This is a genomic window from Kistimonas ophiarachnellae, from assembly GCF_057552235.1.
Window position 1 is genome coordinate 230,686 of the sequence record NZ_BAAJPA010000004.1, and the last position, 115,343, is coordinate 346,028.

Annotated in this window: 96 protein-coding genes and 3 tRNA genes (2 of these 99 only partly in view); 34 read left to right on the forward strand and 65 right to left on the reverse strand. The window is 52.4% G+C overall.

The genetic code is table 11. The features are described 5' to 3' along the window. The 8 genes from pstA to AC27K1_RS06665 form a co-directional block, all read left to right on the forward strand. Positions 1-606, forward strand: the end of a protein-coding gene (gene pstA, locus AC27K1_RS06630; protein WP_487149251.1) for a phosphate ABC transporter permease PstA. The gene continues 1,059 nt to the left of window position 1, outside the view; the window shows 606 of its 1,665 coding nt (coding positions 1,060-1,665); its start codon lies beyond the left edge, outside the window; the stop codon is at positions 604-606. Positions 607-747: 141 nt separating this feature from the next. Beyond that, entirely contained in the window at positions 748-1,548 is an 801-nt protein-coding gene (gene pstB, locus AC27K1_RS06635; RefSeq protein ID WP_487149422.1) for a phosphate ABC transporter ATP-binding protein PstB, read from the forward strand. A 42-nt stretch (positions 1,549-1,590) separates the two neighbouring features. Further along, positions 1,591-2,319: a phosphate signaling complex protein PhoU gene (phoU, locus tag AC27K1_RS06640; RefSeq protein WP_487149252.1), complete on the forward strand. Its 729-nt coding sequence runs from the start codon at positions 1,591-1,593 to the stop codon at positions 2,317-2,319. Positions 2,320-3,246: 927 nt separating this feature from the next. Continuing rightward, entirely contained in the window at positions 3,247-4,356 is a 1,110-nt protein-coding gene (locus AC27K1_RS06645; protein WP_487149253.1) for a hypothetical protein, read from the forward strand. 232 nt (positions 4,357-4,588) lie between these two features. After that, entirely contained in the window at positions 4,589-6,772 is a 2,184-nt protein-coding gene (locus AC27K1_RS06650) for a type I secretion system permease/ATPase (protein WP_487149254.1), read from the forward strand. Continuing rightward, positions 6,769-8,172, forward strand: coding sequence for an HlyD family type I secretion periplasmic adaptor subunit (locus AC27K1_RS06655; protein WP_487149255.1), 1,404 nt, complete (start codon positions 6,769-6,771; stop codon positions 8,170-8,172). Before AC27K1_RS06650 ends, AC27K1_RS06655 begins: the two co-directional genes overlap by 4 nt. A gap of 124 nt (positions 8,173-8,296) precedes the next feature. Continuing rightward, on the forward strand, positions 8,297-13,618 hold the full coding sequence (locus AC27K1_RS06660; RefSeq protein WP_487149256.1) for a beta strand repeat-containing protein: 5,322 nt from the start codon (positions 8,297-8,299) through the stop codon (positions 13,616-13,618). A gap of 102 nt (positions 13,619-13,720) precedes the next feature. Further along, positions 13,721-15,145, forward strand: coding sequence for a TolC family outer membrane protein (locus AC27K1_RS06665; RefSeq protein ID WP_487149257.1), 1,425 nt, complete (start codon positions 13,721-13,723; stop codon positions 15,143-15,145). Here AC27K1_RS06665 and AC27K1_RS06670 read toward each other — a convergent pair. From AC27K1_RS06670 to trmB, 7 genes are all read right to left on the reverse strand, one after another. Next, complete coding sequence (locus AC27K1_RS06670; RefSeq protein ID WP_487149259.1) at positions 15,117-15,455, reverse strand: tryptophan synthase subunit beta like protein; 339 nt, start codon at positions 15,453-15,455, stop codon at positions 15,117-15,119. The genes AC27K1_RS06665 and AC27K1_RS06670 overlap by 29 nt on opposite strands. A gap of 112 nt (positions 15,456-15,567) precedes the next feature. Then, positions 15,568-16,179, reverse strand: coding sequence for a hypothetical protein (locus AC27K1_RS06675; protein ID WP_487149261.1), 612 nt, complete (start codon positions 16,177-16,179; stop codon positions 15,568-15,570). Beyond that, positions 16,176-16,787 carry an NUDIX domain-containing protein gene (locus tag AC27K1_RS06680; protein ID WP_487149262.1) on the reverse strand — a complete coding sequence of 204 codons (612 nt, stop codon included), beginning with the start codon at positions 16,785-16,787 and terminating at the stop codon, positions 16,176-16,178. The genes AC27K1_RS06675 and AC27K1_RS06680 overlap by 4 nt, the downstream gene beginning before the upstream one ends. Before the next feature lie 21 nt (positions 16,788-16,808). Further along, the gene (locus AC27K1_RS06685; RefSeq protein WP_487149264.1) at positions 16,809-17,477 is read right to left on the reverse strand and encodes an adenylyltransferase/cytidyltransferase family protein; all 669 of its coding nucleotides are present in this window, start codon (positions 17,475-17,477) and stop codon (positions 16,809-16,811) included. A gap of 251 nt (positions 17,478-17,728) precedes the next feature. Then, positions 17,729-19,957: a LemA family protein gene (locus tag AC27K1_RS06690; protein ID WP_487149265.1), complete on the reverse strand. Its 2,229-nt coding sequence runs from the start codon at positions 19,955-19,957 to the stop codon at positions 17,729-17,731. Between the two features lie 124 nt (positions 19,958-20,081). Then, on the reverse strand, positions 20,082-21,428 hold the full coding sequence (locus tag AC27K1_RS06695; protein WP_487149266.1) for a DUF1329 domain-containing protein: 1,347 nt from the start codon (positions 21,426-21,428) through the stop codon (positions 20,082-20,084). A gap of 330 nt (positions 21,429-21,758) precedes the next feature. Then, positions 21,759-22,475, reverse strand: a complete 717-nt coding sequence (gene trmB / locus AC27K1_RS06700) for a tRNA (guanosine(46)-N7)-methyltransferase TrmB (protein WP_487149268.1) — start codon at positions 22,473-22,475, stop codon at positions 21,759-21,761. A gap of 300 nt (positions 22,476-22,775) precedes the next feature. On the opposite strand from trmB, the gene AC27K1_RS06705 reads away from it, so the two are divergent. Then, positions 22,776-24,137: a hypothetical protein gene (locus AC27K1_RS06705; RefSeq protein ID WP_487149269.1), complete on the forward strand. Its 1,362-nt coding sequence runs from the start codon at positions 22,776-22,778 to the stop codon at positions 24,135-24,137. Here the strand turns inward: AC27K1_RS06705 and AC27K1_RS06710 are convergent. The 6 genes from AC27K1_RS06710 to AC27K1_RS06735 form a co-directional block, all read right to left on the reverse strand. Next, entirely contained in the window at positions 24,134-24,520 is a 387-nt protein-coding gene (locus AC27K1_RS06710; protein WP_487149271.1) for a DUF423 domain-containing protein, read from the reverse strand. The two genes, AC27K1_RS06705 and AC27K1_RS06710, sit on opposite strands and share 4 nt — an antisense overlap. 9 nt (positions 24,521-24,529) lie before the next feature. Next, positions 24,530-25,744: a heme biosynthesis HemY N-terminal domain-containing protein gene (locus AC27K1_RS06715; protein WP_487149272.1), complete on the reverse strand. Its 1,215-nt coding sequence runs from the start codon at positions 25,742-25,744 to the stop codon at positions 24,530-24,532. After that, positions 25,741-26,925, reverse strand: a complete 1,185-nt coding sequence (locus tag AC27K1_RS06720) for a uroporphyrinogen-III C-methyltransferase (RefSeq protein ID WP_487149274.1) — start codon at positions 26,923-26,925, stop codon at positions 25,741-25,743. The genes AC27K1_RS06715 and AC27K1_RS06720 overlap by 4 nt, the downstream gene beginning before the upstream one ends. Before the next feature lie 28 nt (positions 26,926-26,953). Next, positions 26,954-27,736: a uroporphyrinogen-III synthase gene (locus tag AC27K1_RS06725; protein WP_487149276.1), complete on the reverse strand. Its 783-nt coding sequence runs from the start codon at positions 27,734-27,736 to the stop codon at positions 26,954-26,956. 1 nt (position 27,737) lies between these two features. Then, positions 27,738-28,670, reverse strand: a complete 933-nt coding sequence (gene hemC, locus AC27K1_RS06730; protein ID WP_487149278.1) for a hydroxymethylbilane synthase — start codon at positions 28,668-28,670, stop codon at positions 27,738-27,740. A gap of 200 nt (positions 28,671-28,870) precedes the next feature. Further along, a complete protein-coding gene (locus AC27K1_RS06735; protein WP_487149280.1) occupies positions 28,871-29,848 on the reverse strand; it encodes a hypothetical protein in 978 nt (325 codons plus the stop codon). Between the two features lie 82 nt (positions 29,849-29,930). Here AC27K1_RS06735 and AC27K1_RS06740 point away from each other — a divergent pair, with 82 nt between their 5' ends. After that, complete coding sequence (locus AC27K1_RS06740; RefSeq protein WP_487149282.1) at positions 29,931-30,071, forward strand: hypothetical protein; 141 nt, start codon at positions 29,931-29,933, stop codon at positions 30,069-30,071. A 20-nt stretch (positions 30,072-30,091) separates the two neighbouring features. On the opposite strand, the gene AC27K1_RS06745 is transcribed toward AC27K1_RS06740, so the two are convergent. Together AC27K1_RS06745 and AC27K1_RS06750 are read right to left on the reverse strand one after the other, a co-directional pair. Continuing rightward, on the reverse strand, positions 30,092-30,832 hold the full coding sequence (locus tag AC27K1_RS06745; protein ID WP_487149284.1) for a LytR/AlgR family response regulator transcription factor: 741 nt from the start codon (positions 30,830-30,832) through the stop codon (positions 30,092-30,094). A gap of 56 nt (positions 30,833-30,888) precedes the next feature. After that, positions 30,889-31,974: a sensor histidine kinase gene (locus AC27K1_RS06750; RefSeq protein WP_487149285.1), complete on the reverse strand. Its 1,086-nt coding sequence runs from the start codon at positions 31,972-31,974 to the stop codon at positions 30,889-30,891. Positions 31,975-32,181: 207 nt separating this feature from the next. Here AC27K1_RS06750 and argH point away from each other — a divergent pair, with 207 nt between their 5' ends. Beyond that, a complete protein-coding gene (gene argH / locus AC27K1_RS06755; RefSeq protein ID WP_487149287.1) occupies positions 32,182-33,537 on the forward strand; it encodes an argininosuccinate lyase in 1,356 nt (451 codons plus the stop codon). A 63-nt stretch (positions 33,538-33,600) separates the two neighbouring features. On the opposite strand, the gene galU is transcribed toward argH, so the two are convergent. From galU to glnE, 10 genes are all read right to left on the reverse strand, one after another. After that, positions 33,601-34,428 (reverse strand): UTP--glucose-1-phosphate uridylyltransferase GalU, encoded by an 828-nt coding sequence (galU, locus tag AC27K1_RS06760; protein ID WP_487149289.1) that lies wholly within the window; start codon positions 34,426-34,428, stop codon positions 33,601-33,603. A 135-nt stretch (positions 34,429-34,563) separates the two neighbouring features. Beyond that, positions 34,564-36,306 carry a carbamoyltransferase family protein gene (locus AC27K1_RS06765; protein WP_487149291.1) on the reverse strand — a complete coding sequence of 581 codons (1,743 nt, stop codon included), beginning with the start codon at positions 36,304-36,306 and terminating at the stop codon, positions 34,564-34,566. 249 nt (positions 36,307-36,555) lie between these two features. Beyond that, positions 36,556-38,019: a lipopolysaccharide kinase InaA family protein gene (locus AC27K1_RS06770; protein ID WP_487149293.1), complete on the reverse strand. Its 1,464-nt coding sequence runs from the start codon at positions 38,017-38,019 to the stop codon at positions 36,556-36,558. Beyond that, positions 38,016-38,804: a lipopolysaccharide kinase InaA family protein gene (locus AC27K1_RS06775; protein ID WP_487149294.1), complete on the reverse strand. Its 789-nt coding sequence runs from the start codon at positions 38,802-38,804 to the stop codon at positions 38,016-38,018. The genes AC27K1_RS06770 and AC27K1_RS06775 overlap by 4 nt, the downstream gene beginning before the upstream one ends. Then, positions 38,801-39,622: a lipopolysaccharide core heptose(I) kinase RfaP gene (rfaP, locus tag AC27K1_RS06780; protein ID WP_487149296.1), complete on the reverse strand. Its 822-nt coding sequence runs from the start codon at positions 39,620-39,622 to the stop codon at positions 38,801-38,803. Before rfaP ends, AC27K1_RS06775 begins: the two co-directional genes overlap by 4 nt. Continuing rightward, positions 39,622-40,764: a glycosyltransferase family 4 protein gene (locus AC27K1_RS06785; RefSeq protein ID WP_487149298.1), complete on the reverse strand. Its 1,143-nt coding sequence runs from the start codon at positions 40,762-40,764 to the stop codon at positions 39,622-39,624. The genes rfaP and AC27K1_RS06785 overlap by 1 nt, the downstream gene beginning before the upstream one ends. Further along, the gene (gene rfaC, locus AC27K1_RS06790; protein ID WP_487149299.1) at positions 40,761-41,828 is read right to left on the reverse strand and encodes a lipopolysaccharide heptosyltransferase RfaC; all 1,068 of its coding nucleotides are present in this window, start codon (positions 41,826-41,828) and stop codon (positions 40,761-40,763) included. Before rfaC ends, AC27K1_RS06785 begins: the two co-directional genes overlap by 4 nt. Next, positions 41,825-42,871: a lipopolysaccharide heptosyltransferase II gene (gene waaF, locus AC27K1_RS06795; RefSeq protein ID WP_487149301.1), complete on the reverse strand. Its 1,047-nt coding sequence runs from the start codon at positions 42,869-42,871 to the stop codon at positions 41,825-41,827. The genes rfaC and waaF overlap by 4 nt, the downstream gene beginning before the upstream one ends. A gap of 266 nt (positions 42,872-43,137) precedes the next feature. Next, positions 43,138-44,064: a branched-chain amino acid transaminase gene (locus tag AC27K1_RS06800; protein WP_487149303.1), complete on the reverse strand. Its 927-nt coding sequence runs from the start codon at positions 44,062-44,064 to the stop codon at positions 43,138-43,140. Positions 44,065-44,286: 222 nt separating this feature from the next. Further along, positions 44,287-47,241 carry a bifunctional [glutamate--ammonia ligase]-adenylyl-L-tyrosine phosphorylase/[glutamate--ammonia-ligase] adenylyltransferase gene (glnE, locus tag AC27K1_RS06805; RefSeq protein ID WP_487149304.1) on the reverse strand — a complete coding sequence of 985 codons (2,955 nt, stop codon included), beginning with the start codon at positions 47,239-47,241 and terminating at the stop codon, positions 44,287-44,289. A gap of 349 nt (positions 47,242-47,590) precedes the next feature. Between glnE and aceE the strand changes: the two genes are divergently transcribed. Both aceE and aceF read left to right on the forward strand, forming a co-directional pair. After that, complete coding sequence (aceE, locus tag AC27K1_RS06810; RefSeq protein WP_487149305.1) at positions 47,591-50,263, forward strand: pyruvate dehydrogenase (acetyl-transferring), homodimeric type; 2,673 nt, start codon at positions 47,591-47,593, stop codon at positions 50,261-50,263. Positions 50,264-50,330: 67 nt separating this feature from the next. Continuing rightward, positions 50,331-51,953, forward strand: a complete 1,623-nt coding sequence (gene aceF, locus AC27K1_RS06815; RefSeq protein ID WP_487149306.1) for a dihydrolipoyllysine-residue acetyltransferase — start codon at positions 50,331-50,333, stop codon at positions 51,951-51,953. A 71-nt stretch (positions 51,954-52,024) separates the two neighbouring features. Here the strand turns inward: aceF and AC27K1_RS06820 are convergent, their stop codons facing one another. Then, positions 52,025-52,156: a hypothetical protein gene (locus AC27K1_RS06820; protein WP_487149308.1), complete on the reverse strand. Its 132-nt coding sequence runs from the start codon at positions 52,154-52,156 to the stop codon at positions 52,025-52,027. Positions 52,157-52,570: 414 nt separating this feature from the next. Between AC27K1_RS06820 and rsd the strand changes: the two genes are divergently transcribed. Then, positions 52,571-53,041, forward strand: a complete 471-nt coding sequence (rsd, locus tag AC27K1_RS06825; protein WP_487149309.1) for a sigma D regulator — start codon at positions 52,571-52,573, stop codon at positions 53,039-53,041. A 73-nt stretch (positions 53,042-53,114) separates the two neighbouring features. Here rsd and AC27K1_RS06830 read toward each other — a convergent pair whose 3' ends face one another. Further along, positions 53,115-53,900, reverse strand: a complete 786-nt coding sequence (locus tag AC27K1_RS06830) for an FKBP-type peptidyl-prolyl cis-trans isomerase N-terminal domain-containing protein (RefSeq protein ID WP_487149311.1) — start codon at positions 53,898-53,900, stop codon at positions 53,115-53,117. Between the two features lie 764 nt (positions 53,901-54,664). Between AC27K1_RS06830 and AC27K1_RS06835 the strand changes: the two genes are divergently transcribed. Next, positions 54,665-55,618, forward strand: coding sequence for a histone H1-like repetitive region-containing protein (locus AC27K1_RS06835; RefSeq protein ID WP_487149313.1), 954 nt, complete (start codon positions 54,665-54,667; stop codon positions 55,616-55,618). Positions 55,619-55,682: 64 nt separating this feature from the next. Here the strand turns inward: AC27K1_RS06835 and AC27K1_RS06840 are convergent, their stop codons facing one another. Next, the gene (locus AC27K1_RS06840; protein WP_487149315.1) at positions 55,683-56,189 is read right to left on the reverse strand and encodes a TIGR02444 family protein; all 507 of its coding nucleotides are present in this window, start codon (positions 56,187-56,189) and stop codon (positions 55,683-55,685) included. A 26-nt stretch (positions 56,190-56,215) separates the two neighbouring features. Between AC27K1_RS06840 and AC27K1_RS06845 the strand changes: the two genes are divergently transcribed. Continuing rightward, positions 56,216-58,138, forward strand: coding sequence for an ATP-binding cassette domain-containing protein (locus AC27K1_RS06845; protein WP_487149317.1), 1,923 nt, complete (start codon positions 56,216-56,218; stop codon positions 58,136-58,138). A gap of 377 nt (positions 58,139-58,515) precedes the next feature. Next, positions 58,516-59,841 (forward strand): branched-chain amino acid transport system II carrier protein, encoded by a 1,326-nt coding sequence (gene brnQ, locus AC27K1_RS06850; RefSeq protein ID WP_487149318.1) that lies wholly within the window; start codon positions 58,516-58,518, stop codon positions 59,839-59,841. A gap of 73 nt (positions 59,842-59,914) precedes the next feature. On the opposite strand, the gene AC27K1_RS06855 is transcribed toward brnQ, so the two are convergent. The 9 genes from AC27K1_RS06855 to hslO all read right to left on the reverse strand — a co-directional run bounded on the left by AC27K1_RS06855 (position 59,915) and on the right by hslO (position 69,164). Continuing rightward, on the reverse strand, positions 59,915-60,127 hold the full coding sequence (locus AC27K1_RS06855; RefSeq protein ID WP_395181463.1) for a cell division protein ZapB: 213 nt from the start codon (positions 60,125-60,127) through the stop codon (positions 59,915-59,917). Between the two features lie 930 nt (positions 60,128-61,057). Continuing rightward, positions 61,058-61,909 (reverse strand): deoxyribonuclease IV, encoded by an 852-nt coding sequence (gene nfo / locus AC27K1_RS06860; RefSeq protein WP_487149320.1) that lies wholly within the window; start codon positions 61,907-61,909, stop codon positions 61,058-61,060. A 65-nt stretch (positions 61,910-61,974) separates the two neighbouring features. Next, the gene (locus AC27K1_RS06865) at positions 61,975-62,691 is read right to left on the reverse strand and encodes an LrgB family protein (RefSeq protein ID WP_487149321.1); all 717 of its coding nucleotides are present in this window, start codon (positions 62,689-62,691) and stop codon (positions 61,975-61,977) included. Then, positions 62,681-63,064, reverse strand: a complete 384-nt coding sequence (locus AC27K1_RS06870; RefSeq protein ID WP_487149323.1) for a CidA/LrgA family protein — start codon at positions 63,062-63,064, stop codon at positions 62,681-62,683. The genes AC27K1_RS06865 and AC27K1_RS06870 overlap by 11 nt, the downstream gene beginning before the upstream one ends. Beyond that, on the reverse strand, positions 63,065-63,568 hold the full coding sequence (locus AC27K1_RS06875; RefSeq protein ID WP_487149325.1) for a disulfide bond formation protein B: 504 nt from the start codon (positions 63,566-63,568) through the stop codon (positions 63,065-63,067). Between the two features lie 70 nt (positions 63,569-63,638). Continuing rightward, positions 63,639-65,216, reverse strand: coding sequence for a glutamate--cysteine ligase (gene gshA / locus AC27K1_RS06880; RefSeq protein ID WP_487149327.1), 1,578 nt, complete (start codon positions 65,214-65,216; stop codon positions 63,639-63,641). 30 nt (positions 65,217-65,246) lie between these two features. Beyond that, complete coding sequence (locus AC27K1_RS06885; RefSeq protein WP_487149329.1) at positions 65,247-65,678, reverse strand: PaaI family thioesterase; 432 nt, start codon at positions 65,676-65,678, stop codon at positions 65,247-65,249. A gap of 162 nt (positions 65,679-65,840) precedes the next feature. Further along, the gene (locus AC27K1_RS06890; RefSeq protein ID WP_487149331.1) at positions 65,841-68,177 is read right to left on the reverse strand and encodes a Tex family protein; all 2,337 of its coding nucleotides are present in this window, start codon (positions 68,175-68,177) and stop codon (positions 65,841-65,843) included. A 105-nt stretch (positions 68,178-68,282) separates the two neighbouring features. After that, positions 68,283-69,164 (reverse strand): Hsp33 family molecular chaperone HslO, encoded by an 882-nt coding sequence (gene hslO, locus AC27K1_RS06895; protein WP_487149332.1) that lies wholly within the window; start codon positions 69,162-69,164, stop codon positions 68,283-68,285. A gap of 246 nt (positions 69,165-69,410) precedes the next feature. Between hslO and AC27K1_RS06900 the strand changes: the two genes are divergently transcribed. From AC27K1_RS06900 to AC27K1_RS06910, 3 genes are all read left to right on the forward strand, one after another. Beyond that, positions 69,411-70,298, forward strand: a complete 888-nt coding sequence (locus AC27K1_RS06900) for a hypothetical protein (protein WP_487149333.1) — start codon at positions 69,411-69,413, stop codon at positions 70,296-70,298. Positions 70,299-70,402: 104 nt separating this feature from the next. Further along, positions 70,403-71,347 (forward strand): alpha/beta fold hydrolase, encoded by a 945-nt coding sequence (locus AC27K1_RS06905; RefSeq protein ID WP_487149334.1) that lies wholly within the window; start codon positions 70,403-70,405, stop codon positions 71,345-71,347. A 92-nt stretch (positions 71,348-71,439) separates the two neighbouring features. Beyond that, positions 71,440-71,721, forward strand: a complete 282-nt coding sequence (locus AC27K1_RS06910; protein ID WP_487149336.1) for a hypothetical protein — start codon at positions 71,440-71,442, stop codon at positions 71,719-71,721. Positions 71,722-71,825: 104 nt separating this feature from the next. Here the strand turns inward: AC27K1_RS06910 and AC27K1_RS06915 are convergent, their stop codons facing one another. The 4 genes from AC27K1_RS06915 to yrfG form a co-directional block, all read right to left on the reverse strand. Next, positions 71,826-73,865 carry an SDR family oxidoreductase gene (locus AC27K1_RS06915; protein ID WP_487149338.1) on the reverse strand — a complete coding sequence of 680 codons (2,040 nt, stop codon included), beginning with the start codon at positions 73,863-73,865 and terminating at the stop codon, positions 71,826-71,828. Between the two features lie 148 nt (positions 73,866-74,013). Beyond that, a complete protein-coding gene (locus AC27K1_RS06920) occupies positions 74,014-75,597 on the reverse strand; it encodes an AbgT family transporter (RefSeq protein ID WP_487149339.1) in 1,584 nt (527 codons plus the stop codon). 209 nt (positions 75,598-75,806) lie between these two features. Next, positions 75,807-76,214 carry an RNA-binding S4 domain-containing protein gene (locus tag AC27K1_RS06925; RefSeq protein WP_487149340.1) on the reverse strand — a complete coding sequence of 136 codons (408 nt, stop codon included), beginning with the start codon at positions 76,212-76,214 and terminating at the stop codon, positions 75,807-75,809. Positions 76,215-76,232: 18 nt separating this feature from the next. Next, positions 76,233-76,889, reverse strand: coding sequence for a GMP/IMP nucleotidase (gene yrfG, locus AC27K1_RS06930; RefSeq protein ID WP_487149341.1), 657 nt, complete (start codon positions 76,887-76,889; stop codon positions 76,233-76,235). Positions 76,890-76,953: 64 nt separating this feature from the next. On the opposite strand from yrfG, the gene nudE reads away from it, so the two are divergent. From nudE to AC27K1_RS06945, 3 genes are all read left to right on the forward strand, one after another. Then, positions 76,954-77,511, forward strand: a complete 558-nt coding sequence (gene nudE / locus AC27K1_RS06935) for an ADP compounds hydrolase NudE (RefSeq protein WP_487149343.1) — start codon at positions 76,954-76,956, stop codon at positions 77,509-77,511. Beyond that, positions 77,508-78,326, forward strand: coding sequence for a 3'(2'),5'-bisphosphate nucleotidase CysQ (gene cysQ / locus AC27K1_RS06940; RefSeq protein WP_487149345.1), 819 nt, complete (start codon positions 77,508-77,510; stop codon positions 78,324-78,326). Before nudE ends, cysQ begins: the two co-directional genes overlap by 4 nt. 72 nt (positions 78,327-78,398) lie before the next feature. After that, a complete protein-coding gene (locus AC27K1_RS06945) occupies positions 78,399-78,737 on the forward strand; it encodes a hypothetical protein (RefSeq protein ID WP_487149346.1) in 339 nt (112 codons plus the stop codon). 347 nt (positions 78,738-79,084) lie between these two features. Here the strand turns inward: AC27K1_RS06945 and AC27K1_RS06950 are convergent, their stop codons facing one another. Then, the gene (locus tag AC27K1_RS06950) at positions 79,085-79,432 is read right to left on the reverse strand and encodes a NirD/YgiW/YdeI family stress tolerance protein (RefSeq protein ID WP_487149348.1); all 348 of its coding nucleotides are present in this window, start codon (positions 79,430-79,432) and stop codon (positions 79,085-79,087) included. A 181-nt stretch (positions 79,433-79,613) separates the two neighbouring features. Here AC27K1_RS06950 and AC27K1_RS06955 point away from each other — a divergent pair, with 181 nt between their 5' ends. The 4 genes from AC27K1_RS06955 (at position 79,614) to AC27K1_RS06970 (ending at position 83,967) form a co-directional block, all read left to right on the forward strand. Further along, positions 79,614-80,315 carry an SET domain-containing protein-lysine N-methyltransferase gene (locus AC27K1_RS06955; RefSeq protein ID WP_487149350.1) on the forward strand — a complete coding sequence of 234 codons (702 nt, stop codon included), beginning with the start codon at positions 79,614-79,616 and terminating at the stop codon, positions 80,313-80,315. Positions 80,316-80,427: 112 nt separating this feature from the next. Continuing rightward, entirely contained in the window at positions 80,428-81,477 is a 1,050-nt protein-coding gene (locus tag AC27K1_RS06960; RefSeq protein ID WP_487149352.1) for a hypothetical protein, read from the forward strand. Next, positions 81,434-82,153: an AAA family ATPase gene (locus AC27K1_RS06965; RefSeq protein ID WP_487149354.1), complete on the forward strand. Its 720-nt coding sequence runs from the start codon at positions 81,434-81,436 to the stop codon at positions 82,151-82,153. Before AC27K1_RS06960 ends, AC27K1_RS06965 begins: the two co-directional genes overlap by 44 nt. Positions 82,154-82,170: 17 nt before the next feature. Beyond that, a complete protein-coding gene (locus AC27K1_RS06970; RefSeq protein WP_487149355.1) occupies positions 82,171-83,967 on the forward strand; it encodes a cobaltochelatase CobT-related protein in 1,797 nt (598 codons plus the stop codon). Between the two features lie 301 nt (positions 83,968-84,268). Here the strand turns inward: AC27K1_RS06970 and AC27K1_RS06975 are convergent, their stop codons facing one another. Further along, positions 84,269-85,513: a hypothetical protein gene (locus AC27K1_RS06975; RefSeq protein ID WP_487149356.1), complete on the reverse strand. Its 1,245-nt coding sequence runs from the start codon at positions 85,511-85,513 to the stop codon at positions 84,269-84,271. A gap of 471 nt (positions 85,514-85,984) precedes the next feature. Continuing rightward, positions 85,985-86,060: transfer RNA gene (locus AC27K1_RS06980), tRNA-Thr, on the reverse strand. A gap of 305 nt (positions 86,061-86,365) precedes the next feature. Here AC27K1_RS06980 and AC27K1_RS06985 point away from each other — a divergent pair. Beyond that, the gene (locus AC27K1_RS06985) at positions 86,366-86,551 is read left to right on the forward strand and encodes a hypothetical protein (protein WP_487149358.1); all 186 of its coding nucleotides are present in this window, start codon (positions 86,366-86,368) and stop codon (positions 86,549-86,551) included. 4 nt (positions 86,552-86,555) lie between these two features. Here AC27K1_RS06985 and rhtB read toward each other — a convergent pair whose 3' ends face one another. From rhtB to AC27K1_RS07015, 6 genes are all read right to left on the reverse strand, one after another. Beyond that, a complete protein-coding gene (gene rhtB / locus AC27K1_RS06990; protein WP_487149360.1) occupies positions 86,556-87,176 on the reverse strand; it encodes a homoserine/homoserine lactone efflux protein in 621 nt (206 codons plus the stop codon). Between the two features lie 134 nt (positions 87,177-87,310). After that, positions 87,311-87,396 (reverse strand) — tRNA-Leu (locus tag AC27K1_RS06995). 45 nt (positions 87,397-87,441) lie between these two features. After that, positions 87,442-87,527, reverse strand: a tRNA-Leu gene (locus tag AC27K1_RS07000). Positions 87,528-87,638: 111 nt separating this feature from the next. Next, positions 87,639-88,982, reverse strand: a complete 1,344-nt coding sequence (locus tag AC27K1_RS07005; RefSeq protein ID WP_487149362.1) for an FAD-dependent oxidoreductase — start codon at positions 88,980-88,982, stop codon at positions 87,639-87,641. A gap of 52 nt (positions 88,983-89,034) precedes the next feature. Beyond that, complete coding sequence (locus tag AC27K1_RS07010) at positions 89,035-89,910, reverse strand: cupin-like domain-containing protein (protein WP_487149364.1); 876 nt, start codon at positions 89,908-89,910, stop codon at positions 89,035-89,037. A 189-nt stretch (positions 89,911-90,099) separates the two neighbouring features. Continuing rightward, a complete protein-coding gene (locus AC27K1_RS07015) occupies positions 90,100-91,347 on the reverse strand; it encodes an MFS transporter (protein ID WP_487149365.1) in 1,248 nt (415 codons plus the stop codon). A 140-nt stretch (positions 91,348-91,487) separates the two neighbouring features. Between AC27K1_RS07015 and AC27K1_RS07020 the strand changes: the two genes are divergently transcribed. Further along, positions 91,488-92,102: a cupin domain-containing protein gene (locus tag AC27K1_RS07020; RefSeq protein WP_487149367.1), complete on the forward strand. Its 615-nt coding sequence runs from the start codon at positions 91,488-91,490 to the stop codon at positions 92,100-92,102. 61 nt (positions 92,103-92,163) lie between these two features. Here the strand turns inward: AC27K1_RS07020 and AC27K1_RS07025 are convergent, their stop codons facing one another. From AC27K1_RS07025 to AC27K1_RS07060, 8 genes are all read right to left on the reverse strand, one after another. Further along, positions 92,164-92,289 (reverse strand): hypothetical protein, encoded by a 126-nt coding sequence (locus tag AC27K1_RS07025; RefSeq protein WP_487149368.1) that lies wholly within the window; start codon positions 92,287-92,289, stop codon positions 92,164-92,166. 22 nt (positions 92,290-92,311) lie between these two features. Next, entirely contained in the window at positions 92,312-93,250 is a 939-nt protein-coding gene (locus AC27K1_RS07030; protein WP_487149369.1) for an ABC transporter permease subunit, read from the reverse strand. After that, on the reverse strand, positions 93,240-94,163 hold the full coding sequence (locus AC27K1_RS07035) for an ABC transporter permease subunit (protein WP_487149371.1): 924 nt from the start codon (positions 94,161-94,163) through the stop codon (positions 93,240-93,242). Before AC27K1_RS07035 ends, AC27K1_RS07030 begins: the two co-directional genes overlap by 11 nt. A gap of 10 nt (positions 94,164-94,173) precedes the next feature. After that, a complete protein-coding gene (potA, locus tag AC27K1_RS07040; RefSeq protein ID WP_487149424.1) occupies positions 94,174-95,298 on the reverse strand; it encodes a polyamine ABC transporter ATP-binding protein in 1,125 nt (374 codons plus the stop codon). 145 nt (positions 95,299-95,443) lie between these two features. Then, positions 95,444-96,547 carry a polyamine ABC transporter substrate-binding protein gene (locus AC27K1_RS07045; RefSeq protein WP_487149373.1) on the reverse strand — a complete coding sequence of 368 codons (1,104 nt, stop codon included), beginning with the start codon at positions 96,545-96,547 and terminating at the stop codon, positions 95,444-95,446. Positions 96,548-96,627: 80 nt separating this feature from the next. Then, a complete protein-coding gene (locus AC27K1_RS07050; protein WP_487149375.1) occupies positions 96,628-98,007 on the reverse strand; it encodes an aspartate aminotransferase family protein in 1,380 nt (459 codons plus the stop codon). 60 nt (positions 98,008-98,067) lie between these two features. Further along, positions 98,068-99,417, reverse strand: a complete 1,350-nt coding sequence (locus AC27K1_RS07055) for a glutamine synthetase family protein (protein WP_395180054.1) — start codon at positions 99,415-99,417, stop codon at positions 98,068-98,070. Between the two features lie 55 nt (positions 99,418-99,472). Further along, positions 99,473-100,255, reverse strand: a complete 783-nt coding sequence (locus AC27K1_RS07060; RefSeq protein ID WP_487149377.1) for a gamma-glutamyl-gamma-aminobutyrate hydrolase family protein — start codon at positions 100,253-100,255, stop codon at positions 99,473-99,475. A gap of 391 nt (positions 100,256-100,646) precedes the next feature. On the opposite strand from AC27K1_RS07060, the gene AC27K1_RS07065 reads away from it, so the two are divergent. From AC27K1_RS07065 to AC27K1_RS07085, 5 genes are all read left to right on the forward strand, one after another. Continuing rightward, positions 100,647-102,014 (forward strand): glutamine synthetase family protein, encoded by a 1,368-nt coding sequence (locus tag AC27K1_RS07065; RefSeq protein WP_487149379.1) that lies wholly within the window; start codon positions 100,647-100,649, stop codon positions 102,012-102,014. A 107-nt stretch (positions 102,015-102,121) separates the two neighbouring features. Continuing rightward, on the forward strand, positions 102,122-105,400 hold the full coding sequence (locus AC27K1_RS07070) for a mechanosensitive ion channel domain-containing protein (protein ID WP_487149381.1): 3,279 nt from the start codon (positions 102,122-102,124) through the stop codon (positions 105,398-105,400). 41 nt (positions 105,401-105,441) lie between these two features. Further along, positions 105,442-105,990 (forward strand): hypothetical protein, encoded by a 549-nt coding sequence (locus AC27K1_RS07075; protein ID WP_487149382.1) that lies wholly within the window; start codon positions 105,442-105,444, stop codon positions 105,988-105,990. Between the two features lie 41 nt (positions 105,991-106,031). After that, positions 106,032-107,492 (forward strand): protein adenylyltransferase SelO, encoded by a 1,461-nt coding sequence (locus tag AC27K1_RS07080; protein ID WP_487149384.1) that lies wholly within the window; start codon positions 106,032-106,034, stop codon positions 107,490-107,492. Positions 107,493-107,582: 90 nt separating this feature from the next. Further along, entirely contained in the window at positions 107,583-108,857 is a 1,275-nt protein-coding gene (locus AC27K1_RS07085) for a bifunctional O-acetylhomoserine aminocarboxypropyltransferase/cysteine synthase (protein WP_487149386.1), read from the forward strand. A 41-nt stretch (positions 108,858-108,898) separates the two neighbouring features. On the opposite strand, the gene dnaB is transcribed toward AC27K1_RS07085, so the two are convergent. From dnaB to AC27K1_RS07120, 7 genes are all read right to left on the reverse strand, one after another. Beyond that, positions 108,899-110,296 carry a replicative DNA helicase gene (dnaB, locus tag AC27K1_RS07090; protein ID WP_487149388.1) on the reverse strand — a complete coding sequence of 466 codons (1,398 nt, stop codon included), beginning with the start codon at positions 110,294-110,296 and terminating at the stop codon, positions 108,899-108,901. A 123-nt stretch (positions 110,297-110,419) separates the two neighbouring features. Then, positions 110,420-112,156, reverse strand: a complete 1,737-nt coding sequence (locus tag AC27K1_RS07095) for a hypothetical protein (RefSeq protein ID WP_487149390.1) — start codon at positions 112,154-112,156, stop codon at positions 110,420-110,422. 175 nt (positions 112,157-112,331) lie between these two features. After that, complete coding sequence (rplI, locus tag AC27K1_RS07100) at positions 112,332-112,778, reverse strand: 50S ribosomal protein L9 (RefSeq protein ID WP_487149392.1); 447 nt, start codon at positions 112,776-112,778, stop codon at positions 112,332-112,334. A 48-nt stretch (positions 112,779-112,826) separates the two neighbouring features. After that, the gene (locus AC27K1_RS07105) at positions 112,827-113,690 is read right to left on the reverse strand and encodes a hypothetical protein (RefSeq protein WP_487149393.1); all 864 of its coding nucleotides are present in this window, start codon (positions 113,688-113,690) and stop codon (positions 112,827-112,829) included. A gap of 50 nt (positions 113,691-113,740) precedes the next feature. Beyond that, positions 113,741-113,965: a 30S ribosomal protein S18 gene (gene rpsR, locus AC27K1_RS07110; protein WP_487149394.1), complete on the reverse strand. Its 225-nt coding sequence runs from the start codon at positions 113,963-113,965 to the stop codon at positions 113,741-113,743. Positions 113,966-114,031: 66 nt separating this feature from the next. After that, positions 114,032-114,466: a 30S ribosomal protein S6 gene (gene rpsF, locus AC27K1_RS07115; protein WP_395180041.1), complete on the reverse strand. Its 435-nt coding sequence runs from the start codon at positions 114,464-114,466 to the stop codon at positions 114,032-114,034. Positions 114,467-114,710: 244 nt separating this feature from the next. Beyond that, positions 114,711-115,343 carry the 3' portion of an EAL domain-containing response regulator gene (locus tag AC27K1_RS07120; RefSeq protein ID WP_487149396.1) on the reverse strand. 594 nt of this gene lie beyond the right edge of the window, so the window shows 633 of its 1,227 coding nt (coding positions 595-1,227); the start codon falls outside the window, past its right edge; the stop codon is at positions 114,711-114,713.

A 115,343-nucleotide genomic window follows, 5' to 3' on the forward strand; every position in this document is an offset into this window, starting at 1 on the left:
GTGCCTTCCATTGTGTATGGCGTGTTTGGCTTGGGTTTCTTCGTCTATTTCCTGGGTGGACAGATGGATCAGCTGTTTTTCCCGGAGGCGCTGCCGGCGCCAACCTTTGGTACGCCAGGTCTGATGTGGGCGGCAATCACCCTGGCGCTGCTGACCTTGCCGGTGGTGATCGTCGCGACAGAAGAAGGTTTGGCACGCATTCCCCGTTCTGTGCGTGAGGGTAGCCTGGCCTTGGGGGCGACCAAGGCGGAAACACTCTGGCGGGTCGTTCTGCCCATGGCCAGCCCGGCAATGATGACAGGATTGATTCTGGCGGTTGCCCGTGCTGCTGGTGAAGTAGCGCCACTGATGCTGGTGGGTGTGGTCAAGCTGGCGCCGAGTCTGCCACTGGATGGCAACTATCCGTTCCTGCACCTTGACCAGAAGTTTATGCACCTGGGCTTCCACATCTATGATGTCGGATTCCAGAGCCCGAACGTTGAAGCGGCCCGTCCGCTGGTGTACGCCACGGCGCTGTTGCTGGTGATCGTGATTGCGGTACTGAATCTGTCGGCTGTGGCCATCCGCAACAGCCTGCGTGAAAAATATAAAACGCTGGAAGTGTAACCGGCGATAACCTGTTTCGAATGGAATGGTGACAAGATGAGCGAGACACTGGCAGTAGCCCCTGAAACGCGCACAGCCCCTGAAGCGAAGCCGGTGACGCCGGGTGTTGAAGAATCACAGGCGCGTACCCACAGTATTGATATGGACAGCCTGGGGCGTGGAATTCGCAAGTTAAGACTTGAAGATGAAGAGACCTGCCTCGATATCCGGAACCTGAATCTGTTTTACGGCGACAAGCAGGCGCTTCACGACATCAGCCTGACGATCCCGAAAAAGCGGGTGACGGCGTTTATCGGACCGTCCGGCTGCGGCAAGTCAACGTTGCTGCGCAGCCTGAACCGGATGAATGACCTGGTAGATGGTTGTCGTGTAGACGGCAAGATCATGCTGGAAGGTCAGGATATCTATGACAAGCGGGTTGAAGTGTCTGACCTGCGTCGCCGGGTTGGCATGGTGTTCCAGAAACCCAATCCGTTTCCCAAGAGTATTTATGAAAATGTCGCTTACGGGCTCCGTATCCAGGGGATCAACAAGAAGCGGACACTGGATGAAGTTGTGGAGTGGTCCCTGAAAGGGGCGGCCCTCTGGGATGAAGTGAAAGACCGGCTGCATGAAAGCGCCCTCGGGATGTCCGGCGGTCAGCAGCAGCGACTGGTCATTGCCCGAACCATTGCCGTGGAACCGGAAGTGCTGTTGCTGGATGAACCGGCGTCGGCGCTGGACCCGATCTCCACACTGAAGATTGAAGAACTGATTAACGAGCTCAAGAGCCGCTACACCATCGTCATCGTGACCCATAATATGCAACAGGCCGCGCGGGTATCCGACTATACCTCGTTCCTTTACATGGGGCAGCAGATCGAGTTTGGCGACACGGATACCGTATTCACCAATCCGACGCAGAAAAAGACCGAAGATTACATCACGGGTCGTTATGGTTGATGTGTGTCGTGTATGAATTGGGCAGGCTGAGGAAAACAGGAAATGCCGATTGAAACCAAGTCCGATGAGATTACTCATCACATCTCCCAGCAGTTCAATAATGACCTGGATGAACTGCGTAACCAGTTGCTGGCCATGGGTGGCGCGGTGGAGAAACAGGTATCCGACGCGATCCGCGCGCTGATTGATGCTGACAGTGAGCTGGGCTTATCCGTCCGTGAAAAGGACACCGACATCAATTACATGGAAGTGTCCATTGACGAGAATGTCTCTCGGGTACTGGCCCGTCGACAGCCGGCAGCCAGTGACCTGCGTCTGGTGATCGCCTGTACCAAGGCGGCTACCGACCTGGAGCGTATCGGCGATGAAGCCTCCAAGATTGCCCGCTTTGGCATCAGCCTGAGCGAGCAGGGCGAAGCACCGCGCGGCTATGTGGAAGCACGGCATATCGGCTCCCATGTCCGCAAGATGGTACAGGACGCCCTGAACGCGTTTGCCCGTTTCGATGCCGACATGGCGCTGGCGGTAGTGCAGGAAGACAAGTCCGTGGACCGGGAATACAAGTCCGCCATGCGTGAGCTGGTGACGTATATGATGGAAGATCCCCGCTCCATTACCCGGGTGCTCAACATCATGTGGGTGCTGCGTTCACTGGAGCGCATAGGCGACCATGCCCGTAATATCGCGGAATACGTGATCTACCTGGTGAAAGGCACCGATGTACGACACATTGGCATCAAGCGGATGAAAGCGGAAGTGTTTGAGGATTAAGCATTATTGTGCTGGCAACGATTCGCCTCATACGCTTGTGAGGCGGATGTTGCGGTTTTTCCACTGAGAAGATGCATCTGTCCAGGTCAGTAGCCTGACAGGCAAGCTGAAAATGTAACGCCGTTGCGCGTCATATACAGAATCTGCTATTGCGGCTTTACGTCCGGTTGATTCCCTCTTTTCTGCTCAATGATATTGATTCCAATACATAACGCATTGTCCATTTCTACCTTGATGAAATTATCTGAACGGGTTGGAAATAGTTAGTTGAGTTAACACTTGATCACAGGTCAATGGCAGTGTGACTGACTTTCCTGCGGGAAAAACAGGACACTCATATAAAACCTGTTAAGTATTTGAATATTGCCATGGCTGTGCCTTTTTATGAAAACAGCTGTGATCCATTGAACTAATTCTGACGAACCCTGTCTATGAAGGCTCGAGATTTCAAACCTTTGAGCATGTGACGATGTAAATTGTGGGAGACTCATGCACTTCAATGTAGCCTTGGGACAATGCGATTTTATATCAGCACGCCATCAGGCGATGTCGCGCTCTTCACAGACACCCGATAAATATACCCGCAAACGAACAAACGTTGTGTCCGTGCTCGACTATTTACGGTTGCGAAGTCGGCAGGAACCCTGTCATTGGGACAAACGGTCCCTGATCAGCGAAAGGCTGATAACAGCGGTTTTAAAACAGGGTGGCGTTGAACCCGGTTACGAACTTGAACTTGAGCTTGGGGTTTCGCTGTCCAGTGACGTCTGTGACATCAAAACACTGGTTCCCCTGGGCAAATCTCGCCTGTTATCTCAGTCCAGCGATAACACCTGGCAGGTCTGGTCAAGAAAAGGCCCGAAGTGGTCCGCGGTTAAGCTTCCTGCGGATAGTCACCCTGGTGACGCCATCAGCACGATCAAGGCATTGGATCACCGAAGCCTTCTGAAACTGACAACATCAGGCAACCTGTTTCTATTGCCGGAAACACCGGCAGGCGAATGGTTGGAGCGTGAGCTCGCTCTACCCGGTGTCCGGCCGGAAAACGTCTTCATGGTATGCGACGGATTCCTGGTAGCCGGGTTCACGAACACAAATCCGGTCGCCCTGGTCAGGCTGGATGACGGCAGCTGGACATCCGGAGAGATACAATCGCAAGAGGAAATTTACCTGGGCAATTACGGTGGCGGCACGTTTATTTCGGATAACCATCTGCTGCTATGGTCGCGGCAAAAATCGTCTGCGTGGCTCCTGACGTATGATCCGGTAACGAAAACGCCCTCACTAGATCATGGTGAACTGGTTACAAGCCAAGCGCACGAGCCATTTAACGTCCTGCACGTGGGCCAGAGAGAGGTAGTGGTCTGGGAAAAATACGGTAATACGTTGAATTTCTACAAAGTAACAACCGATGGGGAATTGTCCTGGCATTACCACTGCCTGGGCAACTTCGCTATTGAAAATGTTTTGCAACTGGAAAACACACGTTTACTGGTGTGGGCTAATGATCGCCCATTACGATTTTTTTACAGAGGTTACAAGGAAGGCGAGGTTGAGTGGCTTAGATTGGATGACAGGATTCCTCAATACTCGCCACCATCGATGCACTGGTTCAAGGAAATGGCAAGCGGGTATCTTTTGGCAGGTTCACGTTCCGCACTGACGCTTTTTAAAGAGCACTCTGCGAACGTATGGAGTTGTAAACACCATTTTCTCCCGATAAACCAAAGCATAGGCATCGTATGGAAACATCCATTCATACTGTCATCTTTAAGAGGCGATACAGGAAAACTCATCATAAGCTTCTTCAAAAACAAGACGTTGTTTAAAGTCAGCCTCCTCCTTAAAAATATCACGGAGGCCACTGGCGACATGGATATTTTCATGCTGGATAATGAACGTCTGGTCTGCCGAATTCCCCATAAAGTGAGTGGACAAAATCAGGAGGCCCCCGCTCATTCTGCGAACCGCTGTCGTCTGTATGAAGGGGATTTATGGCGCTGTATCAGCGAGAGCCTGTCCAAAGGTTGTCCGTAATGCTTAAGTTTTCCCGTACGCGACACTGGAAACGACTGAGATCGTGAACCACAAAACGTTCAAGGCTGCTCAGAAAGCATGGTTCCTTCTTTCATCGCAGGTAGTCCGGATTCCGGGAGGCGACTGATTTCTCGAACAGATGGGGACTGAGAGTCTAATCTTTTCTGTTAATAGCCATTAATTATACCGGTGTGACAATACCTGTTACCCGGAGAGGACAGGATGTCTCCCCATGGCCCGTGTGACAGAACAGCGCGCTTTCCTTAACCGGCCCGGCGAGGGATCAACACAGCTTGATCCCCTGCTGGATTGCCTGGTCATTATTACCCGGTTATTGGGCCAGCCCCGGAGTGCTGAAGTGCTTCGCCAGGGCTTGCCTGTACAACAGCATCGGCTGGATTGTCCGCTGTTTATTCGTGCCGCCGAACGGGCGGGGTTTTCCGCACGGCTGCTCAACACCCGTCTCCATGACATCTCTCCCCTGGTCACACCGGTTGTCCTGTTGCTCAGGGACGGTCGCGCCTGCGTGATGACGGCGATTGACCGTGGTCGTAAAAAAGCGCGGATTATCCAGCCGGAATCGGGCGAGGGAAGTCGGGACGTCACCTTCGCGCAGCTTGAGCAGGAATACACCGGGCACGCGTTCTTCATCCGTGAACAATACCGTTATGACGAGCGGGCGGAGGCGAATCTGCACGTGCGTTCACGCCACTGGTTCTGGGGCACCTTGTCCCGTTCCTGGCGAATTTACCGGGATGTGTTGCTGGCGTCCGCGCTGATTAACCTGTTTGCTGTCGTCAGTCCCCTGTTCGTGATGAACGTCTATGACCGGGTAGTGCCGAATAATGCCATTGAAACGCTCTGGGTGCTCGCCATTGGCGCACTGGTCGTGTTCAGTTTCGATACCGTGCTCAAGTTAATGCGGAGCCACTTCATTGACCTGGCCGGGAAGAAATCAGACATCTTACTTTCGTCGCGTATCTTTGCCCGGGTCATGGGGATGACAATGGCCAACCGTCCCCGGTCGGTGGGCGCCTTTGCCCGTAAATTGCAGGATTTTGAAAGTATCCGTGAATTTATTACGTCCTCGACGGTGACTGCCCTGGTGGATCTTCCCTTTGCCCTGCTGTTGCTGACCGTCTTGGGCTTTATCGGCGGACCGCTGGTGATGATCCCGCTGACCGGCATGGCGCTGATCGCCCTGTATGGCGTGATTATCCAGCGTCCCCTGGCGAAGACGATTGATAACACCGTTCGGGCATCGGGTCAGAAGAACGCGATGTTGATTGAGAGTCTTTCGGGGCTTGAGTCCATCCGGGCGGCCAGGGCGGAAGGGGAGCTGCAGGGTCGCTGGGAAAAAAGCGTGGGACATATTGCCCGCTGGAGTGCCCGCAGCAAGTTGCTGACGGCGTCATCCGGTGTCGTGGTGGGCTTTGTGCAGCAGCTGGTGACCGTGGCGCTGATTGTGGCCGGGGTTTACCTGATTATGTCGGGAGAGCTGAGCATGGGTGGCCTGATTGCCTCGGTGATGCTCGCGGGCCGCTGTCTGGCGCCCATGGCGCAAATTGCGTCACTGTCCACCCGCTACAACCAGGCCCGCGCTGCGCTGACGGAGCTCAATAATGTCATGCAGCAGCCGCTTGAAAAGCCTGAGGAAAAGCAGTTTGTTCACAGGTCGCGCCTGCAGGGGCATATTGAATTTACCCATGTCTCTTTTCAGTACCCGAAACAGCAGGGAAAAGCGCTGGATGATGTCAGCTTCGCCATCAAACCGGGGGAAAAGGTGGGCATTATCGGTCGCAGCGGTTCCGGCAAGACGACGCTGAACCGCCTGTTGCTGGGGTTATATCCGGCGGCATCCGGCGCCGTGCGGTTTGATGGGCTGGACAGCCGGCAGATTGATCCGTCCGATCTTCGCCGTAACATCGGAACGCTTTTGCAGGACAGCAGTCTTTTTTATGGCAGCGTTCGGGACAACATCACCCTGGGCGCGGGATTCGTCGAAGATGCCGCACTGCTGGGAGCGGCTGAAATTGCCGGGGTGATGGATTTCGTCCGGCATCACCCGGAAGGGCTGGAGATGCCGGTCGGGGAGCGGGGCGCGAACCTGTCCGGCGGGCAGCGTCAGTGCGTGGCGCTGGCGCGGGCGTTGATCACCGATCCACCGGTCCTGCTGCTGGATGAACCCTGCACCACCCTCGACAACACCAGTGAATACCTGGTCAGGCAGCGGTTAAAACACTATCTCCGGAGTAAGACGCTCATCATGGTCACCCACAAAGGGACGATGCTGGAACTCGTCGACCGGCTGATCGTGCTGGATCATGGCCAGGTGATCGCCGATGGGCCTAAGCAGCAGGTGTTGCAGTCTTTGGCGGCCTCTGTGCCACCGGCGGCGCAGGAGGCCCGGTCATGATCAAAACGCCTGCGCGACCCCCTGCAGCCAAGCCTCGCCCCTCTACAGCCAGGCGCAACAGGAAACAACCCCGAAGTCCTGACAGGCGTCGGGATGCTGCTGATATCAATTTTATGGCAGATATCCATGCGGCCCAGCTGCAGGATGCTCCTGCCGGAGCACGCTCGTTGCTGTGGATGGGGTTGGTGGCCGTGCTCGCCGTACTCTTCTGGATGGCCTGGGCTGAAGTGGATGAAATTACGCGGGGCAGTGGCAAGGTGGTTCCCTCCTCGCGACTGCAGGTCGTGCAAAACCTTGAAGGGGGCATATTGGATGCTATTTATGTGTCGGAAGGCGATCAGGTTGAGGTAGGCCAGACACTGATGCACCTCGATGAAATCCGCTTTTCATCCTCCCTGCAGGAAGCGGAGGTTGAGTATTACAGTATCCTGGCGACCATCGCGAGATTGCGGGCGGAAGCTGAACAACGGCCGTTAACCTTTCCCCGTGCACTGGACCGGTTTCCTGCTTATCGGGACCGGGAGCAGGCGCTGTACCGCAGCCGACGCCAGAGCCTGGAAACCAACCTGACCATTGTCCGGGAACAGACCGCACAACAGGAACAGGCATTACGTGCCCTGAGAAGCCGTCGTGCGCATCTGCAGAAAAGTTACGATCTCAGTCGCAAAGAACTGGAGCTGACCCGGCCAATGGCTGAGAAGGGCGTGATCTCTGAAGTTGAATTGATCCAGCTTGAACAGAAGGTCAATGATCTGCTGGCTGAACTGCGCAATGCTGAGCTGGATATGCCCCGGCTGACGTCAACGCTGGAAGAAAACCGGGCACGTGAGCGGGATGTGCTGCTGGATTTTCAGGAGCAGGCTCGGGAAACCCTGCGGGAAAATGACATTCGGTTAGCGCGGATGACGGAATCCAGAAAATCCCTGCGTGACCAGGTGACCCGTCGGCAGGTGAAATCGCCAGTCAAAGGGATAATCAAAAAAGTGCATGTGAATACGATCGGTGGTGTTGTACAACCGGGCATGGACCTGGTGGAGATCGTTCCACTGCAGGATCATCTGCTGGTGGAGGCCATGATTGCGCCGAAGGATATCGCCTTTTTGCGGATTGGTCTGGAGGCTGTGGTCAAGCTGACTGCGTATGACTTTGCCATATACGGCGGGCTTAAGGGTAAGGTCGACCATATCAGCGCAGATACGATAACCAATGAGCAGGGGGAGAGTTTTTACCTGGCCCGGATTCGCACTGACCGGAACTGGCTGGGAACCGGGGAAAAACCCTTGCACATTATTCCCGGCATGGTGGCTGGTGTGGATATTATCACTGGCAAGAAAACCGTTCTCGATTACCTCCTCAAGCCTGTGCTCAGGGCCAAAGCCAACGCACTGACCGAGCGCTGAACCGGCAACGGTTCAGCTTTTATCCCCCCCGTCGATTTCTATTTCAATACGCATCAGTGGATCCAAAGCCTTCAATACCCGTTGGAGGTCCAGGTTAATCCATGCTTCTGGGAGCGAGGGAACGATGGCCAGAGATATTGAGAACAAGCCCGGTTTTTCCGGGATTGTCATGACGGTGGTCGGTGAGCTGGAGGTGCTGGGCAATCAAGGGGCGATCACACCGCTGACGCCCGGTGACCGCATATACCCCGGCGACATGGTCAGGACCGGCCCGGAGAGCCTGGCCAGGATCAAGCTGATGGACGGCGAAATCGTTGAACTCCAGAGCCACAGTTTTTTCGACGCCGCCCTGCCTGAAGCCGATGAAGAGATGCCGGTGCCGGAAGCGTCCATGGAGGATGCCGCGTCGGCGTTGATCCCGCCGGTTGATCCTGTCCCAGTCGCCGAGCCCGTAGCCGAAGAACCGGTCGGGCAGGATGTGGCGGAGTACCCGGACAGCGAAGAGGGTGCATACGAGGACAGCCTGGTGCTGGAGACTGTGCGGTTGGGGATGGACCCGTCCGGCATGGCGGCTGTTCCCGGTGTGTCCAATGTGCCCGAGCCGCGGCTGGCAGATTACAGCGGCCTCACCGGCATCAGCGCCGGAGACGACGAGGAAGAGGGGAGTTTGCTGACCCGTCCGCTTTACTTTGATCTTTACAAGGATGAGCCAGCGCCGCCGGTCGTTGTTCCGCCACCCCCACCGCCGCCACCACCGCCACCCGTGGATTTTGGCGTGTCTCCCCTGGTCTACCTGGATGTTACCAATGGCCTGAACCGTGATTACACGGCAACCTTCAGCGAGGGGGATGCGGATGAAAGCGTCAGTGCGGTCAGTAACCTGATCCTTGAGGTGGATGATTACCCGGATGACGGCGTGGATGAACGGATGTCCGGCGCGACCGTGACGATCAAAACACCGATGACCGGTGATCAGCTGACCGTCAATACCGGCGGCTTGCCGACGGGGATTACCGCGGTAGTGGGCAGTGATGGCGCCAGTGTCACCCTGGGCGGCAGTGCGACAGCCTCGGATTATGAAGAAGCGCTGAAACAGATCAGCTTCAGCAATACCAGTGAGAATCCGGTACCCGGCGCGGATACCAGCCGGGATATCGAGATCGCGGTGGTGGTGTCTGACTCACGCAGCCAGGCCAGTGACGAGGCGGTGACCACCATCACGCTGACGGAAGAGAACGATTTTTCCGTGGTGGATCTGTCCCTGGTGTTACCCGGCGATTTTACGGTCAATTTCATTGAGGCGGATGACGCGACCGATAACACGAATGTGAACAATGCCGCTGTCGCCCTGGTTGGCAATGATATTGAGATCACCGATGTTGATGACACCTTGCTGACCGTCGCTGTCCTGGAAATCACCAATGCCCTGCCTGAGGACAGGCTGCAAAGTATCGGGACGCTTCCTGACGGTATTGCCGTGGGGACCTATACCTATGACGGGATTACCGGCACGGGAGTGATTGCACTGTCGGCTCCTGACGGGGCAACGCTGGATGACTTCGAGACGGCGCTCCGGACGATGCACTACACCAATACCAGTGATGCGCCGGATACCACGGCAAGGGTGATCTCTATCATTGTGACGGATGAAACGGCGACCGCCGCTACCTTCGCGCCATTTTCACCGCCGGACCTGACGCTGACGCCCGTTGCCAACCAGTCAGTGGTGGTTGTGCCGAACGGCACCCCTGTGACAGACCTGACGGATAACCTGCAGTTCACCGCCACCATCGAGATTCTCAACGGCATGACGGATGATGTGCTGGAGATTCCCGGCGGCGCCACCCTGCCGAATGACATCACGGCGGTCTATGATCCGGCAACTTACGTGATGACACTGACCTCCCTGACCGGTTCGAGCCCCGAACAGTTCCAGGCAGCGCTGGAATCGGTGCTGTACGCCAGCAATGCCGACAGCCTGGATAACACTCCCCGTAATATCCGGATCGAGCTGATCGATAAAGCCTTCAGTACGCCGGTGACCACGACAGTCACGGTCATCCCGGTCAATGACCTGCCGGAATCGGCGGACAAGACCCAGGCGATGTTTGAGGACCAGGCGCTGATATTTACGCCGTCCGATACCGTCATACTCAATGATTTTACCTTCGGTGCAGGGCAGGACGCCTTGCTGGTGACTGACCTGGCGAGGGACGGGGGAACGTTAAGCGGGCGGCTTTATATCGAGTACGGGACGCATCAGGAAGATATTGTTGCGGGACAGGTGGTCAGCAAGACGTTGATTGATAACAACCAGTTCCGCTACGAGCCGGCAGGGCATTCGGCCTACAATGCCGATTTCAAATTCAGGCTGCTCGATGACCAGCTCTATCTGCCAGATATCACCACGCTGCCATCCAACGCGCAAACCATTACCTACACCAGTACCGAGCTGGATTTCATCGATATCAACGGCGTCACACAGTCGTTCATGCGCATAACCTCGCTGCCCGCCAACGGCCGCCTCTACCTGGATGACGGCGGTACGGAAACGGATGTGACGCTGGGCATGCTGATCGAAAAGGCCGAGGTGGACGGCGGCCAGCTGCGTTATGCCGCCGATGACAGCGGCACGGTATACCCCGGTTTTACCTACCAGTTGCTGGATGCGAGCGAAAGTATCAACAGCATCAGCGTCAGTGAGCCGGACTTCCTGTTTGCCGATGTGGATGGTGACCGGATTGACCATATTTTGATCGAATCCCTGCCGGATGACGGGCTGCTGTACATGGATTACGGGACATCACAGGTATCAGTGATTCCCGGACAGCAGATCAGCCGTACGGAAATTGAGCAGGGATTGTTGCGTTTCGCACCGGATGCACATGAAGCCAATGTGGCCGGTAATCCGTATACCAGTTTTACCTTCAGGGTGCATGACGGCAGCGGCTACTCAGAACAGACACACACTTATACGATTAATGTCACTGCCCTGGTTGATGACCCGGAGAATAACGCGGTTTCTCTGACCGCCATTGTTGAGAACAGTGACTTCATCGATGATACGGGCGCAGATTCGCTCGATAACTGGACGGGCAACAATGCGTCGGTCGCGTCGGGTGTGGTTACGATCAATCCTGACGGGTTTATTGCCAAGAATGTGCCGGTTGCTCTGGCAGCACAGAAATATGTCCTGAACTTTGATTACACCCCCCATGCGACCGGTGAAACACTGACCATTGGCTGGTTCGGTGATCCCAATCTCAGTATCACACTGGGAGTGGGCGATCCTGATGGTAATGGTGGAACCATTACTGCGGGTGTCAGCAATGCCATTCGGGTCGTGATGCCCTATGTGGAAGGGAGTTTTGGCGTATCCCAGTTACTGTTTACGGTGAGCAATATCATCGTTGCCAGCACGTCTGCGGATGCGTATCAGCTGGATAACGTCCGGATGGTGGCCACCGCGAATGATATCTATACCGGGGCAGATATTCCGGTTGTCATTCCCAGTTTGTTGACCACGGGAAGAACCAGTTTCTTTGATGATCTGGATGGTTCAGAAGAGCAGGCGGTGATTATCTATGGCCTGACGACTAACGCAACGGTCTGGGATGGCAATGGGAATTCAGCCACGTTTACCGGCTCAGACGCCTATCCAGACTCAGACGACTACCTGGAGATGGCCAATGGCACTGGACCTGATGATCAGCCGTGGGACCTTTCTACCCTGCGAGTGACGCCTCCCGCGGGAAGTACCGACAACATGGTGTTGACCATCGTTGCCGGCGCCAACGAAGGGGCAACGAACCGGGCGACGGATCTGCTGACCCCTTTGCTGGGCATTGCCCGGGACAGTAACGCCGAAGGACAGGTGGGTGAATATACCGTCACACCAGCCCCCAACGGGCAGCTGGCAGCCTATGCAGAGAATATCCTGATAACGGTTTCTCCGGTGAATACGGTTACCGGTACCAACGGTGATGAGATCATTGATGATGACACTACCAATGATGGCGCCAACCCCAACCCTGTGAACACCACGTCTGGCGATGATTTGATTAATGCCGGTGGAGGGCTGGACCAGGTGACCGGTGGTGGTGGCAGTGACACGTATATTTTTAATTCAGGCAATCTATCCCGTACTACCATCACGGATTTTGTCATGGGTGGAAACCGGCTGGCGACTCCCGGCGCAGCCACGCAATCCGCGTCACAGGCCTTTGGCTGGACGTTTGACGGAACTACAGACCTGGATGCCAGTGAGGGTTTTGTCATCAATATCGATGGCGCCGACCATACGATTACCCAGGCGGATATGGGAGGAGCCGCCAGCTATAACGATGCGGCAGTATTTGCTGCAGCTGTGAATAACGCGTTAGGTAATGCAGGTCTTGGCGCTACGGCTCTTGTTTCTGCGGACTCGTCAACGGTAACCCTTATCAGTAACAGCACAACGGCATCGGCTAAAATTACGATTTCGCCTGTGCAGGCACTGCAAACAGCTTCCCAGGATTTCAACTTCCACTTTGATGGTGTCAATGTCCTCGATACGAGCGGTAATACAGACTTTGTCATTACCATTGACAACACTGACTATAACATTGTTCTGGCTGAGGACAGTTACACTAATGCCCTTGATTTTGCGGATGATGTTGTGGATGCGTTGGAAAACCTGGGGAAGACTTCAGGGTTTGCAATGATAGTGAGCGGCCAAACCGTCAGTATTGAGAGTACTAACACGGGGCCTGATGGCGGTATTAACATAGCTACCAGCAACTCACCGGCGACTGCCCTGGCCTCAGTTGAGCATGTTGGCAATAACGCTGTTATCAAGGATGTGACAGAGTATATCGGTGATAAATTCCTGGATGGTTTTTCCGATACCATTGCGATCACAGTGGGCGCCACAACGACCCAGCTGGATCTGGGCAATACTGCTCCAACCGATGCTGCTGGGCTGAAAACGGCCATTGAGACTGCGGCTACAGGGCTTGGACTCACTGTTAACGAAAACAATGGTGAAATCACCATTAGCCATGGTTCAGATACAGTCGAACTGTCCGTTGCTGATTCACAGGCACTCGGCGTGATTGATGTAGCCGGTGTGAATAATGTGGATCTCCCTTCAAATCTGGTTGCTAACCCGGCATCAACCAGCCCCGGCGGCGCGTCCGAAACCCTCTGGTTCCAGGCCATGGACGCTGACGCGGTGAACAACCTGACCGAGTATTTCGATATCGAGATTATCGATACCAACAATAATGGTGCGATTGATGGCGGTGATAATCAGTCCGTCATTAAATTCAATAACAACGGCGGCGATGATTTTGGTCACGAGGTTGTGCTCGAAAACATCAACCTGCTGAACTTTGGTTCCACTAACGTGGAAATCCTCAATAACCTGATCGCCAACGGCAACATTGTGATTGGTGATACGCCCTGATACGTCGGCAGGTCGGCGGTGAAATTTCACCGCTCGACTAAACTTATTGTGATAGCTAACCGATAGCTTATTACTAAGTGTTTCACGATGGTCAGGGACGACATGAACAGAATCACTGCAAACCGGGGAAGGGGATTATTGTCAGGCGTTATCGCCGGTCTGCTTCTGGGTGCCGGTTCTGTACAGGCGGTGACGCTGCAGGAGGCGATCGCCCACACCATTGAAACCAATCCGGAAGTGCTGATCGGCCTTAACCGTTTCCGTGCGGGTAAAGAGCAGATTGCGGTAGAGCGTGCCGGCTTTTTACCCAAGATTGATCTTGATGCGTCCTATGGTCTGAAAAAGCGGACATATGACCTGGGTTCCACGGATGAGGATAGTGACGACAAGATCTTTGAAACCGGTTTTTCACTGCAACAAAAACTGTTTGACGGGCATAAAACCCGGTACCGGGTGCAAAGCGCCCGGCATATGAACGATTACCGTTCCATCCTGCTGCGTGAAACTGCCCAGAGTGTGGCATTGCGCGTCGCGGAAGTTTACCTCAAGGTCCTCCGGGCGCAGCAGCTGGTGGAGCTGGCCCGGGAAAACCTGGCGGTTCACGATGAAATTTATGATCAGACCTTCCAGAAAGCGGGCAGTGGTCTGGCCCGTAACTCCGACCTGGAACAGATTCGCAGCCGTCGAGCGCGTGCCAGTGCCAACCTGGTGAATGCCATCAATGGTATTTCCAACGCTCGGAGTGAATTCTTCAGTATTGCGAATATCAAGCCTAAAAGTCTGGTGATGCCTCAGTTGGATACCTCCCTGTTACCAATGACGCTGGAAGATGCGATGTCCGTAGCCGGTCAGCACAATCCGGCTATACGGGCTTCGGGTGCTGAGGTACTGGCGATGGAGGCGCGTGCCAAATCCAGTGAGAGTTATCGCTGGCCAACCGTAGACCTGGCGCTCGATAAAACCTGGAATGACACCAACTCTGATATTGATGCAACGGATGGCAAGACGGATGATCTTGGCGTCATGGTAAACCTTTCTTACAGCCTCTACAGTGGCGGTGCCAACAGTGCCCTGAAGCGTGAAGCGTTTTACCAGGTAGAAGAAGCCCGTGCCGTGCGGGACCTGCAGTTCCGGGAAGTGATGAAGGACGTTCGCCTCGCCTGGGATGGCTATGTCTATATGGCTGGCCGCATGAATTATTTGAAAGAACATGTGGAAGCCAGTCGTGAAGTCGCCAGGGAATATCAACAGCAATTCAGACTGGGCAAGCGGTCACTGCTGGATCTGCTGGATACGGAGAACGAGCTGTTCCAGGCTCAGCAGGATTTTATTTCAGTGGTTCATGATGAGTTGTATTCACGGTATCGTATTCTGAAGAATACGGGCAAGCTGTTGGAAACTTTAAATATCAGCCTGCCCCATACCATGCGTGAACGCCTTGATTATGTGGCAGGCCGGGATCGATCCAGTGAGGATGAACTCAAGGACTGGATCGACTTTACAGCAGATCTTCTTCCTGACCTATAAGACTGACGGTGTCCGTGGTGCGCATTTGTGCCCGATAGCCTCGACGGCTCAGGAGTTTCTCCTGGGCGGCGGGCGGGAAGTCCGTAAAACTGATCATGTTTTTCTCGATCATCAACTCAACCAGATCTTCCAGTACCCGGATGAAGTCGAGATCGGATGACTGCATGACCAGCTTGCCGAACTCCATTTTTTTCTCAAGAAATGCTTTCAGTTCGGGATCCTTTGGATTCACCTGTTGCCACTGGTCATTGAGCTGCTTTTCTGATAGCGCCACGATAGCGCCGGAATCGTCCCTGAGAGCGTAAAGCATGGCATCCCTCCTCCATGTAACAGTAAGAACAATCTGCGATTAAAAAAGCGTTTCACAGAGACCCTTACGCCAAGAATCCATTCTTAAAGCTTAGATCAAGAATGCCCCCTGATCATTGAAAGGAAGAGCGTTCCTTACCCAGGGTTGCCCATGAGGGAAGCTTGAACCAGCCGCTGTTTGCCCGGGATGCCTGCGTCATGGGGAGAGAATCGAGCAAGGTATTTATCAGCGTCTGCGCAACATCGCTGATTGGGACGCCGGGTTGTCCTTCACTGCTGCCTGTTGTTGTCCACAGCGTATTGCCTGATGAAATATCCATTAATTTCAATGTGATAGTAACTTGTGGACGGTTTTCAGCATCCTGTAACCAGTTATCGACAATGCCGGTCAATCCCAGCTGAATGCCGTGTTGCCGGGCCCATTGAGAAGCGTTTTTCAGCTTGTGGGCATCCCGGAGCACTTTGGTCTGGTCATCAATCCAGCTCTGTGGAGGATGTTGGGGATGGGTAACGCCATGTTCAGTCAGTGCACGGGTGAGCAGCAACTCAACCTGGATACTGGCATCTTCACTGGGCGCTGCAACCGGCAGAACGGCCCATTGACTATCCACAGGGTAGCCTGACCGATAGGGATGGCCGCTGCAGGCTGTCAGGAATACCGTGACAAGTACAGCCAGCAGCATCCGGATTCTGGCTGGTAACAATGAGCGCATCAGACCGTTCATGCGTACGTGTCCCTGATCGATTGGCGGTTCAGTTGCAGCCATTGCAGTGCAATGAGTGTGGCCGCATTGTTGGTTTCACCGTTTGCCATTTTGGCGAAGGCTTCGGTTGCCGAAAGCACATGGACGCGGATATCTTCACCTTCTGTGTCCAATCCGTGAATGCCGCCGGCATGGCTGCTGTCTGTCAGGCCGCAGAATAACCAGATACGTTCACTGCAGGCGCCAGGCGTGGAGAAGTAGTCAGTGATGGGGAGCAGGGTGCTGATTTCGCTACCGGCTTCTTCCATGGCTTCGCGGCGGGCGACGTCCTCGGGGGCTTCGCCAGTATCTAGAATGCCTGCCACCACTTCCAGCATCCACGCGGGTTCGCCTGCGGCAAACGCGCCAACCCGGAACTGTTCAACCAGTACGACTTCATCCCGGGCCGGATCGTAAAGCAGAACACCAGCGGCAGGTGTCCGGATGAACACTTCCCGTGCCAAAGGCTTACTCCAGCCACCCTGAAACAGGGTATGTTTCAGGTGATAGCGTATGGCGCTGAAAAAGCCCTGAAAAAGCGTTTCCTGCTTGCTGACAATGACATCATGCTGTTGATGTGTATCCGTCATGACATTATTTAAACCCGTCGATCATAAGGGTTGAGCGGTACGATAAAGCCCTTGAGCCAGAATCATCTCACGCACTTCCGGTGTTACCAGTTTTTCGAGTGCGCGGCGGCAATCTGCGTCATTGCATGTTGTCTCCAGCAGCAGTTGTCGCACCTGGGAACTTCGGGCGGCAACCCGCTCTACCGCGGTGAATAAAGACCAGCGTGACGCAATGTCCTCATGTCGGTAGAAGCGTCGCCAGGTTCCGGGATCTGCATTATCCGGTCCGCGGATGAAGGCAATGCCGGCGTCAGGATAAGCGGCTTCGAGTGCAACCAGCACATCAAAGGTGTACACCGGTTGATCGGGGTGCTCATCCAATAACTGGCGCTCTATCGCGCTGACAGCCAGGGTACAACCCGGTAGTTGAATGTTATCCACAAAACACTGAAGCATTGCCATGCGCTGGTCGTAAGGCAGTGGCTGCTTGCTGAAGGCATGGGCGGCGCTGGGCACCAGAATGATATGGTCGAAGTGTTCGGCTGCCTGCTCAAGGAGATCCAGGTGCCCGAGTGTGGGTGGATCAAACACAGAACCGAATACGCCAATGTCAGCCATGCGAACAAATATCTTCTTGTTAAGGGAAAGGTGCAGAAAGTGTAACTGAAAAAGGGTTCCGGAAGCACGGTTAGCGGTTTGTAACGCTGACATATTCGTCAGCTGGATGGCTGGCGCGGGTTTATCGCATGGTTGGCTAGGTAATCATTGTTAGCGTGAGGGGTATATCTACTGATTTAGTCGCTCAAAAGAAAGCGTATTATTGGCCCCACTTTTTCATTACTTCCTGACTTTTGGTTGGAATACTGTCCTGGCGTCTTCTCCCTCCTCCCCCCTCTTTATTGGGCGCCAGGCTTTTTTTTCTTCTCTCTTCTTTTCCCTGAACATTAACCTCATCTGAGTACTCAGAAAATTTTCTGTTTTTTATCAAAACCGGCGGCTCTGGCCAGAAACATATCCGGGAAACTGTCCACGCGGGTGTTGTAGAGATTGATGGCGTTCAGGTAGCCCGAACGAAGTAGTTCTATCTCATCTTCCAGGTTCCGGATGATGGTCATCAGCTGTTTGATGGATTGGTTGCTTTTCAGTTGGGGATACTTTTCACAGACCACTTTTACCTGCCCAAACAGGTGGTGTTCCTGTCCGAGGAATCCCGCAATCGCCTGGCTGTCTTTCATGGCATTCATATGCTGCGTGCGCAGGGCTGTGACTTTTTCCATTAGATCGGCTTCATGCTTCATCAGGGCCTTGGCCAGTTTCTCAAGGTTGGGCATCAGGTCCTTGCGCTTTTTCAATGCGGTCTGGATGTTGGCGTAGTTACGATCAACACGCTGCTGGAGGAAGACCAGGTCGTTGTAGTGCAGCGCAATCATGAAAAGAAACATGTACAGCGGGGCTACCAGTGCGGACATCAGGATATCCAGTGGAGAAAAACTGCCCGCCTGGGCAAACATCAGCAGGGTGCTGTACATCAGCCCTGAAAAACCGAAGTTCATCCAGAACAGTCCCCACCGGCCATGGTTCATCATGACTTCTTCTTCGCTGCGGTTGGAGATAATGAAAGGCCATTGTTTGTCTTGTTTCTGCATGCGGACGTGGTCACAGCGTTCCCGGTCGACAACGGCCTCACCAATGGCAAACAGCGGATCACCCACGCGCAGGCTGAGTTCTGTATAGCGCAGGTCGTTGGCGACCATGCGGCGAGTGCGTCGGACATGGCGATGATCGGTCAGCACTTCTGCTGATTTTGGATTGATGCGTAGTTCGCCGGTTTCATCTTTACAGGCAAAGAGGATTTCATCGGTATCATGCTCTATCGTGACCCAGCTTTTGTCTTTGCCTGAACCGGTTAATTCTTCAACCCGGTAGTCATACCAGACACAGTCACAGCTTGTCAGAGGTCCTTGCAGCGCTTCGTCTTTTTCATCATCCAGCACAACGGTTCCTTTGACTTCCGCAATCCCCGGGACAACGCCAGCAGTTTTCTGTGTGGCAATATTCTCAATGATGCGTTTGTGCTTGATGAAACGAATCCCTCCCCAGGCAAACAGCGATCCCAGTATGAACGCAAGGATAGCGGCCACGGCCAGCAGGCCGCTGCGTAATTTGGTGCTGGGTAACTCGGCAACCCGTTTCTCGGCTTCTGCCTGTTCATCGGCTGAAACGTTAATGTCCGGTGCATTAACCTTGATACCCCAGAGCGGCGCCAGAAGTTTTTCGGGAATGCGCTGGGATTGTTCCTCAACCTGCAGCCAGGTGGCCGTCAGGTTGATTCGTATTGAGCGTGCGGCAGCCGGGTTTGCCTGGGCGAGATACTGTGCTGCATAGGTTTCCTGCTCTTGCAGGCGCTGGCTGGCATCGACCATGTCCTGCTTGAGCATGCTCAGGCTGATCTGGGCGAGATAGGTGGACAACGTCAGCATGACAATCAGCAGATATATCCACACTCTGTGCAGATTGATTAGAAATGCTATGCAGAAGATTCCGAAGCCAAGCAGGGCTATCCCGCCCCAGAGATAGAGAATGCCGTAGGTACCCAGCTCCTGCTGTTCATAATCCTGATTGTAGGTAGAAATAATGGGGCGGAAATTCTTGTCGTCAGGGAAGGTGAGTGAATGTTTTTGTTGATCCGCCTTGATATAACCGAGAACAAACAGGTATTTGCCGGGATCAATCCGCCACTCGGTATGGCGGTGATCACCTTTCACTGTCTGAAAGCTCTCTTCGACAGACCAGTGGATCAGACTTTTATAACTTTCGGTATTGGCAGTGATGGACCCCGTCGAATCAGTGATCTCAAAATTGACAGTATCACTGTCTTCTTCGACGGTATCCCAGTAAGTATCGCCATCACTATCCCTCTTTTCGATTTCATGCAGGTAGCGATAATAAAGCGTCGGTGTCTTGGTATAGGGGCTATTTATGGTTTGGCCAAGGGATTCTGCCGGACCGTAGAGATTAACAGCGCCGGGCATTACTGCGCCAATATCGGCGGGTGGAATACGTTCCAGCTGACGCAGGGCCTGCAGTTCATCAAGCCCCTTGCTGTTAAGGAAATGACCTGTGAAAAGGAGAATGGGAGCCAGCAGCAATGCGGCTAATTTATTCAGGATATAGCGATATTTGTGCAGCACTGACAGACTCTCCTTGTCATTCTTATAATCAGTGATGATGGAGTGAAGCCTTTTACTAATGATAGAAAAGACTACAAGAGCCATAGCCGGAATGGCAATGGCTCTAGGTAATCTTCAAGACAGCCTACTTTCTATTTTCCCGACGCAATGCGCTGGCAGTAAAGTTTCGAGGGCTGGCTGTGGCTGAAAAGTTATATTCCGATTCCTGGTTGTTCAGTCCGTCGACGAAATAGCGCTGACCTTCAAGGTCATAGATCATCTCAAGCGTGCTCAGCATCAACGGTACTTCGTAATAATTGACAGGGTGGGCTTCCTGGAAACGAATCAGTTTGTCATTCGCATCGTACAGGTCGACCATCAGGATCTGCCAGCTATCTTCATCAATGTAAAAACGGCGCTTGGCATAGGGATGCTTATAACCTGTGCGCAGTTTGGCATCGACGATCCAGACCCGGTGGCGCTCATAGCGCAGCAGTTCTGGATTGAGGGTATACGGTGTGAGGATGTCGCTGTACTTAACGTCATTGCCGTGCACTTTGTAACTGTTGTAAGGCACCAGCATTTCGCGCTTACCCGTCAGTGTCCATTCGTAACGATCAGGAGCACCGTTGAACATATCTGCCGTGTCAGCAGTCAGCATACCACTGGTGTCCGGCATCAGGTCGTTGTAGGCCAGCTTAGGCAGGCGTCGAACACGACGTTGGCCTGGTATGTACTGCCATGCCTTACGGACGGAGGCAATCTGATCCAGGGGCTCATTCACTAATAACGCGGTGCCCGCAAGGCTGGCAGGTGCCGTTACCTTGTGTTTGTAATAGAAGAGCTTGTTATCAATGTCGTCTGTTGTGTTCCCTTTCCGGCCGTAAACGAAATACACCTGCTTGTAGATTTTCACAAGGCTGTAACTGCCGTTGGGATTCACGACAGTGCGGTTAGTGGTGGCATCCAGCGTTTCCCCCCGGTAGCGGAGAATATGATTCCAGATGGCTTCAAGGCCATCCTTCGGAACAGGGAAGGGAATACCACTGGCCGCGCCTTGAACACCATTACCCCGATAGGTTAATTCTGCGCTGGTGGCGTTGGCACGTGTATCCTGGTAAATGCGATAAGGTAATGCCGCAGAACGCCGGGTTGGGTAAACCTGTATGCGGTAATCCGGGTGCTGGTTTAACAGGGCGATGCTACCGGCACTGAGAATAGTCTTGTAGGTGGCGAGGTTGTTTCGGGTAATTTCATAGAGAGGCTGGTCATCCGGGTAAGGGTTCGGATGATGTTCCCCGGCTCTATAACCGGGTGGTGGTGCGGTAATACCGCCAGTCCATTCCGGAATGGTGCCTGACGCATTGCCTGCTCGTTCTGCCCCGACAGGCGTAAGGTTCTGATCCAGTTGTTGCGCAGTCTTGTTGTCAACAGCAGCGTTTGCTCCCCCCATGATGAGCAATCCACACAGCATCAGCGGCAGTGTTTTCATTATTGGTTATCCTCCAGGTACAACTCTTTTGTACTGCTTTTCCTGTAAGAAACTTTTTATTGTATTGGGCTCTGAAAAACGGCGTTAATGTACCGTGCCAGGGCAGAAAATGCCCGTTTTATTTTGTTGCCTGGGAGCGTTGATAGCCTGTGGGTAGGGCGCTTTTTTTGGGGGGAAGGTCGTCGTGTGTATCCGTTTTACGCCCGCTCAGGCAGGACATCCCTGTCCTGCTTCGCTAACGCGGCTTCCTGCCGCTGCTGCAAACGGATACACACGACGACCGGTCAGGCAACGATGTCGCTGCCAGTCGTGTTTTTTGGGGAATAAAGGTTATGCCGTACGTTTAAACAGCAAATCCCAGACACCATGGCCGAGTTTCTGGCCGCGTTTCTCAAACTTGGTCAATGGACGGTAGTCTGGGCGTGGGGAATATTGGTTATCACCGGCGAGGTTGCTCCAGTCTTCCGCAGCGCTCATCACTTCCATCATCTGTTCGGCATAGTTTTCCCAGTCTGTTGCAAGATGCAGGATGCCTCCCAGCTTGAGCTTGGGACGCAGTGCCTCAACAAACGCAGGTTGAACCAGGCGACGCTTGTTATGACGCTTTTTGTGCCAGGGATCAGGGAAATAGATCTGTACCCGGTCAAGGCTTTCATCAGCGATGCATTCCCGCAGAATTTCCACCGCATCGTGGCAGTAAACACGGATGTTATTAACGCCCGCTTTGCCCGCTTCATTCAGCAGGCTGCCGACACCGGGGCGATGAACTTCAATGCCAATAAAATTATTTTGCGGTGCCGCTTCCGCCATGCTGAGCAGGGAAAGGCCCATCCCGAAACCGATTTCGAGAACGGTTTCAGACTGACGGCCAAAGGCTTTTTCGATCTCCAGCTTGCCTTGTTCCAGCGTTAGTCCCCATGTTGGCCAGTACTCATCCAGCCCTTTTTGCTGGCCAGCTGTCATCCGACCGGCGCGGATTACAAAGCTTTTCACCGTACGACGATGAGGGGATTGTTCGGTATTTTGTGCAATATCAGTGTCTGTCATTGGTGTTTCATTGAGTGGCGGTGCATTGATCAGGTCAGCTTACCGATTATGTCAGCAACTGGGCATGTGTAAGTGAAGCTAACCTGAGAGACCTGCTAAAAAAGCGTAACCTTAGCTGAGTTTTTCACGAAACGGCAAGACTGTATAAGGCGAAGATCATCTCTAACAACTGTCTGGACAGAGATTTCATTTGTAAATGTGTAATTCATTTCGTTAGTGGTTTTATTCATGATAATGAAACTAAACAAGGCTGATTGGACACTAAGTACTATTGATTCCTTAGACTAGAGAGTATTGATAGTGAATGTTGAAAGTATAGAGTCTCAACCATCTACATCAGCCGGTGTTGAAAGTCAGAAGAGAGTTGGCGATACAGGAAAGCGCAAAGTAAGAGAAATCAGTGTGTTAGATAAGATAATGCGTGGGGATGGTCTTACGTCAGATGAGCTGTTAGAGGTGCAGGAAGCAATGGCCACCTTAAATAAAAGAAAGGTTGAGGATGAGCAAGAAGAGAGGGACGGAATACATAAACTAAAAACAAAAGTTAAAGTTGTAGAAATCAATGGTTTTCCATACGCGGCTAAAAAAATGGAGGAAGGTGAGTTGGTTGCCGTGTACTCCGCATCAGGGGAACCTGTTTTTAGATTAATTGATGATCAAGGGAAATCTATTGTGTTTAAGAAATCACCATCTCGTCCATTTTTCGAGCAGTTAGAAACTGATGCTACAGTGGCGTGGTCTGAAATTAGTTATATAGATGTTAATTATGGTGTTCAAAGTAACAGTTGCTTGGGAAGAATTAGGCATGCAAGTCAGCGTGAGTGTAATGTCCAAATAATGCTTGGATGTAAACCTGATGATCATAAGAGGCTGAGAGACATCATTGGGACGACAAATCAAATAACCAGCATGAGGCTTTTTTCTGAATTTATGAAAAAAGTGGAAATGCATGTTATAGCGTTATGTGAGATTGAGTCTGGAACTCCATTAAGTATGGACTATGGCTATAATCCCAAGCGTGGAAAACCTGATAATGTTGTCGCACTTAGCGAAAGTGCCAGAACACTCATTGAACAAAAATTGGCTGATCATTTGAAAGACGCTGTAGAGGCTGGTGTTTCATCCTACTGGGAGAGTCTTGAATCAGAGAAGGCAGAAGAAAGTGATAAAAGCAGTTCTGGCTCGGAAACAATAATTGAATGCAGTGAATCATCTGGAAGTGAAGGATTACAGCCTTCAGGAAAAAGTCAATTAGAGCATTTTACGGAAGAATGGAAAGGTTTTCTATCTGGGCAAGATGAGGTTGATCTATACCCCTTACATTATTTTTATGAATCTCTTGCGCCATTAAATAAAAGGTTACTTGTGGAATTGGCTATATATGTTGCTTTAGCTGGTACTGTAACAGAAAGTGTTCGTATGGAGAGTGCAATTAAGTCATTTTCTGATCTTGTGAACGTTGACCTTGATACTGTAAAACAATCCTTGGATGAAATGCACGCAATGTTGATGGAAAAATGCCTACGTATTACTGATATCGAGTGGTTGGGGTTTGCAGAAGCAAAAAGCAAAGATGATCCTTCAAAAAAACGGTCAGCTCCTGATAGAGAACCAGAAGAACCATCTACTTCCAAGAAGGCTAGAACAAAGTCCCAAACTTAGTTGTGATTCTTGTAGTTGTATACAGCAAAAAAAGACAGGGATAGCCAGCCAAGCATAAAAGCGACTCCACCAAACGGTGTGATCATTCCCAGGCTACGGGTACCTGTCAGTACCAGAAGATAAAGACTACCGCTGAAGAGAATAATACCGCCAATAAATAATCTGGCAGACAACTTCAGCCAGCGATCGGCGGGATAGTGGATGCCCAGTAACGCGGTGAATGCCAGGGCGAGCGTGTGAAACATCTGGTAATCAACCGCTTTACCCCAGGTCACGAGCAGTGAGGCTGGAAACCTGGCTTCCAGTGCATGGGCGCCAAAGGCGCCCAGTGCAACAACCAGACATCCGGATAATGCGGCAATAAACAGGTAGAAACGGCTCATGGGGATACATCACTCCTGAAGGGCTACCGTCATGCTCAGACCTTGCCGGAAAAACTCTGTACTTTTTTCATGTTCACCCAGTTGCGCCAGCAGTTGGCCGAGTTCGTTATAGGTATCGGCCTGTTTGCGTAACCGGAGGCTGGCTTCCAGGTATTCCCGGGCTTTGCCCCAGAGTTTATTGTGAATACACAGGCGACCCAGTGTCAGGAACAACTCGGCATCATTGGGGCGTTCATCCAGCAGCTTCTCTGCACCCAGTAACTGGCGCTCCTTGTCTTCGCCTTCGATCTGGCCGTAGAGCCGGATGATACGTTCACTGTACAGATCAGACAGGTGGCGACGCATGACCGCCTCTGCACGTTTCTCGGCACCGAGGCGGGTCAGGCAGCTGACAAAATCGTAAAACAGGTAATCCTCTTTCTTCTGGGCTTTGCTGAGTTTTTGCCAAATGGCCTCTGCGGGGCGAATACGTTCTTCTATATCCGTATGACCTTTGCCCTGCTGGTAGGCTTGCTCAAAGAGAGCTTTATAAGCCTGCTGATTCAGATCATCAAACTCATCACTGCTGATAACCTTGAGTTTACGCAGTGTGGGTAGCAGTTCTGCCAGTGCCTGCCAGTCGTGCAGGCGCAGGTAGACCTGCTTCAGCAGTTTGTTGACATAGGTGTGCTTTGGGGAACGCTTGCGCAGTCGCTTCAGTGTGGCCAGTGCCTGTTCCAGTCTGCCGCGTGCAAGCAGGAGTTCTGCCTGGGTGATGCCAATGGCGATGTCAGCCCCCGGAGCGGAGGCATCGGCCTTGCGCAGGTAGTCGGAGCAGGCGTCATAATCGCCATTCTCATGGGCTGCACGCGCGGCAGCGAGGTAATTGAGCAAAGGAGCCTGACCAGACTCGGCGGCGTGCGCCAACAGTTTCTGTGCGGACTTCCAGTGACCGTTGGCAAACTGGATCAAGCCTTTGGCGGATTGGCGTTGGGCGCGGCGGCGCTTGCTCTTCTGGGTCATCGGATAGGCCAGGCTGATACTGCCTGCCAGCAGATGGAAACCCCAGGTCAGGAGTTTATACCCCGTAATCAGCAACACGCCTGCCAGAAGGAATGACCAGACACTCCCTTCCAGGGAAAACCGGTCGTAGGCAATCAGGACATAGCCGCTGTCATGCACCATCATCTGCGCGATGGCGAAGCAGGCAGCAATCAGGAGCAGCAGGAGTAGTGTTTTTTTCATTGGCTGGCCTCACTGCTGTTGGCAGTAGCCGGCTTGTTGCTATCGGATTGTGTCTTGCTGGGCACTGGCGTAACGGGCAGGCGTTGTTCAGCCAGATCATCAACATAGCCTTTCAGCGCCACTACAGAGCGACTGATATCAGGCAATTTCTGCAAGACCTGGACTTGTTGAAGGGCGCTTAACTGGCTGTGAACGGCTGCGATTTCCGAGCCGCCATTCAGGAACCAGGTCTGCAACCAGGATTGGGCATTCGCCAGACTGGTCTGGTACAGCTTTTCCTGTCCCTGCAGCAACGCGAGCTGGGCCTGTTCCAGCATCAGGCGGAGATTCTGGCGAAGATACAGCTCTTCCGAGGGCGGCAGTAATGCAGTCACTGCTTCATGGTTATCCGTACGGATACGGAACTGGCCGGTGAATGCGTGCCAGGTTTCCAGCGCCGTTGTTTCCAGGCGCTGTTGCCAGGTGTCATCGTTGGCAAGAGCTTCTTCAGTTGGGGGCTCTGGCTGAGCCGGTTTGAAACCACTGGGAGGCAGGAGGGGTAATTTGTCGATTCTGCCGATCAGGGCGTTGATCTTGAGCCAGGTGCCTTCAAGGTCAAATCGCTCGACGGCTTTCAATGCGGCGATATCCTCAGCCAGCGCCTGACGGACAGGAAAAAGTCCGTATTCATCAACAGAAATCAGCAGCTGATCAGCCTGTGACAGTAGTGTCATGGCGCTTTTGACATCACGCATGGTGAGCAGGCGTTGATTGGCCAGGCGTAACAAATACTCGGCTTCCGCCAGCAACCAATCACTGCGGTCGCTCCCTTGGAGCCTTACCAGTTTACGGTTCAGGTTGTCCATCCGTGTGACCAGACGGTTGTATTGCTCCCGGGTATCGTTGAGCTCAGCTTTCAGCACCAGGATGGTTTCATGCGTTTCCCGGGAAGGCGCCAGGGCATCATTGACCCCTGTCATGAGCTGGGCTTCTGTCGGAAGCTGCTGCCAGATCTGATAACCCTTCCAGCCCAGAGCGCCGACACCTGCAATCGCAGTCAGGCCAAGCAAGCAGCCCAGTACACCCACTTTGCTGATCCGGTTTCCGCTGCGCGGTTTACTGGACTTCTCTTTCCTGGCATTGGTATCGGGAAGGGACTTTTGTCCCTGTTCGCCTGTCTTGTTCTGTTCCTGTTCGCTCACGTGCGTCGTCCGGTTGCAATTAAACGCATCAACTCACTGTATCACTCAATCGGGCCAGTGTATCCAGAACTGCGGGGGTACCGGCGCCTTCACTGATGGCAATGTGGTTGAAACCACGGGCGCGTGCATCCTCTGCCACACGCTGACTCGGTACGATCAGTGTCAGTTGTTTCAGGTTATCGGCATCCGGGTGATGATTCAGCAGTGATTGCAGGTTGATCACGATCTGGCTACTGGTAGCCACAATAACATGGATTCGGTGGGCTGACAGTTGCTGTGGCAGGTATCCTGCCGGGTAGTCGGGGCAAACCCGTTCGTAGACAACCAGGTTATCGACGGTCGCGCCACGTTCTGCCAGGGTTGTCTCGAGCTTGTCGCGGCCATTTTTACCCTTGATGATCAGAATGCGCTGGCCATCGACCTGCTGGAAATCAGCCAGGTCCAGCAGGGCTTCGCTGTCAAAGCCGCCGGACAGGTAGTTTGCAGTGATGCCATGTTGCTGCAGCGCGTTGGCCGTTGCTTCTCCAATGGCATACCAGTCGATACCCACAGGGCGTTGCGGCCACCAGTTTTCAATACAATGCAGTCCATGTTCGACGGCAGGCATGCTGATGGCAATAATCTTGTGGTACTGATCCAACACCTGCAGGCAGTCGCGAAGGCGTTGTGATTCTGGTGTGGGGCGTATATCCAGCAGTGGCACGGCCAGGGCGAAGCCGCCTTGTGCCCTGATGGCATTGGCCAGGTTATCCGCCTGTGGTTGCGGCCGAGTCACAAGGACCCGCAGGGATTGCAGTGACAGCCCTGTCATGTCAATGACCATTGTCCTGGTAGACAGCCTTGAGAATTTCACCCGCGCCTTGTGCCAGAAGTGCTTCCGCGGCCTCAATGCCGGCCTGTTCGCATTCCTGTCGGGGGCGTGTGACCGCTGCTCTCAGGATTTCACTGGCGTCCGGCTTGCCGACCAGCCCTTCCAGCGAGACCTGGTCGTTTTCCAGCACGGCATAACAGGCGATGGGCACCTGGCAGCCGCCTTCCAGGCGACGGTTCATGGCACGCTCCGCCAGTACACAGGTCGCAGTATCCTCATGGTGAAGCGACTGGATCAGCGCCAGGGTGTCTTTGTCGTCTGTTCGGCACTCAATGCCCACCGCGCCTTGTCCGCCGGCGGGCAAGCTGAAGGTCACGGGCAGGTATTGCTGAATACGATCCTGCATCTCCAGCCGGATCAGGCCGGCAGCCGCCAGGATGATGGCATCGTATTCACCATCATCCAGTTTCTGCAGGCGGGTATTGACGTTGCCGCGCAGGAACCGGATGGTCAGGTCAGGCCGCTTTTCCAGCAGCTGGCACTGGCGGCGAAGGCTGGATGTGCCAACAATGGCGCCTTCCGGTAACTGTTCAATATTCTGGTAATGATTGGACACAAAGGCGTCACGGGGGTCTTCGCGCTCGCAGATGACGGCCAGCCCGAGTCCCTCTGGAAATGCCATGGGAACATCTTTCATGGAGTGAACAGCAATATCCGCACGACCTTCCAGCAGTGCGTTTTCCAGCTCCTTGACGAACAGCCCCTTGCCGCCAATCTTGGCCAGGGGGGCATCAAGGATACGGTCGCCCTTGCTGGTCATGGTGACGAGTTCAATAGTCAGGTGAGGGTGCAGGGCTTCCAGGCGAGCCTTGACATAGTTGGCCTGCCAAAGGGCGAGGGCGCTTTTGCGGGTCGCTATACGAAGTCTGTTCACGACAAACTGCCTTGTCCATGATGTTACCGGGCAGCAATGATATGCCAGTTTCGTGGTTACCTGAACCTTTACTGCTGAACGCTTCGTTAATAACGGGCGGTGACGGGGTAAACCAATGAATAGACAGCGGCCTGTCCGGTCAACGTTTTTCCATCTTCGATCTTCTCCGACATTGTCAGTTGTCAGTGCCGGAAACCTTTTTATGGGAAGACGCTGCTAATAGTTTCGCCTAAACCCTGTGCGTACGCCGACGCTAGCCGATCTCGCTCACATTGTTCTCTCTTTTCAGGAGGCAGTTTGTCGATCTCGTATCGAATGCCATTTTCGTAGAGGTAGTTCCCTATTATGGTTCTTCTATCTGGGGACGCTCCGCCCGCAGCACGATCACGATCACGAGCGCGAGCACGACGGGGCCTCTCGGTTTGTGTCGCGGTATTTTCGTTTCCTGGCAGCGTTGAGAGAAATCTCTGCAGTCCCCCCCCGGCCACAGAACCACTACCTTGATCATATGTTTTCGCAGGGGGCATAGGGGAAAAGCAGGCGTGTTCGCCTGGGGCCTGAAGTGTATGCGCTGCTTCTGGTGGCAGCTTGACAATTGATCCATCAGGATTAACCGCTTTGTATTCTAACCCATGCCATACCTTGTCAGAGAATGTGTTGTAACAGTAAGTGTTCATTGACTCAGAATGAAAAATTTCTCTAATCACAGGGCATGTACGGCAGAATAGAATCCATTTGTGTTGGTTCACAAATTCTGGGTTTAATGATTCGTCCCCTGAAAATGAACAGGCGGTTTCCTGAATCAGGATTTCCTCGTGCTTGCTGGAAGTTGGAGACGTTTGAATGATCTTGCCACGATAGGCATTTTCTCCCAGTGTAACGGTGGCTTTATGCTCATTCCCTGGTAGCTTTGGCGCTGAACCACCAAAAGGGTTAATTAATCTGTATTTTAAGCCCTGCCATTGCTGTTTAATGTATCGTTGATAACAGTATGTGCTCGTTTTCGTAGAATAAAAAACGTCTAATGTCTGTGGGCAAGTATCGCAGTGTATAGTCCATTTTCTCTGGCCCACAAATTCTTGTCTTAATGGTCGTCCCCCTGAATCCGTACCGGCCGTTTCCGGTTTCAGGGTCTCGTGGTGTATGGCAGTTGACTGTGCTCCGGGCATTTTCTCCATTGAATGAATCTCCTTGTAAACAGCCTGAACAGGCTAAATAAAGCTATTTAATTTCATCCTCTGGTAAGTAAGGACAGACAGAATGAAAAGAAGTTCCCGGTGTCAGAGCATTTCCATGGTGAGTCGCCTTGCATTGGCGGCTGAAGAGCAGGTCATAAGGTCGGATGTTTATCTGCGCCCGACTGGCGCGAACAGTTTTCCCCGCGCAACGAGTATCCGCTGACCCGTGTGGGTGATGGACACCTAGGGGTTTTTCATGAGTTTTCGCAGTAATGCCACATGGCGACGGCTGACAATTAATGGTTTGTCCACACCACGCAGGCAAATTTCGTGAATACCTTCATTGGTGCGGGTAAGGCACTCTATGGCATGTCGGGCAACCAGGGCATTCCTGTGAATACGCACAAACTGATCCCCCAGCTGTTTCTGAAGGCTTTTTAGGGCTTCATCAATCAGGACTTCACCGCCCTGGTGGCAGACTGTGGTGTATTTGTTATCTGCCAGAAAGTAGAGAATTTCTCCCACCGGAATCAGTTCAAGCCCTTTGTGGGTTCGGGCGGAAATATGGGTTCGCAGTACGCTGTCATCGTCCCCCTGCTGTTGGAGGGCGCTTAATTGAGACCGGTTAACCCGGGATGCCTGCTGTAACGCTGATTCGAGCCGACTCTGTTTAACGGGTTTCAACAGGTAACCAACGGCCTGAACCTGAAAGGCCTCAACGGCATGTTGCTCGTAGGCGGTACAGAAAATGATGGCGGGCGGATACTCCAGCTGAGTGATATGGGCAGCGGCTTCCAGCCCGGTCATGCCGGGCATATGGATATCCATGAGAATAATGTCAGGCCCCAACTGTTCTGACAGCTTGACCGCTTCTGCGCCATTGGCGGCTTCCTCGGCCAGGGGCGTGACATCCGGAATGCGATCCAGCATGTAACGCAGGCGTTCCCTGGCGAGGGGCTCGTCATCGACGATCAGTACTTTCATGGTTTTTATTGGACCTTGCATGGTGCCTAATCAGTGAATTCACATGCCGTCTTGGCTTATACCGGCCATGGATAGGTGATCTGCGCCTTGAACCAGCGCCGGCCACCCCGGGTTTCTGTGCCTGTCCTTAAACGGGCTTTGTCCCCATACAGCGCTTCGAGCCTTGCGGCAATGTTACCCAGCGCGACACTGTTGCCAGTATGCGGGTTGGCGCCACCATGCTCAGTATCCTGAGCCATGGTATTGCTGATCTCAAGCGCAAAGGTGTTATCGCGGTAGTCAATCGCCACCATGATCGTGCCCGGAGCCGGGTCAGGTTGTATACCATGAAATATGGCATTTTCCAGTAAAGGCTGCAGTGTCAGCTGGGGAATCATCAAATCTTCGGGTAAATCGGCAATATCCCATTGAATGGTCAGGCGATCGCCGAAGCGGTATTTCTCAATATTGACGTAGCGCCGGGAGAGCTCGATTTCCTGTTCCAGGGGAATTTCAACACAGGTTTCCGCCAGGCTGGCGCGAAACAGGTCTGACAGGTCTTCAACCGCCTGTTCGGCTTTGTCTGGATCAATATGAATCAGGCTGGCGATGCTGTTCATGCTGTTGAACAGAAAATGGGGATGGATGCGCGACTGAAGTGACTGAATACGTGCCTGAAGCTCTGCCTGCTGCTGGCGGCTCAGCTCCTTCTGGAGATAGAAATAGCGCAGAAGAATACCGGTGATAATGGCGGCAATCAGGCCATTTCGGAGTAACAGCCAGTCATTGATGGCGGCGGACTCCAGGCCCGCTTCAAGCTGGTAGAAGAAATATTCAGCACCCAGGGTAAAGACCAGGGTAATCGTGACACAAAGTGCCAGGCTGGCGATCGTGATGGTGGGAATGGAGCAGCGGGCCAAAAGCCGGCGTAATCGGCAGAGTAATGCGGCACAGACCAGCACAATCCACTGAACAAAGAGTGAGGTCAGGGCCAGGTAATTCCAGTCAAACCCAGGCGTCGGCATGGCCAGCACCAGGACCAGTACAAACAGCTCGGCAACCAGGACAAGAAGCAGCACGGCTTTAGGGGTGCAGAGATCAGGCAGGAAAAAATCCGGGTAATCCGTGGGGGGCGATGTTGATGCTGACCTCAAGTGCTTCATAAAAGGTTGTGATTCCTTTGGCCTGCCAGGCAGACAATATTGTGTTTGTTCTTTGGATCACCGGTTTTACCGGCAACACGGAACCGGGACAATCCCGCAGGCTTTTATATTATTCGGCGGGGCAGTGGTTATAATGATGCCCGGCATCAGTGTGTCTGGTGTTCTATTCTCCCTGTGTTGGCAGTAACCGGCAAACGAGTGGCAGTGATGAGTGACAACAACAATACCAATCAGCAATGGGGCGGACGTTTCAGTGAACCGGTCGACGCCTTTGTTGCCCGCTTTACCGCATCAATCCAGTTTGACCAGCGACTCTACCGGCATGATATCGCCGGTTCCATCGCCCACGCGAAGATGCTGAACAAGTGTGACCTGCTGACGGACAAAGAGCTGGCGGACATCATAGCCGGTCTTGAGGCCATTCGTCAGGAGATTGAGGAAGGACGGTTTGCGTGGTCCATTGAGCTCGAGGATATTCATATGAATATCGAGGCGAGATTGACCGAGAAGATTGGCATTGCGGGCAAGAAACTGCATACAGGGCGTTCACGGAATGATCAGGTCGCGACTGATATCAGGCTCTGGCTCCGTGATGAAATTGATACCATTAATGAAGAGCTTACACGCCTGGAACAAGGCTTGAGTACGCTGGCTGAGCAGGAAAGTCAGACTATCATGCCGGGCTTTACCCATTTGCAGACGGCGCAGCCGGTCACCTTTGGTCATCACTTGCGGGCTTGGCGTGAAATGCTGTTGCGTGATAGTGAGCGACTTCAGGATTGTCGCAAGCGGGTCAATATCTGCCCATTAGGCGCCGCAGCGCTGGCGGGAACCACCTATCCGATAGATCGAGTATATACGGCTGAATTACTGGGTTTTGATCGTCCGGCAGCGAACTCTCTGGATGCGGTCAGTGACCGGGACTTTGCCATTGAGTTCTGCAGCGTTGCCGCACTGATCATGACTCACCTGTCGCGAATGTCGGAAGAACTTGTGCTGTGGACCTCAGCCCAGTTTGATTTTATCGAACTGCCCGATCGCTTCTGTACCGGTTCGTCAATCATGCCGCAGAAGAAAAATCCGGATGTACCCGAACTGGTTCGGGGCAAGACGGGGCGGGTTAATGGCCATCTGATGGCATTACTCACGCTGATGAAAGGCCAGCCGCTGGCGTATAACAAGGACAATCAGGAAGACAAGGAGCCGCTGTTCGATGCGGTGGATACCGTACGGGACAGCCTGCGGGCGTTTGCCGATATGGTGCCCCATATCCGCTCACGCAAGGAAAATATGCGGTCTGCGGCAATGAAAGGCTTTGCGACGGCAACGGATCTGGCGGATTACCTGGTGAAGAAAGGCATGCCCTTCCGTGATGCCCACGAAGTGGTGGGTAAAGCGGTGGCTTATGGTGTGAATTCAGGGCAGGATCTTTCTCAGATGACGCTGGAAGAATTGCAGAAATTCTCAGCGACTATCACTGACGACGTGTTTGATGTATTGACTCTGGAAGGTTCTGTTGGAGCTCGTCAGCACGTCGGTGGTGCGGGGGAATATCTTAAGTAAGGCGGGTACAGGCGATAGTGTCAGGGCTCCAAACACAATGAGAGCCCTGATGTGCAAAGCTCGTTATTGTGCGTAGATAGTGTTGTAGCAGTAGTTTGTTGCTTCAATGAATCCTTCCACACTGCCGCAATCGAAACGCTGTCCCTTGAATCGATAAGCCATGACACAGCCATTCTGGGCCTGCTTCATCAAGGCATCCGTGATTTGAAGCTCACCGTTTTTGCCGGGTTCGGTGTCTTCCAGAATATCGAAAATATCCGGCGTCAGAATGTAGCGGCCAATAATGGCAAGATTGCTGGGCGCTTCATCGGGGGATGGTTTTTCTACCATCGTATTCACCCGGTAGATATCATCGCGGATCATTTCACCTGCAATCACACCGTATTTGTGAACCTGATCCTGTGGCACTTCCTCAACGGCCACAATGGAACAGCGGAATTGCTTATACAAAGCAACCATTTGCGCCAGAACACCATCACCTTCCGGATTCAGGCACAGGTCGTCGGCCAGCACTACGGCAAACGGTTGTTCACCAACCAGTGTCCGCCCGGTCAGGATGGCATGACCCAGTCCTTTCATTTCCGTTTGTCGGGTATACGAAAAGCTACATGCATTCATGATGTCACGAATGCCGTTGAGGTAGGCCTCTTTACCCGTACCTGCGATCTGGTGTTCCAGTTCGTAATTGATATCGAAATGATCTTCCAGTGCGCGTTTTCCTCGTCCTGTCACGATACAGATCTCGTTCAAACCGGCCTGCATGGCTTCGTCAACGCCATATTCAATCAGCGGTTTGCTAACAACTGGCATCATCTCCTTGGGCATGGATTTGGTCGCCGGGAGGAAACGAGTGCCATAACCAGCGGCTGGGAACAGGCATTTATGGATCATGTATCTGTCTACTCCATAAGATGATACGTAGGACGAGTCTTCAACAGTGACACAAATACAGTCAAGCTGTGACTTTCATTGAGGAAACAGTAATGGAAAGTGTGTGCCAGCTGGCTGACACACACTTATGGCCATTCAGGCAAGCTCAGGGAAGTCGCCTTTGACGACCAGAATATCCTCCATGATCAGGTATTGCAGGTCTGATCCAAAGAACATATTCAGCGCGTCGGTCGGTGTACAGACAATGGGTTCACCACGACGGTTCAGGGAGGTGTTCAGCACCACGCCATTACCTGTCAGCTTTTCCATTTCTTCCAGCAGCTCGTAATAACGCGGGTTGGTCTCCTTGCTGACCGCCTGTCCACGGGACGTGCCGTCTTCGTGCACGACTTCCGGTACGCGCTCTTTCCACTCTTCGTTCACTTCAAAGGTGAATGTCATATACGGCGCCGGATGGTCAACCTTGAACATTTCCCTGGATACCCGGTCCAGCATACTGGGGCAGAAGGGACGCCAGCGCTCACGGAACTTGATCTGTTCGTTGATACGGTCTGCGATACCTTTGAAGCTCGGGCAACCGATAATGCTTCGACGTCCCAGGGCTCTCGGTCCAAATTCCATGCGACCCTGGAACCAGGCTACAGGGTTGCCATCGGCCAGTACCTTGGCAATGTTCTGGGGCACATTCTCAATCTTGCGGAACTTGGGTTTGTCCGGGTGTTCCTCACAGGCTTCGATAACCTGCTCGTTAGTGAAAGAGGGGCCAAGATAAACGTGCGTCATCTTCTCCACTTCCACACCACGCTTGACGGAGGCAAACGACGCTGCACCAATAGCAGTACCCGCATCACCGGAAGCCGGCTGAACGAACAGCTCCTTAACTTCAGGACGCGCGATAATCTTCTGGTTCAGCTTAACATTCAGAGCGCCACCACCGGAGAACGCAATCTTGCCGGTTTCCTTGATGATATCGCCCAGGTAGTAGTCCATCAGTTTCAATACGACGGTTTCATACAGTTCCTGCATGGCAGCGGCGTAGTGGATGTAAGGATCGTCTGCAACATCACCTTTACGACGTGGGCCCAGCCACTTGATCAGTTCTGGTGTGAAGTAAAAGCCCTTGCCGTTTTCCTTGTAACGACGCATACCAACGACGTTAGCCAGGTGAGTGTTAACCTGGAAGTCCTTGCCATCAAAATCAATCAGACGAGAAAGGTCGTATTTCTTGGGATCACCATAGGGTGCCATACCCATAACCTTGTACTCGCCATCAAGCATGTCGAAGCCGAGGTACTCGGTAATCGCCCCATAGAGTCCACCCAGTGAATCTGGATCGTAGAACTCCTTGATCTTGTGGATAACGCCATTCTCACCATAACCGAAGAAGGTGGTGGCATATTCACCTTTACCGTCCACACCCATGATCGCGGTCTTTTCCTTGAATCCGCTCAGGTGGTAACAGCTGGAGGCGTGGGCCAGGTGATGTTCTACCGGCTCAAACTCAAACTTGCCCCATTCAAACCCGAGGGACTCCAGCATCTTGCGGATATTGGAGACGTAGCGACGATAGCGACGGTTGCCGTTAAAAATGGCATCCAGTGCGCGGTCAGGGGCATACCAGTAACGCTTGGCGTAGTGCCAGCGGGCAGGGCTCAGAATGCTGATGGGGGCCAGCGGTACCGCCACGACATCAACATCTTCCGGCTTCAGGCCAGCCTGTTCCAGTACGAACTTGGTAGATTCCAGCGGCATTTTGCCTTTGGCGTGTTTGTCCCGGATCAAACGTTCTTCTTCAACGGCGGCGACCAGCTTACCGTCGATATAGACGGCAGCGGATGGATCGTGGCTGATTGCACCGGATAAACCGAGAATTACCATAGCCTGTTCCTGAATCCTTTAATCACGATATTGAGTTAAAAAGTACGATGGCAGATCGTTTGCCAGACCTGTGTCCATGTTTCGTTTCATTGACCCTCGCCTGAGGCCTCGTCGGGCAAAGGCGGACAGAGTAGGCGACGATGTGTCACAGAAGTGTGATCTCGGCATCAATATTTCTGTCCACTGCCGTTAAAGGCCTGAGGAGAGGGAACACGGCTTGTTCAGGGCCTGACGATGCAGACCCGGTCATCAAGCTTGTTCCCATGCCTCAATGACTGGCCGGAACAGCGCTTCCGCACGTGGATTGTCTTTCCAGTTACGGCTGAATCGCTCCAGGTCCTTGCGAAAGAGGCGCTGAAAACAAAACCGCCATTTATACGATGTCATGGCGTCAAGGTCTATAAGCAGAGGCTTATTATTTCTGATCAGGAAATTGTTGCCTTTAAGGTCACCATGATAGACGCGGCTGCGTTTCAGGGTGATCAGAATATCGCCAATGTCGGTGGCCACCTGCTGCCATTGTGGTAAAGCGTCCTGCGAGCTATCGAAATACGCCATGGCATGGGTGCTGGGAACAAACGCTGTGATGATATAGCTACAGGTGATGGCCGGTCCCGTCCGGTGTTCCAGCATGGCCATGGGGGCGGGGGTGTCGATACCCAGGAACTGTAACAGGTGACCATTCAGCCAGGCTTTGCGAGCTCTCGAAGAGCGCAATGTGCGCAGGTATTTGTGTAAAAAGCCTTTTGTGCTCTGGTATTTCTTGATCAGAACCTTGCGTTCATTATCGAGAGTAACGATGGCAACGGTATTGGTTCTGCCCAGTTTCAGAATCTTCCCGCCGGCAATGAACGCTTCCGGGTTTTCGATCAGGGCTTGCAGTGCTGCATCGTCGTATTGGCGACTAAAAGCGGCAAAATGACGTTTACTGCTTTCTACCCTGAAGTGAGTACAGTTGCGCAGGGATTTCTGGATAAAACGTTCGCGCCATTTACGCAGTTGCAGCACGGTTTCCAGAAAGTCTGTTTTTGCCCACTGGTTCGCTGCCTTGTTATCGATGGCATAGGCGGACAAAACGTCGTCGACAAAACGGTCGTAACGGGGAAAAAGTACCGCCATGAACAGGGCCAGGTTGTGGCGAGCCTGTTTGTCGGAAAGTGGTGTGGTGCTGACTGTCGCGCCACCGCCATCAATCATGTACAGACGCTCATTGCTGGCCAGCAGGTTATCGAGATGGATATCTTCCTGACAAACACCGGCGCGGTGCAGTTGTGCAAGTAATCTTGCTGTTTTTTGCAGCCAGTATTTACGCTGTTTTTCGTCAAGCGTCGTCTGTTGCCAAACCTGTTCCAGTGACTCAACCTTGCCAAGGTCTTCCGTCACGATGGTTTGCAGCGTCTGTTGTTCGCTGCTGCTGTCCAGTAGTGTCGGCGTATCTATTCCTGCACGAATGAAGCCGTTGATGCCTGTTAATTCACGCTGATAATAACGATTAGCGCCGTTGCCATAGAAACATTTAACGATAACCGGTTGGCCTTCCTGCTCTGCACGTACAACCAGCCGTTTGCCGGGCAGAAAACGCAGTACCTCATGGCAGGCAATCACGCCGTTGCCCGTTTTGAGAGCGAATGGCGTTTCGGGTTGCCGGGTTAGCGTAACAAGCTGTTCTGCTGTCAGGTTGGGCATTGTCGCCAGGGACCCTACGTCAGTCATTCACGTCCCTCGAAAAATGACAGTATTTTACGGATGTCTTTTTTGTCCCTGCTGCGCAGTGTCGACTGGCCGCGGTAATCAAGGAAGAAACGCAGGCGTTGGGTGCGGCTTAACTGCTGCTTTGCCACTTTGTCCAGGCAGGCAATATCTTTCAATATCCGGTATTTGAGCGAATAGCCAAACCAGCGCTGTCCGGTCGGGCAGTCAATCAGATAAATCCTGGGGTTGTCCCTGTCCTGGGTGACGAGGATATTGCGCCATTTGAAATCGTTATGAGCAAAACTGTAGTCGTGTAATTTGCGTGCCGCCCCTGCTACCTGACGACTGACGTTTTGTACCCAGGTTCGGTCACGTAGTAGCGGTGAGTTCTCCTGAACCATCGTCGCCAGATCCCGGGTATTTTCCAGGCCAACCGTGATCAGCGCACCACGGGTGGTTTTAGTGAGGCAACGTTCCTGGCCGTAGGCAACCACCGGTGCTGCCGGTATCCCGAGGCGTCGGAACAGCAAGAGGTTTTTCCATTCAATGCGTATGCGGCTCCAGCCCAGCCAGCTGCGCAGGCCTTTTGTGGAGTGATAGCGTTTGACGTAGAACGGTTTGCCATCGATTTCGTGACGAAACACCATGCTCTCGGAATCGGCGGCGGCCAGTGAGCCTGTTGGTTCAATAGCGAAAACGGTTTCCAGTGAACAGAAAGCTTTCGCAATGTTGGTGTCACGGAAATCCGGCTCAATATTCCATCGAGTGGTGGTTAGCATACGACGTTGTTTTTGTGTTTCTGTCACAGCTGATCACCATTATTCAGCTTCCGATGATAACGGCGATACAGTTTTTGTGCTTTACGTTCCAGGGGACGCCAGAGCCACTGATACTGTGCAAATGCTTCGCGTAGTGGCAGACCGGTATAGATTCGGATAAACCGATAAATATCACGCTGGGTCAAACCAATATCGAACGCTGAGAACCAGAGGCCGGCGATATCTTTGATAATCCAACGTTTCGGTGTTTTTTCCCGGATCTGGCTGCGGTGCAGATCAATCAGTGAAAGGGTCAGGTTATCAGGATCAATGCCGGTAATACCGTCAGGAATATGAAGCAGAAAATGACAGATATAGTAATCCCTGTGATTGACCCCGTTGCTGTGTAGAAGTCGACTGACGTTTGCCACTTTTTCAATCAAGGCTTTTTTTAGCCGAAATGATGGAGGGTGTGCAGACCATTGTGCACAGAGATCCTCAAGGCTGATGGTATCAGTCAGATCTTCTGTCACGATGAACGACTTTTGACGTGCAGGGTTATTGCCCTTTTCGCCAAAAGCGACGGCGGTCATGGTTTTTACACCGAGCGATCCCAGTTTTTGGATGGCTCGCCACTCATTGCCTGCGCCCAGCACGGGCGCGCGTAAGCGAATCAGGTTGTCGAGAATTTCTTTCCAGCCAACGCCCCGGTGAATCTTGACGAAGAAACTGTTGCCATTCTGCTCAAATTGCAGGGTTTTGCGGGCTTCCAGTTGCCGGTAAACCTTACCCTGCAGTGTTTCCACTTTCTCGAAGGGATCACAACCTTGCCAGGCCTGTTTGAAGTCGTCACGTAACCAGAGCATCAGGCAGCGGCTCCCGTCAGGCGGACGCCAATCGTTTCAATCAGGTCAGCGGCATGTTCCGGCATGCTGTAAATATCGGCGGTATCTGCAAACGTCAGGGCATTTGCCTGCCATTCTTTATGCTGTTCTGTCGATTCAAGAATCTTGATTAATTGTTTGTTCATTGCCTGCTGGTTAAACGGTGACTGAATCAGCTCACCTGCCTTGGCATCGGTGATGTAATGGGCGTAGCCGCAGACATCGGTACAGAAAACGGGTAGGCCGGCGACTAACGCTTCCAGCAGTACCGTACCGGTATTTTCGTTGTATGCCGGATGAATCAGCAGGTCGGCACCGAGCAGAAAACGGGGGACATCATCTCGTCCGGAAAAAAACGTAATATGTCGTGCAATTCCTAGTTTGTGGGCCTGTAGCTGGAACTGTTTGGGATTGTCTTGTCCGATCACAAACAAGCGGGTTTTTCGCCGTAGTGCATCAGGCAGTGCCTTGATGGATAACAGGGCGCGATCCACCCCCTTGGTTTTAAAACCTGAACCAATCATCAAAAGCAAAAGTTCATCGTCGTTTATATCGAATGCCTGACGGAACTCTGCTCGAATAGCGTGTCCATTTTCAGGACGCCGACGATCGCGTGATATTCCTGGTGGTAACAGATGGAGTCGTTCCGGTGTGGTACCATAGTATTTTTCAAACAAAGGCTTTTGAGCCCCTGAAATCAGCAGCGATTCGGTATGACTGTCGCGATCAAAGACTGATCGTTCATACGACGAAAAGTGTCTGTAACGCGCACCGTATCGATACCAGCGGCTGCGCAGGTGCCTGGCCTTGTCTTCGTAGCAGGTGTCGGCAGCGTAATAGACATCCAGCCCCGGCATCTTGTTAAAACCAATCACGACATCGGCCGGCTTCTGGCTCAGGCATGAGACGACATGATCGTGAAACTTTTCGTTTCTGGCATGGGCGCTGAGCGTGCGGGGTTTCCAGGTGTGGATCTCAAAACCGTCCGGACGGTCACCGTCCCACTGCATGGTATAGACAACAATGTCATGCCCCCGTGCCTGGCAGGTCAGTGCAATGCGGAGGAAATCCCGTTGCAGGCCGCCGAACGGGAAAAACTTGTAAAGAATAAAAGCCAGTCTCATCGGGTTCCTGTGGACTCGTAGGTTTTCGCCTTGAGTCGTTTGCCAGTGGCTGATTTGCCTGGTGTTCTGATAATGGGTTTGAGTTGCTGCCAGACGATATCCGCCGTCATGGGGGCGAATATGGGCGGCTCGACGTTTTGCACCTGGCTGGGAGGGCATTGGTCCAGTGTCAGGTGTACCTGGTTCTCACCGTAGGCGCCCACCAGATCCGGGCGGGTTGGGCCATAAAGGGAAACCGCCGGCACTTCCAGGGCTGCTGTCAGATGCCCCAAACCTGTATCGACAGCAACAACAGCGCTGGCGCCGGCGATGACGCTGGCGATATCGCGGAGGTTGAGCTGCGGCAGTACACGAACACCGTCCACTGCCGTTGCAATCCGTTCCGCCCGCCGTCGTTCATTTTCATTGCCCCATGGAAGACAGACAGCGTACCCGCTCTGGGTCACCCGACGGGCCAGGTCGCACCAGTATGCTTCTGGCCAGTGTTTGGTTTCCCAGGTCGTGCCGTGCAGGAAAACCATATATTGCTGGATCGGGCGAATCCCCTGGATATCAATAAAGTAATCAGAATCCAGGTGGAAGTGCCCTTTTTGTCGCGGCATTTCATAGCCCAGGGACTGGGCGAATAATTGCCTTACTCGCTCAACCGCATGCTGGTTTTTGGCGACAGCATGGGGCGTGTCGTAAAAACGGGCGGCGACGGGTTCACGCGCTGAGCTTTTATCCAGACCATGCACAGGGCCGTGCGTGTAGCGGGTGAGCCAGGCACTTTTCAGCAACCCTTGTGCATCAATGACGATGTCGTAGTTTGTTTGGTCGACAGTTTCCCGGAATTTCCGCCATTCGCCATTGCGCCAGGTGCTGAGCGGATGTTTTCGCCAGCGTCGAATGGCGACCGGAATGACGCGGTCAACGGCAGGGTGCCAGGCCGGAATCTCGGAAAAGCCTTCTTCTACCACCCAATCGAAACGGATACCTTCAATGGCTTCCGAGGCATCCGTCAACGCTGGCAGGGTGTGGATAACGTCGCCCATCGAGGAGGTTTTGATGACCAGTGCTTTCATGCTGTCATCTCCCTCACGGTAGAACGGTCTGCCAGTTGCTCAAGCGCTGTAAGTACCTGTGCAGGTGGCAGCTGTTTCAGGCAATCCGTGTGTTGCTGTGGGCAGGTTCTCTGAAAGCAGGGGCTGCATGACAGCGTTGACTGGACAATCACGCTGTTCGGATTCAGTGGAGGCGTAAACCCTGGAGATGTTGAGCCATAGACGACCACGAGATTCCGGTTCAATGCTGCAGCAATATGCATGAGACCGGAATCATTGCTGACAACTTCATCAGTCAGTGATAGCAGGTCGATGGCATCAGCCAGCCGGGTTTTTCCGGCCAGGTTGTGGATGTTCGCCTGTCGTTCCCTGGATACCTGTTGAACAATGTTGTCGCAAACGGCTTCGTCTTTTTGGGAACCAAATAACCAGACCTGCCAGCCTTGCCCCAATCTTTCATTGGCGATGGTTGCAAAGTGCTGTTCCGGCCAGCGTTTGGCCGGGCCAAATTCGGCGCCCGGGCACAATGCCAGAACCGGTCGATCCATGGACAGGTTAAAGGTCTTCAGTGCTTGCTTTGCGTTATCGCTGTCGGCGACGAGTGCAGGCGCGGGATAGGATTCCGGCAGCACACTGCCTTTGGGATAACCCAATGCGATGAAACGCTGGATCATCAGCGGTAACGCGGTTTTGTCGAGAATCCGAAGATCATTGAGCAGGCCATAGCGCATTTCGCCTCGCCAGCCCGTACGTTTGGGAATACCTGCCCAAAAGGGAATCAACGCCGACTTGAAGGAGTTGGGCAAGATGATGGCCTGGTCATAGCCTTCGGCTGCCAGTTGTTTGCCAAGGCGACGCCTTACCGACAGGTTCAGCGCACCATGCCCCAGCGGCATATCCAGCCCCTGGCGAACCTCCGGCATACGCGCCAGCAGTGGCCGACTCCAGGCAGGTGCCAGGACATCAATGACGGCAGACGGGCATTGTTGTTTCAGGGTGATGAACAGGGTCTGTGCCATCACCATATCGCCTACCCATGATGGGCCAACTATCAGGTACTTCACGGGGCTCCGCTATGTTTCCAGGATATCGGTTGCCGGTGTGTCAGTGCGGTGACTCTGTCATCCCGCGCAGGACATCAGACGAAAAAATCGCCGGTACGCTACCGCCCGTCAGGATCGGGCAGGTGTCTGCACCCCGACTCAAGTCTGCCATTGATCATCGTCGGACGTGTGTACAGCCGTGATATTTTGGGCAGAAAAAAAAAGTGGCGCAATTATACGCCACTTTTTCAGGGTTTATAGTCGGAATTGCCCGGAAGGCAGGCGTATCAGCGAACGGGGGTCAACCACTCTGCGTTTTCTTCCCGTTGGCCGGTGACCTGATCAAAATACATTTTCTGCAGTTTTTCAGTGATCGGGCCGCGGCTGCCGGTACCAATCATTCGTCCATCATGTTCACGGATGGGCAGGACTTCCGCCGCAGTACCGGTGAAGAAGGCTTCCTGGGCGACATAGACTTCATCCCGGGTGATGCGCTTTTCACGAACTTCCAGGCCCAGTTCCCGGGCGAACTGGATGATAGTGTCACGGGTAATGCCTTCGAGGCAGGACGTCAGCTCCGGCGTGTAGAGAATGCCATCGTCTTTAACGATGAAGATATTTTCACCGCTGCCTTCAGCCACGTAACCTTCGTTATCCAGCAGCAGCGCTTCTTCGCAGCCACAGTCCAGCGCTTCCTTGAGCGCCAGCATGGAATTGATGTAATTGCCGTTCGCCTTGGCCTTGCACATGGTGATATTCACGTGGTGGCGCGTGTAGGACGAGGTGCGGATCTTGATGCCTTTTTCTTTGGCTTCGGGATCCATATAAGATGGCCATTCCCACGCGGCGACAATGCAGTGGGTTTTCAGGTTGTCAGCACGCAGTCCCATGCCTTCCGAACCATAAAAACACATGGGGCGCAGGTAGGCGGAATCAAGACCGTTTTCCCGCACCACGGTTCTCTGGGCTTCCAGCAGTTCTTCATAGCCGTAGGGAATGTGCATTTTCAGAATATGCGCGCTGCGAAACAGACGCCGGGTGTGTTCCTGCAGTCGGAAAATACAGGGACCATTGTCTGTGGCGTAGGCGCGGACCCCTTCAAAGACACCCAGACCATAATGCAGGGTATGGGTCAGGACGTGGGTTTTGGCTTCACGCCAGGGAACCAGTTCGCCGTCGTACCAGATAACTCCATTGCGGTCGGCAAAAGACATCAGTGCTGCTCCTATCGAAGTATTCTTTATTGTGATCGAGTCGGGTTCGTTATTACCGCAGCGGTTGCCGCTGTCGAGGTTCCGGTCAGGAACGTACGTGTTCGGCAGCCAGGTCTGATGATAGTTTACTCAGCAAAAACCGCCCGGATCGTGTCCGGGCGGTGCCTTGCGGTTTTCCGTATTCCACCATATTCCTTGGCGTAACGACAGTGGTTTTATCGTTTAGCCTGCGGTTGGTTTAGCGAGGGTTTCGGTTTGCAGGAGTTGATCCCAGATGGCGATGACAATCCGGCGCTCCTGTTGGAACTGATCCGCTGAAATACTGCTGCGCAGGTTTTGCAGGGCGCGCAGGTGAAGGGTTTTGCGATAGCGCTGGTAGATGTCCCGAAGTTGCTGACATTCCTCTGCCGGAAGCAGGGCAGCCTGCTCAAGTTCTTCCAGAATACGGATGTTGTCACTCCATTTCATCAGGGCCGGATGATCGTGAGACCAGGCAAGCACCGCGTATTGGGTGATGAACTCAATATCGACGATGCCACCGACATCCTGTTTCAGGTGAAACAGGTGATTTCCATTCCATGTGTCAGGCTTGGTGCCTGCTCCGGTTTCCCTGGTACCCAGGTTGTCCCGCATTTTTTTGCGCATATCGAGAACGTCTTTGCGTAATTCTTCCGGGTCGCGACGTTCGCCGAGGGTGATTGCGCGAATCTGTTCAAAGCGTGAAGCCATTTCGGGACAGCCGGCAATGACTCGGGCTCTGACCAGCGCCTGATGCTCCCAGGTCCAGGCTTCATTTTCCTGGTATTTCTCAAACGCGGGTAATGACGAAACGAGCAGGCCTGAGTTGCCTGAGGGGCGCAAGCGCATATCAACGTCATACAGCTGGCCGGATGCCGTGGCTGTGGATAATATGTGGACAATTCGCTGTCCGAGGCGGGTGAAGAACAGGTTGTTGTCGATTTCCCGTTCACCGTTGGTGCTCAGGTTGATGCCACCGTTATGGATGAAAACAAGGTCGAGGTCAGATCCCGGCCCCAGCTCAATGCCGCCCAGTTTGCCATAACCCAGGATGATGAAGCCCGGGTTGCAGGGTTTGTCGGGTGTTTCCATGGGGTGGCCGTAGCGAACCGTCAACTGGTTCCAGGCGATACCCAGAACTTCCTTCAGAATGGCTTCAGCAATCCATGTCAGGTAATCACTTTCTTTCATCAACGGCATGGTGCCAGCGACCTGGGCTGCCGCCAGGCGAAGCACGTGGGCCATTTTGAAATAGCGCAGCGCTTCCATCTGGGATTCCAGGTCTTCTTCCGGAATATGGGATAGCTGCTGACGAAGCTCATCCTGTAGGGCTTCCTGGTTCGGCGGTGTATAGAGGCTGCCAAGGTTGAGGAATTCATCCAGCAATACTGGATGGCGGGCGACCTGTCCGCTGATCCAGGGGCTGGCGGCACAGAGCCTGACCAGATGTTCCAATGCATGCGGGTTTTCAATCAGCAGTACCAGGTAGGCCGTACGGCGCAGTACCGCTTCAATAATTGGCAGAACCCGGTTTAGCGCTTGATCGGGATCCTCCGCATTGCTAACTGTCTGCAGCAGAGCAGGCATAAATTGTCGGATGCGATCTGCGCTTTGGCGTCGAACGGTTTTGAGTACCTTGCTGTCACGGAGATCCATAAGACGGCGGTGGGCGGTTTCCGGATCGGTAAAACCATGACGCTGCAGCAGCTCAACTTCTTCTTCAGGCTGGCGCCGGGCAGACCAGAGGACTTCCCAGTCATCGCCGGATTCCTCGTGAGCCGATTGTGGTGCGTCCGGATCTCGAATCACTTGCTCAAAATGGTAAGTCACCCGTTCACGATAATGATCCAGTGCTTCCTGGAATGCTTGCTGGTCATTGAAGCCCATGATCCAGGCCAGACGATCATATTCCTGTTCGGAGGCAGGCAGAGTCTGCGTCTGCCGGTCAGCCACGGCCTGTAGCGCATGCTCGGTATTTCTGAGGAAATGGTAGGCTTCTCGAAGTTCGTGACAGGCTGTTTGGGGCATATATCCCAGGGCTTCCAGTGACGACAGAATGTTTAATAGCGAGCGCTCCTGTAGTCGACGCTCCCGTCCGCCATGAATCAGCTGGAAACTCTGGACAATAAACTCTATTTCCCGAATGCCGCCAGGCCCCAACTTGATATTGTTCTGCTTGTTTAGGCGCGAGACTTCACGATGAATCAGTCGCTTCATGTCACGCAGAGCGTCAATGGCGCCAAAATCGATATAGCGACGATAGACAAAAGGCCTCAGGGTTTTCAGTAGTTCTTCACCCCGGCAGATATCACCCGCGACAACCCTGGCCTTGATCATGGCGTATCGTTCCCAGTCCCGTCCCTGATCCTGGTAGTACTGCTCCATGGCGGCAAAGCTCAGTACCAGGGCGCCGCTTTGACCGTAAGGACGCAGCCGCATATCTACGCGAAAGGCAAAACCATCGACGGTTTTGGCATCCAGCGCCGTAATCAGCTTTTGACCCAGCCTGACAAAGAATTCCTGATTATCCAGACTGCGTGCGGCACCTCGGGTTTCACCTTTATTGGGATAACAGAAGATCAGGTCGATATCTGACGAGAGGTTGAGTTCGCCCGCGCCCAGCTTACCCATACCTAAAATCACCATTTTCTGGGGTACAGGTTCAGACTCGGGAGTAGACCTGCCATAGGGTGTCCCGAGCGATTCACAAAGCCGGTCATAGAGCCACTGGCAGGCGCTGTCGATGCAGCAGTCCGCCAGGTTGGATAGGTCCGCTGTGGTTTCCGATAAATCCGCCAGTCGGTTCAGATCGCGCCAGATAATGCGGAATTGATGGTAATGACGAAATTGCCGCAGAGCGGCAGCCAGTTCTTCTTCTGTGGTAACGGTAGACAGCTTGTCGTCTAATGATTGCTGAATCGCATTTTTTGACAGTGTTTGTGTTAATTGGCCATTGTTGACCAGTGTTTTGAACATGTCCGGCTTTCGCTGGCAGAGGTCTGCGGCGTAATCACTGCCGCCCCAGCAGATATCCAGCTGCTCCCGGGTGGTTTGATCCAGATTCTCAAGAAATTGCCGGCTATCGGCATCAATCTCTGCAAACTGCTGCCGACGGCATTGAAGTGACTGTCGGATATGTTCAGGTATGGCGGCAATCATGGAGCCCTCTGTCCTACCGGTAGGCGACGTCACGATAGTATCGGATTTTGTGCCTGTGCGTGAGGGCTTGTTCAGTCGGTTGTTCGATCGTGGGTTTGTCTGTAATTAAATGTAGCTTTACTACATGAAGGGGTCGATCAGGATTGTCAAACCTACAAAAAATGTAGTAAAACTACAAAATTATTTGAGTCTGGATCCGCAGGCTTTACTTGCTGATTTCAGAAGTTGTCATGACATGGTGCAGCGTGTCGTCAGCGGGCTCAAGACTATAATTTGAACATCAGGCGGTCGGGTGCGATGGATTCCGTTGCATTTTTCCGCCTCCTCCCTCAGGGCTTGGAGCATAGCAATGCAGCGCGATATTGATCCGATGGAGACCCAGGAGTGGCTGGATGCTCTCGAATCCGTGCTTGAAAAAGAAGGCGAAGACCGGGCGCATTTCCTGCTGACCCGTCTGGCCCAGCACGCCAGCCGCAAGGGAACCCAGCTTCCCTACGCGATCACTACCCCCTACCGCAACACCATTCCTTCCGCCAGGGAAGCCCGGATGCCCGGCGACCTGTTCATGGAGCGTCGTATCCGTTCCGTGGTTCGCTGGAATGCACTGGCCATGGTAATGCGCGCCAGCAAGCGCGGCGGTGACCTGGGTGGTCACATCTCATCTTTTGCGTCCAGCGCCACGCTGTACGACATCGGTTACAACTACTTTTTCCACGGTCCGGAAAATGACCGTGAAGGCGACCTGGTGTACTATCAGGGCCACGTGTCTCCGGGTATCTATTCCCGTGCCTTCATGGAAGGCCGTCTGACGGAAGAGCAGCTGGACAACTTCCGTTCCGAAGTGAGCGGCAAGGGTCTTTCTTCCTATCCGCACCCCTGGCTGATGCCTGAGTTCTGGCAGTTCCCCACGGTTTCCATGGGGCTTGGTCCGCTGCAGGCGATCTACCAGGCGCACTTCATGAAGTACCTGATCAACCGCAACATGATGCCGGAACAGAACCGTAAGGTCTGGGCATTCCTGGGTGACGGTGAGATGGACGAGCCGGAATCCCTGGGTGCGATCTCCCTGGCTGGCCGTGAAAAGCTGGATAACCTGGTGTTCGTGGTTAACTGTAACCTGCAGCGTCTGGATGGCCCGGTCCGTGGTAACGGCAAGATCATTCAGGAACTGGAAGGCGTCTTCCGTGGTGCCGGCTGGAACGTTATCAAGGTCGTCTGGGGCCGTCATTGGGATCCGCTGTTTGCCAACGACAAGAATGGCGCCATGCAGCAGATCATGGATGAAGCCGTGGATGGTGACTACCAGAACTGCAAGGCCAAGGGCGGCGGGTGGACCCGTGAGAACTTCTTCGGTCGTGACCCGGAAGCCCTGAAGCTGGTTGAGCACCTGTCTGATGAAGACATCTGGCGCCTGAACCGTGGTGGCCACGATCCTTACAAGGTGTACGCGGCGTATCACGCAGCTGTGAACCACACCGGTCAGCCGACTGTTATTCTGGCCAAGACCGTTAAAGGTTACGGCACTGGCGCCAGCGCGGAATCCGCCAACGTCAGCCACTCGGTCAAGAAGCTGCCGATTGAAGACCTCAAGCATTTCCGCGATCGTTTCGATCTGCCGATCCGTGATGACGAGCTGGAAAACCTGCCGTACTACAAGCCCGCTCCGGACAGCCCGGAAATGGTATACATGCGCAAGCGTCGTGAGAAGCTGGGCGGTTTCATCCCGCAGCGTCGTCCGAAGACCAGCGTTGCTTTGCCTGTGCCTGAACTGAAGGCCTTTGAAGCGGTCACCAAGGGCAGCGGCGAGCGCCAGATTTCCACAACCATGGCGCTGACCCGTATTCTGGGTGTGCTGACCAAGGACAAGACCCTCGGCAAGCACGTTGTGCCGATTGTGCCTGACGAAGCCCGTACCTTCGGTATGGAAGGCATGTTCCGTCAGCTGGGCATCTACTCTGCTGAAGGCCAGAAGTACGAGCCGCAGGATTCTGACCAGGTCATGTTCTACAAGGAATCCAAGTCTGGTCAGATTCTGGAAGAGGGTATCAACGAAGCCGGCGCCCACGCAGCCTGGATCGCTGCTGCGACCTCTTACAGCAACAACGACGTGCCGATGATTCCGTTCTATGTGTTCTATTCCATGTTCGGTTTCCAGCGTACCGGTGACCTGGCCTGGGCGTCCGGCGACATGCAGGCCCGTGGCTTCCTGGTGGGTGCGACTTCCGGCCGTACCACGCTGAACGGTGAAGGTCTGCAGCATCAGGACGGTCACAGCCATATTTTGGCGTCCACCATCCCGAACTGCGTGAGCTATGACCCGACCTATGGCTATGAACTGGCGGTCATCATTCAGGACGGTCTGCGCCGTATGGTTGAAGATCAGGAGAATGTCTTCTATTACCTGACTACCCTGAATGAAAACTACGTCCAGCCGGCGATGCCTGAAGGCGATGACGTGATTGAAGGCATCATCAAGGGTATGTACTGCTTCGAAGACTCTTCCAAGGAAAGCGCCAGCAACGATAAGCCCAAAGTTCAGCTGATGGGTTGTGGTTCCATTCTGGAAGAAGTGCGTGCAGCGGTCGAGATTCTGCGTAATGACTTTGGGGTGGAATCTGATATCTGGAGTGCAACCAGCTTCAACGAGCTGCGTCGTGATGGTCTGGATGCTGCGCGTTGGAACATGCTGAACCCGACCGCTGAAAAGCGTGTTTCCTGGGTTGAGAAGCAGCTGTCCGGTCGCAAGGGACCTGTCATTGCCGCGACTGACTACATGAAGCTGTATGCCGACCAGGTCCGTGACTTTGTACCGGGTACGTTTGTCGCCCTGGGTACTGACGGTTTCGGTCGCTCCGATACCCGTGAGAACCTGCGCAGCTTCTTCGAAGTTGACCGTTACTACATTACGGTCGCGGCGCTGTCCGGCCTGATGAAGGACGGCGAGATTGAAGCCAGCGTGGTGGTGGATGCCATGAAGAAATTCGGCATCGATCCGGAAAAGAACAATCCCCTGTATTGCTAACGCTCTGTAACCCGGGGTGGCGGCGGAGTCAAAACCGCCACCCGGTTCCAGATCCTAAGGTGAACGAATGACTGACGAAATCATCAAGGTACCGGACATTGGCAGCGATGGCGCAGAAGTCATCGAAGTGTGTGTCGGGGCGGGCGATCAGGTTGAGGCCGAAGATTCTCTGATTGTGCTTGAGTCTGACAAGGCAACCATGGAAGTGCCTGCGCCGCGTAATGGCCGTATTGTCGAAGTCCTGCTGAAAGTGGGTGACAAGGTCTCTGAAGGCGATGACCTGCTGAAAATGGCGGCTGAAGACGGTGCAGCCGCTGCGCCTGCAGAAACACCTGCAGCCCCTGCTCCGGTTGCTGAGGAACCTGTAGCGGCGCCAGCGCCTGAAGCCGCACCGGCAGCACCCGCTGCAAGTGTTATCAAGGAAGTGCGGGTACCGGATATCGGTTCCGATAATGTGCCGGTGATCGAAGTGTCGGTGAAGCCGGGCGACGAAATCAGCGAAGAAGATCCGCTGGTCACGCTGGAATCCGACAAGGCAACCATGGAAGTGCCATCGCCCTTCAGTGGCGTGGTCACGGAAGTGAAAGTAAAGGAAGGCGATACCCTCAGTCAGGGCGACCTGATTATCATGGTGGAAGTCGCGGGTGCAGCGCCTGTCGCGCAAGCTGCAGCCCCCTCACAGGCACCTGTGGCTGACAAGCCGGTTGCTGCCAGCCAGCCTGAAGCACCTGCTGCTCAGCCTCAGAAGGCGGCCGAATCCAGTCGTGAGCTGGAACAGGCTAATAAGAGCGTTCACGCAGGCCCTGCGGTTCGCAAGATTGCCCGTGAGTTTGGTGTCGACCTGTCACAGGTTCGTGGCTCTGGTCCCCGCAGCCGGATTCTGAAAGAAGATGTTCAGAATTACGTGAAGGCCAAGCTAAGCGAGCCCAAGTCTGCCCAGGTTTCCGGTGGCTTGGGTATTCCCCAGATGCCAGCAGTAGACTTCAGCAAGTGGGGTGAAGTCGAAGAGAAAGAGCTGACTCGCCTGCGTCAGGTTGCAGCAAAGAACTTCCAGCGCAGCTGGCTGAACGTTCCACATGTGACCCAGTTTGATGAGTCCGATATCACTGAGCTGGAAGATTTCCGTAAGAGCCAGAAAGCTGCAGCCCAGGCCCGTGGCAGCAAGCTGACACCGCTGCCGTTCATGCTGAAGGCCTGTGCGTATGCACTGAAGGAAATGCCGCAGTTCTGTGCTTCCCTGTCACCGGAAGTGGATCGTATTATCTACAAGAAATACGTCAACATCGGTATGGCAGTGGATACGCCGGATGGTCTGCTGGTACCGGTCATCAAGGATGTCGATAAGAAAGGGCTGTGGGAACTGGCGGATGAGTGTGTGGCTCTGGCTGAGAAGGCCAGAAACAAGCAGCTCAAGCCAGATGAGATGCAGGGTGGCTGTTTCACCATCTCCAGCCTGGGTTCTGTCGGTGGTACCGCGTTTACGCCAATCGTGAATGCGCCTGAAGTGGCGATTCTGGGTATCTCCAAGGCTGAGATTAAGCCGAAGTGGAATGGTGCTGAGTTTGAACCTCGTCTGATGTTGCCATTGTCTCTGTCCTATGATCACAGAGCGATCAATGGTGCTGAAGCCGCGCGTTTCACCTCGTTACTGGGACAGTTGCTCTCAGATATCAGGAATATCCTGCTCTGAGTGTAAGCTTGTCTTGCGAACAAAAATGCCAGCTTAAACGCTGGCATTTTTTTATGGGGGGAGATAGAGAATCAGTGGCCGTCGCTTCTACTGATACGGTTATCGAGCAATGAGAGTAATACACCACCCAGAAAACCTGCTGTGAGTATGGCGCCGATTGAGCCTATGCAAAACCAGCCGCTTACCATGACGAATTCGTTCATGCTTTGATCTCCCTCCAGTTGATTTTTCTATTTCTTGTTTATCCACTCTAAAGTGATGCTGATTGTTGAGAGTTGATATGGATCAATAAAATCTCGCTCCTATTGCTCGTTAGCTATTTTTATTTTTTGTTTCGATTGAGCTTGATTGTTAAGAAAATTAAGCTACTCAATTTTTTTATATAAGTAATGAAAATTAATTTTCATTTATTTATTTCTTTCTATTCTTAACGAGATTGCTATTAGGTGGTGGTATGGTGATTTACTCCCTAAAGGTGCATTTTGAGCCATAAACTTCTTGCGGGGGGATAGCGTGCTGCCGTAACCTAATGACTTCAAGTTATCCAGACGTTTTCTGGGTAGCCTTTCCATTACTACTGGCTGTAAAACCGACGCTAACAGTAAAGGGGAAAGATAATGCTGGAAGGTTGCAAGTCAGCCAAAGAACGCTGGGGAGGAGTATCCGAGCTGATCGACAACTGGCTGAACGGGAGGCAGGAGTTACTGGTACTTTACTGTTCCTTAAGCGGTGTTGAGCAGTTGCGGGTCGATGAACGCCCCTTCTTTGAGAAAATGCGGCATCTCTGCCAGATGCTCGTTGATTATGTGTCAGCCGGGCATTTCGAGATCTATGAGCAGCTTCAGCAGGAAGCGGCAGAGTTTAATGATGATGTCGCGTTGCATAGCGCTACTGCACTCTTTGACGCTATCCAGAAGACCACAGAATTCTGCCTCGACTTCAATGACGGTATCGACAAGTTCAGTGATATACAGTCATTGCAGGTAGCGCTCTCCAAGCTGGGGGAGTGTTTGGAGGAACGTTTTGCGCTTGAAGATCAGCTAATTGAAATCCTCCACAACTCGCATGGGGAGGCTGTTACCCAGTAATCAGAGAGTGTGCGGGCTGTAAATTCAATGATGGCTGGTTGTGGTAATCAATGTGCCACAACCAGCCATTTTTTTAGTTAACGGCTTTGGTTTCCTGCTCGCCAACTTTGATCAATTCAACCTTGAAGGTCAGCAGTTCGTTGGGGCCAATGCGACCGGGGATCCCGCCGGGACCGTAAGCCAGACTTGCGGGAATATAAAGCTCCCAGGTAGAACCTTCAGGCATCAACTGGAGAGCTTCTGTCCAGCCGGGGATAACTTGAGTGGTTTTAAACATGGCGGGTTCGCCACGTTCATAAGAACTGTCGAAGATTTTGCCATCAAGGGTCTTACCTTCGTAGTGAACTGTGACTTCAGCATCTGCAGACGCTTTTGGTCCGCTGCCCTTTTTCAGTACTTTGTACTGTAGACCTGAATCGGTTGTAACAATGCCGGATTTCTTACCATTTTCTTTCAGGAACTGATCGCCTTTTTCCTGATTCTTCTGGGCTTGTTCCTGCATTTCTTTCTGCATTTTTTCAGCTTGCGCCTGTTGCGCTTTCTGAATCACTGCAATCATGTCATTACGATCAAGGGCCAGCTTTTTATCAGAAACTGCATCTTCAATGCCCTGTGACAGTGCCTGAAGATCGAGATTGTCGAAGTCGTTTTTCAAACGCTCGCCAAGCATAGCGCCCAGGCTATAACTCAATTTTGCCTTTTCGGTTCCAAGGGGAGTCGTCCCTTCAGCCAGTGCGGTCATACTTGTTGCGCTGGCTAGAATCAGCGTGGCTGCAATCGTTTTAAGCTTCATTGCATTCTCTTTTTCAGGTTGGAAGAACCCTTCCGGGGAAAGGAAGTTCGGAACATCATTGTTCAATTTTATGTCAAAGGCAAGTGTGGAGCGTTATTATTGTAGTGATTTCAACATAATATTGACGCTTAAGCTAACAAAAATTTTATGCCTTTATCGGTAGAAATAAAGAGCGTTGCTTTTATTATGTTCCTTTTGGTATTGAATCGCGTGGTTTCTTTTTCCTTTATATATAGGTTGTTTTGATTTTATGAGTTGCAGGATAAATAAGATGGCATAGATAAATGAAAGATAAGTGAAAAAAATTTTGCATATGTTCTAAGTGTTGGTCTATATCTATGTAAAAATATTGGTATAAATTAGACTACTCTTATAATCAATGTTTTTTCCTTGATGAAAAGCAATTCAGATTGCATCAAGCGTTTTGTTGGATGTTGGTTTTAATTGATGTGTTGTTACCTGTTCAATAACAACAATATTAATAAATGAAAGAAGAATAGGATGGCGGCAATAATCAATACGGTGGTGGGTTTATTGAGATTGTTCATGCTCAATTGAGTTTGAATAATCAGGAAGTCATTCAGGTGACTTCTTTGGTGTTGCGGCAAGGTGAGTGCCAGGCAGTAAAAGGCGAGAAAACGTGCTGGCTGGGATGGCGTCTAGCTGACATTGCCGGAAGGTTTAAACCGTACTGATGGGTATCAGGCGGGTAAAGGCCAGAGATACTGTTGTAAGTAGTGGACTGGATGTCCGTGGCACACAGCAGTTTCTGGAAGTGATACAGGGATGTTAGGTAATGATCCAAGCTTGCAAGCGCTAAGGAGAAAGCCATGGAAAAGCTAGATATGGAAATCACGAGGTCAGCCGCGCCTAAGAAGGCCGCTGCCGCCAAAAAGAAACCTGCAGCAAAAAAAACTGTTGCCAAGAAGAAGACAACAGCGCGTAAGTCTACTGCCAAGAAGACTGTCGCCAAGAAGAAGCCAGCAGCTAAGAAGACAACAGCTCGCAAAGCTACTGCCAAGAAGACTGTCGCCAAGAAGAAGCCAGCAGCTAAGAAGACAACAGCTCGCAAAGCTACTGCCAAGAAGACTGTAGCTAAGAAGAAGCCAGTAGCTAAGAAGGCAACAGCTCGCAAAGCTACTGCCAAGAAGACTGTAGCTAAGAAGAAGCCAGCAGCTAAGAAGACAACAGCTCGCAAAGCTACTGCCAAGAAGACTGTAGCTAAGAAGAAGCCAGCAGCTAAGAAGGCAACAGCTCGCAAAGCTACTGCCAAGAAGACTGTAGCCAAGAAGAAGACAACAGCGCGTAAGTCTACTGCCAAGAAGACTGTTGCCAAGAAGAAGCCAGCAGCTCGCAAGTCTACTGCGAAGAAGACTGTTGCCAAGAAGAAGCCAGCAGCTCGCAAGTCTACTGCGAAGAAGACTGTTGCCAAGAAGAAGCCAGCAGCTCGCAAGTCTACTGCGAAGAAGACTGTTGCCAAGAAGAAGCCGGCAGCGCGTAAGTCTACTGCGAAGAAGGCTGTTGCCAAGAAGAAGCCAGCAGCTCGCAAGGCTACTGCGAAGAAGGCTGTTGCCAAGAAGAAGCCAGCAACTCGCAAGGCTACTGCGAAGAAGGCTGTTGCCAAGAAGAAGCCAGCAGCTCGCAAGGCTACTACTAAAAAGGCAGCTGTAAAGAAAACTGCAGCCAAGAGAAAGGCGCCAGCTCGTAAGCCTGCCAAGAAGGCGGTTGCTCGCAAGCCGGCTGCTCGCAGGGCTACTGCAAGAAAAGCTGCTAAAAAGAAATAAGCTGATAGTTCGCCTGTTCCGTTCGTTGGAATGTGCGATGTAGTATCAGATATTTAAGGGGCCATTAAGGCCCCTTTATTATTTGCTGGCAATGAGTGAGCAGGTTTTGAATCGTCGGTTGGTTGTTTTCTGCCGTATCGGAAATGTGTAAATACTGCTGTAGATTCTTTTCCAATATATCGTGACTGTCCAGATCACTGCTTTCTGAGAGCAGGTCTTCCAGATCAAACAATCGTTTCTGCTGGATGCATTCTGCATCAAGTTCAGCATGCTTGCACTGGGAGTAGAGAGCTTGTGTTGAAGCATCAGGCTGGATTATTGCTTTCACTCTTTGCCTGATAATCCGTAACGGAAGAATAATCTCATTGTGCCACCGCGATATTTCAGGCCAGTAATGCGCGAGCCGCCCTGATGAGCGAAAGACACGATGCTCTTTAGCAAGCCAGCAGCAAAACAAAAGCATGTTGATATCCAGCTGGTAGGTTTCCTGGAGCATTAATAGCGTTTCACCCGCAGTTGGCCATACCTGTACGGAGTAATCCCAAAACGGATTGTCGGATATGTTCTTCATGACAGCCTTAACATAGAATGCGCGTCATGATCAGATTACAGCAAATCAACCTCATGCGGGGCGGAAAACGCCTGCTGGAAGACGCCAGTTTCGTTATCCACCAAGGCCAGAAAATCGGTTTGACCGGGGCTAACGGTTGCGGAAAGTCCACTTTGTTTGCCTTGATTCGGGGGGAAATATCCGCGGATGCCGGCAATGTGGATATTCCCAAAAATCTCCGGATTGCCCATATGGCCCAGGAAGTTTTGGCGCTTGATCGTCCTGCCGTTGACTATGTTCTGGATGGTGACGTTGAGCTGCGCCGTATTCAGCAAGCCATTGCGGATGCCGAGACCCGTCACGATGACAACGCCCTGGCCATCCATCATGCGGCGCTCGAGAATCATCATGGTTATTCTGCCAAATCCAGAGCTGAGCAGCTGCTGCATGGATTAGGCTTTAGCCAGGATCAGATGGAGTCCAGTGTCCGGTCGTTTTCCGGTGGCTGGCGTGTACGTCTGAACCTTGCCCAGACGTTGATGTGCCCGTCTGACATGCTCTTGCTGGACGAACCGACCAACCACCTGGATATGGATGCCATCATCTGGCTGGAAGGCTGGCTGAAGCAATATCCGGGTATGCTGTTACTGATATCCCATGACAGGGATTTCCTGGATGGCGTTGTCGATCAGATTGCCCATATCGAACGGCAGACCTTGACGACTTACCGGGGCAATTACACCGCGTTTGAACGTACCCGGGCGGAGCGTCTGGCGCTGCAGCAATCGAGCTATGAGAAACAGCAAAAGCAGAAAGCACACCTTGAAGATTTTATTCGCCGTTTCCGCGCCAAGGCGACCAAGGCGAAACAGGCTCAGAGTCGATTAAAGGCGCTGGATCGTCTGGAAGAGATCGCACCCGCGCATGTGGATTCACCGTTTACGTTTACGCTGCCCGAGCCTGAACGCTTTTCTGACCCTCTGCTCCTGATTCGAAAAGGGGAAATGGGATATGCCGACGCGCCAATATTGAAAGACGTTGCGCTGGGCTTGCATCCTGGCAGTTGCATTGGGCTGTTGGGGCCGAACGGTGCCGGTAAATCCACGCTGATGAAAACGCTGGCTGGTCAGTTATCTCTGTTAGCCGGGGATCGCGTTGAAGGTGAACACCTGAAAATTGGCTACTTTGCCCAGCATCAGCTGGAAAGTCTGGATCTGGAAGCAACGCCCGTATTGCATATTCAGCGTCTCACCAAAACCGCACGTGAGCAGGAAATCCGGGATTTCCTCGGTGGTTTCGGTTTCCATGGTGACAAGGCACTGGAAGTCGTCAAAGGCTTTTCCGGTGGTGAACAGGCGCGACTGGCACTGGCCATTGTGGCCTGGCAGAAACCCAACCTGCTCTTGCTGGATGAGCCCACCAACCATCTTGACCTTGAGATGCGTCATGCGCTGACCATGGCGTTGCAGGGGTATACCGGCGCAATGGTGCTGATCTCTCACGACCGGAATCTGCTGCGTAATACCACGGATGAACTCTATCTGGTCAGCGACGGAAAACTGGAACCGTTTGACAATGATCTTGATGCCTATGCTGCCTGGCTTTCACAGCAGCGCCGCAATGCGGGTTTGCGTGAGTCCCAGGCTTCTGTAGAGAGCGAGACGGGTGCGACTACTTCGGCCCGTGATCGTAAAGAGCAGAAGCGTCTTGAAGCGGCTTTACGGAGCAAGCTCCGTCCCTACAAGCAGCGTGTAGAGAAACTGGAGCAGGCATTGGAGACGTGTCAGGCGTCTTTGTCAGAGGTTGAACAGTCACTCCATGACTCCGCTCTCTATACGGATGATGGTAAGGAGCAGTTGAAGGTTCTGCTGGCGAATCAGGTTGAATTGAAGCAGCAGTTACAGCAACTGGAGGACGAATGGATGGAAGCCTGTGAAGCCCTTGAAACGGCGGAAAGTCAGGTTCTGTGATTGAAATATCGGCGTCAGTGTCTCATGGCGCCATTTTTCGTGTTTTTCTTTGCTGTGCTGGAAAGGTCGCTACCCATTCCCTGTGTAGGTACAAGCCGTAATTGAGGCGGCGGTGAGAAGTATGGGATATATAAGGGAAGCTTAATTGTCATGTTCCGCTGGCTGAATGTAATGAAAGAGTCCAGCCAGTTTCAGGACATGGCATTCTGGGTATGCAAGGGATGATCAATGCTTCACAAGAGCTGTGGTCACCGCTCCGTAAAACCATCCACTTTTCGGAGTAGCAAGCCGGTGACCCCGTGCTTTCTACCTGTCCTGCATCCCTCTTGTGACATCAGCCGAAGTGCTGCCGTAATGCCACGAAAAGGGGTATGTCTTTGTCTATTCGTTTGAAATCTACCGATGTAGTGGCCGTTGGCCTGATGACTTTTGCGCTGTTCCTAGGCGCAGGTAACCTGATTTTTCCTCCCTTTCTGGGCCAGTTGGCCGGTGAAGCGGTCGTCCCTGCGGCGGCGGGATTCCTGTTGACCGGTGTTGGACTCCCCCTGCTGGGACTGATGGTCGCAGCCAAACTGGGCGGCGGTCTGGATCGTTTTACCCAGGACCTTCCCCGGTGGGCTGCCATGTTGACGGGAATTGTCCTGTACCTGGCCATTGGCCCGCTCTTTGCGGCGCCCCGGACCGCGGTTGTTTCTTATGAGATGGGCGTGTTGCCATTTGTGGGCGAAGGCAGTTCCGGTGCGCTTGCCCTGTACAGTGTCGGCTTCTTCCTGCTGACGCTGGTGTTGGCGCTTTTCCCCGGAAAGCTGATTGAAACCGTGGGTAAACTGATTACACCACTGCTGGTATTGGTCCTGGTTGCCATTGCTATTGGTGTCTTTGTGACACCACAGGGGGTGGTCGCTGAAGCCGGTATGCACCTGGAAGAGCCTGCCTTCATTTATGGCTTCAAACAGGGGTATCAGACGATGGATACCCTGGCGGCACTGGCCTTCGGTATTGTCATTATCACTGCCCTGCGCCAGCGGGGGGTGGAAGACCGGGCGGATCTGACCCGCTATACCATTAGTGCAGCCGTCATTGCTGCAGTGGGTCTTTCAGCCGTTTATATCGTGCTTTCTTACCTGGGCGCGACCAGTTACGCCATTGCCGGCGGTGCTGAAAACGGTGCGCGGATTCTGAATCTCTATATCACTGCCGTTTTTGGTGACTGGGGTATGATTATCCTGGCGTTGACCATCGGTCTGGCGTGTCTCACGACCTCTGTAGGACTGATGACGGCGTGTGGTGAGTATTTTGCTGAAGTTCTGCCTGTGATGGGTTACCGGGGTTATGTGGTGCTCTGTACGGTAGTCAGTGCCCTGATTGCCAATATTGGACTGACTGAGCTGTTGGCAGTCACCATTCCTGCGCTGCTGGTTATCTATCCGATTGCTATTGCACTGATTCTGCTTTGCATGTTCCGGGAGCGTTTTGCCCAGCCGGGTGTTGTGTTTGCCTTTACCCTGTTGCCGGTACTGGCGATCAGTATTGTTGATGGACTGAATGCTGCCGGATTGTCGTTTGTTCAACCGCTGGTAGATGTCTATTCACACCTTCCGCTCCAGGGCAGTGGTCTGGGTTGGATGGCGCCAGGTGTTGCTGGCTTTGTGATGGGTCTGTTGAAGAGTGGTTCTTTTGTGCGGCAGGAGAGCCTGGCTTAAAACGACCGTAATCTGAACGCGATATAAAAAATGCCACCGAAAGGTGGCATTTTTTATGGACATGAAAACAGTCTCAGAGCGCTTCTTCGGCCAGACTGTCGAGTTTGCCGATCAGACTGCTGACCCGCTCGGTCCATGCCTGCAGTTCCTGCTTCAACTGGGCGTTTTCTTCTTCCAGACGGGTTTTGGCTTCTCTCAATTCCTCGACTTCCATCTTGTGCAGGGCAATGGTGTCGATGGCGTTCTGGATTTTGCTTTCGAGCTGGCCGAGGCTTTCAATAGACATAGCTTCATCTCACGTGGCGGAGGCAATTGTCCATGACTGTTATTGGAAACACGATCCTCGCTGCCTGGCAGCTTGAGAACGGTCGCCTTTCATGGCTGTTTGGCCTCTATTATAGAGTGAACGCATAGCGGTACCAACGCCCTGAAAGCGAATGTTGCATTGAAACGCCTACAAATTGCCGTTTATTTGCATGTGTTCGTCCGGGTCAGTCACTGGAATGATGAAATCTTCACAAAGTCTTTACGGTTAGTAAGCTACCGCTGGCGCTTATATTTGAACGTTCAATAACAGTTAGAAGGACTATTGCTATACTGGTTTTTAATGATATCGCAGTGGGTCAGTCAAGAAGATCTGATTCAGGAAAGCGAAGTCGTGATTTTAAGAGTATTAAATCGCATTGTGTTCGAGGTGTCGTTTCATGGTTTCCTGAAAGGATAGGAGGATGAAGGCGAGTGAAGCTGATCATCTTGGGTATTAGGGAGAATGGTCAATGGGTTCGGTAAGCCTGCCCTGTGCAAAGATTATTTCGCCTCTGAATGTCGAAGAGGAGGCGTTGAAAGCATTTTTTTATTCGCTATCGCATGATGCATCCGTTGAAGATTACATAGCAACAGAGTGTATTCATTTTTCTTCGTCGCATATTGAGAGTACGTTTCTGAGTCATTTACTGGCAATAACGGAACTTGCACTTGAGCAATATCCATTATCAAAAGCGATAGACTGTTTACGTAAACGTAGATGAAAGCTTGCTATTCTCTTTTCCTGGTGATGTGGTTACATCTGTAAAATCAAAGTATTCATTATTACTGAACCTCCATTCATGTTCATTGGATGGGGCAATACTGTCTTCATATTGCTGTTCTGAAAACAGTATTGCCATGTAAGAGCGCAAAATAATTCGCCGGTGTGATAAGCCGTTTTGACAGGCTTTTACAGTACTTGTTTTTCCAGCATTTTTAACGCAGCGATTTCCTCTGGCCAGATGGATTCATCAATCGTTTCCAGTATCAGGGGAACATTATTGAAGCGCTCATCCTGCATGATAAACCGGAAGACGTCCCAGCCAATTTCGCCTTGTCCAAGACTGTGGTGACGGTCTTTTCGTGAACCGAGTTCCCCTTTGGAATCATTCAGATGCATTCCCTTGAGATACTCAAAGCCAACCGTATCCGCAAATTGCTGAAAGGTGTTTTTACAGGCGTCTTCTGTTCGCAGATCATAGCCGGCCGCAAAGGTATGGCAGGTATCCAGGCAAACACCTACACGGCTTTTGTCTTCGACGTGATCAATAATCCCGGCAAGCTCTTCAAATTGCCACCCAAGGTTACTGCCCTGACCGGCAGTGTTTTCAATCACGGCAATGACGCCTTCGGTTTTATCCAGCGCAATGTTGATGGATTCAGCAATACGTTGCAGGCATTCAGTGACACTAATCGTGCGAAGATGGCTGCCTGGGTGGAAATTGAGACGATCCAGACCGAGTTGCATGCAGCGCTCCATCTCATCAATAAATGCTGCTCGCGATTTTTGCAGGGCTTCTTGTTCCGGATGGCCAAGATTGATCAGGTAGCTGTCGTGAGGAAGGATTTGCGCTGGCGAGAAACCATAACGATCACAGCGTTCCCGAAACAGCTGGATGCTTTTTTCGGTCAGCGGTTTAGCCTTCCACTGTCGTTGGTTTTTGGTGAACAGGGCGAAAGCGGTTGCTCCGATGTTATGGGCGTTGACCGGTGCATTTTCCACACCACCGGCTGCGCTGACGTGGGCGCCAACAAATTTCATAAAAGCAATCAAACCTGGTTATCGAAAAGAATAACTGTGATGGTATTGAAAACGACGACGGATGGTCAAAAGAACAGGTGGTAAAGCAGTGGCATGGCAATGGCTGTCAGTGCGCCGGTGAGAGCCAGGCCGAGGCTGGCAAAAGCGCCAGCGGTTGTGCTGCACTCAAAGGCTTTCGCTGTGCCCACACCGTGCGCTGATAACCCTAACGTAAAACCCAGTACAGCCTGATTGTCGATACGCATTATTTTCATCAGTGGCAGTGTCACCACGGCGCCAAATACGCCGACGCTGATCACCGTGCCAGCGGTTACAGAAACGAGTCCGCCCATGCTTTCTGATACCGCCATGGCGATGGGGGTTGTGACTGATTTTGGTGCGACAGACAACAGGGTTTCCATATTCCCGCCTGTCAGCCATGCAATGACGATGGCAGAGAGTGGTGCAACCGTGGCGCCAATCAAAAGGGTGACAACAACGGCCGGGGCTTCTGAGCGAATCGTGGGCAGTTGATGGTAAAGCGGTACAGCTAGGGCAACCGTTGCTGTGCCCAGAAGAATTGTGAGCAGCTCGGTGCTATCCGCATAATCGCGATAGTCCATCGGAAGATAATAAATGACTGCTGCAATCGGTATGGCGGCAGTCAAGACCGGATGCAAAAGAGGAAATTCACCGGACTTGCGAAACAGCCAGGCACTCAGTTGGAAAAAGCCCAGCGTCAGGGTCAGGCCAAAAAGCGGGGTGCAGATGAAGGCCCGGATGGCATCGGTATCAATGGTCATTTTCAGAGACCTTTGAGGTACTGTCATCAGGCTTGTAGCTGCCGCGTACAAGGTTTTTCATCACAAGTGCGGTGACCACAATCACAATTACAGTACCCAGGGAAACAACAGCCAGAATAGGAATGGTCTGGTTTTGGCTGTGGAGCAGATAAAAGATGAAACCAGTCGCTGCCGGGACAAACAGCAGCGACATATGCCGAATTAAATGACTGCTGGCATTTGTCAGATCATCCGACAAAGCCCCAAAGAAAGGCAGCGAGAGAAATAACAGCATCATTCCAATCACCGCACCAGGCACAGGCACATGGACGAAGCGATGAATGGCTTCGCCCAGACTCTGGAACAGCAACAGGATAAACAGCCCTTTGATCATTTACCGCACGGTATCCTGCTTACGAATCATTTCCAGCACCCCAAACAGGCCATAGCCGATAAAGGCAACGAGGGTCCAGCCCGGGATCGACAGACCAAGGAAACGCCACTGAACTTCGGCGCAGTCGCCGGTACCACTGAACATGACTCTGATAAGTTCATTCATGGGCAGGACATCAGCAAGGTAACCAATTCCCGGCATGCACGCCGGCGCTTCTTCCGGTGGAAGCCCCTGCAAGTATAGTTGCCGGATGGCCAGACCTGCGCCGACGATGGCAAAGGTCAGTGTCAAACCACCATAGATACGCAAGCCTCGCCCCGGAGGGTTATGAATAGCGGCAATCAGGGAGATCAGGCCGAGGATCAGGAAGGCAACGCGCTGGGTAATACACAGCGGGCAGGGTTCCAGCATCATGACATGTTCAAAGAACATGGCCGTTGCCAGCAGTCCGATCACAGCAAGGGAAGCCAGTATATGCAGATAGCGTGACTTGGGAATCAGCATGGAAGCCTCGTTATATCCTTGTTTTGTTATTAGGCGACGAACGACGTAGTCGAATCGTCGCCAGTCTTGTTCAGTCGGTGAAGTATTGCGCCAGGAACGTGTCAAAGTCGATCTTATCCGCAGCCTCAATAGCCTGCTGGTCACGCAGCGATTGCTGGGCCAGCTCTGAGAAATATTCCATCCGGGACTGACTCAACGGGATCTGTCTGAAGTAATCAGACTGGATCTCGGCCAGCTCCTGCGACATCTCAATGAAGCTATGGTTATGCTTTGACAGTATGTTCAGCACCTGGGCCGACGGCGTACGTTCGCTGTTATTGAGCTTGCGGCGCTGCTGGCGAATACTCATGGAAAAGTCACCGGTGCCGTGAATGCTGTCCATTAACGCGGCGACAGGTTCCAGTTGATCCAGCAGTTCCAGTCCCCAGTCGGTCAGCGTGATGCTTTGTCCTGACTGTTCCAGCATCAGGCCGGGGCGACGCCCTTCATTGACGGTTTTCTCGAAATTCCCGGCAATAGCCTTGCACTCAGCTTCTTCGATGGCCGGACTGTCCTGCAGGGCGCAGTACACCAGGAAAACATCCAGGAAGCGCGCCTGAACTGCATCAATGCCAACAGGCAGGAAGGGGTTCAGATCCAGACAGCGGACTTCGATATATTCAACACCTCGTTCGCGCAGAGCAACAACGGGCTTCTCGCCGGAGCGTGTTACACGCTTGGGACGGATCGGGCTGTAGTACTCATTTTCAATCTGGAGCAGGTTGGTGTTGAGCTGCAGGTATTCGCCGTCTTTTTTGAGGCCGATTTTTTCATACTCGGCATAAGGCGTATGGATGGCCTGCCACAGACTCTCAACATAATCATTCAGATTGTTGTAGCAGATGTTCAGGGACGACTGGGCATTGTTGGTGTAACCCAGATCGCTCATCCGCAGTGAGGTTGCCCAGGGCATCAGTCGTGTGCTGTCACCGCCAGATTCCAGCGGGAGGTTGGCGTCCGGATGTTGATCCAGGAAACAACGATCCATGGCCGGAGAAGCGCCAAACAGGTACATCAACAACCAGGAGTAACGGCGGAAGTTACGAATCAGCGCAAAGTAGCCTTCGGACTGGTAATCAATCGGCTCGCGTGAATCATTGGCCAGTGTTTGCAGGAGCGACCAGAAGGTGCCCGGTAACGAAAAGTTGTAATGAATACCAGCAATCGTCTGCATGGCCTTGCCATAGCGGTGCGCCAGCCCCTGCCGGTAGACATGCTTCATCTGGCCGATATTGGAGGCGCCATACCAGGCAACGGGAATGTGCTCATCCCCTTCCAGCACCGGCGGCATGCTGGAACCCCAGATGCTTTCAGAAGCATCCATTTTCTTGAGCGTGAAACTGTGCAGCTCCTCAAGAAAGGCCAGTGTAGCGCCAATATCCTGATAGACCGGTGTAATGAATTCCAGCAGTGCTTCGGAATAATCGGTCGTGATATAGGGATGCGTCAGGGTGGCGCCAACGCGCTCCGGATGACGGGCCTGGGACAGGCGGCTGTCTGCCGTTACGCGCAGGCCTTCTTTTTCGATGCCGTGGCGGACCTGGCGCAGACAATGGTGGTGTTCAGCCTTTTGCAGAGCCTGCAGGCGGCGTTCAAATATCTGGGACAAGCTGTAACCCTTGCTTAACGAGATTGATCGTCACTGGCCAATCAGTGCAAATGTAGCCAGTGCCCTGGCCACAGGCTGACCGTCCTGCATCACGTCAGCTTCCAGCACCGCGGTGCTCGAGCCCAGATGGATAACACGGGATTCGCAGATCAGTTGGCCCTTGGTGACGGCTTTCAGGTAATTGATTTTACTTTCGATCGTTGCGGCAGCGAGATTGTCGGGCAAGCGGGAGTAGAGGGCAATCCCCATGCCGGCATCGACCAGAGAGAACAGTGCGCCGCCATGGACATGCCCGCGCATGTTGGCATGGAACGGCTGTATATCCATGGACAGTCTACTGCAGCCTTCGTCAGCGTCCAGAAAATCGATGCCAAGATGACGGCTGTAGGCGCTGCCCTTATGGAGATTTTGCTTGTTTGGCGAAAGGTCAGCGCCTTCCTTTTGTTGGTTATCTGCAGCCATGCCCCGGATTCCGCAAACGCCGACCGTTGTTATTGGTGGTCAGTCGCCGTAAATGTCGCCACTATACTCTTCCGGACAGGACTCTGCATCTCTGCAAACTAACCAGAAAGTCACCGAATCTGACAGCAAAAGGGAGGGATCTCCCTCCCTTTTGCCTGAGGATCAACGACGCAGTTTCTTGGCGTTGGCGAACAAGTCGGCGAAGGTGCCGCCGTTATCCGCTTTCTGCTTTTGTCCCTGCGGACGCTTGGCCTGGTTGGATGGACGTGCTGTGTGAGGCTTGCTCCGTTCTGCCCGCTGTTGCTGACGGTTTTCAGATTGCCCCTCGGCAGTATCTGACATCCGCATGGACAGACCGATCCGACGACGGGGTGCGTCCACTTCCATCACCTTGACCCGAACCACATCACCCGCTTTGACCACTTCCCGTGGGTCTTTCACGAATGTGTTGGAAAGTGCGGAGATATGCACCAATCCATCCTGATGGACACCGATATCTACAAATGCGCCAAAGTTGGTCACGTTCGTTACCACACCTTCCAGCTCCATGTTGAGCTTGAGGTCTTTGATGTCCTCAACCCCTTCCTGGAAGGCCGCCGTCTTGAACTCAGGGCGTGGGTCACGGCCTGGTTTATCCAGTTCGCTGATGATGTCGGTGACGGTCGGGACACCGAAGGCATCGCTGGTGTAGTCAGCGGCATTCAGTGACTTCAGGAACGCGGTGTCACCAATCAGGCTGCGCAGATCACGCTCAAAGCGTGCTGCGATTGCTTGTACGACGGGATAGGCTTCGGGATGCACGGCGGAAGAATCCAGCGGATTCTCACCACTCATGATGCGCAGGAAGCCCGCACATTGTTCGAAGGTCTTGTCGCCCAGGCGGGGTACGGATTTCAACTGGTTACGGCTGGTAAATGCGCCGTTCTGGTTGCGATATTCAACGATATTGTTGGCAATGGTCTGGTTCAGACCGGCAACTCGAGCCAGCAGCGCGCCGGAGGCCATGTTGATATCGACACCAACGGCGTTTACACAGTCTTCCACTACGCCATCCAGGGAACGTGCCAGCAGTGTCTGGCTGACATCGTGCTGGTACTGGCCGACACCAATGGATTTCGGTTCAATCTTGACCAGTTCCGCCAGCGGATCCTGAAGACGACGGGCGATGGATACCGCGCCACGGAAGGTAACATCCAGATCCGGGAATTCTTTTGCCGCAGTTTCAGAGGCTGAGTAAACCGATGCGCCCGCTTCGCTGACCACAACCTTGGAGAGGTTCAGTTTGGGGAACTGCTTGATCAGCTCGGCTGCAAAACGGTCGGTTTCACGGGAAGCTGTGCCATTACCAATGGCAATCAACTCAACGTTGTGCTTCAGCACCAGCTTGGCGATAGCCGCCAGGGACTCATTCCAGCGGTTCTGGGGAACGTGGGGGAAAATGGTGGTGTGATCCACCAGTTTACCGGTAGCGTCAACCACGGCGACTTTAACACCGGTACGCAGACCAGGGTCCAGACCCAGAGTGGCTCTTGGGCCAGCCGGTGCGGCCAGCAGCAGGTCGTGCAGATTCTTGGAGAAGACCTTGATGGCTTCTTCTTCCGCTGATTCACGAACCCAGGTCATCAGTTCCGCTTCCAGGTGGGGCAGCAGCTTGACCCGCCAGGTCCAGCGTACGACTTCACCCAGCCATTTGTCCGCGGCGCGGCCTTCGTTTTTGATCGACCAGAAGCTGGCCACCATGCTTTCACAGGGATGCGCCTGGGTGCGGTCTTCCGCGCCTTCTACGGTGATGGCAGCCTGCAGGAAGCCTTCGTTGCGGCCACGGAAAATCGCCAGTGCGCGATGTGACGGTACCTTGTTGATCGGTTCGTCGTGCTCAAAGTAATCGCGGAACTTGGCGCCTTCCTGTTCCTTACCAGCAACGGCGCGGCTGCTCATGCGGCCTTCTTCCCACAGGAAGTCGCGCAGTGAGCCCAGCAATTCTGCGTCCTCACTGAATTTCTCCATGAGGATGTACTTGGCGCCGTCCAGCGCTGCCTTGGTGTCAGCAACGTCCTGTTCAGCATTGATGAATTTGGCCGCTTCCTGTTCCGGATCCAGCGTCGGATCGGCCAGCAGGCTTTCGGCCAGTGGCTCCAGACCGGCTTCACGGGCGATCTGAGCCTTGGTGCGTCGCTTCGGCTTGTAGGGCAGGTAGAGGTCTTCCAGCCGGGTTTTGGTATCCGCTTCTGTGATGGCCTTTTCCAGTTCCGGGGTCAGCTTTTCCTGTTCACGGATACTGTTGAGGATGGTCTCACGGCGCTCTTCCATTTCCCGCAGGTAACGGAGACGCTCTTCGAGGGTACGCAGCTGGGTATCGTCCAGGGCGCCGGTGACTTCCTTCCGGTAACGGGCGATAAATGGAACCGTGGCCCCTTCATCCAGCAGATTGACCGTGGCGGTGACTTGTTGTGGTCGTACATTCAACTCTGCAGCGATGCGCTGAAAGATGCTCTCCATGGGGTACTCTTTGGCTACATCCGAATAAAAAAGGGGATTATACGCCAGTCGATAGCTGACGTCGTTCACCCCTTGCTGTTCTGTCAGTGATCCCGTAACCGGTGATCAGTGCAATGTTCGCGGGCTGGTTTGCCTGGGTGTCAGCAGGTCCGTCACTTCGTCAGCCGAGAAGCTGTAACGGGTGTTGCAGAACTGGCAATCCATGTTGATTTCACCCTGTTCCGCCAGAATATCTTCCAGCTCCTGGCGATCAACGGTCTGCAGGGCCGTAGCCGTGCGCTCACGGGAGCAGGTGCAACGGTAGCTGACCGGTTCGGCGTCAAACACCCGGATATCCTCTTCGTGGAACAGACGGTGCAGCAGTGTCTCCGTTTCCACTGACAGCAACTCTTCGTCTGTCAGGGTATGCGCCAGGGTGGTCAGGTGTGACCAGCGCTCTTCGCGAACCTTTTCGTCCTTCTCGACCGTTGCTGGCAGTGCCTGCAGCAGGAAGCCGCTGGCGCTGTTGCCATCAGAGGCCAGCCAGACGCTGGTGGGCAGCTGTTCAGACTGCTGGAAATACTGGGCAAAGCAGTGCGCCAGTGTGGGATTCTCCAGCGGCACGATGCCCTGGTAGCGCTTGCCCTTGACAGGATCTACCGTAATGACCAGCTGGCCGTCGGGTAACAGCGTCTGAAGGTCTGCATTATCAGCCGGTTCTTCTTTCCAGCGGGCAATGGCGCGGAATGTGCGCTGGTCGGTGCATTCAACCATCAGCACGGAAACCGGCCCGTTGGAGCGGGCCTGCAGGCTCATGGTGCCCTGGAACTTCAGGGTTGTGCTCAGCAAAACGGCCGCTGCCGCCATTTCACCCAGCAGGCGACGAATGGCCAGCGGGTAGGCATGGGGTTCAAAGGCTGCCTGGAGGCTGCTGCTGAGCCCGACGCGTTCACCGCGAATATCGGTGTTTTCGAAAAGGAAGCGCTGTGCTGTATCCGGGATAGTCATTAACGCAGTGTGTTCCAAGAAAAAACAGTAATCTGGTGGCGACTGGTGGCGACTTCAAGTCTGGTGTCAGTCTTCCCAGTGGTGCGGGAGAGTATAACGCCAACTGTCCGGATCATCACTTACGGGAAACGCCCTTGAGCTGACAGGGATTGTGGGTCGGTAATGGGATGATTTTTCCATGCACTTTGGCTCCATGTACTACACTCCAGTGCCTGTGGTTGGCTGTATTTTGGAGAGGGTGTTGTCATGCGGTTTGATGTTTCTCCAGCCGTGCATTGTTCCGGTTTGAGGCGATGTTGCCTGGTTGTGTTGGTCATGTTCTGGGCTGGACTTGCCGGTTTGCAGGTGGCGGCTGCATCGAGTGATGGTCTGAACCCGGAGCGCATCCGACAGGATGATCTGGAAGCGCTGGAAGGGCGTCTGGTGATCCGCTTTTCATCTGCCACGATGGCAGGGCTGGATTCGGTGGCCGGTGAAACCGTAAAAACGATTTCTGCTGCACTCAATCACCGCATGATTACAGAATTGTCTGACAGCAGTATGGATGACCTGTTTGTACTTAATGACAACACTCGATTGAGCATGGTGGCACCCTTGATGCTGCAGGGGACTGATGAGCGTCATGCAATGATAAGCGCAAATCTGATGATTCAGAATACGGGGCAGGATTCGGTCATGGAACTGCCTTTGCTGATGGATGGGCAGCTGGATATTGATCAAAACCAGTCCTATGTGTTCACGGTCTCTGCGGTGAGTATTCCTGTAACTTGGGCATTGGGTCAGAAACCAGCTGAAGAAAATGGCGGCCGTAAACAGCCTGCCACATGGCGGGGTGAGGATGGGATAGAGCGGACTGTAGTTTGGCGGGGTAGAGAATCAAGAAACTTTATGCCCGGAATGCCTGCGCACCCTATGCCTTACCATTCGCCACAGCAGCTGCATATTCCGTTTACGCCTATTCCCAAGCCTCCGTTGCCAAAAAGTTCGCCATTGCCTGAACCACAAGGTGTCTTCCCTGAAGACAGCAAGCAGTCCCCTTTCTCATCCACTCCGAAACTGGATAAGCCGGCAGACAAACCGGAATTTAATTCTGACGGTGTTTCCTTTCCGTCACATCATTCCCCGTTTTCGTAATGGTGTTATCAACTTTTCGCCAAGCCGGTTAATATAGGCCGGCTTTCTTCTTTCTATCTGGCTGGTCAATATTTCATCCAATAACAATAAGAGGTTGGATACCCATGACGATACGCCTGAAAACGCTGTTTGGTATTCCCTTTCTACTCAGTTTGCTGTTGTTAACGGCCTGTACCCGGCAGGATCTTTATCAGACGGCCATGTCCCTGGAGCGTCAGCGTGCGGGATTGGCGCCTGCGGAACTGGTTATGGATAACTTTACGATGGCTTATCTGGAAGGAGGCAATCCTGACGGTGAAACTATCCTGATGGTGCATGGATTTGGCGCCAACAAAGACAACTGGGTCAGACTGGCCGGAAAACTGGATGACCAGTATCGCATCATCGCACTGGATCTTCCCGGGCATGGTGACAGCAGCGCACCGCTGGAAATGGATTACCGCATGCCTGCGCAAGCGCAACGTGTGGCTGACTTTATCGCTGCGTTAGAACTCAAGAACGTCCACTACATGGGAAATTCCATGGGCGGCTGGATTGGCCTGGAATTGGCGAGAATCAAACCTGATGCCATTAATACGCTGGTGTTGCTGGATAATGCGGGTGTTGAGCCTCCCAGCGCCAGTGAGTTCCAGCATTTGCTGGATAAGGGTGAAAACCCTCTGATTGTCAGTGAGCCGGGTGATATGGAGAAACTCCTGGACTTTGTTATGACAGATCGTCCGTTTATTCCCTGGCCAATCACGTCTGTGCTGGAAGAGCAGGCACTGGCGCGTGAGCCTGTTAACGAAAAAATATTTGCAGACATGCTGCGGTCGCGGGATGAACGTCTTGCCGGTATACCTCAACCGGAGTGGCTGAAGGTTATAACAACACCCTCATTGATTATCTGGGGAGAGGACGACCGGGTGCTGGATGTGTCCATCGTCAGTGAAATGCAGAAATATATGCCAAGCACTGAAGCGGTGATCATGAAAGAAATTGGTCATTTGCCCATGATTGAAGACCCTTCCGCTGTCGCAGAGGCATTTTTGGCTTTTGTTGAAAAGTGATCTTCTACTATTTCGCCCAACACAGTGAGAGTTAACCTTGCTGCTGTTGGGGGAAACAGGTTATTGCGTTGTCAGAATTCACAAGGAAAAGTATGCGTAAATTTGAAAACGTACCTGTCGAAGAAGATACAAAAATCATCATGCAGCAGGAAGCGATGTTAGGTGAGTATGAGGTCTTGTATCAAAAATGGTCTTGGGACGGGATTACGGCCGAAAGCATTATCTTTGCCAGTGAGGACGTATCCAGTCTTGATGACGAAGCCATAAAGGACGAAGTCAGAAGCTCACCCCTGGTGAATAGCGGCTCCAGTATTACCCTGAAACGATCCGAGTCAGGTTATGTGTTTGTTAACTTTAATTTCATGACCGAATGAGTCGAATACGGGTATTAAGAAATCGGCGCTGGGCATGAAGTTGCTCAGGCAGGCGCCATACCAGCGCCCTGATGGCAGGGCACTGGCTTTTGGCTATAAATCGATTACCAGTGGACACCTTTCAACAGATTAACCAGTAATTTCTGTTCAGCGGATGGACGCTGGCTATTGGCTCCTTCCTCTTTTTTACCTTGTGCGGCTGCCGATTCCGGGAACATGTTGAAGCTCGCATTCATCAGCAGTTCGCTGAGACTCGGCATGGTTTCGTGCAGCGCCAGTCCCAACAGTCCCATGCGGGTAGCGATCCGCTTGGGTTTGCGCACCATGGCCTTGATGATCAGGCCGGCGGCTTCATCGGGTGTCAGGGTCGGAACAGATTCATACATTTTGGTCGGTGCAATCATCGGTGTGCGCACCAGCGGCATGTTGATCGTGGTGAATTTCACGCCTTTGTCGGCCATTTCACTGGACGCACAACGGGTGAATGCATCCAATGCCGCTTTGGAGGCCACATAGGCGGAGAACCGGGGGCTGCCCGCCAACACGCCAATGGACGAGATATTGATGACCTGACCACTGTGACGCTTTTCCATGCCGGGCATAAAGCCCATGATCATGCGCATGGCGCCGAAATAGTTGATGTCCATGCAGCGTTCGAAATCGTGGAAACGGTCGTAGCTGTTGTTGACTGAGCGTCGGATAGAGCGTCCGGCATTATTGACCAGGATATCAATGCCGCCCAGTTCCTCGTTGATCTGCTGGATCATGGCATCACATTGCTGGGCGTCAGTAAGGTCGGCAGTCCAGGTCCAGACCTTGCCATCCTGTTCCCGAATGACGCGGGCAACCTCGGCAAGCGATTCCTCATCACGGTCAACCAGTACCAGTCGGGCTGATGTGGTGGCCAGTCGTTCCGCGGTGGCCCGGCCGATACCGGAACCGGCGCCGGTGATCAGAATGGCTTTATCTGCGACCGCCTTGTGGATGTTTTCGGTGGTCAGGCGCTCTTCGTTCAGGTGATTTTCCCAGTAGTCCCAGATCACCCGGGCATATTCACGCAGAACAGGTAAACGAATATTGCTGCCTTCAAGGGCGGCATCAGTGTTCGTGCGATCAAAGTGGGTGGGATAATGCAGGAAATCCAGTGCGGCATCCGGTATTTTCAGGTCGCGTAGTACGGCCTGGGAAACCTTGGTGATGGCTGGCATCCGGTACAGGCTCTTGAGCAGCATGGACACGAATGGGCTCACGAAACTGGAATCTACCCGCAGTGCCATACGCGGCGCGCCACCGGCGGAAGCAAAGGTGTTGAGCAGTTCTCCCAGCCGTTGCGGGTTCGGATCGGTGATATGGAAACACTGGTTATCAAAACCTTCCCGATGGGCAATATGGTCAATACTGTCCACGAGGTAATCCACGGGCACCATGTTCAGCCAGCCGCCTTCCAGGCCAATGATGGGCAGCCATTGTGGCAGGGAGTTACGCATCTTGCGGATGGCGTGGAACAGGTAGTAAGGACCATCAACCTTGTTGATTTCGCCGGTTCTTGAATGGCCGATGACCATGGCGGGGCGATAAATGCGCCACGGAATAGTGCAGTCATTACGAATCACCCGCTCGGCCTGATGCTTGGTTTTCAGGTAGGGGTTGTTCAGCGGGCCGGCTTCTTCCAGCATGTCTTCCGTAAATGTGCCGTCATACAGTCCTGCGACGGCAATGGAGCTGGTGTAATGGAAGCATTTGGCTTTCAGGGTTTCGGCACAGGCCATCGCATGGCGGGTACCTTCCACATTGGCGTGGATCTGGCTTTCTTCATCCGCATTGATGTCGTAAATGGCGGCCAGGTGGAAGAAATGGTCAATCTCCCCTTTGCCCTTGAGTGTGGCAACCTGTTCATCACTCAGCCCCAGCCGGGGTTGGGTAATATCACCGATCAGTGTGTGAACCCGGTTTGGTGCAACATTCCAGTGATTGATCAGCTGGTCTACCTGGGCCTGCTCGCCTTCACGGATCAACAGGTGGATGTTGGCGCCCCGGGCCAGTAACTTTTCCACCAGGAAACGGCCAATGAAACCGGTACCACCGGTGATGAAGCAGGTTTCTCCACCGATACGTGCCACGTTGGCAGGGGTTGTTGTCTGCATTACTTCCTCGAACGGGGATTATTAATCATTGATTATTCGAGGAGAGTTAATACCACTCCCTTATATCTGATGCGTTGATCCGTATCAGGATAGGGGGTATCCGAAGGGTCGCGTGCAATAAGCAATATGTAAATTTCAGGGGGCCCATTCAAAACCCAAGCGGAATACCCAGCTCAAAAAACAGGATGAGCAGCAGGGTCCAGATGGTCAGGAAACAGGCCGAATAGGGCAACATCAGGCCAATAAGGTCGCCCATGCTGAATTCCGGTGAATATTTACGGATGAAGGCGAGGATAACGCCTGCATAGGTCATCATCGGGGTAATGATGTTGGTGGATGAATCGGCGACCCGGAAGGCGGCTGCGACAATATCCGGCGTCATCTGGTTGTTCACCTGGTACAGCATGGGAACGAAGATGGGGCCAAGCAGCATCCACTTGGACGTCAGCCCTCCGACGAAAAGGTTGATAAAGGCAGTCGTGATGATGAAGCCGATGATCAATAGCACCGGAAATGACTGCAGGCCCAGCGAATTCAGCAGGCTGGCGCCCAGCCAGGTAATCCATGTGCCCATACCCGAATAGCCGAGCAGAGAGAGAAAGTTATAACAGAAGAACGTTAGCACCAGGATATAGCCCATGGCATCCATCTGTTTGACCATGGCCTGAACGACATCGGCGACAGAGTGAAATTTGCCGGAAGCGGTGCCAAACACAATACCGGTAATGGTAAAGACCAGCGTAATCAGCAGAATCACATTATCCAGGTAGGGAACGATGCGTTGGCCGGACGCATCGGTATAAGGAGCAAGGGGGTAAAATGCCAGCCAGGCAATGAAAGCCAATGCGCCAATGAGTCCTAAAAACGATGCCTTAAGTCCACGTTCCTCGGCGTCACTGAGGTTGAAATTGTCGATTTTGAGATCGTCGGGTAATGACCAGGGTGTGTCTTTCAGCTTTGGCGTGATGAAGCGTGCTGTGACGACTGCACCGGCAATGGATAGCACCACGGTGGATACCAGGATGAAATAGTAATGCATGGTCGCAGGCGTCAGCGGCTGGCCATCATGGCGTGTAAACGGGACATTCTGAGCCTGGGCGAAAATGCGGGCATTGGCGCCGATAATGACATCAATGGGCGTCGCCGGAATCAGGTTGGCACTGAAACCTGCAGAGACGCCGGCAAAGGCCGCCGCCATACCGATAATCGGATTCTTGCCGAGTCCGGCATAGAGTAATCCTGCCAGGGGAATGAGTACGAGATAGCCTGCGTCAGTGGCGATGCTGCTCATGATACCAAAGAAAACCAGTAGCAGCGGCAGCCACTTTTCACTGATATGCAGGCCGGATTTCTTGATCAGGGCTGTTAGTAATCCCGATTTTTCGGCAATGCCGACGCCCATCATGACGATCAGGATAACGCCGAGGATACCGTGGCCGAAGGTCAGCCAGTTCTGCAGCAGGGCGTTATCAAAAATCCAGCGAATATTGTCCAGCTCCAGCATGTTGCGGATGCTGTGGGTCATATCACTCCCGGTAGCGCTGGGGGTGGTGAACTCCCTTCCTGCCAGTGAAACAGACGCCAGCAGACAGATCACGTACAACCCCAGAAAGATGATGACAGGATCAGGGATCTTCTTGCCAATACGCTCCAGCAGGGAGAGAGAGGACGCGCGGATTATCGGCTGATGGTGGGGAGAACCCTTTCCGGAATCGGATGGTGTGGTTGGCATAGGGCACGTCTCTGAGCACTGCCAGACGAGAACCGGTCAGGCTTCGCCGTGGTGTGAGTAGCCAGTTTGTTTCGGTGTCTGCAGCCTAGATGATGATCTGTAAAACCCGCAAGTTGATACGATTTCTTCTTGCGGATTTATTGAATATTGATACGAGGGAAGTCTGGCCGCTGGTGGATGGGCAGCGGCCTGAGTGTGATGAATCGCTGCTATTCGGCCAGATTTTGCTGACGCAGTTTCTCCAGATCCCTGCGTTGCTTTTTGTCTGGTCGCTTTTCAGGAACAGGAGTGCTGCCCCGCAGCGCTTTGCGTTGTGCGGCGCCTTCTTCCCGCAGACGGATGCTTTCCGGTGTTTCTTCGTAGAGTTGCCGGGCCTCTGTCGCGGTGCGACGGACATCCGACAACGCACGAATAATGACCGTTTTCTCATCCCAGCCCTGGCGCAGTTTGATTTCGTCGCCCAGCCGGGGTTCACGTCCGGGTTTGGCGCGGCTGCCATTGACGTGCACCTTGCCACCGTCGATGGCCTGCTTGGCGATACTGCGGGTTTTATAGAAACGGGCGGCCCAGAGCCATTTATCAAGCCGCATTTTTGCTGTTGAATCGTCGTTTTTCATAGGTCCTGCAGGTTTGAATCAGAAAACGGGTAATAGTTCCGTAAACTGGTCGATAGCGGGGAATTCCTCGGTATCTTTGGCGCCTTTTTTGCTGTCAGGATGCTTAATCGCCAGCAGCTCACGGATGCCATACTCACGGGCGGAACGGAGTATGGGAATACTGTCGTCGACGAACAGTGTCCGTTCCCGGTTAAAGGGCTCATCGGCCTGTAGCGCCTCCCAGAAGCGCTGGTCTTCCTTGGGGTAACCGAATTGGTGGGAGGTAATCAGGCGGTCAAAATAGTGCGCCAGGGAGATGCGTTCCATTTTCAGGGACAGGCTGTCCTGGTGGGCGTTAGTGATCAGGACAATATGTTTGCCTGCAGCCTTCAGGGCGCTGAGCAATTCGTCTACATGGGGACGCAGGCTGATGAGATGCACTAACTCCTGTTTCAGTACGGCGGTTTCCAGGCCCAGCGTTTTATCCCAGAAATCCAGGCAGTACCAGCTCAGGGTGCCCATGGTCTGTTGCATCCAGACATCCACTTCGGCATGGGCTTGTTCCAGGGAGATACCGTGCTTTTCAGCGTATTTCCCGGGGATGAACTGCAACCAGAAGTAATTGTCGAAATGCAGATCCAGCAGGGTGCCGTCCATGTCAAACAGGACGGTGTCGATGGTTTTCCAGTCAATCATGATATTTGCACATTGTTGTATAGCTACGTCGTATAATGGAGATTCATGCGCCCGGGTGGAACCGATGATGAAGAAAAAACCGGAAATTCTCGAGACCCAGGAAGTCGCCCGCTCGGCATTGTTTCGGGTGGAAAGGATGAAACTCCGCTTCAGCAACGGGGTCGAACGCACCTACGAGCGGCTGGGGGGATACAGCTCCGGGCATCAGGCGGTCATGGTTGTACCGTTGTTGGATGATAACCATTTCGTGATGATTGAGGAGTATGCGGCGGGAACCGAGGATTATCAATTATCCCTGCCTAAAGGGTTAGTTGAACCGGATGAGGATCTGCTTGCAGGCGCCGAGCGTGAACTCAAGGAAGAAGCCGGTTATGGCGCGCACCGTCTCGAATACCTGACTGATTTCACGTTGTCGCCCAATTACATGTCGCACAGTATGCGTGTAGTGCTGGCCCGGGATTTATATGAAGAAAAACTGGAAGGGGATGAGCCTGAGCCATTGGGCGTCCGGGTTTTCTCATTTGATGATCTACCGGCATTGATTGCCCGGGATGATTTCAGTGAAGCCCGTGTGCTTGCCGCGCTTTATATGGTTCGGGACATCGTGAGAGGTGAAGCATGATCACAGATATGTCACTGGCACAGTCTCTGCGTGAGATCTGCCAGCAGGCCGGTAAGGCGATTCTTGCGGTTTATCAGCGTGACGATGTTGGTCTTCAGACGAAGGCGGATGATTCACCCGTTACCGAAGCAGATTTGGCAGCAGATCGCTGTATTCGGGAAAGTCTGAAGACGTTAACGCCCGAAATCCCGGTACTCTCTGAGGAGAGTGACATCGTGCCATGGGCAGAACGATCTGCCTGGCAGCGCTACTGGCTGGTGGATCCTCTGGATGGTACCCGGGAGTTTGTTGATCATACCGATGAATTTACGGTCAACATTGCCCTTATTGAGAATGGTGTTTCGATACTGGGCGTGATTTATGCGCCGGTTAATGGCGTTTGCTACATGGGGGGACGCGATACCGGCGGTGCCTGGCGTCAGTGCGATAAAACAGGGCCGGTACAACTTACGACACGTCCCTGCGCGCCGGAAGGCATTATGAATGTGGCTGTCAGCAGGCGACACGGTGAGGACTCGATACCGGCATTGATGCAACGCTTTGAGCATCGGTTTGGTGAAGTGCATGTCACGACGGCGGGCAGTTCGCTCAAGGCCTGTCTGGTGGCGGAAGGAATGGTGGATATCTATCCACGTCGCGGGCCGACCAGTGAATGGGATACCGCTGCCGCCCAGGCGATTGTTGAATCTGCTGGTGGTCGTGTGCTTGATCCCGAACTGAAGCCGCTACGTTATAACAGCAAGGAAAGTCTGTTAAATCCAGACTTCACCGTTGTCGGTGACCCGTCAGTCGACTGGGAAAATCTGTTGCTTTGACCGCAGGCTCGAAAAGCTGTCAGAACGGGGGTATGGTAGAAATTCCAGTCAGCGTTCACGGAGAGAAACGTTATGCGGCGAGGCAGGGAAGGTCGGCTGACATCACTGTGCAGTTTGTTGGTCATGATATGGCTGTGGAGCGCCGCTGTTATCGCCAATAATGATGGCATGGATGATCTCAAAAACCTGGCGCAGGAGCAGGCGTGCAGTGATGTGATGTCTGCGATCAGTGATCGCGATACGATTGCGCGGGTGATAGTTATCGCAGGATTAATGACCGACAATCAGGCGATTGGCGAACTGCTCGGACAGGGCGAAGACGAACTGGCGCTTTTTGTGGAAGATGTCTTCCATTTCTGCAAGGTGATTCCGGTCTACAGTTTCAAGCAAATCACTGACCGGGTGCTGTGACAACCCTATCATCAGGCTGTCAGCTGTCGCTTGGGCACCTGCTGAATCCGCTCCGGAAACGGATAACCTTTGCCTGGCGTGGGTCGACGACTTTTTGGCAACGGTATGGGTCGCTTATTTTTGGAAGCGGTTTTCACAGAAATGGATGAACGTTTTTGCGAATGCTTCTGAACTGAATGTTTACTGCTGTCCATAAAATGATTCCTTTAATAAAAAACAGGTAGTCTTGTAGACAAACCTTTTTCTATTGGGTTCCGTAGTGCGACAGTGAAAGTATTGTTCAATTTCACGACGTATGAATGTTTTTCGGTCGCAGGTTCGAAGTATTGAGTCTGTTTTTTTGAAGTTCAGAACGACCAGTGAATCGTATCAACATCAATTTCAAGACTTTCATTCTCATCGTGCTGAATCACGCCCTGTAATCGGATCGGGGTGTGAGGTAACAGACCACCGGGAGGAAGTTTGTGATGAGGAATATCCACTTCCAGTGTGCCGGTGCCATCGTGGATCAGGTAATTGCCGGGACTGATTCGCTTGATGATGACGCCGGAAATAGTGACATCGCCTTTCTCGGCGGTTTGGGAAAGAATTTCACGCAGCTGTATCAAGGGCTTTTCGGCAGAATCTTCAGCTGACACTGAGCCGGTCATTAATAAAAATGGGAGTGAACGTAGTATTGACCATCCATTTATCATGCGACCGGAATCCACTTCCAAGGGTTATAAAATTCAGACATTCTTTAGAAAAGAATAGATAACCCTGTTTGTTATTACTTCGTTCCTAACCACAAAGATTTGACTCTTTCTTCATGGCGAGCTATCAATTTTTCTTTAACAGCAGTTATTAATTGGCAGATTTATTCAGTTAGGTAAAACCATGGATCGGTATAACAAAGACATCGCCTGTATGGACAAGCCAGATCAAAATGATGCGGACAGCCTCCGTCAGAAGCTTGAGCAGCTGACGGCTGAAAACCAGCAATTACAATCCCGCCTTAAACGGTATGAATTTGATTTGAGCGAAGGCGCCAGTCGCATTGAAGGTGCTGGTAAAGGTTTGTTTACCCGGGATTTTATTCCTTCCGGCAGTGTTGTGGGTGAATATTCCGGCAGGCGAGCCTTCCGGATTGAAATCCCGGCGACAGGCCGTTACGTCATGTGGCACAAGGATGAGAGCGGGTGCCCCCTCTTCCTGGATAACGACACGTACATTCTCTGGCTCGTTGACGAAGATGAGTTTGACGACGAGCAAGAAGAGGATATTGAGCCCGACTGGGAGAACTACACACCGGTCATTGAGCAGGGCATTGATGCTTCTGATGGTGAACGTTCCCTGTTACGGCTGGCCAACAGCAGCGATGAGCCCAATCTCAGCATGCTGGTCACCCATGATCGCCGGGTATTTGCCGTGGCGATGGAAGATATTCTACCGGGCGAAGAGTTGTACTGGGATTACCATCCGGATCGCGATAAGGACTTTGAGGTCGATCCCGACCATGTCGAGATGGATCTGGATCGCTACATCACGGTCGGCCGTAATGGGTGGATTAAGTTACGGCGTGCCGCCTTCGAGCGCTAATACGTGCCAATATGGCTGTGTGATTGTCATTGTAATCAAGGTGCCCGTTTCACTGATCTCCACAGGGTTGACTAAGATTCATTACTGAAGACCTTTTATTGGAGCACGGTGAATGGCCAGGGACAGGTCGATCGGCACCACGTTACCCACATTGGCACAGTTGGCGGAGCATCAGGCTGATCGCGCGATATTGTGCAAATGGTGGCATGTCGCCTTCAAGCCCTGTTATGTGAGCCATAACTGGAATTCGGCCGGTCATGACAATAGCCTTGTCAAAAGTGGCGCGGTGAAAATTGCCAAGTTCAACGCCACCAGTTTCCGCGACAAACTCTCCGATACGTCTCTTCTGTACATGATCTTTCTGGTTCTGGATTCATACAAGCCAGAAGACGTTTTCAGCCAGTTCATGGCTGCCGTCAATAATACTGATGACGCACTCTTTCCCTCCGTTGAGCATTTTGGCCGCCATAACACCTGGACGCCGGATCTCATTGAGAAAATGTACGAAACGCTGGAAAAACATGCCGGTGAAGGTGCCGGGGAGGCAGACACCATGCATGAAGACTCTTCAGACCTGCATATCGATATTGACCCTGCCCTGGCCAAACTGGCGGATGAAAGCAGTGTGATCAAGGCCATTGATTCGCTGCTGCAAAGTGCGGAATCGCCTTACAGCATGGATGAGATTATCCAGACCGTCAGCGCTACCGAGGCCTGGAAGACGCAAGCCAAAACGCTGACTAAAAAAGTGGATGAGCTGAACCATGAAAATGGTCGTCTCAAGCGTGAACTGCGAGGTGCCGCTGCCCCCATGCAGGGTTCCTTCGTGGCCAGTGAATTGGGAAAGGACTTAAGCATTCCTGCCGGAGAAGTGGTGTTTAAGAAAGCGGCAGAGGTCTTTTGCCGCGATGAGGCGGCGAAGCATCTGGGCAAAGTGCTGGATTTCGCACTGCCCGTGTTTGAATGGGAAGACACTCATCCCTGGGTGCCAGAGCTGGATGACAGCTACCACTTTGATTCTCAGACCCCTGTTACCTTTGCTGGCGACCCTTGCTGCCGGAAAAAATGCCTGGCTCCATGGTCATACCGGTACGGGGAAGACAACACTGATCCAACAGGTGGCTGCACGTTTACACTGGCCATTACGGCGGATCAACTTTGACGGCGATATTTCCCGGTTTGACCTTGTCGGTCAGACACGCCTGGAGAATGATAACGGCACCACTATCTCCACGTATGTAGACGGCATACTACCCCAGGCCATGCAGTCGCCCACCATCCTGCTGCTCGATGAGCTGGATGCAGGGCGTCCGGATGTTCTCTATGCCCTGCAGAATGCGCTGGATCAGGGCGAGTTTGTGATTACCGATGATGGCGCCCGTCGTATCAAAGCCAATCCCTTCTTCCGTGCCGTTGCGGCCTGCAATACCCAAGGGCAGGGTGACGAGAGCGGTCTGTATCCGGGAACGCGGGTTTTGTCCCGGGCGCTGCTGAACCGTTTCCACAAGTTCATCCCGATTGATTACATGTGTGTTGAGGATGAGCAGGGTGTATTGGAAGCCAATGTGGCTGACCTGCCGGAAATGGTGTCAGATTTGCTGATGACCTACGTGAATGAACATCGCACGGCCTTTACGAGTGTCGAGATCACCGAGCCGATTTCGTTGAGGAATATCATCGGCGCTGCAGAGGATTATGTCTTTTATGAAGACCTCTGTGGCCATGAGGCCGCGGTACGGATGGCGGTGGATACCAATATTATCTACCGGGCCAACGAAGAAGATCAGATTGTCTTGCGCGGACTGGCCCAGCGGGTCTTTCCCGGCTGTGGCTTCTGAGTGAACAGGACTAATCCGTGAAGCGCGCCGGCTCGATCACTGCCCAGGCCTTTGTCCATGAGTGCCGGGGTACCTCAAGAACCTTCGGACGAAAAAAAATCGCTATCGTCTTTCGCGGCAATATGGTCGGCGTCGATGGCGACAAGATCATTTACCCTTCTCTGGATATGGCGGCGGAACTGGACGAATTCCAATGGGCTGTCAGCCGCGGCTATATCGACCATGCCACCGGGCGACTCCGCCACTCGGATCTGGATCAACTGCGCCGTTACAACCAGCAGGCCAATAAGGCGAAATGTCCACTGAAGCGTGACATCGCCGCGAGTATTGAAGACCCGCGTATAGAGCGTCTGGTTATGCAGGATTACAAGGGCGCCAGCGGCAACCTTTCCGCCGTGGCCAGTGCTGTTTGTCGAACCCTGAAAGAACAGGTGGAGGCAAGTGACCAGCAGGCGCCCTGGTATCAATGGTTGCCCGCCACGCTGACGGCGATGGGGCGCAAGTTAAATGGTATTGATAATAACCGTGAAATTGATCAGTTCCTGGTAATCGTCAAGCAACAGATGACAGATGATCATTACCGGATGTGTGAAGGTTGGGCCGTGCGGATTGGTCAACTGGAATCGACCGAAGCGGCATTGATGCTGGCGGATGAAATCTTCGATGCCATCGTGCATTTCGAAGAATACGGGGAAGATGATCCGCCAGACAGCCCTGAAAATAATCCGGCACTGGATCGTCGGGCCGATGAGGTGGGGAAAAAACAAGGCCATAGCTGTGATGTCTCTGTTGCCCTGAAAGCGGCGATTGGCGAGCACCTGAAAGGGGAAAAAACGATTTACCGGGCCTGGTCGACAGAATTTGATACCTGGAGCAATCGCCGCAGTGGCGACAATATTGGCGAAATACTGCGCCAGCCCAAGTTGCGGGACCAATATCAACAGGTTTTGAGTGAAACCGCAGGCCAGATCAACGCATTGCGGCGCAAACTGGAGCGTTCACTGGCCGCGAAACGGGATATCCGCTGGGCGGGTGGGGCTCTGCAGGGACGACTGGATAATCGCCGATTAGTGAATGCGTATAACGGTGAAGAGGATGTGTTCACGGTTCGTCGTGAAGACACTGATATAGCCACAGCGGTCAGTGTGCTGGTGGATCTGAGCACTTCCATGGTCAAGGGAAACAAGGGGCACCTGGCCATGCTGGCGACGATTGCCCTGGCGGAAGCGCTTGAGAAGACCGACGTCAGTTATGAGATTCTCGGTTTCTGTACGAACCGGGACGACGATCGCAACCACGAGATGAAAGTGGCGGTTCGGCAATACCAGCGAGAGCATCCCGATGAGTTCAGTTACGGCGGCAAGCTGAATTATTCCCGCTATGAACCCATTAATATGGTGGAGTTCAAGGGCTATCACGATAACCTGAATAAGTGTCGTGCGAGCATGGCGGCTATCGATCAGCTTCCTTATAAGTGCTATGTCGGTAATTGTGATGGTGAGAGTCTGCTGTTGGCCTATGATCGGTTGAGAGTCAGGCAAGAACCTCGCAAAGTATTGATGGTGCTCAGTGACGGTGCGCCGCATATCCGCGCCTGCAAGGTGGAAGCGCCTCCCCATCTGGGTGAACACCTCAAGCAAGTGGTCAGCGAAATAGAAGCGGATGGTGTTGAAACCCTGGGAATCGGCATCGTGGATAGCAGTGTTCAGGAATATTATCCCAATCATGTCGTGGTGAATGACGTGGATTCACTGGTCTCTACAGCACTGGATCAGGTTGCACGGATTTTGTTGGGTAAAACGCTGGCCAGATAGACAAACTTCATCACGCTTGGCAGGGTTCAAACCAGGCAGCCTCACATGATGACTCCGGTAACTCTGAATAAGGATTTCTCACATCCTCAGTGCGGAAGTTTAAAAAGAAAGGAACCCTGTTGTCACCGCGTAATGAGGTGATAGACAGGGGTACCTGCCTTAAACCCTGTACATTCAAGCCAGCAGACTATAACCTGCTCCGGAATACACTTGAACGCTATCGGATGAACCGTCTTTGTGTGATTAGTGAACGGATTTATTCCCCTCATGGGTATAAAGAACGAATAGACCTGATTGTGTTTCAGGACGAAACATGTTCATCCATTATTGTTTTGTAGTGATAAAATTTCGTCTCGGTTAAACGTAATTTGTTTTTTAATTGTTCTATTAAAGCGATTCGTTTTATTTGAAAGTGCGTAAGAAAAGAATTTACTTCGTCACACGATACATCATATTTTTCGTGTTTGTCAGGTGATAGATGCATTCTTACAGATTGCTGTTTTGTTTGAATCTCTTTTGCTATTTTTTTCAGCTTATTTCCATATGAGTCTCCAGGTGATAGCTTTACTTGATTATCCTCTTGAGAGGAAAAGGATGCTTCAATGGGTTCATCGTTGTCGTCGCTGTCAGTTTCATCGCTATCACTTTCATCTGATAGCAAGCCTGACTGCCTGACTTTTTCTTTATAATTGTAAAATGAGAGTAAGAGTGAATATAAGCTAAGTATGTGTGCACGTCTCTCCTTTTGATATGTATCGATGAAGTTAATAACTTCGTGGTGCAACGCGTTGTAATCCGTGTTTTCATGTAATGCAAACTCGCTTAATAATTTAATCTCTTTTATAAATTTTTCTTTCCGTTGCTTCAGTACGTCATCATACCAGTGTTCTAATGATTCTCCTTCTTGGGTAGAAGGACTCAACACGGCGGATTCATCACTCTGTTCACAACCGCTTTGTGCGCTAAGAATACGCCAGTTAAAATAGTTTTCTGGCAAGCTTTTACCCTGATCCTCCAGAAAATGAACAGCCAGAAAGTCTGCAGACAGAACCGGATACATGGTTGTCGACAATGTAGTATTTTTTTTCTCTTTAGCTGACAGCGCGCTTAGCCAGCTATGAGTGTCGGGGGCGTGCTTGAGCAATATATCAGCCGTATGTTTGTGTGTATCTGTTGGAATTGAATGGTGATTTTTATCTATAAACGCGTCGAATAGACAAATTTTCTCCCAGGTTTTCTTGGAAATGTACTTGCCGACGCCTTCTTTTGTGTATTCAAAGGCATGTAATAATTTAATGTCAATTCCGCACTTTTCAGCCCTTTTGATCACATCCTCCATGGAGGGTACAGATTCAGGTATTGAAGTGGCGTGCAGCGTAACGCGTCTTTGTTTTGAAGACTTTTGTTTTGATTCTCCTGCGGTGTTACGAGTTTTCGTTCTTTTTTTTGCGACTCTTCCCCTGAAATTTCCAGTGTTGGCACTTTGGCCTGAGGACGGTTGATGTGCGCCTGAACTTTTTTTTTCAATGTGCGGTGTAGTTCTCATTAATGAATACTCCATGAATTTATAACGTTGGTTCACAAAAAGAAACTTAAGTTCACGAAAATCAAATTGATAAGTGTAACTATGCGGTCAAATAAGCTAACAGAGGATCAGGCTATTTCGCCTTTGGGTGTGATGAGTAAGTGGGAATTTAGATCAGGATTAAAGGTGTCACTAAAAAGGAGAGGGCAGCCCGATATTTTATTATTGTTGGTGGACCGTTAACCACTACATCTAGATAGAGAGATGCATTAGCCCCAGTTATTCTATAACAACTGCCAAATGTTTTTCAGTGATTGAAATAACGTGTAAGTACCCAGACCTACGTTTTCTCAGCGTATTAGCTCGTGCCCTGCGGGCTGTAGGCGATAAAATATCAGGTTATTTATGGCCGGGTACTTAGCGCAACCTATAGTAAATCGCAGGCAACAAAAAAGGGTTAGTGACTATTAATCACTAACCCTTTGTTTTGTATGGTGCCGGCTGAAGGAGTCGAACCCTCGACCTACTGATTACAAGTCAGTTGCTCTACCAACTGAGCTAAGCCGGCCAGACGCAGCGAATAATATGGATGACTCCGGTTTTTGTCAACACTATTTCTCGCATTTGCGCCGCTATACGCCATGGACGCGATTTTGGAGTTTGAACCTCTACGACCATAGTTGAATCCGACCAAGGTATAACGCACAGAAACCCCTTTTTTTACAAGCTTTTTCTGCGGTGGCGACTAAGGTGGCATACCGTCAGTCAGTACGCTCCCTTATTCTGCGTACTCGTAGTTGTTCAGCAGTCGCTGAGGCAAGTTCCAACATTGAAAGCAGTATCTGTCGCGGGAATGTCAGCAGGGAGGATGACGTGATGAAGCTCAAAGTGAAAACCAGGCAGGTTATGCCGGATAATGTGGTGATGTCGATTCTGGTGGATTTCTGCGGTGGGTATGTGCTGCCTTCTCCCCATTGCTGGCAGATGCTGTCCTGGAAAAAGAAAAAGTCCGCGGACAGCGTCAGTAATACAGTGCCGATGTTTTCGAAGAAAAAATAGTCTCTCAGGCTTTCCAGCTGGCCAGCAGGCCGCCGGCGCCGATGAAAAGGCTGCCAAAAAATCGGTTTTGTAGAATCAAGTGCTTGCGGGTGCTGATAAAGCTTTTCAGCTGACCGGCCAGCAGTGCAAAGCCGACCATTACCACCATATCGACCGTAATCATGGTGATTGCCAACAGACAAATCTGTGTTGCTGCCGGTTGGTTGGGGTCAATAAACTGGGGAAGCAGTGCGCCGAGAAAAACAATGGCTTTAGGGTTGGTCAAGTTGACCAGTACCGCCTTGAGCATTTGGGGTTTCAGTTTCCAGCTAGAGTACTGGGTGCTGATATGAGTGGGTTCCGGAGACTCCCGCCACTTTTGTATGCCCAGCCATATCAGGTAGGCGACACCCACCCATTTGATAATACTGAAGGCATGTTCTGAGGCTGCCAGTATGGCGCCAAGGCCAATCGAAATGATCAGAATGTGTATCAGTAACCCGACTTGTAATCCGAGTATCGCAGGCAGGGTTTTCACCAGACCGTAGCGACTGGCACTGCTCATGGTGTTTATGGCGCCAGCGCCGGGGGAAATGCTGACGAGTATGCATGCGGTGAGAAAGCCAAGCCAGGTTGCCAGTGTCATGATGATGAATGCCGGATAGCAAGATAGTTGGAGTGTGTTGCTAAATATAGCGCTGCAGTGTGCTTATGTAAGCAGCAGAACAAAATGGCTTTTGCCGGAAGGAAATGTTTTTCAGGGAAAGAATAGAGAAGTAATGGTGCCCAGGGCGAGACTCGAACTCGCACGTCCTGAGGACACTGCCACCTGAAGACAGCGTGTCTACCAATTCCACCACCTGGGCGGCACCATTTGTGAAGCGGTGTGCTTCGTTTGAACTCTGGGTTGTTGGTGCCGAGAGCGAGACTCGAACTCGCACGTCCTGAGGACACTGCCACCTGAAGACAGCGTGTCTACCAATTCCACCACCTCGGCGAAACCCAGTCCTTGCTGTGAGTGCGTCCCCTCAGCAAGTGCGGCGCATATTAGAGATTACGTTTTTGAGTGTCAACTCTCGAAAAGTGATTTTTTTGCGCCTTGCGGTAATTACAGTGAAACCTGCGGTTTGACCGATGGCATGGGAATGTCCCGGTAGTTGTCGGGAAAGTTGCGGCGGTGTTGACCCAATGCATGGTACATGGCTTTCAGGGCGCTGATATCGGAATAGGTACCGGCCAGTCTTGCGAGAAGCGGCATCATGGTGAAATTACGTTCCTGGTAAGAAAGTAACTGCCCCGATGCAATGACGCTCTCCGGATAAGGGTGTATTGCATGTTGGCAGGCTGCCAGCATTTGTCGGCTTGAGGGTAACTTAGTCTCACCCGACAAAATGCTCGCGACATAACGTGCCTGATAAAACATGAGGTGGCAGGAAGGGCCCTTGTTTGGCAGCCCAATGAAGACCAGTTCCGGCAAGAGAGGACAAAAAATATCCATATACAGCGGCCTTACATCGCGTCCGCTGTTTTTAATGAGGCTGGCGAGCGCGCCACTGATAAAAGGGAAATGATATTGGTAGCCCGTGCAGAGAATAATGCTGTCAATATCCTTCAGGATCTCACCATCACACAGTCTGATGGTTCGACTCTCACAGCGCTCAATGGGGTTGTGCTGGCTAATGTTGTTGTGGCTTCCATAACGTCCTGTACGTAATGGGGAAACGCTATTGTCATTGGGACGCCGACACTGGTAGACACGCCGGGCCTCAGAACTCAAGGCCTTACAGATATCCTCAGCGGAACCCCCCGCACCTGCAACGATGACATTCTGACCATGGTAATAGCGAGGGTTTCGATAATAGAGACTATGGGTCAGGTATCCACGGTAAGCCGATAAGCCGGGTATTGCAGGTGTATAAGGTTTGTGGAAGTGACCATTGCATACGACGACAGCATCATATTGATCGCACGATAGATGGCGGGCTGCGAGGTCTCGAACAACGAGTGTCAGTCGGTTGTGTTTCGAAGGCAATGAGTATCGCTTCTCGGGTTTTATATGGAGAACTTCCTGGTTGTAGTGAATACAGTCGTTTAGTGATTGATGGTTGGCGTATCGTTCAAGGTACTGATAGACGGCAGTATGACTTGGGAATTGAGTGTATAGGGCCTTATCTGCAAAGAAATCGGGCAGATTGGGTGGAGTCATTAATTCAACCGGCAGGTTAGTGCGCAGTTCCGGATAAATAGCACTGCTTAATAGTTCGGTATTCTGACGGATATCGGGAGGCTTATGGTCATACTCTGCATAACGCCATAAACCACCAGGACCGGATTGTTTTTCAAAAACGCAGACATGGATGCCTTTTTCTCTCAGCGCATGCGCAGTGATCAGTCCGGCATACCCTGCACCAATAATGGCAACATGTCGTTTTTTTGTATTACGTGGATTCATCAGCCTCTAACCACAACGACCATAGTGATGATTCTTTAGATTAATGACAAGGTTAGTGAATATTAAAGTTGTTCTGTGAGAATAGTCGTGCACTGAGCTTCAGGTCATTACCTAAAAGAATCAATTTTGGTAATCTGGCTATTTCCTTGAAGAAACGGAGAATTACCCTTTTTGTATGAATATCCTTTGTATAATTATTAATGATCGTTACTCCATTACCGCCATACTCGTCAAATTTATCGAGAATAAAACGATTTATAGGTTGAAATATATTGCGTAATTTTAATAATTCACATTCTCTACGGCCAATGATGGAGTTTCTGTTTGGCATTGTGGGAGTATAAACCCAGTTAATATTAATGTTTATGTTTTTAAGGCTATAAACTTCATGAAACCAGTAACGGGGAACATAAAGAATGTCGCCAGGTTGTGTAATGACGTCGTAGAAATCATGATGTTCAGGGTTGACCTTAAAAGAACAAGGAACCAGGGCAAAGAAGTTGAAAGGCGCGCAGGGCAATGGTGTATTGGGCGAAATAAGTATCCAACGCTTTTTACCTGCAATCTGCCAGTTGAATCCCGATACGCTGTTACCGTCAAAGTGGGCCAGTGTTTTGTGGCCTTCTGGCTGCATAAAAACTCTCATTGGGCAGTGTTTGATGGAGCTGTCTGGGCGAAGCAGCGTTTGCTCAATGAATGGTGGTGTTGTTATATAGGGGTCATTCCTTTTCAAAGGAGAATCAAACCAGCCTTCCTGGCGGTATTTTTCTACCTGGTAATGGGCTTTAATAAATTCAGGATCCAATAGCGACTGATGGTATTGGTTTTCCCCATAGAGAATGACAGGTTTTTCTGGTTTTAAATAGTTTTCATAAAACGTTTGGTAGTTAACTTCATTTCTCTTGATTCGGTCAATGGTTAATTGCATGGGAAACTCATAATGTTCACGAGCACTGGCTCTGTGAACCTGTTTGTTGGCAATCACTGCCTGTCAAAAAACTTAAATAGTATGGCCTGTTTATCATCAGACTGTGTCTGATTCAATTGCAAAATATTTATAGTTGATAACTAATCAAAGTGCACAGATATACAGAGTCCTTTTTGGGGTATTGGGAAATCAGTCAGGAGGGTTCTGGTTGATCAGGCTTTTTATAAGAGCAAGGGCTATCGTGGTTGTGACTATTAACCAGACCACTGGTGCTGTTGGCCTATGCGTGGTTGTAACCAGCCAAAGGGCAATGACAGGTGTCAGGCTCCCAAACACCCCCTGGGCCAGATTGTAACCCAATGCCAACCCTGTCATGCGGACAGGTTCGGGCAGCAGGCGAAAGCACACAATGGCACTGCTGCCATAAAAGCCCGCCAATAGAATGGAAAATGCAGTTTGTGCCAGCATCACGTGCCAGAGAATCTGGCTGTTAATGAGCCAGTAAAGAGGGAGATACAGGAGAAGCCCGGTCGTTGCAAATCGCCAGAGAAGCTGTATTGCAGGGTATTGATCAGCAAGACGCCCAAACAAGGGGATCAACAGAACCATGAGCAACATATTGGCTGAGTTAATGGTTAGCGATAGCGATCGATCAAGGGCTAAATGTTCTGACCAATGCACATTGATATAGATGAATATCAGAAAAAAACAGACCCCATTGAGCAGGTTGATCGCCATCACGCGTATCATGGGCATCTTGAACTGCTCCATGACCAGGCGAATCGGAAGTCTTTCGGGTTTGTTGTGTGTACTGGGAGGGAGGTAATAACGAAGCATCGCCACGACGATACAGCCTGTCGCACCCATCAAAAATGCCAGTCGCCAGCCGTAGACTTCAATCATTACGTCGGGTAATACGATGTGGATAACCATGGCGATGACAGATCCCGCCAAAATGCCGGTCAGCCCACTGACATGCACGAGGCTGGCATAAAGCCCTTTACGGTTCTCTTTGGCGCTTTCCCCCAGCATGACTAATGTGCCGCTGACCTCACCGCTCATCGACAGTCCCTGAAGCATGCGTAAAAGAATCAACCCGGCAGGGGCATACCAGCCAAGCTGTGTATAAGTTGGCAGGAGCGCCATACACAGTGTGGCTGCCGCCATTATCCACAGGCTGAGGAGTAACGCCTGCCGTCGCCCATACTGGTCGCCAATATGTCCAAGCAGGATGGCGCCTAAAGGACGGATCAGAAAACCAAGGGCAAATGTAAGAAACGTCGCGGCAAGGCCGACTGTCGCGTTATTGTCCGGAAAAAACTGTCGGGCAATCACTGGTGCGAAATAGCCATAAACGGTGAAGTCATAGAGCTCGACGAAATTCCCGCCCAGCGTCGCAAGTAAATCCCGGGTGCGTGTATTCGGTTTATTCAACACATCCATTATCCAGCATTGAGTCAGGTGTCACTGGTTATAGACAGGCTTTGTAAGATTGACCTGTGGATAGGTGCATTGTTCCTTTTAACTGGCGATTCAGGCGTTTTTTTGCTGTCTTTCAGCCAAGACATCGCTTAACCATGTCAGATATACTGAACACTTTGTTAACGAATGTTTTACAGAGTGGTTCCAGGGAGACGTACGCATTGGATGTCGGATTACGCCTGAAAGCGGTACGCAAGCTGCACAATCTTTCCCAGCGGGAGCTTGCCAAACGGTCCGGAGTGACGAACAGCACGATCTCCATGATTGAGAAGAACAGTGTCAGTCCATCTGTCAGTTCGCTCAAGAAAGTGCTGAGCGGTATTCCCATGTCGCTGGTGGAATTTTTCTCCATGGATGTCGATGAATCCGTGGTTGAGCCGGTGGTCTACCGTGCCGATGACATGCTGGACATCGGAATGGGAGAGGTGTCCATAAAGGTGGTGGGAAAAACCCGGGAAAAGCGGGATATGGCCTTTATGAATGAAGTTTATCCACCCGGTGCAGACACGGGTGTGGAAATGCTCAAACATGAAGGTGAAGAGGCTGGCATTGTGGTTGAAGGCCGGCTGGAACTTACCGTTGCGGATCAGGTGTATATTCTGGAAACCGGTGACGGTTATTACTTTGACAGTACCCAGCCTCACCGTTTCCACAATCCGTTTGATGTCGCCTGCCGTCTGATCAGTTGTACGACACCTGCAAACTTTTAAGGCAAAACCGAGGGCATGTTCTTCAAGCGGAGTCGTATGCCTTCCGGTTAATACACAGCCTTCAGAACATCCCGGTAAAGTCCGCTGCCGCGAAGGTCGCTGAAGAAACCTTGATCCCACACGCGTTAGCCATGCCAGCCAGTGCGGACAGCATAATCCCCATGCATGCAATGATTGTTCTTTTCATAGGGCTCCCTTTACAGCATGGGTCAGGCAGGCTCTGCCTCAGCCTCCTTGTCGGCAGAAACGACAACAGAGCGCACCGTTTTCCGTGCAGCAAACTCTGAACCCGATTTTTTGTAGGGCGCCAGTTCTTCCATGTCGGCAGCCAGTTGTTGTAATCGACGTTTCTCGGCACGGCGCATCACCCACCAGGCGATAAACGCTGCGAGGGAAACGGCGAGTATGATAAGCGAAGCCAGCGCATTAATCTGCGGACTTACCCCCATTCTGACGGAAGAAAAGACAACCATGGGCAGAGTGGTGGAACCCGGACCGGAGACAAAGCTGGCAATGACGAGGTCATCCAGCGAGAGCGTAAACGACAACAGCCATGCTGCGGCCAGTGCCGGCGCGATACCGGGCAGGGTGATCAGGAAGAAGGTTTTCATGGGGCGGGCGCCCAGATCCATGGCCGCTTCTTCCACGGAAATATCCGTTTCCTTGAGTCGTGAAGAAACGACAACGGCCGCATAAGCGGTACTGAAAGTGACATGGGCAATCCAGATGGTCAATAGTCCCCGTTCTGCCGGCCAGCCAACCAGCTGGGCAAGTGCCACAAACAACAGCAGCAGCGACAGACCGGTAATCACATCCGGCATAACCAGTGGTGCGGTAATCATGCTGGAAAACGCCGTTTTGCCGGGGAAACGGCGATAGCGCAGCATGACAAAGGCAGCCATTGTCCCCAGCACAACTGCCATGCATGACGTGTAAAAGGCGACCTTCAGACTCATCCAGATGGCGCCGAGTATCTGGTCATTTTCCAGCAGCACACCATACCACTTGGTGGAGAATCCGGCCCAGACAGTCACCAGGCGGGATTCATTGAAGGAGTAGATCACCAGGATGATCATCGGCACATAGAGAAACATCAGGCCTGCAATGAACATCAGTGATGTAAACGACAGTTTTTTATTATTTCTCATGTTCAGCCTCCAACTCCCGGGACTGATAATGATTGAACAGCGCGATCGGTATCAGCAGCAGTGCCAGCATGACCATGGCGAGGGCTGCGGCCACAGGCCAGTCGCGGTTGTTGAAGAACTCCTGCCACAGAACACGGCCAATCATCAGGGTATCAGGGCCGCCGAGCAGCTCGGGAATCACAAACTCACCGACCGCAGGAATAAAGACCAGCATCGAACCCGCAATAATGCCGGCTTTTGATAGTGGCAGAGTCACTTTTAGGAACGCTTTCCAGGGCTTGGCGCCCAGGTCGGTCGCAGCTTCAAGCAGTGAGGGATCATGTTTGATCAGGTTGGCGTACAGCGGCAGGATCATGAACGGCAGATAGGCATAAACGATACCGATATAAACGGCAAAGTTCGTGTTGAGCATGGGCAGAGGATCGTTGATCAGACCCAGGCTCATGAGTGCATTGTTGATCAGGCCATTATTCTTGAGCAGACCAATCCAGGCATAGATTCGAATCAGGAATGAGGTCCAGGAAGGCAGCAGGATCAAGAGCAGCAGCGTCGCCTGCATATGCTGGGGAGCCCGGGCCATGGCATAGGCCATGGGGTAGCCAATCAGCAGACAGAGTACCGTGGAATTAAACGCGATGATGATGGAGTCCAGGTACGCGGCAACATAGAGTTCGTCATCCAGCAGCAACAGGTAGTTGCCAATATTCAGGACAAACGTCAGCGTCTCATCGGTATATTCGACAATGTCTGAATAAGGGGGGATCGCAATCTGGGCTGACGCAAAACTGATTTTCAGGACAATGGCAAAAGGTATCAGGAAGAACAGTAATAACCAGAAATAGGGAATACTGATCACCAGTCGTCGACCGAAGGCGCCCTGCAGGGGCGCGGCAAGCGCTTGCATCGCTTTCATAAGCCCCTCCCTAGGCATTCAGAACTACGGCACTGGCCGGTTCCCAGCTGACAAATACCGGATCGTCCCAGGTGGGCTGTTCGGAATGGCGATGTGTGTTCACATGGGTGGATTGCACCACTTTTCCGGAAGGCAGCTTGATGTAATACACCGAGTGGCCACCCAGGTAGGCGATGTCATAAACGACGCCGGATGACCAATTGTGATCGCGGGCCGGTTTATCTGTGGAGATGGTGGTTTTCTCCGGGCGAATCGCGACCCAGACATTGGGGTCTTCCGCTGCGGAGGTAATACCGTGGTTCACGAATACCGGTGTATCCAGCAGATGGGATTGAATAACAACATGATCCGCTTCATCCTCAACAATCTGACCTTCAAACATATTCACGGAACCGATGAATTCGGCGGTCATGCGACTGTTGGGAGTTTCATAGATATCTTTCGGGGCGCCGGTCTGTACGATCCAGCCGCTGTCCATAATCCCGATACGGTTCGCCATGGTCATGGCTTCTTCTTGGTCATGGGTGACCAGCATGCAGGTCACGCCGACATTTTCCAGAATGTCGACCACTTCCAGCTGCATTTCGGTACGCAGTTTTTTATCCAGTGCGCCCATGGGTTCATCCAGCAGCAACATCTTCGGACGCTTTGCGAGGCTGCGTGCCAGGGCAACGCGCTGGCGTTGTCCACCGGACAGTTGATGCGGCTTGCGTCGTGCATATTGGCTCATGTGAACCAGCCGGAGCATTTCGGCGACACGGTCAGCGATTTCTGCCTTGGGTAAACCGTCCTGTTTCAGGCCAAATGCAATGTTCTTTTCCACGCTCATATGGGGGAAAAGGGCATACGACTGAAACATCATATTGATCGGGCGTTCGTAGGGGGGCAGGGAAGTGATGTCCTGGTCTTCCAGAAGAATGCGTCCGGAGGTGGGCTTTTCAAAACCGGCGAGCATACGCAGCAGGGTCGATTTGCCTGAGCCGGAACCACCCAGCAGGGCAAAGATCTCACCTTTATGAATATCCAGAGAAACACTGTCGACGGCCAGTGTTGTGTCAAACCGCTTGGAGACACTATCAATACGCAGAATGACGTCTTTTTTCCCTGGTGCGATGCCGGAGCCTGTGCCGGTCATTTGCCGTTCCGAACTTCTGGTGACAGCCATAGCCCGCCCTTCTTATTGTTAGTCGTTAATTACGTGCAGGATGTTGTATGAATTCTCTTGCGCCTTGCAGCCTGCAATGACGGGGAGCATTGCAGGCTGTCACGGTTTCAATCGCTTACTTGTTGGTCTTCAGCTTGGTGAAAGTCCGGGTCACCAGACGATCAATCCTGGGAGGCAGCACCTCGAACACATACAGGTTCTTTTCAGCTTCCCTGGTTGGATAGATGCCGGGGTTGGAGGTGATTTCCTCGTCTACCATCGCCAGTGCCGCCTTGTTGCCGCTGGCGTAGGAGACGTAGTTCTGGATCTCAGCCATGACCTCAGGCTCAAGCAGGTAGTCCAGGAAGGCATAGGCTTCATCAACGTTCTCAGCATCTTTCGGAATGGCCAGCATATCGAACCACATGCCTGCACCTTCCTTGGGAATCACGTATTCAACAGCAACACCGTTATCGGCTTCATCGGCACGGTCTGCTGCCTGCAGGATATCGCCGGACCAGCCGACTGCGACACAGATATCGCCATTGGCCAGATCAGTGATGAACTTGGAGGAATGGAAATAGGTGATATGCGGACGGATTTTTTTCAGCAGTGCTTCAGCCTGCTTGTAGTCACTCTTGTCTGTGGAGTTTGGATTCAGGCCCAGGTATTTCAGCGCAGCAGGAATGACTTCGGTCGGTGCATCCAGCAGTGCGACGCCACACTGGTTCAGCTTGCTGATATTTTCTTCCTTGAAGATCAGGTCCCAGCTTTTGACCGGTGCATCTTCACCCAGGTATTTGGCAACCAGCCCGGGGTTATAACCGATACCTGTTGTACCCCAGAGATAAGGGAAAGAATGTGCATTGCCTTTGTCGTAGGTTTCCAGCAATGCCATAAGGTTGCCGTCCAGGTTCTTCCAGTTGGACAGTTTTTCCTTATCCAGCGGTGCGAAGACGCCCGCTTCAATCTGACGGGCCATAAACGACGCGGAAGGTACAACGATATCGAAGCCGGTCTTACCAGACAGCAGTTTGGCTTCCAGTACCTCGTTGCTGTCAAACACGTCATACACCACCTTGATGCCGGTTTGTTCTTCAAACTTGGCGATGGTGTCTTCAGCGATATAGTCGGACCAGTTGTAAACGTTCAGCACTTTTTCCGCGGCCATGGTCAGCGGTGAGGCCAACGCACAGATCGCGGCGGTAGACGCCAGGAACTTGCCTGTTTTTTTGAACATTCCTTTCCCCTGTTTTCTCGTTGTTGTTATGGCTTGTTTTATGATGCTGGGGCACACGGGGCTGGTGCCCCGTAACCACCTTAACTTTTCCTGACCGCTTCGAAGGTCAGGTCAAGGCAGCGTACTGCTTTTTCGATCAGTTCATCGATTTCTGCATGATTGATCACCAGTGGCGGTGAAATAATCATAGTGTCGCCTACTGCGCGCATGACCAGACCGTTCCTGAAGCAGAAATCGCGACACAGTGTGCCAGTTGTCCCCTGATCATCAAAGCGCGTTCGTGCTGCCTTGTCTGCGACCAGTTCAATAGCACCAACCATGCCAACACCGCGGGCTTCTCCCACAAGTGGATGATCCGCGAGTTCCAGCCAACGCTTTTGCAGATAGGGGGCAGTTTCAGCCTTCACGGTTTCGACAATGTTTTCATCCTGCAGGATACGGATGTTTTCCAAGGCAACGGCGGCTGCGACGGGGTGGCCGGAATAGGTGTAGCCGTGATTGAAATCACCGCCTTTCTCAAGCAACACATCTGCGACTCTGTCACCAACCATTACGCCACCAATGGGCAGGTAACCGGAAGAGAGTCCTTTGGCGATCGGCATCAGGTCAGGCTTCAGATCATAGTACTGGCTGCCGAACCATTCACCGGTACGGCCAAAACCACAGATAACTTCATCGGCGATCAGCAGAATGTCGTAACGGGCCAGAATCTCTTTCACTGCAGGCCAGTAAGTAGATGGCGGTACAATCACACCACCAGCGCCTTGTATTGGCTCGGCAATAAAGGCTGCGACCTTGTCTTCACCTAACTCCAGGATTTTTTCTTCCAGGGCTTTGGCGGCTTGAAGGCCGAACTCTTCCGGGGACTGCTCACCACCTTCGCCAAACCAGTAGGGCTGCTGAATATGCACAATGCCCGGAATCGGCAGATCTCCATGGGCATGCATGGGCTTCATTCCACCGAGGCTGGCGCCAGCAACGGTGGAGCCGTGATAGGCATTTTGACGGCTTATGATGGTTTTCTTACCGGGCTTACCTTTCAGGTCCCAGTAGCGACGCACCATTCTAAGTACGGTGTCGTTTGATTCAGAGCCGGAACTGGTGAAAAACACATGGTTCATGTGATCCGGTGTGACTTCTACCAGCTTTTCTGCCAATGCAATGGCGGGCGGATGGGATGTCTTGAAGAAACTGTTGTAGTAAGGCAATTCCTGCATCTGACGATAGGCGACGTCTGCCAGTTCCTTACGGCCATAGCCAATGTTCACACACCAGAGGCCGGCCATACCGTCGAGGATACGGTTGCCATCACTGTCTTCCAGGTAAACGCCTTCTGCGCGGGTAATGACGCGTGCGCCTTCCAGTCCTAACGCCTTGTTGTCGCTGAACGGATGCAGATGGTGTTTGCGATCCAGTGCCTGTAGCTGTGCAGTATCAAGGGGCAAAGTCATGTCGTTCATTATTATTCTCCGAAAGCAGCTGCCGGCCTGAGGCCGGCAGATCACAACAACTGGGTTTATTTAGACGGTCATTTGCAGGTACTTGCGTTCCCAGGAGCTGATCACGCGCTTGAAGTTCTGATACTCGGCTCGCTTGACCTCAACGTAGGCCTGGACAAACAGCGGGCTCAGGATTTCTTTCAGCTCCTCACTGTTTTCCATGCATTCCAGGGCCGCTTCCAGGTTCAGGGGCAGGCTTGCCGCCGTGGATTCTTCATAGGCACTCCCATGAACCGGCTTACCGGGATTGACGCGTTCGACCATGCCAAGATAGCCACATAACAGGGTGGCCGCAAAAGCCAGATAAGGATTGGCATCAGCACCAGCCAGACGGTTTTCAACGCGGCGTGCACTGGGGGAGGAATCCGGTACGCGCAGGCTCACGGTACGGTTATCAATACCCCATGCCACATTGACCGGGGCAGAAGTTCCCGGCAGAAAACGACGGTAAGAGTTTACATTCGGCGCAAACAGCGGCATGCAGGCGGCAATATGCTTCTGCTGCCCGCCGATGAAGTGCAGGAATCTGTCGGTCTGCGTACCGTCATCATTGCTGAAGATATTCTTGCCGGTCTTCGTATCCAGAATACTCTGGTGAACGTGCATGGAGCTGCCTGGTTCATCGCCAATGGGCTTGGCCATGAAGGTGGCGGTCATATTATGTTTCAGGGCGGCTTCGCGCACTGTACGTTTGAAGACGAAGACCTGGTCTGCCAGGGAGAGCGCATCACCGTGACGGAAGTTAATCTCCATCTGGGCGGTGCCTTCTTCGTGAATCAGGGTATCGATATCTAGGTCCTGTTGTTCACACCAGTCATAGACATCCTCAAACATCGGATCGTATTCATTGGCAGCATCAATACTGTACGACTGTCGTCCAGATTCCTGTCGACCGGAGCGACCGACGGGCGGCTCCAGCGGAAAGTCCGGGTCTGCACTGCGCTTGGTGAGGTAAAACTCCAGCTCTGGTGCGACGACGGGTTTCCAGCCTTTCGCTTCGTAGAGTGAGAGCACTTTCTTCAGCACATTGCGGGGGGACATGCTGATGGGATTGCCCTGCTTGTCGTAGCAGTCGTGAATGATCATGGCGGTGGGTTCAAGGGCGAAGGGCACCATGAATACCGCGCTTTCATCCGGCTTGAGAATCATATCGATCTCGGCCGGGTCAATCAGATCGTCATAGACGTCATCATCGACATAGTCGCCGGTGACGCTTTGTATCAGGATGCTTTCCGGCAACCGGATGCCTTTTTCATCAATGAACTTGTTGCAGGGCATGATTTTGCCCCGGGCAATCCCGGTGAAATCGGTAATGATGCATTCCACTTCCGTGATCTTGTTTTCTTTAAGCCAGGCGCTTAATTTTTTCATTGCTTTGTTGCCTGTGTTTTTAACGTGTCTAAATCCGTTGTGGTACTGTCCGGAATCAGGATGGCCGGCCGGCGGCCCGTGCGGCGCATGCCTTGCCAAAGGCCTGGAATATAGACAGATAGAAAGGGGATTCGTTCACTTTCCATTCCGGGTGCCACTGCACGGCCAGGGTAAAGGCTTTGCTGTCAGGAACAGAAATCGCTTCGATCAGGCCGTCTGGTGCTCTCGCTTCGACCTGCAGCCCAATGCCCAGTCGATCAATGCCCTGGGTGTGTAACGAGTTCACCTGTTGTGACCCTTCGCCCACGAGTTCTGCCAACAGGCCACCGGGCTCAATGGTGACGTCATGTGCGGGGCTGTACTGTTGCTTCAGCGGGTCATCCTTGTTTTCCCGGTGATCCATGAACAGACCGGTCTCGTGCAGTTCCTGATGCAGAGTGCCGCCCCAGGCAACGTTCATTTCCTGGAATCCACGGCAGATGCCCAGCAAGGGTACGCCCGCATCAACCGCGGCACGGAGCAGCGGCAGGGTGGTGTGATCTCGGAGTGCGTCGTGGAGTGTACCTGGCTTACTGGGTTCGCCTTCATAGTGGTGAGGCTCAACATTGGAGTAGCCACCGGTGAAGAGCAGGCCGTCGAGCTTGTCGAGCAGTGGTGCAACCGCCAGCGGTTCGGGCAATGAGGGAATAATCACGGGAAGGGCGTCTGCGCCATTAACGACACCCGTAAGATACTTCTCCCCCGCCATATGAAAGCGGTGCGGGTCGACCATCTTGCTGTCTGCAACGACACCGACCAGGGGAACCGGGCCTGACTGCGGCCGGAATGCGGTACTCATGCATCACCTTTGCTTATTGGAATTCTGATCTTATTATTTTCTGTTCTGCACTGTTCGTTTTTTTTAACACTTGTCGCTGCGTAAAAGCAAGAGCTCTGCCAATGTGCCAAAACCGTGGCACCGCGCGCGGCGCCAGCTTCCTTATGAAGCAATTACAAAAAAAATACAAAAATAGCGGATGATTTAAGCCCTATGACAGGGCGTTTTTTGGGTGTGATGCGCTAATCCGGACGTCGCTGGCTGTATTAACTTCCCCTTTGGGCTGATATTTACTGGTGAACCCAAAATAATGGTTGAAATATTTTACAAACCCGTTCAGCGTTACCCCAAAAGGCATCGCGCATGAAGCCGTGCCCTGACAAAGAATAATGACAACAAAACGGATACCGTTATGGATGCAGTAAAGTCTGAAGCCGGTTTTTCCTCCTTTCTTGAGACGCACGCGTCAGTCTCCCGCATTGACCTACTTATTCCAGATATTAATGGTGTGATCCGTGGCAAACGGGTGGATCGCTCGGTGCTGGCCAAGGTGTTCAACAAGGGGGTCTATCTTCCCGGGTCTGTGTTTGGGTTGAATATCCAGGGTGAAACCGTTGAGGAAACCGGGCTTGGTCTGAAGCAGGGCGATCCGGACCGACTCTGTTTTCCGGTAGATGAAAGCCTCTGCATTGTGCCCTGGCAGAGCCAGCCGACCGGACAGCTGCTGATGACCATGCATGAGCTGAATGGTGAACCGTTCTTTGCTGATCCCCGACACCGTTTGCTGACGATTTACGAGGCATTCAGCGCGCTGGGGCTGACGCCGGTCACTGCGGTTGAAATGGAGTTTTATCTTGTTGACCGGGAACGTGATGGCGAAAAGCCGCAGCCACCCCTATCACCGGCTACCGGCAAGCGGGAATCGGAAACGCAGGTCTACTCTATTGATAATCTGGATGATTATGCGGACTTTCTGGCCGATGTGATCGCTGCCGCCCGAGAGCAGGGACTGCCGGCGGATTCCATTATCGCGGAATATGCGCCAGGCCAGTTTGAAGTGAATCTGCATCATGTGGGTGATCCCGTGTTGGCCTGTGACCATGCCATCCTGCTCAAGCGGGTGATTCGTAATGTGGCGTTGCGTCATGGCGTTGAGGCTACTTTTATGGCTAAGCCTTATCCTGATCAGGCGGGTTGCGGGATGCATGTGCATATGAGCCTTCTGGATGCACAGGGCAACAATGCATTTGCTGGCACTGATGATCAGGTCAGCCAGGTGCTGGAACAGGCTATTGGTGGATTGCTTGCTTTGATGGGCGATTCAATGGCGCTACTGGCGCCGAATGTGAATTCCTACCGTCGGTTTGCACCGGAGTTCTTCACGCCCTGCGCGCCGACCTGGGGGTTTGATAATCGTTCGACGGCGATTCGCATTCCGGCTTGCGATGCCGCGAATACCCGGATTGAGTATCGGGTACCCGGTGCGGATGCCAACCCGTACCTGGTAGTTGCGGCGATCCTGGCGGGTATGCACTACGGTCTGACAGAAAAGATCACGCCGCCCCCGGCAGCCACTGGCAATGCCAGCGAAACCCATCCCCGTTCTTTGCCCGATAACCTGCGGGATGCGATGCGTCGCATGGAAAACTCAGAGGTTCTGCGTCGCTATTTTGGTGATGCCTTTGTTGAGGTGTATCTGGCCATTCGAAATCAGGAGCTGGAGACCTTTGAGAAGGTGATTTCTGGCGTTGAGTACGAGTGGTTTTTGGGGAGTGTTTGATCAATCTCACGCTTAAAAAATTATTCACAGGATAAGTAGGTAGTCAGACAGCCAACTTCTAGACTTTCTGTATAGGCATCAAATCTTCACAGAATGACAGGGAAGTCATGTACAGAGTGCATTGGGCGTTGGCGTTTGGCTGTGCTTTTTTTCTCAGTATTGAGCAGGCCGTCGGAAATCCGGCACCGCTACCCACGGACATCCGCCCCCCCAGTATTGAGGCAATCACCCAGGCACTGGATACCCTTAAGCCGGCGGATAAGCCGTTGCCCGAGCAAAAGCAGTCGCTGGCTGATATTTACCAGCAGACACTGCTATTTCTCAAGCAGGCAGACAGTGAACAGCAGCAGTTGAATGAACTCTTGCTGCAACTGGAAGATGCACCGGAGGAGACAACACGTCTTCAGGAACAGATCAAATCCACAGAGATTCCAACCGAAACGGATTTGCTGGAAAAACTGCGTCATCAAACCCCTGAATATCTCAAGAAAGCCCTGATTGACCGGCAGGCGGAACTCTCTGAACGCCAGACCCAACTGGCGAATACCAATAGCCGGGTCACCATTGAGCGGGCACGGCCGGAAAATAACCAGACGATTATCAGTAAAAATCAGGAGCGCCTGAAAGTCTTGTCTTCGCAGCTGAATCTGCTGTTGGCGGAAACATCGGCCGGCGCCTTGGTGGAAGCAAAAAAGTCCCTGTACATGGCGGAGATGGCGGCACTGCAGCAGCAGGATAATCGCCTGAACCTGGAAATCCGCAACAGCAGTATCCGGCTGGAGTTGATCACTGCCCGGCAGGTGCTGCTGTCCCGGCAGGTTCGGGTGCTGGAGCTGGATGTTCTTTCACTGCAAACCGTCATCAACTACAAGCGGCGGGCGGCCAGTGAAGCGGCGGTGGCCATTGCCTCGCATATTACCCGCTCCAGCGCAGGCAAGGGGGAACTGCTCCGCAATGAAGCCGTGATCAACATGGAGCTGAGCCAGGAGTTGCTGGCGATCACCGACCGCATCAGTGAGATCAGTGAACAGAATACGCGGGTCAGGGAACAGCTGAAGAACGTCAGTGCGATCAGCCAGAGTGTGCAGCAGAAATCGGTGTTGCTGGGCGAAAATCCGCGGTTGGCGGCGTTGCTGCGTGAAAGTCGCATGAAACTGCCCAAGATCTCCGTTAACAAGGAGATCCCGCATATCATCACCCAGGCGCGATTGCAGAAATTTAATCATGACCAGGAAAGACAGCGTCTCAGTCCACCTGAGCGCTATGTGGATAAACTGCTGGAATCCGCTGGTAACCAGACTGCCTTGAGTGAATCAGATCGTAAAGAGCTGCTGCGCTTGCTGCGTACCCGACAGAAACTGCTGGAGGACCTGTCAACCGAACAGGGTAACCTGCTGACGGCGGCGATCAGCCTGGACCTGGATCAGCAACAATTGTTGAGCCTGGGGCGCGACCTGTCACGTACCCTGAAAGAACGCCTTTACTGGATTGCCAGTAATAATGAGCTGGGGATGGACTGGCTGATGGCGGCGCCTGACCGGCTGTTCCAGCAGCTCGAGATGATTCCGTGGAAAGGCATTGCGACACACGTCTACACAACACTGCGGACCAACTGGCTGATTACCATACTCTGTCTGGCATTTTGCACCTGGCTGCATTCGCGCAGACGTTACCTGCATGCCATGCAGCGTGCCTTGACCCGACATATCGGGCATATCCGCTATGACAACCTGAAACATACACCCAAGGCGTTAGCCTTAAGTCTCCTGCAGGTGTTGCCGGCACCATTGTTGCTCATGCTGGTCGGGCTGGCGCTGATCAGTGGGACGCCACCATGGCCCGGGGTAGAAAACCTCGGGCGCGCCATGATTCAGACCGCACCTGTCTGGTTGCTGATGCTGCTGGGTATCCATGTGTATGCCCCGCATGATATCGGCATGGAACATTTTGGCTGGCTGGCACGGGACTGCCGGGCGCTTATGGGACAGATGCGGCGCCTCGCCATGGTGATGGTGCCCCTGTTTTTTGTGGTCAGTCTGGCGAAGGGGCAGTCAACGGAGCTGGAGCATGACCTGATCGGCATGCTATTGCTGATGACCGGCTCATTGCTGCAGGCCTGGATCATCATCAGCATGGTCAAAACGTCGGATGAGCTACTGGGCTCGAAATTACTGAATTTTATGATTTTGTCCGGACTGGTGGTGGTTTCACTGGGGCAGATGGCACTCACCGCATCCGGCTACTATTACACCGCTTTGCAGATGCAGCATCAGCTGGTGGGTACGCTGCTGCTGGTTGGGCTTACCGTGATGATTCAGGCGCTGATCAAGCGTAACCTGCACGTGGCCGAACGGCGCCTGGCCTATTCCCGCGCTATATCCCGTCGGGCGGCCAGCAGTGAAGAAGGGGATGCGGCGTCATTTGAGGAGCCGACCCTGGATCTGGCGACTGTGGAGCAACAGTCACTGCGGCTGATCAACGCCTTGATGGTGGTGGGTTTACTGCTGGTGTTGTACTGGCTGTGGCAGGATCTGTTTGGTCTTCTTCACTTCATGAACAACATTACGCTCTGGGAAGTGGGGGATGCTAAGGGCGATGTACCGGTTTATCTCAGTGACCTGCTGCTCAGTATTCTGGTGCTGGTGACCATGTTTATCCTGGCGCGAAACCTGCCGGGTTTACTGGAGGTCACGATTCTCTCACGGCTTAACCTGCGTCCCGGTAACAGTTATGCCGCCACCACCTTGCTCAGCTACACCATTACCGGGTTGGGTGTTGTCCTGTCCCTGGCAACACTGGGCATCGGCTGGGATAAACTGCAATGGTTGGTCGCGGCACTGGGTCTGGGGATTGGTATCGGTTTGCAGGAAATTGTCGCCAACTTTTTCTCGGGTTTGATTATTCTGTTTGAGCGTCCTGTCCGGATAGGCGACACCATTACCCTGGGGGAAATTACCGGTGAAGTGACGCGTATCCGAATCCGTTCCACCACGGTCACCGACTGGGATAACAAGGAAATCATCATTCCCAACAAGATGCTGGTGAATGAAAAACTGATCAACTGGTCCCTCAGCAGTTCAGTGGTCCGCGTGATCCTGCCGTATTATGTCGCCCACGAAGAAGACCCTGTGCAGGTACAGAAACTGCTGCTGGAGGCGGCCCGTGAGCATCCCGGGGTTGTCGAGAAACCGGAACCTCTGGCATTGTTTATGGAGTATGGCGACAGTGCGTTGCACTATGAATTGCGGGTCTATGTCACCCATGTGGACGAGCGTTTGAGGGTGCGTGACGCCCTCAATACCCGGATCCAGACCCTGTTCAGTGAACACAACATCACTGTCGCCTGGCCCAAGCAGGATGTCTTCTTTCATACTGAACGACGTTGAAAGAGGGTCGTGCCTTCACGGACGTGTTCCCGGAGAATCTTGTGTCAGTCAGACCGTTGCCTTTGAATGCGTTGGTTCGGGTGTTTCGTGAATCCATTGAGGGCGAGGGCGCCTGGTCCAATGGGTTTGTGATCGAACAGAGTCAGGAACTGTTACTGCTGCAGTTGATCAATGACCGTATCAGCCTGGATGGCTACCAGTTGCTGCGGCAGTCTGATATCACCAATATCGAACAGCCCATGCCCCACCACGGCTTTATTGAAAAAGCGCTTGAGTTACGTCAGCAACACCCCGTTCATCCAGGTATTGTGAATATGTCGTCCATGGAGAGCGCGCTGCAATCCATCAGCCAGAGTTCGCCCCTGGTGACAATCCACCAGGAATCCCTGGAGCCCGATATCTGCTGGATTGGCAGGGTGGTCATTACCAGCCAGGGATCACTCTACCTGAAATGCATTACCCCGGATGCCCGGTTTGAGCAGGATGTCGACAGTTACCGCATTGCGGATGTCAGCCGGGTGGATTTTGGGGGAGATTATGAACAGATTCTCTGGCGTGTCGCGCAGGATGGGATGCAGGACGCAGAATAACCCAGTACCATGCTCGGAAAATCTGACGCACAGGATTTTGCATGCCCTGCTTTGATCACCTGGTTTTCGATAACGGTTATTCACAGCTGCCGGATGTCTTCTACTCAAAAGTGACGCCACAGGCGCTGGAGAATCCGCGCCTGGTCAGTGTGAATACCCGCGTTGCCCAGTTACTGGATCTGGATCCGGACGATCATGCAGGCATGCTGGCTGTAACCGCAGGGCAGCATGTGCCAGCGGATGCTGATCCACTTGCTATGGTGTATGCCGGCCATCAGTTTGGTGTTTATGTGCCACGGTTGGGAGATGGTCGGGCGCTGTTGCTGGGGGAAGTCAGAAATCACCAGGGCGAGAAATGGGATCTGCATCTGAAAGGTTCTGGCCATACGCCGTATTCCCGGCAAGGGGATGGTCGGGCGGTATTGCGTTCTTCCATTCGTGAGTATTTATGCAGTGAAGCCATGCATGGGCTGGGTATTCCGACGACGCGCGCCCTGTGCCTGGTAGACAGCGACACGCCGGTGCAACGTGAAAAGATGGAGCGAGGGGCGACCATTCTCCGGGTTGCCCAGAGTCATGTGCGCTTCGGTACTTTTGAATATTTCTATTACCGCAACAAGCACGCAGAACTCAAACAGCTGGCGGATTTTGTGATTGCCGAGCACTTCCCGGCATTGGCCAATGAGGCAGATTGCTACGAACGTTTTTATCATGAAGTCGTCAAGCGCACTGCTGCGATGATTGCGCAATGGCAGGCTGTTGGGTTCTGTCACGGCGTTATGAATACCGACAATATGTCCATTCTTGGACTGACACTGGATTATGGTCCCTTTGGCTTTATGGAAGCGTTTGATGCAGGGCACATCTGCAACCATTCGGATTTCCAGGGCCGCTATGCATTTAATCAGCAACCCGATATCGGTTACTGGAACTGCGCTTGTCTTGGCCAGGCATTGTCGCCGTTATTCAATAATGATGTGGATGTTATTAAAGGAATTCTTGCGCAGTATCCTGATGCTTTTGCTGAAACCTATTCGATCCTGATTCGTAGAAAGGCTGGGCTGTTTGTATCGAAGGAAAACGACAGTCGTCTGTTCGATCAACTGTTTACATTGATGCAGAGTAGCAAAACAGATTACACGCTGTTCTTCCGGCGACTCTGTGATTATGAACCGGATGGTGATAATGCTTTGCTGAGAGATCTGTTTGTTGATCGTGATGCTTTTGATCAATGGTGTAAGAACTATGACGTTCGCTTATCTGCTGAAAAAGACTCAGCGTCTGAACGTCGACGTGCAATGCAGCAGGTAAACCCTAAATATGTAATGCGCAATTACATGGCACAGATCGCCATTGATCAGGCAGAAGCCGGTGACTATAGCGAGGTCGATAATCTGTTGGCATTGCTCAGTGATCCCTATGCAGAATGGCCTGAACAGGAGACTTATGCGGGATTACCGCCGGATTGGGGCGCTTCACTGGAAGTAAGCTGTTCTTCCTGACGCTTTCATTGATTCAATACCGCGTTTTTTTTGGGTATGCTGCCCGTTCCCGGTCAATAACCCCCAACAATAAACCAGGGCAGAATAACGATGAAGCTGGAAACTCAAGCCATTCACGCCGGATATTCACCAGATCCTACGACCAAGGCTGTTGCCGTTCCCATTTATCAAACAACCTCTTACGCCTTCGACAATACCCAGCATGGCGCTGACCTGTTTGACCTGAAAGTTGAAGGCAACATCTATACCCGCATCATGAACCCGACCACAGCGGTGCTGGAACAGCGGGTGGCGGCGATGGAAGGTGGTATTGCCGGCCTGGCGCTCTCATCGGGTATGGCAGCCATCACTTATGCGATCCAGACCATTGCGGAAGCGGGCGACAATATTGTCAGCATCAACAAACTGTATGGCGGTACCTATAACCTGTTCGCTCATACACTGCCCAAGCAGGGGATTGAAGTGCGTTTCGCACCCCATGATGACATTGATGCGCTGGTGGATTTGATTGATGCAAACACCAAGGCCGTGTTCTGTGAAAGTATCGGTAATCCCCTGGGGAATATTGTCGATATTGAAGCACTGGCGAATGCGGTTCACGCGCAGGGGGTTCCACTGATTGTGGATAACACTGTCGCATCACCGGCGTTATGGCGGCCCATCGAACATGGTGCGGATATTGTCGTCCATTCTCTCACTAAATATATGGGCGGGCATGGCACAACCATTGGCGGTGTCATTGTGGATTCCGGTAAATTCCCGTGGGCTGATCACAAGGATCGCTTTCCTGTGCTAAACGAACCTGATCCTTCTTATCACGGTGTCGTTTATACCGAGGCGCTTGGCCCGGCAGCGTTTATTGGACGCGCCCGCGTTGTGCCGTTGCGTAATACCGGTGCGGCCATATCACCCATGAATGCCTTCATGATTTTGCAGGGATTGGAAACACTGGCGTTACGTATGGAGCGTCATTGTGAGAATGCACTGAAAGTCGCCGAATTCCTGCGTGATCATGATCAGGTGGAATGGGTGAATTATGCGGGGCTTCCGGATAGCCCGGATCACCCACTCTGCCAGAAATACCTGAATGGTCAGCCTTCCGGCATTCTCAGTTTCGGGATTAAAGGCGGTCAGGTGGCAGGCGCACGATTTATCGATGGGTTGCAGCTGGTCACGCGACTGGTCAATATCGGCGATGCCAAGTCGCTGGCCTGCCATCCGGCTTCAACGACCCACCGGCAGCTGGATGATGAGGAACTGGTAGCTGCAGGTGTCAGCCGGGATATGGTGCGCCTGTCCATCGGTATTGAACATGTTGACGATATTCTCGCGGATCTGGATCAGGCGCTGGCGCAGTCTGTCTGATCCCGGGAACTGACTTGCGCCACGTTCAGTGGCGCAGGTTGTTATTCATCAAAGTCGCTGTAAGCACCCGGCGCCAGGTTCTCAAACCGGGTGTACTGGCCGATAAAGGCCAGTCGTACGCTGCCGATGGGGCCGTTACGCTGCTTCCCGATAATGATTTCGCCGACACCCTTGTACTCAGTATCCGGGTTATACACTTCGTCCCGATAGATGAACATGATGACGTCGGCGTCCTGCTCGATCGCGCCGGATTCCCGCAGGTCCGAGTTCACGGGTCGTTTGTTGGGGCGCTGCTCCAATGAACGGTTAAGCTGGGACAGGGCGATTACTGGTACCTTGAACTCTTTGGCCATGGCCTTGAGGGAACGGGAGATTTCAGAAATCTCGTTGGTACGCCCTTCACTGAATCCGGGGATCTGCATCAGCTGCAGGTAATCCACCATGATCAGCGCCAGGTCGCCGTGTTCGCGCACAATACGTCGGAGCCGGGAACGCATTTCCTGGGGACTGATACCGGCGGTATCGTCAATGAACAGCTTTTTATCTTTCAGTCTCTCTACGGCTGACGACAGACGGGGCCAGTCGTCTTCTTCCAGTTTCCCGGTTCTCACCTTGCCCTGGTTGATGCGTCCCAGTGATGAAAGGCTACGCATCATCAACTGCTCAGCAGGCATTTCCAGGCTGAAGACGACGACACTTTTGTCCGTTGCCATCAGTGCATTTTCCACCAGGTTCATGGCAAAGGTGGTCTTGCCCATGGAGGGACGGGCCGCCACGACGATCATGTCAGACGGTTGCAGCCCCGAGGTCATTTCGTCGAGATCCGTGAAGCCGGTTGTGATACCGGTAATGGCGTCGCCGGTGTTGAACAGTTCATCAATCTTGTCGATGGCTTTTTTCAACAGCTCCCGCATATCGATGGGGCCGCCTTCCTTGGCCCGGTCTTCCGCGATCTGGAAGATGGCGCGTTCCGCCATTTCCAGCAGGTCATCACTGCTGCGGCCTTCCGGGTTGTAGGCGGTGTCGGCAATGCTCTGGGAGGCGCTGATCAGGCGCCGTAACACCGCCCGTTCGTAGACCATCCCGGCGTAAGCACGGATGTTGGCAACACTGGGAATGCTTTCTACCAGTTCCGTCAGGTAGGGGATGCCACCACATTCACTCAGCAGGCTGCGTCGTTCCAGTTCTCCGGCCAGCGTGACCGGATCGAACGGGTTGGACGCTTTGGCCAGCTCTTCAATACACTCGAAGATCTTTTTATGTGCGGGATTATAGAAATCCACGGAGCCGATCTTCTCTGCGACATGGTCCCAGGCATCGTTGTCCAGCATCAGGCCGCCCAGTACCGACTGCTCCGCCTCAATGGAGTGCGGCGGGGTCTTCAGGCTGGCCATGGCCTCGTCAATGGGCAATTCGGGATGATGGGCTGCTTCTAACATGTACTCGCTATCGTAGGTGTAACTGAAAAGTGGCTGTAGGCTTTATAGTATCCCTGAATGAACAAAAGACAAAGGTGCAGTTGAACCAATAGATGAAGATCAATCAAGTCATGGTGTATATGGTTATTCGCCAGTTTTTTGTTCTGAGGTCCGGGGATAGACATTCGCTATGGCAGAAGGATCGGTTAGTAATTGTTGAATGTCTTCAATACCCATATGCATGATGCCTTCAATCATTGAAGCTTCATCATATACCGGCTCAGGTATTTTTTTCTGTTCGGGTATTTCTTGTTTAGATGCTTCTAATGCAGGTTCTTCAGTTTCAGCTGCTGTTGCGCTAGGTGTTTCTGGCAATGTACGCTGCAGGAGATGATCGCGTGCTTTTTGCATTATCATCTCTAATTGTACTGCTCTATGGTTCATGTTTGGCATGGTGTCAATTTGAGTCCTGATTTCATGATGTTGTTCTTGCATGCGTTTAAGTTCCTCTTCTGGCATGAATCGCAATAGATCATCATTGAAAAAATCAGTGAAATAGAGATAGGCAAGAAAGTGAGTGTTTAATGCGTGCCGCGTTTTATCTTCTTTCTGTTGTTTAATGAATGCTTGCATGAAGCGATAAGCATGCCGCGAGTTAAATAAGACTTTGAAAAAATGTAAGTGGCATTCAGTGAAAAGACGTATTGCTTGTTCAGCGGCACCCGAGATGGAATGCTGGTGGTAATAATGTGTACGAACAAAAAATTCAATGGTGTCTAATGCTCTGTTAAGGGTATCGACATCTGTATCACTTGCGATTTTAAGACATTGAGATTGAAATATTAAGTATAATGGAATCAATCTTCTATCTAATTTGTTGCATGTGCACATGCTTTCAATGAGTTTTCTTTTTGAACTTCGTAGTTTGTTGACTATGTCTGGGGCGTATCCTGCTTGGAAATAGAGGTATTGAGTATATCCAAAATGTTGCTCTACCTGAGAGTGGAACTGTTGTGTTAATGCTTCTAGTTGGCTTAGTTTTTCAGTGTCATAAATATACTGAAAGACGATGTCGCACATTCTATTCAGATCGTTTATATTTTCGTCTATAAATTCATAAGCTTTAATGTGTCTTTCAGCATTTTTTAAGTGCAGTTTAATGTTTTGTTGTTTATTCGCAGGTATATATGTGCAGTATCGTCTGTAATATTTTAATACGAAAAAGTTATTTATGGCTCTGTTAAGGTTTAATTCTTGATGTATTTCTATCTCTGATGTCATGCAGTTATAAAATTGAAATTTAAAATGTTTGTGGTTGATGAGTGTAACGAAAAGGTGCTGGTGGCAGTAAGCGAACTTTTCGATACATTGGTGCAGGGATTCCTTATTCCGGAATGATAGTTCCCTACATAGATACATACATTGATGGATGGCGCTATTGACTCTTTTGTATAAATATACGGTCAGATTTGGTAGGCATTGTAGAATGAGGCATTGAAATCGTAGATTCTGTTCTCTTATTTCAGGAAGACGTGCGTCAGCGTTCTTTTTTAGTTCAATAATTCGCTCTTGTTGCTTAAGTAGTTCGCCTCTTATTGCTGGTTCTATCCTTCTTTGTTCGAGCAGTGTGAATGTATTTGCGCCAAGATGCTGGGTAATCATCCGTTCATAGGCATCTATGATCTCCCTGATGTTTTGATGAAGATTATCTGTGGAGCTGGTTTGAACAGCTCTGCCTTGAGGGCTACTTAAAAAGCTATAGGTTGGTGGAAGGGTATCTCGTGCGCGATATCTGGAATACCTTGATGATTCACAGGGTTCAGAGTGTCTCTGGTGTGTGTGATGGGGACTCCTGCGCTGTGAAGCATGTTCAGTGTACATAAGGCTTACATGAATGGCGGTGAATACGCCTATGGACAACGTAGTGATTTTTTTGTTGCTAAGTAGAAATAACAGGCCTGTTTGTATTGATAGTTATCTATCTAAAACTAAGGGAATAAAAAAACGCCTGTGCAGGCACAGGCGTTTTTTACATCACAGGTGTGATCGAAAACGATTACTCGGCTTCGATGAATACCTTGACGCTGGATGCTACGTCGGAGTGCAGCTGTACAGCGATGTCATATTCGCCAACCATACGGATAGGACCGGTAGGCATGCGAACTTCGCTCTTGGCGACTTCAACGCCGGCAGAAGTGATGGCGTCAGCCAGGTCACGGGTGCCGATGGAGCCGAACAGCTTGCCTTCATCACCGGCCTTGGCAGTGATGGTCAGCTCGATTTCAGCCAGGGAAGCAGCACGCTTCTCGGCTTCAGCCAGCTTGGCGGCAGCCGCTTGTTCCAGCTCTGCACGACGCGCGTCGAAATCAGCAATGTTAGCCTTGGTGGCAGGCACAGCCTTGCCGAAAGGGATCAGGTAGTTACGACCGTAACCGGCCTTGACCTTAACCTGAGTACCCAGATCGCCCAGATTGGCGATTTTTTCCAGAAGAATAACTTCCATCTCGCTTACCTCTTAATCTACCTTGAACCTGTTGAACAGTGCATCGATTTAACCTTGCATCCTGTTTTCGAGGCGTCCCCGAAAGTCCAACAGGCTGTCAAGGCAGGCTAGCAATACAACCACAGGGTAAAATGCGAGCAGCAGCACATAAAACGGCAGCAGCCAGGCTTTGCCAAATCCACGCAGCCCCGCGAGACCATGCATCAGCGCAATACCTGCGACCAGTAATGGCATCAGCAGGACTGGCTGTATCGCGGCGGTGACCAGGCTGGTGCTGGACATGGCCAGAAGCCACAGTCCCAACAATACAACGGTCACCATCGGCGTCAGGCGCAGGCGATGAAACTCTGTCCTGAAACCGCCGGGATTATAGAGCATGGCCTGCCAGCCACGGGCCAGAATCAACGCCAGTACGGCGCCGCCGGCAATAATAAAGCTGGCTGTCCGGACAAAGCTGGTTTTCAGCAGTGTAAGGATCTGTTCCTGGCTGAGATTGGCACCCTCGGGAAACAGTGTCTCGAGGTTCGGGCCATACAGCTGCCGCAGGATTTCCATGGCATGGGCAACCTGTGGTGCGTAATAGTCGCTGATGACCAGCGCCATCAGGCCACCGGCCGGTACCAGCGCCATTAACGCCACAGGCCATGAAGCCGTGCGGCGCAGGCTGCAGGCCATGGCCATGGTGCCCACCAGGCAGAACAACGCGGAAGGTTGCCCCATCCAGGCCCAGACGCCGGCCGGTAACAGAGCCCAGATAAATATCTGGAGCCCGTCTTGCCAGCCACGGCGCAGGGTTACCAATGCTACTGCTGCTGCACTCAACCAGAACATCATCGGCACGGCACAGGCGATCACTGCCACGGCAATGGCAGCGGCCCGTCCCCGCATGATCAGTTCTGCTAAAGCGCGCATACGTCCCCCCATGGGATTAAACCCGCCCGAACAACGGGCGATGAACCCGCTTAGTGGCGATCAGTGAACGGCAGCAGTGCGATGTAGCGCGCACGCTTGATCGCAGTGGCCAGCTGGCGCTGGTAGCGAGCCTTGGTACCGGTGATGCGGCTGGGTACAATCTTGCCGGTTTCGGTAACATACGCCTTCAGGGTGTTCAGGTCCTTGTAATCAATTTCCTGTACGCCTTCAGCGGTAAAACGGCAGAATTTCCGACGGCGGAAGTAACGTGCCATAACGACGTCTCCTCAAATGGTTCTTTTCAGAACGTTATTCGTAACAGTGTGATAATCCGCGACGGATTACTCAGCGGACTCTTCGGAAGCAGGAGCAGCAGGTGCTTCAGCGGCTTCTTCGGTACGCTCACGACGGTCTTCACGACGCTCACGACGATCTTCGCGACGGTCGTCACGACGCTCTTCTTGCTGCATCATGATGGACTGTTCGGTGATCGCTTCGTTGCGACGGATAACCATGCTACGGAGAACGGCGTCGTTGAAACGGAAGGTGTTTTCCAGTTCGGTCAGTACATCGTTGCCGCACTCAATGTTCAGCATGACGTAGTGAGCCTTGTGGATCTTGTTGATTGGGTAAGCCAGTTGACGGCGGCCCCAGTCTTCCAGACGGTGGATAGTACCGTTGCCTTCAGCGATGACCTTCTTGTAACGGTCGATCATGGCAGGTACTTGTTCGCTCTGGTCCGGATGTACCAGGAATACGATTTCGTAATGACGCATTGTAGCTCCTTACGGGTTAAACAGCCTTCCAGGCGCCGGGACAAGCCCGATTCCGGTAAGGCAAGGAGTTGGAACTGACATAAACGCCAGTTCCGGACTTCACAGAAGAATCGCGCATTCTAGAGAAGGAGAGAGCGTCACGCAATAGTGAAAGGTTAAAGTTTGAACAGTTTTTCGCTGCGTTTCGGCATTTGCGGACACGGCAAGGAGAGTGGCTGAATGAATACCCTGGCGGCCTGTGAATTCAGCCTTTGTCGTCCATCATTTGCTGGTAGCGGGTATTCCAGTCTGTCGCCCAGGTGAACAGGTCGCTGGCAGGCATGGATTTGCCAATCAGGTAACCCTGACCGATGGAGCAGCCGAGTTCTTCCAGCAGAAACCAGTCGTCGGCGGTTTCCACGCCTTCGCCAACGGTTTTCATGCCGAGTTTTTGCGCCATTTCGATATTGGATTCCAGAATGATTTTTCGGGTTGGGTGCTTGTAGGCGCCGGTAACCAGCGATTTATCGAGCTTTAACTCTGAACAGGGCATCCGCTCCAGTTGATGAAGGCTGGAATAACCGGTACCAAAATCATCCATGGAGAGCGTGAAACCTTTGAGTTTCATGCGGGCGATGGTTTCCAGGCTATGGGCCAGGTTTTCCATCAGCATGGATTCGGTGATTTCAAGGATCAGCTGGTCATAGCCAATATTGTAGTGGTCCAGGACCTCTGCCAGCTTGCTGGCCAGCGAACGATCATCGAGCATCGAAGGTGAGATATTGATTGAGACGGCTATTTTCTTGCCCAGGTTGAGCCAGCGGTGCAGATCTTCTGCAATCACATGGATCTGGTGCCAGGTGAGCTTGTCGATTACCCCCATCTCTTCCAGGACGGG

Coding starts and splice junctions, on each gene's coding strand:
- AC27K1_RS06905 (WP_487149334.1), top strand. CDS start 70,403: ATGACGATACGCCTGAAAACGCTGTTTGGTATTCCCTTTCTACTCAGT.
- AC27K1_RS07095 (WP_487149390.1), bottom strand. CDS start 112,156: ATGTACACTGAACATGCTTCACAGCGCAGGAGTCCCCATCACACACAC.
- AC27K1_RS07105 (WP_487149393.1), bottom strand. CDS start 113,690: ATGCGCGCTTTAGCAGAACTGATCATGCGGGGACGGGCCGCTGCCATT.
- AC27K1_RS06745 (WP_487149284.1), bottom strand. CDS start 30,832: ATGAAAGTACTGATCGTCGATGACGAGCCCCTCGCCAGGGAACGCCTG.
- AC27K1_RS06750 (WP_487149285.1), bottom strand. CDS start 31,974: ATGAAGCACTTGAGGTCAGCATCAACATCGCCCCCCACGGATTACCCG.
- AC27K1_RS06945 (WP_487149346.1), top strand. CDS start 78,399: ATGCGGCGAGGCAGGGAAGGTCGGCTGACATCACTGTGCAGTTTGTTG.
- AC27K1_RS06820 (WP_487149308.1), bottom strand. CDS start 52,156: ATGAACGAATTCGTCATGGTAAGCGGCTGGTTTTGCATAGGCTCAATC.
- pstB (WP_487149422.1), top strand. CDS start 748: ATGGACAGCCTGGGGCGTGGAATTCGCAAGTTAAGACTTGAAGATGAA.
- AC27K1_RS07030 (WP_487149369.1), bottom strand. CDS start 93,250: ATGAGAAATAATAAAAAACTGTCGTTTACATCACTGATGTTCATTGCA.
- rpsF (WP_395180041.1), bottom strand. CDS start 114,466: ATGCGTCATTACGAAATCGTATTCCTGGTACATCCGGACCAGAGCGAA.
- AC27K1_RS06740 (WP_487149282.1), top strand. CDS start 29,931: ATGAAAAGAAGTTCCCGGTGTCAGAGCATTTCCATGGTGAGTCGCCTT.
- AC27K1_RS06910 (WP_487149336.1), top strand. CDS start 71,440: ATGCGTAAATTTGAAAACGTACCTGTCGAAGAAGATACAAAAATCATC.
- aceF (WP_487149306.1), top strand. CDS start 50,331: ATGACTGACGAAATCATCAAGGTACCGGACATTGGCAGCGATGGCGCA.
- AC27K1_RS07005 (WP_487149362.1), bottom strand. CDS start 88,982: ATGAATCCACGTAATACAAAAAAACGACATGTTGCCATTATTGGTGCA.
- AC27K1_RS06845 (WP_487149317.1), top strand. CDS start 56,216: ATGATCAGATTACAGCAAATCAACCTCATGCGGGGCGGAAAACGCCTG.
- AC27K1_RS06915 (WP_487149338.1), bottom strand. CDS start 73,865: ATGCAGACAACAACCCCTGCCAACGTGGCACGTATCGGTGGAGAAACC.
- AC27K1_RS06685 (WP_487149264.1), bottom strand. CDS start 17,477: ATGTCAGCGTTACAAACCGCTAACCGTGCTTCCGGAACCCTTTTTCAG.
- rhtB (WP_487149360.1), bottom strand. CDS start 87,176: ATGACACTGGCAACCTGGCTTGGCTTTCTCACCGCATGCATACTCGTC.
- rfaC (WP_487149299.1), bottom strand. CDS start 41,828: ATGAAAGCACTGGTCATCAAAACCTCCTCGATGGGCGACGTTATCCAC.
- AC27K1_RS06890 (WP_487149331.1), bottom strand. CDS start 68,177: ATGGAGAGCATCTTTCAGCGCATCGCTGCAGAGTTGAATGTACGACCA.
- nfo (WP_487149320.1), bottom strand. CDS start 61,909: ATGAAATTTGTTGGCGCCCACGTCAGCGCAGCCGGTGGTGTGGAAAAT.
- AC27K1_RS06680 (WP_487149262.1), bottom strand. CDS start 16,787: ATGACGGATACACATCAACAGCATGATGTCATTGTCAGCAAGCAGGAA.
- yrfG (WP_487149341.1), bottom strand. CDS start 76,889: ATGATTGACTGGAAAACCATCGACACCGTCCTGTTTGACATGGACGGC.
- AC27K1_RS06870 (WP_487149323.1), bottom strand. CDS start 63,064: ATGATCAAAGGGCTGTTTATCCTGTTGCTGTTCCAGAGTCTGGGCGAA.
- AC27K1_RS06920 (WP_487149339.1), bottom strand. CDS start 75,597: ATGCCAACCACACCATCCGATTCCGGAAAGGGTTCTCCCCACCATCAG.
- rpsR (WP_487149394.1), bottom strand. CDS start 113,965: ATGGCACGTTACTTCCGCCGTCGGAAATTCTGCCGTTTTACCGCTGAA.
- AC27K1_RS07020 (WP_487149367.1), top strand. CDS start 91,488: ATGTCAGATATACTGAACACTTTGTTAACGAATGTTTTACAGAGTGGT.
- AC27K1_RS06875 (WP_487149325.1), bottom strand. CDS start 63,568: ATGCTGATTCCCAAGTCACGCTATCTGCATATACTGGCTTCCCTTGCT.
- potA (WP_487149424.1), bottom strand. CDS start 95,298: ATGACCGGCACAGGCTCCGGCATCGCACCAGGGAAAAAAGACGTCATT.
- AC27K1_RS07060 (WP_487149377.1), bottom strand. CDS start 100,255: ATGAGTACCGCATTCCGGCCGCAGTCAGGCCCGGTTCCCCTGGTCGGT.
- hslO (WP_487149332.1), bottom strand. CDS start 69,164: ATGACTATCCCGGATACAGCACAGCGCTTCCTTTTCGAAAACACCGAT.
- AC27K1_RS06735 (WP_487149280.1), bottom strand. CDS start 29,848: ATGGAGAAAATGCCCGGAGCACAGTCAACTGCCATACACCACGAGACC.
- AC27K1_RS06950 (WP_487149348.1), bottom strand. CDS start 79,432: ATGATAAATGGATGGTCAATACTACGTTCACTCCCATTTTTATTAATG.
- AC27K1_RS06840 (WP_487149315.1), bottom strand. CDS start 56,189: ATGAAGAACATATCCGACAATCCGTTTTGGGATTACTCCGTACAGGTA.
- AC27K1_RS06925 (WP_487149340.1), bottom strand. CDS start 76,214: ATGAAAAACGACGATTCAACAGCAAAAATGCGGCTTGATAAATGGCTC.
- AC27K1_RS06765 (WP_487149291.1), bottom strand. CDS start 36,306: ATGGTAATTCTCGGTTTATCCGGTGCAATCAGCCACGATCCATCCGCT.
- rplI (WP_487149392.1), bottom strand. CDS start 112,778: ATGGAAGTTATTCTTCTGGAAAAAATCGCCAATCTGGGCGATCTGGGT.
- AC27K1_RS06655 (WP_487149255.1), top strand. CDS start 6,769: ATGATCAAAACGCCTGCGCGACCCCCTGCAGCCAAGCCTCGCCCCTCT.
- AC27K1_RS06900 (WP_487149333.1), top strand. CDS start 69,411: ATGCGGTTTGATGTTTCTCCAGCCGTGCATTGTTCCGGTTTGAGGCGA.
- cysQ (WP_487149345.1), top strand. CDS start 77,508: ATGATCACAGATATGTCACTGGCACAGTCTCTGCGTGAGATCTGCCAG.
- rfaP (WP_487149296.1), bottom strand. CDS start 39,622: ATGCTCTGGTTACGTGACGACTTCAAACAGGCCTGGCAAGGTTGTGAT.
- AC27K1_RS06715 (WP_487149272.1), bottom strand. CDS start 25,744: ATGAAAAAAACACTACTCCTGCTGCTCCTGATTGCTGCCTGCTTCGCC.
- nudE (WP_487149343.1), top strand. CDS start 76,954: ATGATGAAGAAAAAACCGGAAATTCTCGAGACCCAGGAAGTCGCCCGC.
- glnE (WP_487149304.1), bottom strand. CDS start 47,241: ATGATTGCCGCCATACCTGAACATATCCGACAGTCACTTCAATGCCGT.
- aceE (WP_487149305.1), top strand. CDS start 47,591: ATGCAGCGCGATATTGATCCGATGGAGACCCAGGAGTGGCTGGATGCT.
- AC27K1_RS07025 (WP_487149368.1), bottom strand. CDS start 92,289: ATGAAAAGAACAATCATTGCATGCATGGGGATTATGCTGTCCGCACTG.
- AC27K1_RS07035 (WP_487149371.1), bottom strand. CDS start 94,163: ATGAAAGCGATGCAAGCGCTTGCCGCGCCCCTGCAGGGCGCCTTCGGT.
- AC27K1_RS06695 (WP_487149266.1), bottom strand. CDS start 21,428: ATGAAAACACTGCCGCTGATGCTGTGTGGATTGCTCATCATGGGGGGA.
- AC27K1_RS06975 (WP_487149356.1), bottom strand. CDS start 85,513: ATGAGAACTACACCGCACATTGAAAAAAAAAGTTCAGGCGCACATCAA.
- galU (WP_487149289.1), bottom strand. CDS start 34,428: ATGATCCATAAATGCCTGTTCCCAGCCGCTGGTTATGGCACTCGTTTC.
- AC27K1_RS06885 (WP_487149329.1), bottom strand. CDS start 65,678: ATGGCTGCAGATAACCAACAAAAGGAAGGCGCTGACCTTTCGCCAAAC.
- AC27K1_RS06960 (WP_487149352.1), top strand. CDS start 80,428: ATGGCCAGGGACAGGTCGATCGGCACCACGTTACCCACATTGGCACAG.
- AC27K1_RS07010 (WP_487149364.1), bottom strand. CDS start 89,910: ATGCAATTAACCATTGACCGAATCAAGAGAAATGAAGTTAACTACCAA.
- AC27K1_RS06865 (WP_487149321.1), bottom strand. CDS start 62,691: ATGACCATTGATACCGATGCCATCCGGGCCTTCATCTGCACCCCGCTT.
- dnaB (WP_487149388.1), bottom strand. CDS start 110,296: ATGTTAGAAGCAGCCCATCATCCCGAATTGCCCATTGACGAGGCCATG.
- trmB (WP_487149268.1), bottom strand. CDS start 22,475: ATGACAGACACTGATATTGCACAAAATACCGAACAATCCCCTCATCGT.
- AC27K1_RS07085 (WP_487149386.1), top strand. CDS start 107,583: ATGAAGCTGGAAACTCAAGCCATTCACGCCGGATATTCACCAGATCCT.
- AC27K1_RS06785 (WP_487149298.1), bottom strand. CDS start 40,764: ATGAGACTGGCTTTTATTCTTTACAAGTTTTTCCCGTTCGGCGGCCTG.
- AC27K1_RS07070 (WP_487149381.1), top strand. CDS start 102,122: ATGTACAGAGTGCATTGGGCGTTGGCGTTTGGCTGTGCTTTTTTTCTC.
- AC27K1_RS06665 (WP_487149257.1), top strand. CDS start 13,721: ATGAACAGAATCACTGCAAACCGGGGAAGGGGATTATTGTCAGGCGTT.
- AC27K1_RS06710 (WP_487149271.1), bottom strand. CDS start 24,520: ATGAGCCGTTTCTACCTGTTTATTGCCGCATTATCCGGATGTCTGGTT.
- AC27K1_RS07050 (WP_487149375.1), bottom strand. CDS start 98,007: ATGAACGACATGACTTTGCCCCTTGATACTGCACAGCTACAGGCACTG.
- AC27K1_RS06800 (WP_487149303.1), bottom strand. CDS start 44,064: ATGTCTTTTGCCGACCGCAATGGAGTTATCTGGTACGACGGCGAACTG.
- phoU (WP_487149252.1), top strand. CDS start 1,591: ATGCCGATTGAAACCAAGTCCGATGAGATTACTCATCACATCTCCCAG.
- AC27K1_RS07055 (WP_395180054.1), bottom strand. CDS start 99,417: ATGAAAAAATTAAGCGCCTGGCTTAAAGAAAACAAGATCACGGAAGTG.
- AC27K1_RS06770 (WP_487149293.1), bottom strand. CDS start 38,019: ATGACTGACGTAGGGTCCCTGGCGACAATGCCCAACCTGACAGCAGAA.
- rsd (WP_487149309.1), top strand. CDS start 52,571: ATGCTGGAAGGTTGCAAGTCAGCCAAAGAACGCTGGGGAGGAGTATCC.
- AC27K1_RS07045 (WP_487149373.1), bottom strand. CDS start 96,547: ATGTTCAAAAAAACAGGCAAGTTCCTGGCGTCTACCGCCGCGATCTGT.
- AC27K1_RS06725 (WP_487149276.1), bottom strand. CDS start 27,736: ATGACAGGGCTGTCACTGCAATCCCTGCGGGTCCTTGTGACTCGGCCG.
- AC27K1_RS06670 (WP_487149259.1), bottom strand. CDS start 15,455: ATGCTTTACGCTCTCAGGGACGATTCCGGCGCTATCGTGGCGCTATCA.
- AC27K1_RS07080 (WP_487149384.1), top strand. CDS start 106,032: ATGCCCTGCTTTGATCACCTGGTTTTCGATAACGGTTATTCACAGCTG.
- AC27K1_RS06835 (WP_487149313.1), top strand. CDS start 54,665: ATGGAAAAGCTAGATATGGAAATCACGAGGTCAGCCGCGCCTAAGAAG.
- argH (WP_487149287.1), top strand. CDS start 32,182: ATGAGTGACAACAACAATACCAATCAGCAATGGGGCGGACGTTTCAGT.
- AC27K1_RS07065 (WP_487149379.1), top strand. CDS start 100,647: ATGGATGCAGTAAAGTCTGAAGCCGGTTTTTCCTCCTTTCTTGAGACG.
- AC27K1_RS06650 (WP_487149254.1), top strand. CDS start 4,589: ATGGCCCGTGTGACAGAACAGCGCGCTTTCCTTAACCGGCCCGGCGAG.
- AC27K1_RS06660 (WP_487149256.1), top strand. CDS start 8,297: ATGGCCAGAGATATTGAGAACAAGCCCGGTTTTTCCGGGATTGTCATG.
- AC27K1_RS06675 (WP_487149261.1), bottom strand. CDS start 16,179: ATGAACGGTCTGATGCGCTCATTGTTACCAGCCAGAATCCGGATGCTG.
- AC27K1_RS06955 (WP_487149350.1), top strand. CDS start 79,614: ATGGATCGGTATAACAAAGACATCGCCTGTATGGACAAGCCAGATCAA.
- AC27K1_RS06855 (WP_395181463.1), bottom strand. CDS start 60,127: ATGTCTATTGAAAGCCTCGGCCAGCTCGAAAGCAAAATCCAGAACGCC.